This window comes from Sphingobium limneticum (assembly GCF_008710165.1).
Taxonomy (GTDB): Bacteria; Pseudomonadota; Alphaproteobacteria; order Sphingomonadales; family Sphingomonadaceae; genus Sphingobium; species Sphingobium limneticum.
Map to the genome: position 1 here is coordinate 1 of NZ_VYQA01000002.1, position 115,343 is coordinate 115,343.

A 115,343-nucleotide genomic window follows, 5' to 3' on the forward strand; every position below is an offset into this window, starting at 1 on the left:
GTGCTCGCTCCCTGCGCCAGCACAATCTCAACTTCACGCAGCTTGCCGATGATCTCTTCCGGCTTGTGCTTCTTGCTCGGCATTCAATGTCCCTTTCATGGTCCAGACTATCATAGTCTCTGGGCCACTCAGCGGGGGGCAGATCAACGGGATAGACGCCATTGCCCGCCGGACCGCCATTGGCGCTGCCGGGCTGGATCGTGCCGGAGATGACGCCCGTTGCAGGATCGATCGTCAGCCCCGGCGGCAGGCCGCTACCGGCATAGCTGAGCGGATCGCCGTCGGCATCGGAGAAAGCGGGGCCGACCGGCACGCTGACGCTGACGCCATCGCCATTGATCTGCGGCGGCAGGCCATTGCTGACCGGAGGGGCGTTGACCGGCATCACGGTCACCAGCACGGTCGCGCTGGCCTGGGCGCCATCGGCGTCGGTGATGGTGTAGCGGATCGTATCGGTGCCGCGGAAGCCCGCATTGGGAACATAGCGGATCGTGCCATCGGGGTTGATCATGACCGTGCCCTGCCCCGCCTGCGCCGACACCAAGCTCAACGCATCGCCATCGGGATCGCTGTCATTGCCCAGCACCGCGATGTCGATCGCCACACCCTGCTGCGTGGTCGCGCTGTCGTTGACCGCGACCGGGCCGGGATTGACGATGGTCCAGTCGATGCTGGTCGATACCGTACCGCCGCGGCCGTCGCTGGCGGTGACGATGCTGGTGTAGACGCCGCCATTGGACTGGCTCGCCGCGCGGTCGATCATGCCGGCGATGCGACCGGTGACGGGATCGATGCTCAGACCCGGCGGCAAACCGGTCGCCGCATAGGTCAGCTCATCACCATCGGGATCGCTGAAGCCGCCACCCAGCGGCAGGTCCACCGCCTGGCCATCGACGAGCGCGATCGGTGGAACCGGCGTCGCAACGGGCGCATCATTGACCGGCGTAATCGTGACCGCGACCGTGGCACTGGCGGTGCCGCCCTGCCCGTCGCTGATCGTGTAGCTGATCGTGTCCGTGCCGTTATAGTTGGCATTGGGCCGATAGGTCAGCGTGCCATTGGCGTTGATCATCACCGTGCCGTTCTGCGCACTCGCAGCCGTCACGGTGAGCGGATCGCCATCGGGATCGCTGTCGTTCGCCAGCACCGGGATCGTCACCGGCGTATCTTCTGCCGTCGTTGCGCTGTCGTTCACTGCCGTGGGACCGGGATTGGTGACGCTGATCGTGAAGACCTGCGTAGCAATGGCGCCGCTGGGGTCGCGGGCCGTCACCGTCACGCTGTAGCTGCCGCCATTGGACTGGCTTGCGCTGCGGTTGACTGTTCCCGTGATCAGGCCTGTGACTGCGTCGATCGCCAAGCCCGCCGGCAGGCCACTGGCGCTGTAGCTGAGCGTGTCGCCGTCCACATCGGTGAAGCCAGAAGCGGTCGGATAAGACACTGCCGACCCGTCCTGCGTCGCACGACCAGGCAAGCTGCCCACCGGCGTTGGTGCGTCATTGACCGGCGTGATCCTCACCGCGACCGTGGCATTGGCGGTGCCGCCCTGCCCGTCGCTGATCGTATAGCTGATCGTATCCGTGCCATTATAGTTGGCATTGGGCCGATAGGTCAGCGTGCCATTGGCGTTGATCATCACCGTGCCGTTCTGCGCGGTCGCAGCGGTCACCGTCAGCGGATCACCATCAGGATCGCTGTCGTTCGCCAGCACCGGGATCGTCACCGGCGTATCTTCCGCCGTCGTCGCGCTATCGTTGACCGCGACCGGACCGGGATTGGTGACGCTGATCGTGAAGACCTGCATAGCAATGGCGCCGCTGGGGTCGCGGGCCGTCACCGTCACGCTATAGCTGCCGCCATTGGACTGGCTTGCGCTGCGGTTGACCGTTCCCGTGATCAGGCCTGTCGCTGCGTCGATCGCCAAGCCCGCCGGCAAGCCACTGGCGTTGTAACTGAGCGTGTCGCCGTCCACATCCGTGAAACCAGAAGCGGTCGGATAAGACACAGCCGACCCGTCCTGCGTCGCACGACCAGGCAAGCTGCCCACCGGCGTTGGTGCATCATTGACCGGCGTGATCGTCACCGCGACCGTGGCATTGGCGGTACCGCCCTGCCCGTCGCTGATCGTGTAGCTGATCGTATCCGTGCCATTATAGTTGGCATTGGGCCGATAGGTCAGCGTGCCATTGGCGTTGATCGTCACGGTGCCGTTCTGCGCGGTGGCAGCGGTCACGGTGAGCGGATCGCCATCGGGATCGCTGTCGTTCGCCAGCACCGGGATCGTCACCGGCGTATCTTCTGCCGTCGTTGCGCTGTCGTTCACTGCCGTGGGGCCGGGGTTAGTGACGCTGATCGTGAAGACCTGCGTCGCCGTCGCGCCGCTGGGGTCGCGGGCCGTCACCGTCACGCTGTAGCTGCCGCCATTGGACTGGCTCGCGCTGCGGTTGACCGTTCCCGTGATCAGGCCTGTCGCTGCGTCGATCGCCAAGCCCGCTGGCAGGCCACTGGCGCTGTAGCTGAGCGCATCGCCGTCCACATCGGTGAAGCCAGAAGCGGTCGGATAAGACACTGCCGACCCGTCCTGCGTCGCACGACCAGGCAAGCTGCCCACCGGCGTTGGCGCATCGTTGACCGGTGTGATCGTCACCGCGACCGTGGCATTGGCGGTGCCGCCCTGCCCGTCGCTGATCGTGTAGCTGATCGTGTCCGTGCCGTTATAGTTGGCATTGGGCCGATAAGTGAGCGTGCCATTGGCGTTGATCGTCACCGTGCCGTGCAGCGCACTGGCAGCCGTCACGGTGAGCGGATCGCCATCGGGATCGCTGTCGTTCGCCAGCACCGGGATCGTCACCGGCGTGTCCTCCGCCGTCGTTGCGCTGTCGTTGACGGCGACCGGGCCAGGATTGGTGACGCTGATCGTGAAGACCTGCGTAGCAATGGCGCCGCTGGGGTCGCGGGCCGTCACCGTCACGCTGTAGCTGCCGCCATTGGACTGGCTCGCGCTACGGTTGACCGTTCCCGTGATCAGGCCTGTCGCTGCGTCGATCGCCAAGCCCGCCGGCAGGCCACTGGCGCTGTAGCTCAGCGTGTCGCCGTCCACATCGGTGAAGCCAGAAGCGGTCGGATAAGACACTGCCGACCCGTCCTGCGTCGCACGACCAGGCAAGCTGCCCACCGGCGTTGGCGCATCGTTGACCGGTGTGATCGTCACCGCGACGGTGGCATTGGCGGTGCCGCCCTGCCCGTCGCTGATCGTGTAGCTGATCGTGTCCGTGCCATTATAGTTGGCATTGGGCCGATAAGTGAGCGTGCCATTGGCGTTGATCGTCACGGTGCCGTTCTGCGCGGTGGCAGCGGTCACGGTGAGCGGATCGCCATCGGGATCGCTGTCGTTCGCCAGCACCGGGATCGTCACCGGCGTATCTTCCGCAGTCGTTGCGCTGTCGTTCACTGCCGTGGGACCGGGATTGGTGACGCTGATCGTGAAAACCTGCGTAGCAATCGCGCCGCTGGGGTCGCGGGCCGTCACCGTCACGCTGTAGCTGCCGCCATTGGACTGGCTTGCGCTACGGTTGACCGTTCCCGTGATCAGGCCTGTCGCTGCGTCGATCGCCAAGCCCGCCGGCAGGCCACTGGCGCTGTAGCTCAGCGCGTCGCCGTCCACATCGGTGAAGCCAGAAGCGGTCGGATAAGACACTGCCGACCCGTCCTGCGTCGCACGACCAGGCAAGCTGCCCACCGGCATTGGCGCATCATTGACCGGCGTGATCGTCACCGCGACCGTGGCATTGGCGGTACCGCCCTGCCCGTCGCTGATCGTGTAGCTGATCGTGTCCGTGCCGTTATAGTTGGCATTGGGCCGATAGGTCAGCGTGCCATTGGCGTTGATCATCACCGTGCCGTTCTGCGCGGTCGCAGCCGTCACCGTCAGCGGATCACCATCGGGATCGCTGTCGTTCGCCAGCACCGGGATCGTCACCGGCGTATCCTCCGCCGTCGTCGCGCTATCGTTGACCGCGACCGGCGCGTCATTGACAGGGATGACCGTGATCCGGCTGACGGCAACTGCGCTCGTCAATGTGTCGTTCGAAAAGGACACGTTGATCACACGCTCGGTGGAACTGGGCGTATCGGAACTGTTGCTGAAGCGGATGGCCTGGAAAGCAGCCGCATAATCGCTTTCGCTGCCGGTGCCGGATAAAGTTACCGTCAGGCGACCGTTCGTAACGGGGCCTATCGTCGCGCTGATGTTGGAAGGCAATGTGCCGATGGTGAAGCTGTCGCCTGCCTGATAGTTGGTCAGGACGACCGTGCCGCCGATGATGGAACTGATGTCCATCGGGTTTTTGACGACGATGTCGGTATCGACGATCGACGTCGATAGCCCGCCTTCTGTAAACGTGAAATGCGCATCATTGCCGGACGCCGTACTGTCGTTCCCATCCAGATCCAGCCGCGGAATCGAAACATAGACCGGATTTGTATAAATGAAGTCGGCGTCGCCATCATGGTAGAATTGCGCCTGCGTCGTCACGCTGTTGGTCGTGAGACGATAACTCAGCGTGAAGGACGATACCGCACTCCAATCGAACGTCGCGGCCGATTGCGATGTGATAGGCTGATTGGCGACGGTATTCTCATTTTGCGTGCCCGACGCAGTAATCTGGTCCAGCGACGAGGTGAAATTGATATTGCTGACGCCCTCGCGCGTGAAATAGGCCAAGCCCTGCGTAGAGGCGGTCACGCTTTCCCGCGTATTCGGCGCGCCGCCGATGCCGTCAATATCCGCGATGGTGAAGCGCACGTCCGCCGGTAACGGGGTCGTCGTGCCGGACACGACCAGTTCCCAGCGAATCTCGACAGTCGCGTCATTGGCGGTAGTCAGGTCGCGCAACAGGAATGTCGGATCATCGCCATTCACACCGGTGCCGGTCGGCCTGTTGAAACGGATGGCATCGCCCGTGCTGATCGACACGACGGTCGCTCGCAAATCGACCTGCTGGCCATTGAAGGTTGCGACATTGGTCCATGTCGCGACCGCGCCCTGGCCTACGTCGGGCGAACGTCCGTCCGAACCATAGCCTGTCGCACCGTTCACGACCACCGTGCCGCTGCCGTTGACGACACGCAGGCTGTCGGCCGTCACTGCGATGGGGATCGGGTTGTTCGGATCGAGCGTATGTGCCCAGTCCCCGCCATCCAATGTGCGCGCCTCGATCGTTCCAACCTGCGATTCCAGCACCCAGTCGCCGCCACGCGCACGATCGCCCGTGATGTCGCTGGACCCTGCGACATCGGCATCAGTCACGCGTGCCAGCGCTTCCATCGTCGCCTGACCGACGGCGCCCTGAGCGAAATCGCAGCCATAGATCAATATGTCGCCATCGACGCTCAGCGATCTGCCAATATCGGCCAGAGAATTGTGCAAGCCGCCATTAATCGCCGTCTCGTCTACCTTGCTCGTGCCGAGCCAGAATACGCCGTCGGCACCATGGCTGACGATATGGATGGCATCGATCCCGGACCGATTGGCGAGCGCCGAGCGCATCTGTTCTACGCCGTCGCCTGTGCCGTCGATCAGGATGACCTCGCCGCGATCAGCCCACTGGCTGGCCAATTGCCGATAATCGGCAAGCGACGTGTCGATGAAAATCACATCTCGTGTCGTAGCCGAAATATCTGCGGGCTGATTCGGCTCTATCGGGGCTTGAGACGGATTATCGGCCTCTAGAGAGACAGGCTCGGGTCCGGGCCGTTCGGTAATACGTGAAAAGTCCGCACGATCCGGGCCGTCCATGGCGCCATGATCGACATTATCTGCTTTTGTTACAGCATCTTGCAGCGTAATTGCGGCCGCCGCATCGAACATCATCCGCGGCTCAAGCGACAGGAGGTGCGGACGCCTTTTGGATGTCAGAGAACCCTTTATTTTCATCACCGTCTCATCCGCCTGTCACCTCTTCAGTTAAAAAGGTGTGCTAAGATGGTGAAAACAAAGTTAAACGAGCGACGAACCGAAGCCTGGAAACGGCTCTAGATTAGGCACCCAGGATCGGGCGCATAGCCGTCACGTTATGGACGTTTCTGCTCCACAGTGGACTGGCAGCTTACATCTCGTCGAAACAGCCCATTATCCCGAAACGGACCGACATCATCGCATGGCACCGGCAATGTCGGCTTTCTTGAGAACGCTAGCAGAACCCGCAGTCGCGAAAGTTCCATAGTTGGTCATGCCATAGCATCTTCACTCATGACAAAATTGCAGTCTTGTCATGAGTAATGACGAAAAAACCTCCCCATTTCGACTATCTCGCCATCGGAGACAGGAATGAGCCACTTCAATGCTCGCGAAAGGAGGCCCAGAAACTGCCGACCAGCGGTTCGATCGCATAGTCCAGCGCGGTGCGCTGACGCAGAGGGATCAGTATCTGCACCGGCATCCCTGCCCGTAGCTCGAAATCCTTGCCCCGCACATCGCGGATCAGCGCCAGCTGGCTGCGCGGCACCACAATATCGCCGGTGAAATAGCTTTGCCCGGTCTTTTCATCGGCGAAGCTGTCGGCGGACAGGCGTCGCAACTCCCCCTCCAGACTGGGTAGTTGCCGTTCATGCAGCCCTGAAAATTTTACCAGCGTCTTCTTGCCGACCGTCAGGTCGTCGGCATCGTCGGGCGCGATCCGCGCCTGTATCAGCAGCGGCTCGTTTTCCGGCACGATGTCCATCAACTTCTGCCCCGAAGCGATCACGCCGCCGGGCGTGAAGATGGTCATGCCGACCACCGCCCCGGTCGCTGGCGCGCGGATCGAGGTCCGTTCCAGCTGATCACGCGCCGCCTGCCATTTGGGCAATATCTCGCCCAGCGCGGTTTCAACGTCGCGCAGGTCCGACGCGGTACGCTCACGGAAGCTTCGCTGCGCCTCCAGCGCCTGCATCTCGCTTTCACGCGCAGCCCCTCGCGTCTGCGCGACGCTGGCAGCATATTGGCCGCGCTGCCCTTCCAGTTCGGCCCGCGCGCGCTCCAATTCGCGCATCCGGGTCTTGGACACGAACCCCTTGTCCGCCACCGGCTTTAGCGCAGTGATCTGTTCATCCAGGATACGCAATTGCTCGCGGGTCGCGACCGTCTGCTCGCCATAGCCCCGGCCCTGCTCGCCCGACTGCGCCGCCCGCTGCGCCAAAACGTCGCGCTGCGCCCCCAGCACAGAGGTGCGCGCCGACAATTCGGTCTGCTGCAATCGCATCGCCAGCGCGGCTTCCGCCTTGTCCTCCGTCGACAGGGACACAAATTCGCGCGGCGGCACGATGCGGCCGACGCCCAACTGCTCGGCTTCCAGCCGGGCGCGCTGCGCCAGCAGGCGGATGGCCTGCGACGCCAGCGCTCGCTCCTGCGCTTGAACCTCCGCAGCGGCCAGCGTCATCAGCAACTGGCCGCGCTGAACCCGCTGCCCTTCGCGCACGTAAATCTTGCCCACCACGCCGCCGTCGCGATGCTGCACCGACTGGCGCTGCCCCGATACCACCAGCGTCCCCGGCGCATAGGCAGCCGCATCCAGCCGGGCGAACGCCGCCCAGCCCAGAAAGCCGAGAAAGAAAATCGCAGCCACGATCAGCCCGACCCGAATGTCGCGCAACGGATCGGCCAGGATCGAAACCGACGTCGACGTCGGTTCAGGCACGGGGACGATGGCGGGCCGGTTCATGCCGCACCGGCCACGGGCGGCGTGGGCATGTGCCGGATATTGGGTGGGGCGACCTTCGCCAAAATCTCGTCTCGCGGTCCGAACAGTTCGGCCCGCCCGTCGCGCAGCACCAATAACTTGTCCACCACTGGCAATATGCCCAGCTTGTGTGAAACGATCAGGATCGTCTTGCCTTTCGCCTTGAGCGCGGTCAGCGCCTGGATCAGAGCGGCGTCGCCCTCCCCATCCAGATGCGCATTGGGTTCGTCCAGGATCAGGATCGCCGGATCGCCATAGACGGCCCGCGCCAGGGCGATGCGCTGCGCCTGCCCTGCCGACACGCCGCGTCCGCCCAGACTGAGCCGATGATCATAGCCGTTGGACAAACGCGCGATCAGGGGCCCCGCTCCGACCTGCTCCGCCGCCGCCACGACGGTAGAGTCGATGGCGGCGCGATCCTCGCCCAGTTCGCCCGCAAACCGGGCGATATTCTCGGCCACCGTGCCTGCGAACAGGGCCGAATCCTGCGGCAGATAGCCGATATGCCGGGCCAGTTGCTCAGGGTCCCAGTCCCGGACATCGGCATCGTCGATCCGCACCGTCCCGCGATCGGGCAGGACCGCCCCGGCGATGGCGCGGATCAGCGTGGACTTCCCCGCGCCGCTCGGCCCGATCACCGCAATCACTTCGCCCGGCTGGACGCGCAGGGACACGGCCTGCACGATCGCCCCGTCGCGCGTTTCATTGAGGACGGTGATGCCCTCCAGCTGCATCGCCCCACGCGGCGCGGGGAGGCGGGTCTGGCTGAACGCATCCGACATGGTCGCCAGCAGGGCGTCGATGCTGGCATAGCTCTGCCGCGCCTGGATGATCGCCTTCCAGCTTCCGATCAGCTGCTCGACCGGCTGGAGCGCGCGGGCGATGAGGAAGGACGATGCGAAGATCGCACCGGCCGAAATCAGATTGTCCACCGCCAGCAGCGCGCCCAGCCCCAGCGCCAGCGATTGCAGCGCCATGCGCACGAATTTGGTGACGGTCAGGATGTTTCCCGACGCGAGGCTGGCTTCGGTCTGGGCCGACAGCATCGCTTCGCGCTGGCGCAACTGCCGCGCGACCATCGCCCGGCGCATGCCGAGCGCGCGCAGGCTGTCCGCCGATCCTAGCAAGGCATCCTGATGGGAATAGCTTTCCCCCGCGATCCGCTGCGCCAGATCGAGCCGACCGCGCGTCAGCCGCTCATTGGCCCAGGCGAGGATCGGCATCAGCAGGCACCCCGCAACTGCCAACGCACCGATCCAGGGATGCACCATGAAACAGACGAGCAGATAGATGGGCACCCATGGCGCGTCGAACAGCGCCAATATGCCCGGCCCGGTCAGCGTGCCGCGCATCTGGTCGAACTCGCGCAACGCCTGCCGGGCGACGGCCATGTCGGGCCGCCCCAGCGTGGCATCCAGGATCAGCGGGGCCAACACCGCGTCCATCTGCACCCCGGCGCGCGTGAGCAATCGCTGCCGCACGCGGTCGAGGCAGGCCAGCGTTACCAGCGCGAAGAGCAGCACAAGGGTCAGGAACAGTAGCGTCTGCAACCCCTGCGTCGGCACGACCCGGTCATAGACCTGCAACATGTAGATGGTGGGCGCGATATAGAGCAGGTTCACCAATGCGCTGAAACCGGCCGTGGCGATGAAATGCCGCCTGCAACATGCCAATGCCGCGCGCAGCGGCCCCTGAACCCTATCTGTCATTCCCATACCACTATCATTCAAGGCTTCGCCGCGCGACGGATGACCGTTGCGCGGCGAAGCATCACTCATATCCGCGTTGAGCGGACCTTATTTCAAAGACCGTGGCCCGAGTCGAACAACCCACCGAAGCGATCGAAGATGAAATCACCGATCCCATCCAGGATGCCACCAGCGCCGGGCTGATGGTCGGACCACTGGTCGGGCGCGCCGAACTTGATCGCCTTGGCGTCGCTCACTCCCAGTAGCGTGACCGTGGTACCCAGGTTGAAGGTCAGAACAAGATCCTTCACCCCGTCGCGATCGACATCCTGCACCTTTGACCGCAGCAGCGAAATGCCGTCGTCCAGAACGATGCTGTCCTGCGTGACGTCGAAGTCGGTGATCTTGTCATTGCCGTCCAGACGGCCGAAGTGGAACACATCCATCCCCTTGCCGCCGGTCAGCACGTCATCGCCCAGACCACCGAACAGGATGTCGTTGCCGTCGCCTCCGTTCAACATGTCATTGCCAAGGCTGCCGAACAGAACGTCATTGCCCGCGCCGCCATACAATTTGTCGTTGCCGATGCCGCCGTCCAGAATGTCGTGCCCGTCTAGGCCATTGAGCGTATCGTTGCCCAGACCGCCCGACAGCTTGTCCTCGCCCGCCGTGCCGTTCAGCGTGTCGGAGAAGATCGTGCCGGTGCGGACGATGCCGTCGGCAATGCCCGTCACCGAAACCTCGACCGTTGCCGTGCTGGTCAGCCCCTGCCCGTCCGTCACGGTATAGGTGAAGCTGTCCGTCTGCTTGGCGCCGGTAGCCAGCGCATCGAACGAGTCATGATCGGCGACATAGCGCAGTTGCTGCGTGGCGGCGTCGAAGATCACGCTGCCCAGCGTCTTGCTGGTGTCAACGGCACTGATTTTCAGCGTCTGGCCGATATCGGGATCGCTGTCATTGGCTAGCAATGTGGACCAGAGATTCTGGCTGGTCGCATCCTCGTTCACCGCGATCCTGTCGTTCGCGGCGGTCGGCGCTTCGTTGACGTCGGTAACGGCTATGGTGAAGCCGTGCTGTGTAGACAGACCACCCGTGTCCGTCACCTTCGCGACGATGGCGTAGGACGACAACGCTTCATAGTTGAGTGCGACGGTCGTCGTGATGACGCCGGTCTGCGCATCGACCACGAACAGGCCGTTGGCATCGTCGACCAGCTTGTAGGTCAGCACGTCATTGGCCGTGTCCGTCGCCGCCAACGTGCCGACCAGGCTGCCCGCCGGCAGATTTTCGGCAACCGCCGCATTGGTCAGGACCAGATCCTTGGGCGCGGCGCCCAGCATAAGCAGGGCCAGTTGCGGATCATGGTCGATCGGCCGATCGCCGCTGAATTGCGCATTGATATGCACCGCATCATATCGGGCGTTCTGCGCCAGACCGCCCGTAACCAATATATGGTCGATCTGCTGGGCATTGCCCTCGAACATGTAGCTGTAGCGCTCTTCAGGCGGCAGCAGTGTGTTGAGGTTGGTCAGCATGCCGCCCTTGGCGGCATCGGTCAGCTGGGTCTGGGCCTCCTCGAAATAAAAGCCGTTGAAATCGCCAAGCACCGCGAAGTTCAGCGAGGGATCATCGGCCAGATGCTCCTGGATATAGGCCTTGACGCCCGCCGCCTGCGCGGTGCGCGCGGCATCGCCAGCCGCCTGCGCAGGCTGCGTATTGCCCCAGTTCGGGTCGCTGCCCCCGCGCGAGGTGAAGTGAACGTCGATCGCCGTGATCGTCTGGCCTGCAAAGTTGAATTGCGCCGCCAGCGGCTTGCGGCTGCCCGCATAAGCGCCGCCGGTGATCAGTTCCGCGCTGCCCTCGACATAGGATACGCGGTCGACATTGTAGAGGAAGCCGTTGCGGATATTGCCATTGGGTTCGCCGCCGGTCGAATTGGCGGTGTCGGGCGCAACCTCGACATAGGCATAATGTTTGCCGGTCTGGGCATAGATGGAATCGATCAGGCCCTGCGCCGTGACGGTGCCGGACAGGTTGCCGCCCGTTCCCGCGCCATCGGCATCCTGGATTTCCTGCAATGCGACGATGTCGGGCGCCTTGAGATTATAGACGATATTGCTGGCCAATATGTCGAACTTGTTGTCGCCCGCATCCAGATTTTCGACATTATAGGTAGCGATGGACAGATAATTGGCGTCGCCCTGCAACGTCGTCGCTTCGCGTTCCAGCGTCACATCCTTGGTGACGCTAACCGCTTCCGTCGCCAGCAACTCGTAATTGCCGAAGCTATAGTTCAGTACGCCGGTCACGCTGGCCAGCTGGTCACCGATGCTATGGGCGGGATTATAGCCGGGCAGGATTATGCTGTCGGCGTCGATCTGGATCTTTTCGGGGTTATAGTCGACCGTGCCGTCCGCATTGGGGGAAATGGTGATGCCCCCGCGATCGTTCATGCCGGTCGCGCCAACACCATGCGAAGCCACGACATCGGTTTCGCCATATTGATTGGTGTTTGACACCACCTGCGGCGCATCGATCGTGACGCGCATCCCTTCCAGCGATTCCCAGAAATCGATGCCGTCATTGGCAGGGTCGTAATTGCTGAGCGCATCGTGATCGATGGCCTGGCTGGGCGGCGTCAGGCCGCCCGTCCCGATCAGCACGGCCGACGGCAGCGCATTGCCCTGGCTGGTGACGTTCACCACCGGGGACACGATCTGCGTCACCGACAGGCTGGACGGGTCGCCCGCATATTCCGACACCGTGCCACGGACCGACGCGGCATCGCCTACCACGACGCCGGGCGCGGAGGACGTGAAGATGAAGATGCCGTCCGACGTGCGGGCATTGCCATCGCCGACCGCCGACTGAAGATAGAAGCCGTTGCTGGCGACGGCGGTCACGATGCCGTCGGTGATGACGGTCTGCCCGACATAGGCCGACACATGGCCTTCGCCCTGTATCTGCCCGATGACCAGCGCGATCGGATCGTCGTTGACGATGGTACCGGTGGCGACCGCCCGGTCGATGATGACGTTGCCGGTGGTCGCACCCAGCGCGACCGACAGCGTCTCGTTATTTTCGCTCAGCGTATCGCCCTTGACCGGCACGATGATCTGCTTGCTGAACTCGCCTGCCGCGAAGCTGACCCGGCCCGCCAGCGGCGCATTGGCCGAAAGATCGCCCGCGTCCGCGGTGCCGTTCAACAGCACGGCATAATCCACGCTCACCGCGTTGATCTGGCCACCGGCGCGCTGCACGGTAAACACCATGTTGGATACGCCATCGTCCCCTTCGACCACGCGCGCATCGCTGATGCGGACATGGCTTGGGCCGTCGGCGGGCAGGAAGGACTGGCCCGCGTTCAGCGCGCCGAAGCTCTGCGCCGATCCCGCGGTCCAGCTGAAGTCGGCGGCGCTGGACCCCGCGCCGGTCAGTTGCAGCGACAGGCCGACGCCCGGCGCCGGTTCCTGGGCCACGCCGATGTCGGTGCTGGTCATGCCGGCGGCGGGCGTACCCGGCGCGGCGGTGAACGTGCCTTCATAGGATAGCAGCTGGATCACCGTGCCATCGGGCGCGACCAGCGCAAAACCGTCCGCGCCGCCATTCTGGATACCGGCACGGGCAAAGGACAGTGCGCCAAAGCCATTGCCCTCATTGTCGATCACGCCGGACAGGGCCAGCGTGTCATAGACCGGCGCCGCGTCGGGCGTGTTCGTGCCGTTGTAGAAGACGATCCGATAACCGGTCAGGTCGGTTCCCGCGACGCCGGCAATCTCGATCGCCTCGCCGACATCGGTGCCGACATTGTCATAATGGATTTCGTTGACGAAGACGTTCGCCGCTGGTGCGGGCGGAGCCACATCGTCATTGGTGATCGTGCCGGTCGCGGTCGCCCGGCCGATCGCCGCGCCGCCGGTGGCGTTGCTCAACGTCAGCGCGAAATTCTCATTCGCCTCGAAAACCGTATCGCCCTGGATCGGCAGGCGGATTTCCGCCGTGGTCGCACCGTCAGCGAAATTCACCGTTCCACCGGTCGCGAAACCGGCACCGAAATCGGCAGCATCGGCCGACCCGAAGGCCAACGTCCACGCGGCGGATACCGCTCCGCTGCTGCCATCGACGCGGCTGACGGTGAAGACAATCTCGCCGGTGCCCGCATTGCCTTCCACGATGCTGGCATCGGCGATATTCAGCGTGCCGGGCGTCGGGCTGGGCGTGCCGCCGCCAAAGCTCTGGCCAGCATTGACGCCGCCTGCCGTCGCGCCGTTGATCAGCGCCCACTGGAAATCGGCGGCGCCGGTGCCCGTGCCGACCAGGCCGATCGACGTTCCGTTCTGAGTCCCGTCTTCATACACGCCGACATTGGTGCTGGTCATGCCCGCCGCAGGACCGTTCGCCGCTGTGAAGCTGCCTTCCCAGCTCAGGAACTGGACGACATTGCCCTGCGCATCGACCAGAGCGACGCCGTCGGGTTCGCCGCTGGGGCCCGACCCGCCATTCTGGATGCCGTTGGCGGGGTAGGCGATGCGGATCGTGCCATATCCATTCTGCTGGTCGCTGATGACGCCGCTCAGCGTCTGCGTGCTGTAGCTGCTGCGCTGGGCAGGATTGCCGTTATAGAGCACGATGCTCCATCCGGTGACGTCGGTGCCTGCCAGACCCGCGATCTCGACAAACTCGCCACTGTCGGTGCCGGCATTGTCATAGTGAATTTCGTTAATGAAGACGTTCGACGCCATGAACGGTTACCCCAAAAAGGACATGCCTGCTCAAGCGGTCCCCACCAACTTGAGTCATGCTGTCAGACCGGGTTGAGGCAGTAGGTTGGCGTCATGACAAATATATGTCTTGCTAACACAAGATTCTGTCGAACAACGGAAATGTCAGCCCGACAGCCAGGTTCCAGCTGCCGCTTGCCGAAGTAGACCCTAATCGGCCGCTCAAAGGCCAATTTTACTCTCCCAATTTTCCCTCGCGATCGATCGCCAGCCATAAGGTGGACCGGCAGGTTCGAGCAACGAAACTGGCAGAGTTGTCTTCCTCAATGGGTAACAGGATGGGCGACCCGGCCCGATCAACCGGTTCGTTCTGGCCGCGATGCCACATCGGGGAACAGGCAGGAAAGACTGTAAATATGACCTGTTCTCAGGCTCATCAGCAATCTTTCCTGCCCCTTTGGTATAGATTAGAGAGCCTGCTGCTCCTGATTGAGATTGCGCTTGATCGTCGGATTGGGTCCGGCTTCGCGCGCTACGCCGGTCAGGGTCGTCGGCACCTCGACATAAGGTAGGCCCAGCGTTTGGCTGGTCATGCGACGGATGCGATTGGTGAGTTCCGGGCTGGCGTTGAGTTTTTGGCCATAGGACGGCACCATCGCAGCCACTTTCGGTTTCCAACTGCTGGCCATCTGTTGCGGGAAGGCACGACGCATCACGTCCAGCATGATCGCCGGCGAGGTAGAGGCGCCCGGCGAGGCGCCCAGCAACGCGGCAATGCTGGCATCCTTATCCGTCACGATTTCCGTGCCGAACTGAAGGACAGTTCCCTTCTTGGGGTCGCGCTTGATCACCTGAACGCGCTGGCCGGCGGTGATCAGCTTCCAGTCGCCGCGCTTGGCGTTGGGATAATATTTGACCAGTTCGGCCTGGCGCTGAGCGTCGGTCAGCGTCGCCTGCTCAGCCAGATAACGGACCAGATCCAGATTTTCCGCACCGACCTTCATCATGCCGCTGACATTATTCTTGTAGATCGACGCGAACAGGTCGAGCGATGATCCATGCTTGAGGAACTTCGTGCTTTGCAACGCGAAAGGACCGAACAGGGTGACCGACTTGCCGTCAAGCTTGCGCGCATCAAGATGCGGCACCGACATGGGCGGCGAACCCGCCTCCGCCTTGCCATAGACCTTCACATTGTGGCGGCGGGTGGCGGCGGGGCCTTCAAATGCCAGGAACTGGCCGCCCACGGGAAAGCCAGCATAATTTTTCGATTCCGGGATACCCGACATTTGCAGCAGCTTGAGTGAGGCACCGCCTGCACCGATGAAGACGAACTTCGCTTTGACCACGGTATCGCTGTTCTTTTTCAGATCATGGACGGTCACGTTCCACGTCTTGTCCGCATTCTGGTGCAGGCCGCGCACTTCATAGCCCAGTTGAAGATTGAAATTGGGATTGCGGGTCAGTGCGTTGGTCAACTGGGTTGTGATGACACCGAAATTGACATCCGTACCCAGCGGCATGAAGGTCGCGGCCACTTTTTGCTTAGGATCGCGGCCTTCCATCACCAACGGCGCCCAACGGCGGATTTGCGATGAATCCTGCGAATATTGCATGCCGTAGAAGAGCGGATTTTTGACCAGCGCGTCGCGGCGCTTGTGCAGATAAGAGATGTTATCGTCGCCCCAGACGAAGCTCATATGCGGGGTCGGATTGATGAAATCGCTGGGCCGGGACAGCCGGCCCTGCTTCACTTCATGCGACCAGAACTGGCGGGAAATTTCGAACTGTTCGGCGATGTCAACGGCCTTTTCGGTCGCGATCGTTCCGTCTGCATTCTCCGGCGTATAATTTAGTTCGGCAAAGCCCGAATGGCCGGTGCCCGCATTGTTCCAGCCGTTGGAGCTTTCCTGCGCCACCTTGTCCATCCGTTCATAGATATCGATCCGCCAGTCCGGCTCCATTTCCTGAAGATAGGTGGCAAGCGTCACACCCATGATGCCGCCGCCGATCACCAGCACGTCTACGGGCTTGTCATTGACTGCCGCCTTGCCAACGGGAGAGGCCATCGGACGGAACAGAAACGCCGTGGCCGCAATCGCCAGCAGCAGGAGCGCGATGGCAAAAGCGAAAAGGATCTTCTTGAACAAAGGCCGGCGACTAGTTGCTGCCGGACTGGAGGAGGATGTCATGATCTTGAGTTCCGAAACTGCGTGAAGAGGGGCCGGACGGCCGGATGCATGGTCGCCAATCTTGTCGGTCAGGTCATACGCGCCACCCCATCCATCATCAGAACCGGAAGCTCAACCAGCCAGCCAGGTAATCGCTGTTACCGAAGCCTGCGCGGCTGAGCACCGGTCCCGCATCCAGATGCTCGTAACGCCCGACAAAGGACAGGCGGGGCGTGATCGACCAACTGATCTGGGCGCGGATCGATTCGCCTATCTTGTGGCCGGACACCGATTGCGTGCCGGTGAAGATCGATTTGTTGGCGCGATAGACTGCGTCCTGCTCGTCGACGCGCCAGGCGAACTGATATTCCATCAGCAGCTTCACCCCCTTGAGCGGCGACAGGCTCAGGCTGGGTGCCAGTGTCTGGAGATTGGTCGGCGTCATGCACAGTTGGTAGCTGTAGTAGATATTATTGCCGAAAGGGGCGTAGGCAGCCTTCAGCGTGCCGCCCTCGAACGTGCCGCCGCCGCTGGCATAATCGGCGTGGAAGCCGATGCGCGGTGCCATCGGCAGGTCGCCGGGCAGCTTGTAGCTCTGGTTGAAAAAGACCTGCCAGGCATTGATGTCACGGCCGTCGAAATCGCCGAACTGGTGGTTGACGGTCCAGTCGAGATTGACCGGGCCGACCTCGCCCCACAGCCGTGCGCCGGCATAGAAGCGTTCGACCCGGCCGGTCACACCGCCCCATAGCGCATCGCTGGTGCGCAATCGCCAGAAGAAGGGATCGAGATAGAGTTCCGATCCGCCCAGCGCCTTGTTGGGAATACGGATGCCCGCGGTGAAGCCGGAAAAGCGCCGCCCCTGTTCGATTTTGTCGTCGCCGATGCCCCCATTGCCCAACGCGGTCGGCTTGAAATCGAAGGCGTCGATGCGCAGCGTTCCGGTCCTCGCCCAGGCACGCACGCCGTTCAGCGCATAGCGGATCGTATTGTTGTCGCGCTGCGACGTCAGCAGATTGGCGCCATCGGTAAATTCCTGCCGCCCATAGCGCAGCCCCAGGTCCATGCCAGCAACGCGCCCCTTCACTTCGGCAAAGGACTGGAGCAGCACCAGATCATTGCGCAACGATCCCGATGGCGTGCCGATATTGTCGCCGGAAATGCCGCCATGGGCGATTTCGCCATAGAAGCGTAGATGCGGCCCGACATGCAGGTCCGCACCGCCGACCAGCCGGTTGATGTCCTGCCGCTGATTGCCTGCGTTCCGCAGGTTGAGGTTGGTGGTGTAGTTGACGCGCACCCGCGCCTCACCGTTGAGAGTCAGATAGATGTCGCCATCACTGTCGAGCGACAGATATTTGAGGCGATCGAACATGTCGTCGTGCTGCTGGGGATCGGCCTTTTCGCGCCAATCCTCCGCCCAGCGCGACAGCGCATAGCCGCCCGACACCGATCCTTCGCCAACGGCATCGGCGGGATAGAGGCTGGCAGGTTCAGTCGGCATGTGGTCTGCCCATGCCGGGCTGGCGAACAGGGTAGCAAGGGTGAGAACAGAGATGGCGACGGGGCGGCGCTTGGCCGCGCAGGAGAAACGAACCATGGTGGCCGCGCCTCATTCCGCCGGGACGGCGCTGGCAAGCGGTGGCGAAGCTGGAGATGGCACCCCGCCTTCACCCCGCATCGCGGCCTGCAACTGCGCCTGATCCAGCTTCCCTTCCCAGCGCGAGACGACGATCGTCGCGACCGCATTGCCGATAAAGTTGGTGAGGCTACGGCATTCGCTCATGAAGCGATCGACGCCAAGAATGAGCGCCATGCCGGCGACGGGCACGGAGGGGACGATGGAGAGGGTCGCCGCCAACGTGATAAAGCCCGCCCCGGTCACGCCTGCTGCACCCTTGGACGACAGCATCGCCACGCCCAGGAGCAGGATCTGATCACCTAGAGAAAGATCGACGCCGGTTGCCTGCGCGATGAACAGCGCGGCAAGCGTCATGTAGATATTGGTGCCGTCGAGATTGAAGCTGTAGCCGGTCGGCACGACCAGGCCGACGATCGACTTGGGACAGCCTGCACGCTCCATCTTCTCGATCAGGGCCGGCAGCGCGCTTTCCGACGAAGAGGTGCCGAGCACCAGCAGCAATTCGGTCTTGAGGTAGCGGATCAGGCCGAAGATCGAGAAGCCCGCGGCACGGGCGACCAGGCCCAGGACTACGACTACGAACAGCGCGGAGGTCAGGTAGAAGGTGCCGACCAGGAAAGCCAGATTGGCGAGCGTACCGACGCCATATTTGCCGATGGTGAAGGCCATGGCGCCGAACGCGCCAATGGGTGCCGCTTTCATGACGATGGCGACCAGCTTGAACACGGCGGTCGATACATCTTCCAGCAGGTCGAGCACGCGCTCGCCGCGATCGCCGATCAGCGCCAACGCGACGCCGAAGAGGATCGCGACGAACAGCACCTGAAGGATATTGCCGCTGACGAAGGCGGAGAGGAAACTGTCCGGGATGATGCCGGTCAGGAAGCCTGTCAGCGTACTGTCATGCGCCTTTTCCGCATATTCGCTGACCTTGCTGGCGTCGAGCGTGGCGGGATCGATGTTGAGGCCCGCGCCCGGCCGCACCACATTGGCCACGATCATGCCGACGACCAGCGCCAGGGTCGAGAAGAAGAGGAAATAGGCAAAAGCCTTGCCAGCGACCCGGCCGACGCTTGCAATGTCGCGCATGCCGGCGATGCCGGTAACGATCGTCAGGAAAATGACCGGGGCGATGACCATCTTCACCGCCTTGATGAAGGCATCGCCGACCGGCTTCATCGCCTCGCCCAGATGCGGCGCGAAATGGCCGAGCGCCACGCCGGCAATGATCGCCAGCAGCACCTGCGCATAGAGATGGAGATACCAGGGACGCCGGACGACCGGCACGTCGGGAAAATGGGAAATCTGCATGACAGGTGTCTTTCTGGCCCTCGCCAAAAGCCTTCCCGCCTTCTTGATTGGACGGGTCGGGAATTAAGGCGGCCAGTATCCAGCCATCGGCAGCGCGCGACAAATTTCGGCTGAATTGAAATTATATAGTTATTTTACAACGTTTTACGTCAGTTTTTTCAAATATCTCTAGCTTATAAAGTGCATATTACTGCCCTATAAAAACATACATTGTGCAGAAATTTGCACACATCCTGTCGGCGCGATATGCAGGGGCATGGACCACACCCGCTTCCCGACTCGCATCCTGTGGATCGCCGTTTTTCTAGGCGTGGCCAGTGGCCTGCTCTGGCTGTCGGGCGAAATTGCCGAACGCAATGCCATCGCTCGGCTGGGCGCGGAGACACGCGGCGCCGCGATCCTGCGCCAAGCCTATTTCAAGAGCGAGATCGAGCGGTTCCGGCTGCTGCCCGTCGCCCTGTCCGACGATAGCGATCTGGTTGCGGGACTGACCGGATCGCAGGCCGCACTACGCGCCCTGGACCGCAAGCTGGAGGCGCTGGCTCGCACCACCGGCGCGGCGCAAATCTATGTGCTCGACGCATCGGGCCGCACCGTCGCATCGAGCAATGCGGGGAGCGAGCGCAGTTTCGTCGGTCAGGACTATTCCTTTCGCAACTATTTCAAGCTTGCCGCCGCCCACGGATCGGGCGCGCAATTCGCGCTCGGCACGATCAGCGAGCGGCCCGGCATGTATCTCTCGCGGCGTTCGCGTGGCGGCGGCTATGTCGTGGTGAAGCTCGAATTTGACAGGATCGAGCAGCAATGGGCCCGGCTGGGTGAAATCACCTTCATCACCAGTCGCGAGGGCATCATCCTGATCACCAGCCGGCCCGACTGGCGCTTTACAACCATCCATCCTATTTCCGGGGAGGCCAAACAGCGCTTTCGCGCTGAATTGCAATCCGGCCGTGGGTCGCTGTTGCCGGTGCCGCTCAAGGGCATGGGCGATGCCGATGGCCGGCAGATCGTCAGCCCTGCCGACGAACCGCGCCGCCGCCTGCTTTGGCAATCGGTATCGACGGGGGAGCCGGGCTGGCAGCTCAACATGCTGACGCCGCTCCACGGTGTGGAGAATTTCGTGCGTACAGTGCGGCTGGCGACCCTGTTGTTCCTCATGCTGTTGGCAGGCGGCATCTGGATATCGCGCGAGCGTGCCCACCGCCGCACCGAACGGGCAGCCATGGCCGCCGCCCGCACCAGCGAGTTGGAGAGCATGGTCACTGCCCGCACTCGAGAACTGCGTCGCGAGATGGATGAGCGCGCCGCCAGCGAGACGCGCGCCGACACGCTGCGCGAAGGACTGCGCCAGGCCAATCGCCTGGCATCGCTGGGCCAGATTACCGCCGGCATCGCCCATGAAACCGCCCAGCCGGTCGCGGCGATCCGCAGCTATGCCGCCAACGGCCGATTGCTGATCGAACGCGGCGACACGAGCGCGGCGGCCGAGAATATGGTAGCGATCGAGCGGTTGACCGATCGGATCGGCAAGGTCACGGCCGAACTGCGCGGCTTTTCACGCAAGGCGACCGGTGCGATCGACGCCATACCGCTCGCCGGGCCGGTCGAAGGTAGTCTGTTGATCCTCAAATCGCGACTGGCACGGGTCGCGTTGCAACTGCCCGACCTGCCAGATGGGTTGCGCGTCATGGCCGACACGATCCGACTGGAACAGGTGCTGGTCAACCTGATGCAAAATGCGCTCGAAGCGTTGGAGGACGTGGCTGCGCCGGCTATCCGGCTATCCGTAGCACTCGATACGGACACTGTATTGCTGTCGGTGATCGATAATGGCCCAGGGATCGATCCGTCGGTGCAGGACCAGCTCTTCACCCCCTTCGTCACCAGCCGCCCGTCCGGCCTGGGGCTTGGCCTCGTCATCGCCAGTGACATCATGGCCGACATGGGCGGAACGCTGCGTTTGTTGCCCAGCGATGCTGGCGCGCATTTCCAGCTGCGTTTGAAGCGCCCATGACCGACATGCTCCCGCGCCAGATTGCCCTGGTCGATGATGATGATGACCTGCGCGTCGCCATGGCGCAGACGCTGGGACTGGCTGGCTTTGAGGTCCGGCAATTTGCTCGCGCTGCCGATTCGCTGGCTGCGATCGACGCCGATTTTGCGGGTATTGTGGTCAGCGACGTGCGGATGCCGCATATGTCGGGCATCGATCTGTTTCGCGCGCTGCATGACCGCGACACCGAACTACCCGTCATTCTCGTCACTGGGCATGGCGATGTGCCGATGGCCGTGGATGCGCTCAAGACCGGCGCATGGGACTTTCTCACCAAGCCCTTCGATCCGGACGCATTATTGGCATCCGTCGCGCGTGCGATCGAGAAAAGGCTGCTTGTGATCGAAAATCGGCGCCTGCGCGCAATGGTCGATGGGGCGCTTCCTTCTCCGCTGATCGGCCATTCCCCGGCGATCGAACGGCTGCGCAACATGGTGGCGACGCTTGCCGACACCAATATCGACATATTGGTCGAGGGCGAGACGGGCACCGGCAAGGAACTGGTAGCGCGCATGATTCACCAGCGCAGCCGCCGCGCCAGCGCGCAGTTCGTCAGCGTTGCCTGCGCCGCGGTGCCCGATGCGATTGCCGAGACCAGCCTGCATGGCGAAAGCCTGGCAGGGCGCGCGCCACTCGAAGGCAGACTGGCACGCGCGCATCAGGGAACGCTCTTTCTCGACGATGTCGACCAGTCCGGGCCGGCATTGCAGGCGCATTTGATCCAGTTTCTGGAAGACAGGCTGGTTCGTCCGGTCGGGGCGCGCGAACCGCAGCCGGTGGATCTGCGTGTGATCGGCTGCATGATGCAACAGGGCCAAACGGCGGCAATCCAGCCGGCGCTGCTCTATCGGCTGGCGGCAGTGCGACTGCACCTCCCGCCGCTGCGTGAGCGGCGGGAGGATATTCCCTTGATCTTCGCTCATCTGCTTGACGGCGCCGCCCGCCGCTTCCGCCGTGCGGTGCCGCCGGTCAGTCGTGCGGTGCTGGCACATCTGCTGGATCATGACTGGCCCGGCAATGTCCATGAACTGGGGCGACTGGCCGAACGGCTGGCACTGGGACTGGAGCAGGAACCCGTCGCCGATGGCGCTACGATGCCGCTGGATGCACGGATGGACACATTCGAACGCATGGCGATCATCGAGGCAATCCAGGCGACCGGCGGCGACATGGGCAAGGCGATCGCGCGGCTGGGCCTGCCACGCAAGACCTTCTATTATCGTGTCCGGCGACTGGGGATCGACCTGCGGAAGATCCGGGGGGCCAAAGCTTAGCGGCCGTATCTGCTATCGACGCTTATGGAATGGTGGGCCCGGCAGGACTTGAACCCGCAACCTATCCGTTATGAGCGGACAGCTCTAACCAATTGAGCTACAGGCCCCACTTGCGCTGCCGATAGGCAGCATTAAGCCGCTTGGCAAGCCCGTGCGTGCACGGGAACCGCAGCAATGAACTGATCTAGCGTCGCGGCGGTCACGCCCCGACGCGCCAGATGTGCCAACACCCCATCCCACCAAGCATAAAAGGCCGTCCGGTCGCCTTCGTTGCGGACATAAGGGGTGTGGCCCGGCTCCAGCGTCGGCGAATGAAAACTGAAGTTGAGGACCGGCACGCCCTCCTCGATCAAGGCATCGATCGCGGCGATCGCCTCATGAAGCGGCACGCCTTCGGGCGTCAGCGGGATGCGGCTCAGCATTCGCGCGCGCGACAATGCCCCCGCCAGCGGCCCCATCGCCTGCGCCGCGCGATAAAGCCGCTCCCCGCCGCCACGCAGCAGGCCGGCAAAGGCGGTCGAAAGCGGCAATTCGATCAACGATCGGCCCGGCCCCGCCCAATAGGGCAATTGCGGCAGGCCATGAAAATCCGGGCCATGCTGATGGCTATAGTCGAAGCGGCTGCGGACCGAACTGTCCAGCCGAAACCCCGCTTCCTCCAGCAGGCGCGCGCTGTTGGGGCCGACGCCGTAGCGGCCGGCGCGATAGGCGATCGGGCGACAACCGAACCGCTGTTCGATACGCACGCACAGCGCCTCCAGCTTGGCGCGCTCCACCGCCTCGGGCAGAAAACCGACATAGCTGTTGGCGGCGTTCACCGCTTCCACATGCGGTGGGTTGACCCACGGGTGGAGGTGCGCGCCGATATCGGCCGCGCCGTCGCTGGCCCATTGCGCCATCATCGCGGCGGCGGCATCATCGTCGATCACCGGATAATCGGTGACATAGATGGGCTTGACTCCGGCGGCGGCGAAATAGGCCTGGCCGCGCGCCATGCCGGCCAGCGCGGTCACGCCGTGCCCCGCCCGGCTGAACGGCGCATCCCAGTCAAACTCCTCCTCGGTATCGACGAACAGCATGAAGCGTGTGCCGAAAGCCGGATCGAGGGTGATCATATCCTGCGCCAGCGGTGGCTGGAGCAGATTGCCATCATGATGGGGAACAGTCATGCCACATCCCTATCGTCCAATGGTTGCGATAGGGTTTCCCGATCAACCGTGGTCGGCCATCCCGCTCGCCGCTGCAACGGCAGGGATGGTGAGCAGCAGGCGCCCGGGTTCGATCGCAAGTCCCCCGCCGCTGGTCGCCGCCAGCCCACGAATGAGGCGCAGCGAAAAGCCAAGCCCCAGCAGCGGCCCGTCCACCCAGTCGCCCGTGCCGTCATATCCCGGATCGAGGAGTTGCGTTTCCTCCATGCCGACCAGCGTCGTCGGCCGGTCAATGGCGAAGGCCACCCGCCCTGCCCCGCCATCCGGCTGGAACCAGCAGGCGCCGGTGACCGTCTCGGCCTGCGGCGTCACGGACAGCACGGTTCGCAGCAGATGCTGCACCATACGCTCGCCCTGCACCGGATCGATCCGCACCTGCGGCAGGCCGGGCGCGATGGCGATGTCGATTTCCGGCGCGCCCTGATCGCGGAAACGGGTCGCGACCTGCGTGACCAGCAATGCGGGATCGATCAGTTGCGGCATGGTCGCCCCGTCGCCGCGCGACACCCGGGCGGCCAGATCCAGATCGTCGAATGCCGCCAGCAGATGCCGGGCATCGACTGCAATCTTGCCGGCCATGTCGCGATAGGCGACGCCGGCCGCGCCGAACAATTCCTGCTCGATAATCTCGGCAAAGCCCAGGATCGCGTTCAGCGGCGTGCGCAGTTCATGCACCAACTGCCGCAGCGAATCCGCCGACAGCCCGGCGATCGCCATGGCGGCGGGCCGTGGCTCGCTCGCCACCTCATGCAGGAAGGGACGGCGCGCCTGCCCCCGATAGCCCTGAAAGCGGCCGGAACGGTTATCGAAGAAGGGCGTGGCCGATAGGCGCCATTCGCCCGCCATAGCGCCGCCGACGATAGAGAATCGGCCATTTTGGAAAGCGCTGCGCCGTGCGAAGGCGCCGGCGACATGCGCGTCGGGGCCGCTATCCCCCTCCAGCGCGACATCGCCCAGATCCAGCCCGATCAGCGCCGCACGCGGCCCCTGGTCGATCCACAGGATCACCCCTTCGGCGTCCGTTTCGAACGCGAAATGGCGCGGCGCCGGGGTGGCGCTTATGTCGGAATTGGCGGCTTCGGGCGTCTTGCGATTGCTGGTGAATCGGGCGATCCGATCGACCAGATTGCGGATCTGCCCCTCTTCCCCCGACTGGGCACGCAGCGGCGTGACGTTGGAAGCGGCCGCAGGTACCGGGGGATCAAATGGCGCTGACCCAGGCACTGGCTGCGGACCCGCCTCCATCTCGGCGCTCAGGATCATGTCCGGATCGCCGACCATGTCGCGCCGCTCGGTGGACAGCACCAGATCATGCGCGCCGAATGCTTCCAACCCCTGCCGCGTAGCCGCGCCGATATCGCGCCGCCCCCGCAGCACGCCCCGCGCCGTCGGCGTCAGATGCGACAGCAGGTCGACCCAGGCCGTATCCGGCAATTGCGCACGCGCAGCAGCAGCAGCCGCGATCGACGGCCGATCATTGGCGAAGAAGGCCATCAGGCTGGGCGAACGCAACCGGCCGCCCAATTCCACGACCGTGGCGATTCGTTGCGTTTCAGTCAGTTGCGGCCGCAAGGCGGTCAGCCGCTCCAGCAAAGCGTCCCGTTCCGCCGCGTCCATCAGCACCCGGTCGGCTCGGTCGCGCTGCGCCAACAGATCGACGCATTGGCGCCACAACGTCACCGCGCCCAGCCCGCCGCGGTCGTCCGCTGCCAGAACTGTCTGCAAGAGATCGTTGAAACGCACGAAATTCCCCAAAATCAAACGGGTTACAAGCTGGCAACGGGCCTTGTGCCGACGCTACGCCAACCACCGATAGGCGCTTAGGCGAAAAAGGAAAAGGCCCCCATCCCGCGAACGAAAGCGATCGTCGCATAGTGGGACAATTGCATTGCTCTGAAACATTATTATGATGGGGTGCATAAACAGGACAGGAAATAAGCGAAATAATGGCCGGCCCCAATATCGACGACATCGACATGCAGATCCTGGGCGAACTGCAACAGGATGGCAGGATGACCAATGTGGAATTGGCCCGCAAGGTCGGCCTGACCGCCCCGCCCTGCCTGCGCCGCGTCCGCGCGCTGGAGGAAGCCGGTGCGATCAAATCCTATCATGCCGTCGTCGACCCGGCGATGCTGGGCTACACGATCACCGTCTTCGCGATGGTCAGCCTGAAAAGCCAGGCGGAAGCCGATCTGAAAGCGTTTCAGGACCATGTCGCATCGCTGCCCGAAGTGCGCGAATGTCACATGCTGAACGGCGAAATCGACTTCATCCTGAAGGTGGTCGCGCCGGACCTGCAAAGCTTCCAGCAATTTCTGACGTCGAAGCTGACGCCTGCACCCAATGTGGTCAGCGTCAAGACGTCGCTGACCATCCGCACGTCCAAGAACCTGCCCGGCGTTCCCCTGCCCGTCTGAACAGACGGTCGGACCGACCACCATTCTCCGTTCGTTTCAAGCCTAGCCGAGAAACGAGAAGCTCGAAGCGAACGGATCAAGGCAACGCCACCGCAATCCAAACGAACCTGACCAGTCCGCCCGTCAGCCTGCCTTGCGGTTTTGATGTTCGGCCCACAGCGTCCAGAAGCCCGCAATCGCGGTCCAGTTGCCGGTGACCTGCGCCAATGTCGTTTGCGCATTGGTCAGGTCGCCTGACCGCGCCAGCGCCACGCCCAGACGGGCATTGGTGCGGCCGGCATCGACGCCGCCCTTGCTCAGCGCCAGCCGATATTGTTCGACCGCCTGCGGGAACTGGCTGAGCGAGAAATAGCTGTCCGCTACGGCCAGCGCGTCCTTGCCATTGCTGGATGTCGCCGCTTTCTTCGCTTGCGCAGGCAGGGCGCCTATTTCCTTCACCGCCTTGGGCGTCACGCTCTTGAGCAACTGGCTGGTCACGCTCTGCGTCGGCGTCAGCTTGCCGGCGCTGCGCCCGGCCTCGATGATCGCCTTGGCCTCGGCATAATAGCCTGACTTCTCGGCTGCCTGCGCATAATTCTGGTAATCGCGCTCACTCGCCATCGCGCCATTGGCCGCCTGCAATCGGTAGAGGTCGAGCTGCAATTGCGGCTCCAGTTCGGCCGCCGCCTGATAATTGACCAGTGCGGAGCGCCATTGCTGATTGCCGTCCTGCTGGTTCAATCGGTCGCGATAAAGCTGGCCCACCTCGGTCCAGTCGCCCGCCTGATAGGCCATGGAGATGGCGCGATCGATCCACGCCAGCGGCACGGCCTGCCCGCTCGCCTTCTGCTGGGCGATTGCTGCCTGCACGAAGGGGCGCGCTTCCTTGGGCTTGTTACGGCGCAAGGCGATGTCGGCGCGCAACATGGTCGCATCGACGCCGTCATAACCCAGCGTCTTGGCATAATCGAGCTGCGCGGTCGCGTCGTCATAATTGCCGACCATGTAGGACAGATAGCCCGCGACATAGCGCAACCGGGGGGCGTCGGTGCGTGGCACAGATGTCGTCTTGAACATGTCGGTCAACGCGATGCGCTTCGCCTGCACGTCGTTACGCTGTGCCGCCAGCTGGAAACGCAAACCGGCCGCAACATAGGATTCGAAATCATTGGTCGGGCTGAGTGCGGAAATCCGCGTGCCGGCGGTCGCCACGTCCCGCGCCTTGAGCGCGGCCTCGGCCGCCTGCACATTGGTACGGAAAGCGTCGGACATGGTAATCGGCGGACCGCTCACCACCGGCTGCTTCTTCGCCATGGCGGGGGTCGCGACCATCAGGGTCGCAGCCATCAGCGCCGCCATCGGCAGGCGGGAAATAAGGATATCGTTACGCATGGCCGACCCGGCCTCCCCCAAATAATATATCAGTGTCGAAACAGGAAAGCGGAGGCGCCATGGCTCCAAAGGGCCATGGCGCCTCCGCTAAGAAATATCAGGCGCCCTTGGTGCTCAGATAGGCAAGCCACAAATTGGCGACCTGCTTGCGCGACCCGGCCTGCACCGCTTCGAACGAAGCCTTGGCGCCGGCATTGTCGCCGCTCAGCGTCTTGGCGATGCCAAGGCGGGTATTGACCTCGTCGGCATCGACGCCGCCCTTCTGCTTGGCCAGTTCGAACAGCTTCACCGCCTTGGCATAGTCACCATAGCCCAGATAGGCGTCGGCGGTTGCCGCGGCGATCTTGCCGTTGGCGCCCTTCTGCGAATCGGCTTCCGCCGAACCCAGCGAGCTCTTGTCGCCTGCGATCTTCGACGCGGCGGCCTGATAGATGTCGCTGGCGGAGCTGGCGTTCAGCACGCCCTTCGAACGGCCCTTGTCGATCACCGACTTCACTTCGCCGTAGATACCGGTCTTCGACGCCATTTCGGCATATTCGGTATAGTCGGCCGCGATCACCAGACCGTCCGACGCGCCAAGCACGCGCAGCACGTCCAGATTTTCGCGGTTCGAGATATTGGGGTTGGCGCGCTGGAACAGGCGCACGAGCGTGCGCAGATTCTGGCCGCTGGGTTCCGCCTGATAGGCCAGGGTCGCCCATTCGGTGACGTCCGGCAACTTGGCCGCTTCGGCACGGCTGACGCCGATCTGATACCATTGTGCCGGCACCGGCTGACCAGCAGCCTTGGACGCCACGGCAGCAGCCTTCAACGCGGCCAGGCCCTTCTGGTTGAAGCCACGCGCCGGCTCGACCGAACCGTTACCGGTGCCGGCCTTGCCGAAATAGGCCTGGGCCAGCGTCGGCTGCACCGCTTCGGCCTTGTAACCGGCAGCCAGCGCCGCTTCTCCGCGCCGAATGGCCAGATCGTAATTTTTCGCGCCCATCGCCTGGTCGGCGGCGATCGCGTTGAACTGACCGGCCTGTTCGGGCGGGGTCAGGCCGCTGTCCAGCATCTGGGTCAGCGCTTCGCCTTGCAGCGCCGAATCCTTCGACGTGATCGACGTGTTCAGCTTGATCGCGCCGATCTGATATTTGTCGTCATTCGACGTTGCCTTGCTGTCCGCTTCGGCCAGCGCCGCCTTGGCACCGGCGAAATCCTGCGCTTCGGCAGCCTTCTGCGCGGTCTGGAGCGCCTTGATGACGTCGGGCGAAACGTTGAGCTTCGGCCCGGCCTTCTTCTCTTCCTTCTTCGCGGCAAAGGCAGGCGCCGAAACGGCACCGCTCGTCAGCGCCAAAGCCAGCGCGAGCGCCACCGGGGTAACAAAACGCATGATCCTCATCTCCTCTGCGCGCCTGATGGGGGACAACAGGCGACTTTTCGCGGGTTAAGCGCCGATTAGGGGGCGGCGCGTGAATGGGCATTGAACAAGCCTATATCGTCCAGTTTTGCAACAGTTATGCGCCCTTTTCGTTCCACTTGCGATCATATCGGCACATCATGGCGCCTTGCATGCACATGCGGGCGCGCGATCCTGCGCGAGGGGTGACAGATTTGTTTCGCTCGGCTAGGGATCGGGCAACAGAATCCTTCCTGAAAAAGAGAATCGCATTGACCGACGAGACTGTCCTCGCCGACCCTTCGGACATCAGCCCCATCTCCATCGTCGACGAGATGAAGGCCAGCTATCTCGATTACGCCATGTCCGTCATCGTCGCCCGCGCCCTGCCGGACGTGCGCGACGGGTTGAAGCCGGTCCATCGCCGCATTCTCTTCTCCGCCCAGGAATCGGGCTTCGTCTACAACCGCCCCTATCGCAAGTCCGCCCGTCTGGTCGGTGAAGTCATGGGTAAATATCACCCCCATGGCGACAGCTCGATCTACGATGCGTTGGCCCGCATGACCCAGGATTGGTCGATGCGCGTGCCGCTGATCGACGGTCAGGGCAATTTCGGTTCGATGGACCCCGATCCGCCAGCCGCCATGCGCTATACCGAAGCGCGCCTGGCGAAGGTCGCGACCGCACTGCTGGACGATCTCGACAAGGACACCGTCGATTTCACGCCCAACTATGATGCCTCGGAAAGCGAACCGCAGGTTTTGCCCGCGCGCTTCCCGAACCTGCTGGTCAATGGCGCGGGCGGCATCGCGGTCGGCATGGCGACCAATATCCCGCCGCATAACCTCGGCGAAGTGCTGCGCGCCTGCCTAGCCTATATCGACAATCCCGACATTACCACCGACGAACTGATCCAGATCGTCCCCGGTCCCGATTTCCCGACTGCCCCGCTGATCCTGGGCCAGTCGGGCGCGCGCAGCGCCTATCACACCGGCCGCGGTTCCATCATGATGCGCTCGCGCCATGTGGTGGAGGAAGGACGCGGCGATCGCCAGTCCATCGTCCTGACTGCCATCCCCTATCAGGTCGGCAAGAACGGCCTCGTCGAAAAGATCGCCGAAGCCGCCAAGGATAAGCGGATCGAAGGCATCAGCGACATTCGCGACGAATCGAGCCGCGAAGGCGTGCGCATCGTCATGGACCTGAAGCGCGACGCCACACCGGACGTCGTGCTGAACCAGCTGTGGCGCAACACCCCTGCCCAGTCGAGCTTCCCGGCGAACATGCTGGCGATCCGCGGCGGCCGCCCGGAATTGCTGGGCCTGCGCGAGATTATCGAGGCCTTCGTCAAGTTCCGCGAAGAGGTCATCACCCGCCGCACCAAGTTCGAGCTGAACAAGGCGCGCGACCGGGCGCATATCTTGCTCGGCCTCGTCGTCGCGGTCAGCAATCTCGACGAAATGGTCAAGATCATCCGTGGCTCGACCAGCCCGGCCGAAGCCCGCGAAAAGCTGCTGGCGCGCGAATGGCCGATCGGTGAGATCGCGCCCTATCTGCGCCTGGTCGAAGCGATCGAGACGGACGTCCATGGCGACGTCTACAAGCTGAGCGACATTCAGGTCCGCGCCATCCTCGACCTGCGTCTGCATCGCCTGACGGCGCTGGGCCGCGACGAAATCGGCAAGGAATTGGCCGAACTGGCCGAAGCCATCGCCGAATATCTCGCTATCCTGGGCGACCGGGTGAAGCTCTACGCGGTGATGCGCGAGGAGCTGGAAGCGGTCGAACGCGAATTTGCGACCCCGCGCCTGTCGGAAATCACCGCTGCCGCCGACGGCATCGAGGATGAAGACCTGATCGAGCGCGAGGAGATGGTCGTCACCGTCACCGTGCAGGGCTATATCAAGCGCACCCCGCTGGAAAGCTTCCGCGCCCAGGCGCGCGGCGGCAAGGGTCGTTCGGGCATGGCGACCAAGGATGAAGACGCCGTCACCGAAATGTTCGTGACGTCGACCCATACGCCGGTGCTGTTCTTCTCGACCGCCGGCAAGGTCTATCGCATGAAGGTGTGGCGGCTGCCCGAAGGTGGCCCGGCCACCCGTGGCCGTCCCATGGTCAACCTGCTGCCGCTGGGTCCGGGCGAAACCATCCGCACCGTCCTGCCGCTGCCCGAAGATGAGGACAGCTGGAAGGAATTGCACGTCATGTTCGCGACCGCGAACGGCACCGTGCGCCGCAACAGCATGGACGCCTTCGCCAATATTCCCAGCAACGGCAAGCTGGCGATGCGCTTCGACGAAGGCAGCGACGATCGCCTGATCGGCGTCGCCCTGCTGACCGAAGAGGACGATGTCCTGCTCGCCACCCGTCAGGGCAAGGCGATCCGCTTTGCCGCCACCGACGTGCGCGAATTCCAGAGCCGCACCTCGACCGGCGTGCGCGGCATGACGCTGAAGGCCGATGACGAGGTGATCTCGCTGTCGATCCTCAAGGGCTTCGACGCGACCCCGGACGAACGCGACGCCTATCTGCGCGCCGCGCCGTGGAAGGATAATGACGCCGAATCGACCCTGCCGGCCGAGCGCGCCGCGCAATTCGCGGCGGCGGAACAGTTCATTCTGACCGTCTGCACCAATGGCTATGGCAAGCTGTCGTCCGCCTATGACTATCGCCGCACCGGCCGTGGTGGTCAGGGCATCACCAATATCGACAATATCGCCCGAAACGGCCGTGTCGTCGCCAGCTTCTCCGCCACCCAGGCGAACCAGCTGATGCTCGTCACCGATCAGGCGAAGCTGATCCGCATGGGCCTCGACAGCCTGCGCGTCATCAGCCGCAATTCGGCCGGCGTCCGCCTGTTCAACGTCGCCGACAATGAGCATGTCGTCAGCGCCGCGAAGATCGAGGAAGCAGAAGAAGTCGAAGCGCCAGAAGCAGGTTCGGGCATGGGGGAAGCGTGAGCGACCTCTTCGCCTACAAGGTGCTGACGGCCGATCAATATGACCAGTTCAAGGCCGACGGTGTGTTCAAGGGCGCACCGATCGACCTCACCGACGGTTATATCCACATGTCGACCCGCGCTCAGGCGGCCGCAACGGTGGCCAAACATTTCGCGGGTCAGGATCGGCTGGTCATGCTGATGATCGACCTCGCCCCCTTCGGCGAGGCGATAAAGTGGGAAGTGTCGCGCGGCGGGGCGCTCTTCCCCCACCTCTATGGCGACCTGCCGATCAGCGCAGTCGCCGGCAAGGTCGTGCTGCGCATCGGCGATGATGGCGCGCATCTGTTCCCGGCCGGGTTCTAAAACCTGCACTCTCGGCTCTGCTGTCCTACCGAGCCGGCTGCTGATATATTATCCACGTTCCCCGGATTATCCAGTTCCCCGGCCTTCGCCGGGGAACGCGCCGTACCTTACCGATAAGGACGCACACAAAAGCAGGCGCCGGCGACATAAAGTCGCCTATTCCCGCACCGAAATTTCAACATGAGCAGAAAATGCGCGAAGTTAAGCGCTGCGCACCATATCCACCACCTTGCCCCGTCCGACCCGATAATCCCAGCCGCCCCAGCGGATGCGGTTCGACGTAGCGGCCTGCACCTGCCCCGCCAGATGCGCCCAACTCACCACGAACGGCGCGACCATATCCCAACGCAGCGACCGTATGATGCATCGCACCTGCGCCGGTTCCAGCACCGATCGCGCGATCCGATGCCGCACCAGCGCCCGGCTCCAGGCCGCGCCATAGCCGATCGCGACGGCGCTCCACCCGCCCCAGCCGATCGCCCAGAGCCAGCCGCCCGACTGGATCGCCACGCCCAGCATCGCCACCATCCACATGCCCGGACTATTGGTGACGATATGCCGATATTGCCGCACGCCAAAGGTCCAGAGCGACGCCATATCGCCATCCAGCGGACTGGCCACGAGCAGGTCGCGCACTGGCCGCAAGCGCAGCTTGGCCCGCCATCCGGCCAGGCCGATCGCCATGTCGTCGGACAGCCGTCCCGCCATCGCCGCGTCCAAGTCCAGCCGCTCGGCCACTGCCCGCGACAACGCCATCGCGCCGCCCCAGGGCATGGTCGCATTGGCCGATCGCGGCAGGGTCGCCAACTGCATCTCCACCGCGCCGACCAACCCAGCAATGCCGCCCCGCGCCGGCAGCAGCATGCGATAACCGGTGGCGATATCCGCCTTGCCCCGCACCAGCGGAAAGAGAAGCCGCCCGACCAGCCGCGTCGGCGGCACGATGTCGGCGTCGATGAAAACCAGCCATGTGTCGCCCGGCCGCAACGCCCGCAAAGCCGCACGCAGCTTGTGGACCTTTTGCCCTTCATCGCTCGCAATGCCTGCCGCAACGACCTGCACCCAATCACCCTCCAGCGCCGCCAAAGCATCCGCCGCCGGGCATTGCCCCGATGTCGCGATCAGCAGGCGAAACGGCGCCTCCTGCGCCTTCAACTGGGCGATCAGCTCTGGCCCGCCATCCCAATCATCGCGGACGCTCAGGATCACGACAGCCCCCTCAGGCGCCTCTTGCCTGCGGTCGGTCGGCAGGTTGCGCCAATAATTGACGACGCCAAGTACCGTCAGCGCCTGAAGGCCGATCCAAACCCAAAACATCACTGTCGCCCGTGCCCCTTTACCGCTGCATCTGCTGCTGTATGACGCTTGGACGATGCTCTCCAACCCCTTTCTCTTCTTCCTGATGCGCCGCCTGCCTGCACCGACCGCAAGCTGGCTCGGCGGATGGCTCTCCGCCACCATCGCGCGCCGGAACATGAAACTGCGCGACGCCCGCGCCCGCGCCAACCTCACCATCCTGCGCCCCGACCTGCCGGAAGCGGAGCGAGAGGCGATATTGACCCGGCGCTGGGTCAATATTGGCCGCACCATGGCGGAACTGGCCAATATCGACCGGCTGGTGAACGACGCCCATGTGACCGTGGTGGACAAGGCCGCTTATCAGGCCGTGCTGGATGGTCCCGGCCCGATGGTCGCCTTCACCGCGCACCTGGGCAATTGGGATCTGCTCGCCGCCCATATCAAATGGTCGACCGACCGGCCCGGCCTTGGCGTCTATGAAGCCCCCGACGACCCCAAGATCGCGGCTCAGCTCAAGAAAGCCCGCTCCAGCTACATGGGCGAAGCGATAGGCGGCGAAGGCGCGGCGCGCGGCGTGCTCAAGCATCTGACGCAGAAGGATCGCGCCACCCTCTATATATTGGCGGACGAGCGGCGCGACCGGCAGGTCTGGTTCCCGACCTTCGGCCGGCCGATCGAACCATCAGGCAATCTGTCGATCGCCCTGCGGCTCGCCCGGAAAGTCGGCGCCAAATTCCTGCCATTCTATCTCGTCCGTACCAATGGCCCGCATTTCGCGCTCCACTGGCACCCCCCACTCGATCCCGCGACGATGAGCAACGCGGACATCGTCGCCACGCTCGACCGCTTCCTGGGGGACGCCTGCATCACCCATGCCGACCAGTGGCTCGCTCTGCACGACATGGACCTTACCCAGCCGGGCCAGCCGCCTTTGAGCGGCATGTGACTTCCCTGCCCTGACGGTTTAAAGGCTCCCCATGTCCCGACTCGCGATCAAGATTTGTGGTCTGTCGACGCCCGAAACCGTCGGCGCCGCCATACAGGCCGGGGCGAGCCATGTCGGCTTCGTCCATTTCACCAAAAGCCCGCGCCATGTCGCGCCGGACCAGATCCGCGCACTGTCCGCCGCCATCCCCGTGCATGTCCAGCGCATCGCCGTCGTGGTCGATCCGACCGACGAGATACTGGCCGAACTGGTCGCCACCGGCGCGCTCAGCGCCTTCCAGTTGCACGGCAAGGAAACGCCCGAACGCGCCGCCGCCATCCGCGCGCGCTTCGGCCTGCCGGTGTGGAAGGCGATTTCGGTGAAGACCCGCGCCGATATCGACGCGGCCAATGCCTATGCCGGCGCCGCCGACCTGCTGCTGTTCGACGCCAAGACCCCTGATGGCGCGGCACTGCCCGGCGGCATGGGCCTGCGCTTCGACTGGACCTTGCTGCAGGGCGCGCCGATCGCCGCCCCATGGGGCCTGTCGGGCGGCCTTGGCATCGACAATGTGGCCGAAGCCATTCGCATCACCGGCGCGCCTCTGGTCGATGTTTCGTCGGGCGTGGAAAGCGCGCCGGGCATCAAGAGTGTGGACAAGATCATGGCCTTCTGCAAAGCGGTTCAGCCATGTTGATGCTGAACATCCCTGCCATGCGCATCGAAGGACGATGGCGCTGATCGCTTGCCCATTTGAAAGCGAACGCCCCATATTGTCCTTGGAAAGATAGTCATGACCGATATCGTAACCTTGCCCAACAGCCTGCGCAGCCAGCCCGATGCCAACGGCCATTTCGGCGCTTTTGGTGGCCGCTATGTCGCCGAAACGTTGATGCCGCTGATCCTTGAGTTGGAGAAGGTCTATAAGGAAGCGAAGGCCGATCCGGCGTTCGACGCCGAATTTGCCGAACTGCTGCGCTCCTATGTCGGCCGGCCCAACCCGCTTTATTATGCGGAACGGCTGACCGAAGCCCTGCGCGCGAAGGCGCCCGCCGGCAAGGGTGCCAAAATCTACCTCAAACGCGAAGAGCTGAATCACACCGGCGCGCACAAGATCAACAATTGCATCGGCCAGGCGCTGCTCGCCCGCCGCATGGGCAAGAAGAAGGTCATCGCCGAAACCGGTGCCGGCCAGCATGGCGTTGCTACCGCGACCGTCGCTGCCCTGTTCGGCATGGAATGCAAGATCTTCATGGGCGCCAAGGATGTGGAACGGCAGAAGCCCAATGTCTTCCGCATGAAGCTGCTCGGCGCAGAGGTCATCCCGGTCCATTCGGGGTCTTCGACGCTGAAGGATTCGATGAACGACGCCCTGCGTTACTGGGTGTCGAACGTGCATGACACCTTCTACATCATCGGCACCGCTGCGGGTCCGCACCCCTATCCCGAACTGGTCCGGGATTTCCAGTCGATCATCGGCAAGGAAACTCGCGCGCAGATCATGGAGGCCGAAGGCCGCCTGCCCGACCTGCTGATCGCTCCGGTCGGCGGCGGCTCCAACGCCATCGGCCTGTTCCATCCTTTCCTGGACGATCCGGACGTCGCGATGATCGGCGTGGAAGCAGCCGGCGAAGGGCTGGACAAGAAGCACGCCGCGTCGCTCGCCGGTGGCAAGTCCGGCATCCTGCACGGCAACCGCACGTACCTGCTTCAGGACGAAGACGGCCAGATCACCGAAGCGCACAGCATTTCGGCCGGCCTCGACTATCCCGGCATCGGTCCGGAACATAGCTGGCTGCATGAAATCGGCCGGGTGCAATATATGCCGATCAAGGATGACGAGGCGCTGGAAAGCTTCCAGACCCTCTCGCGCCTGGAAGGCATCATCCCCGCGCTCGAATCCGCCCATGCCGTCGCCGCTGCCGAGCAGGTCGCGCCCACGCTGGACGCGGATAAGATCATCGTGGTCAATCTGTCGGGTCGGGGGGACAAGGATATCTTCACCGTCGCCGACGCGCTGGGAGTGGAGATGTGAGCATGACCGACCGTCTCTCCGCCCGCTTCGCCGCCTGCAAGGCGCAGGGCCGTGCTGCGCTCATCACCTTCGTGACTGCCGGCGACCCTGACGTCGCATCGACGCCCGCCATTCTCGACGCGCTGGTCGCGGGCGGCGCGGATATCATCGAACTCGGCATGCCCTTCACAGATCCGATGGCCGACGGCCCGGCGATCGAACTGGCGAACCTGCGCAGCCTGGGCTCCGGCACGAAGACGAAGGATATCTTCGCGCTCGCCGCCGATTTCCGCGCCCGCCATGCCGACACGCCGATCGTGCTGATGGGCTATGCCAATCCGATGCTGATCCGCGGCGCCGACTGGTTCGCCGACCAGTGCAAGGCGGCCGGCGTCGATGGCGTCATCTGCGTCGACATTCCGCCGGAGGAAGATGCCGAAATCGGCCCGGCGCTGCGCGCGGCCGGCGTCCACCTCGTCCGTCTCGCCACGCCGACCAGCGACGCGGCGCGCCTGCCGGCCGTGCTGAACGGTGCCAGCGGCTTCCTCTATTATGTGTCCGTCGCAGGCGTCACCGGCAAGCAGTCGGCGGCGCAGGCTTCGATCGAAATCGCCGTCGCCAAGCTGAAGGCCGCCACCGACCTGCCGGTCGCCGTCGGCTTTGGCGTGCGCGGGCCGGAACAGGCCGCCGCCATCGGTCGTATTGCCGATGGCGTGGTGGTCGGTTCCGCCATCGTCGATATCATCGGGTCGCATGGCGACGCCGCCGCACCCTTCGTCCAGGACTTCGTCGCCACCCTGCGCGACGCCCTTTCTATTCGGGAGACCGCCGCATGAGCTGGATCAACCGCGTTCGTAACGCTTTGCCCTTCACCAAGAAGGAAACCACCGCCGAAACGCTGTGGCACAAATGCCCCTCCTGCAAGGAGATGATCTTCATCAAGGAGTGGGAAGAGAATCTCTCCGTCTGTCCGCGCTGCGACCATCATGGCCGCATCGGTCCGTCGGAACGGTTCGAGCAGATCCTCGATGCCGGTTTCATCCTGCTGCCGACGCCGCATGTGCCGGAAGATCCGCTCAAGTTCCGAGACAGCAAGCGCTATCCCGACCGGATCAAGGCCGCCCGCGCCGCGACTGGCGATCAGGACGCGCTGATCAACGCGCGCGGCGCGATCGACGATGTGCCACTGGTCATGGGCGTGCAGAATTTCGCCTTCATGGGCGGCTCCATGGGCATGGGCGTGGGCGCGGCCTTCATCCAGGGCGTCAACGACGCGATCGCCCATAAATGCCCTTATGTCATCTTCACCGCAGCCGGCGGCGCGCGTATGCAGGAAGGCATCCTGTCCCTGATGCAGATGCCCCGCGCGACCGTGGCGATCCAGAAACTGCACGCGGCCGGCCTGCCCTATCTCGTCGTGCTGACCGATCCGACCACAGGCGGCGTCACCGCCAGCTACGCCATGCTGGGCGATATCCAGATTTCGGAACCCAATGCACTGATCGGCTTCGCCGGCCAGCGCGTGATCGAAAGCACGATCCGCGAAAAGCTGCCCGAAGGGTTCCAGCGCGCCGAATATCTGCTGGACCATGGCATGATCGACATGGTCGTGCATCGCAGCGAATTGCGCGATGCGCTGGCCCGCGTGATCGGCTATCTCAGCCCGCGCGCGGCAGCCTGAAGGATCTAGTTAGTCATTGCGAGCGAAGCGAAGCAATCCAACGGTGCGCCAATTGGATTGCTTCGCTTCGCTCGCAATGACGATATAAAAATATCGCAGGGGGATTGAGGCAGATGGCCGACCACGCCGTTTCGGACGATGCACAAGTGCAGGCGCAACTGGACCGGCTCTGGTCGCTATCCCCCGGCGCGGATGTGCTGGGTCTGGAACGCATCACCCAGTTGCTGGACCGGCTGGGCAATCCGCATCGGTCGCTGCCCCCCGTCTTTCATGTCGCCGGCACCAATGGCAAGGGATCGACCTGCGCCTTCCTGCGCGCGGCGATGGAAGCCGATGGCAAGACCGTCCATGTCTTCACCTCCCCCCATCTGGTCCGCTTCAACGAGCGTATCCGCGTATCGGGCCAGCTGATTTCGGACGAGCAACTGGCCCGCTATCTGGAGCGGGTGCTCGATATCGCCGAAGGCGTGAACGCCAGCTTTTTCGAAGTGACGACGGCCGCTGCCTTCCTCGCCTTTGCCGAACATGAAGCGGACGCCTGCATCATCGAAGTGGGTCTGGGCGGTCGGCTGGATGCCACCAACGTCATTACCGATCCTGTCGTCTGCGGCATCGCCCAGCTTGGCATCGACCATCAGGCGTTTCTGGGCGACACGCTGGAAAAGATCGCGGCGGAAAAAGCCGGCATCGCCAAGCCAAGCGCCCCGCTTGTGACGCAGCGCTACGCCGAATCGCTCTTTCCCGTCATCATCGACGCGGTCGCCAACGCATCGACCCGTTGGATCGGACAGGGCGATGGGTGGGACGCGGCAGTCTATCGCGACCGGATGCATTATCGCGACGATCTTGGCCGGCTGGAAACGCCGCTGCCCCGCCTCGCCGGCGCGCATCAGGTGCAGAATGCCGCGCTGGCCTTCGCCATGTTGCGGCATCAAAACGCGGTGCCCCTGTCCGAAGCCGCGCTCAAGGCCGCGCCGCTCTGGGCGCAATGGCCCGCGCGTTTGCAACGTCTCGATCATGGCCCGCTGTTGCAATCCTTGCCGAAAGAAACGAGCGCCTGGCTCGATGGCGGCCATAATGCCGGCGCAGGCGAAGCGATCGGCGCCTTCTTCACCGACGAGCGGCTGGAGGGGCGGAAGCTGCATCTCGTCATCGGCATGCTGGCGAACAAGGAGGTGGACGCTTTCCTCGCCCCCTTCGCGGGCAAGATCGCCCATATCCATGCGCTGCCGGTGCCCGGCCATGACCATTATCCGCCCGAACGCTTCGCCGCCATCGCCGATCAATGGGGCATCACCTGCACCGCGCACGCCAATGTAAGCCTGGCGATCGGCGCCATCGCCGACGAATGTGCCTTTGCGGGCGACACCGCACCCAAGCTGCTGATCGGCGGCTCGCTCTATCTGGCGGGCGAAATTTTGCGACTGAACGATCAGTTGCCCGACTGATTATAGTTGCGACTAACTCGCAATATCGTACGATAGCCTTCTCGGACCAACGCAGAAGGCGCGATTCTATGGCTTATGGAGAGACCTCCCCCCTCGACCTGCCCCGGCCCATTCCGGGCGGCTATGGCAATCGCCTGTTCCTGTTCGTGATGCGCCGAATGGCGACGGCGGGCGTCAACGACGCCCATGCCGCTAATGCGATGCTGGGCGCCTTCGGACGCAGCTATCGCCGGCCTTTGGTGCTGATGCGCGCGATGATGCTGGAACTGGCGCGCGCGTCGAGCCGCAAGATATTGGTCGCCCCGTGCTGCTGCGCCCGCATGACGGCGGACGAAGCGCTGATGATGCAGGCGACCGGCGATGCGCTGCGCGACCCCAATGCCGCCTATGATCAGGTGAGCGAATTGCTGGGCAACGACCATGCGCTGGGCGCACTGACCTGCCTGCAAGCGGTGGCGCACGCGCATAGCGATCTGGGCCGGCCGCTGGATCTCTACGCCGCCGGTTAAACCTTCCGCAATTCGGCCAGTTGCTCGCCGGCCCAGCGATACATGTCAGCCTGGGCCGCGCGCTGGGTCAGGTCCATTCTTTTGGCGCGCCGCTCCACTTCCTCCAGGATCGACCGGGCGCGATAACGATCGCCTTGTTGCAGCAGGAAGGCGACATAATGGCACCGCGCCTCCTCGCCTGCTATCCGCTCGATCACATCCTCGAACAGCAATCGCGCTTCGGCAGCTCGGCCGAGATCGGCCAAAATCCGCGCCCTGAGCAAGGCGCGCCGATCCCGTTCGCTGCCCATGCCCAACTCCGGCGCGGCATCCAGCAAGCGTAGCGCCTCCGCGCTTTCGCCCCGCTCGAACAGGACGCCGGCCATTTTGACCTGCGTGCCCCAATCTCCGCCCGGTCCCATCGCCAGCGCCTTGCGATAGGCGCTTTCCGCGTCCGCATAGCGATGACGAATGGCCTGCGCATCGCCAAGAGCGATATAATTGGCGGCGGTTTCAGCAAGGTCCAGATTGCGCTGCGCATCGCGCACGGCCCGCTCCGGATCGACCTTGCCCACCACCTGCGCCCGCGCGGTACGGACATGGCGATTATTCCAATGCTGCGGCAGCACCTCCAGCATCAGATAGGCAAAGCAGCCCAGCAGCGAAAAGAGCATGATGAACAGCAGCCAGATCTGGTTGCGGCTCGATCGGATGACATGGATGGCGCAAAGTATCTGAACGCAAAGCGATGCGACGATGAGGATCATGACCCTAACCTTGTTCAGTCGTCCTGGGTGCTGGCTTGCCTGACGCTGTCTACCACGAACCCCTTGTACCAGATGATCCACAGCAGCAGCATGCCCGGTAAGGCAGCAACGACGGTCATCAACCAGAAGCCGACCCATCCGGCCTGTTCGGCGATGATACCGGCCGGCGCAGCGAGCCAGGTTCGCCCTACGGCCGCGAAAGAGGATAGAAGCGCGAACTGCGTCGCCGTATAGGCCAGGCTCGACAGGCCTGACAGGTATGTCACGAACACGGTCAGCCCGATGCCGCTCGTCACCTGTTCCGTCGCGACCGCAATGGTCAGCCACAGGGTGGAATGGCCATGCATCGCCACGCCAACGAAGGTCAGGTTGCTCAGCATCATCATCAGGCCGGACCAGAAGAGCGCGCGCCCCATGCCGAGCCAGGCGATGAACGGCGCGGCCAGCGCGGTACCCACGATCAGCCCCCAGAAACCCACCACCTTGTTGATCGCGATGAATTCCGCATCGCTAAAGCCCAGATCGACGATCATCGGATTGAGCATCCCCTGCCCCATCGCGTCGCCAATCTTGTAGAGCAACACGAACAGCAGGATCAGCACCGACCCGCGACGGCCCAGAAACTCGATGAACGGGTTCAGCACCGTTTCCTTGAGCCAGACGCCCATGCTCTTGCCGGCCATTTCGGCATGGCGATCGACATAGATGCCCGGTCCCGCCATCAATGCGCCGATCGCACCGGGCAGGACGAGGAAGCCGGTCAGGCCATAAGCCATCGCCCATCCCAGGCCGAGGCCAGTTTCGGGCGAATACAGGAAGATCGTGCCGACCCCCGAAAAAAAGGCGCCCAGACGGTAGCCGAACTGGTTGGTCGCCGTGCCATAGGGCATTTCCTCATCGCTCAATATCTCGATGCGATAGGCGTCGATGACGATATCCTGCGTCGCGCCGAGAAAGGACACGAGGATCGCGCAAAAAGCGAAATAGCCCAAATGATTGGCCGGGTCGCTGCTGCCGAGCATCCAGATCGCGCAAAACAGCAGCAGTTGGATGAGGAACAGCCAGGCGCGGCGCTGACCGAACAGGCGGGTCAATACTGGCAGGGGCAGCTTGTCCACCAGCGGCGCCCACAACCATTTCAGCGTATAGGGTGTGGTGAGGCCGATGGCGAAACCGATGGTCGATTTCTGGATACCGACCTTCGACAGCCAATAGCCCATCGTGCCGAGCAGCAACATGAGCGGAAAGCCGCTGGATATGCCGATCAGCAAAGAGACGAACGGCATCGGCCGGAAATAGGGACGCATGACGTCCCGCCAGTTTTTCGGCTGTTCGGCGATATCCGTCACTTAAATCCCCCGGTGGCATCCGTTTCGCGGCTACCATATGACCAGATCGCCGCCAAGCAAGTCCGCTGTGCGGCGATCAGCCCGGCAACTCGAACAGGCTGAGGCCCGGCGGAAGCTTTGGCCGCCTTGCGCCGCGCAGCAGCGCATCGACCACGCCGATCGCGGCGATCAGGTCGCGCGGGGCGTAGGGCTTGGCGAGGCAACCGACCGCCAGCGTGCGCGCCTCCACCGGACAGCGGCCGGTGACGAACAACACCGGCAGGCCACACAGGGCGGCATGGCGGGCGACGTCGATGCCGGTCTTTTCACCATGGATGGCGACATCGGCGATGACGAGATCGACGCCGCCTTCGTCCATTACCCGGACGGCATGGTCATGATCGTCCACGGTGGCGGCGATGCGATAGCCCGCCTGCGCCAGCGTATGCTCATTGTCGAAGGCGACGAGCGGCTCATCCTCCACCACCAAAATGGTGCGGATCGCCTTGCGGCGCTTCGAGACAGCGCCTCCCTCTTTCACCAGCCCGAAAAACATTTGCCGATCCGCCCTGATTCCGCCATGCACCCGATGAAACGCCGCGCCCCCGCACCGGGTTGCCCGATGAACGGTCAGTCCCCCTCGCCCAAGCGCCGGAGCGGCACAATTCAACCTGTTGCTGGCTTTTATCCCATATGGGAATAGCCAGTGCCCATGAAAAGGAATCCGCCGTTGCAACCGCCGAAAAAATCCGGACCACCCCGCAGGGGAGGACCAGGCGGTCCGAAACGCCCGACCGGCCCCGGTCGGGGAGGCCCCAGCCAGGGACGTTCAGGTCCACGCACCGGCGGATCTCCGGATCGTGGCGCGGGCCGTGATGCCGAACGGGGCGACGCAAAGCCCCGCTTCTACAAGGGCGACGATAGCCGTGCGGAACGTCCACGCGGCGAGCGTCCGGACCGCAGCAGGAGCGATGCCGGCGCACGTCCTGCCCGTGGCGCCGGTCCGCGCGATGCTGCCGCCAAGCCGCGCGGCCCTCGCAGCGAAGGCGAACGTCCCCGGACCGATCGTCCCCGGACCGAGCGCCAGCGCAGCGAGCGCCCCGCGACCGAACGGTCCGGCAGCGATGGTTTCCGCCCGAATGGCGTGCGGCAGGAACGGGCACGCCCCGCCCGGCCCGACGGCCCACGCCAGGAACGCGGCCGCCCCGATCGATCGGACGGCCCACGGCAGGAACGTGGCCGGCCCGACCGGCCGCGTGACAATGTCGTCAAATCCTATCCGCCCCGCCGCCCGCGCGGCAAGGGGCCGACGCCGACCGCCAATCCCCATCCCGCTCATGCCGCCGCCAGCGAAGGCAAGGGTGAACCGCAGCGCATCGCCAAGCTGCTGGCCCGCGCCGGTGTCGCCTCCCGCCGCGAAATCGAACGGATGATCGAGGAAGGCCGCGTCGCCAAGGACGGCGTCGTCATCGACACGCCCGCCACGCTGCTGACGTCGCTGCATGGCGTTACGGTGGACGAGGTCGCGATCGCCGCGCCCGAACCCACGCGCCTGTTCCTGTTCCACAAGCCGACCGGCTATCTGACCACCGAGCGCGATCCGGTAGGACGGCCGACCATCTACGACCGGCTGCCCGCCGACCTGCCGCGCGTCATGCCGATCGGTCGACTGGATATGAATACGGAAGGGCTGTTGCTGCTGACCACCGATGGCGGCTTCAAGCGCGAGATGGAATTGCCCGCAACCGGCGTGCCGCGCACCTATCGCGCCCGCGCCTTTGGCGAGGTCAGCCAGCAGCAACTGGAAGACCTGTTCGACGGTCTGGAGATCGACGGCATCCGCTACGGCCCGATCGAGGCCAATCTGGAGCGCCGCACCGGACGCAACCAGTGGATCGAAATGACCCTGACCGAAGGCAAGAACCGGGAAGTTCGCCGCGTGCTCGAACATATGGACCTCAAGGTCAACCGGCTGATCCGCACCAGCTATGGCCCCTTCCATCTGGGCGAATTGCCGGTCGGCGCGGTCGAAGAAGTGCGCGAGCATGAACTGGCGTATTTCCGCAAGATGTTGCGGGATGCGGGGAAGACCGCAGGCAAGACCGCAGACCGCAACGAGGTTGACGGAGACGGCGACGCATGAGGATCATTTCGGGCCAATGGCGCGGCCGTCCTTTGACCGCGCCGAAGGGTGACGCGACCCGCCCCACCGGGGACCGGACGCGCGAGACGCTGTTTTCCATGTTGCTCAGCCGTATCGGATCGTTCGAGGGGCTGGCGGTGGGCGACTTTTTCGCCGGGTCGGGCGCGCTGGGGTTCGAGGCTCTGTCGCGCGGTGCGGCCTCATGCCTGTTCGTCGAGCAGGACAAGCCGGCGCTCGACGCGATCCGCGCCAATGGTGAGCGCCTGGGCATTCGCCCGGACGTCCGCGCCTCCAGCGTCATGGCGCTGGGGTCGGCGTCCAGGCCGCTGGACCTCATTTTCATGGACCCGCCCTATGGCACCGGCGCAGGCCAGGTGGCGCTCGACAAGCTGGCGCGGCTGGGTTGGACCAACGCCGCCAGCTGGATCAGCATCGAAACCGACCGGCGCGAGGATGTGGTGGTGAAGGGTTTTGCCGTCGACACCGTGCGCGATGTCGGCAAGGCGCGGATTACACTGCTGCGCGCCGAAGAGTGAAACTCGCCCACTCGCTCCGAACGAGACAGCGAGTTGGACAGTTAAACTGCATTTTTGAGCCGAGGCGGGCGGCGCTGATGGCCGCCCGCCTCGGCTCGCAATTCGTTAGCGCTTACGCCCCTTGGGCGCTTCGCCGCGATTGACGCAGCTGTCCTGCACGGTGCGGGTACAGGTCGGATAGTCCTTCGCCTCGGTTGGCGCGGGCGTCATATTCCCACCCACTGTGACCGGATTGGAAGACGACCCCATCGGAGCCGATGGATCCTTCGGCACGCCGGCGGGGGCTGGCGCCATGCCCGGATCGGCCGGAACCGCGCCGGTCGGCTGGCCGGCGTTGGGGTCAGGCTGCGGTGGCGTTGGTGGGGTAGACGCAGCCGGTGCGGCAGGCGCGACCGGAGCCGAGGGCGGCGTTGCAGCCGGATCGGCCGGGGCTGGTTCAGCCGGAGGGGTCATGGCGTCGGCGGGCGGCTGGCTCCCCTGTGCGGGCATATCCTGTGCGATGGCCGAGCCGCCCGCTACGGCGAAGCTCAACATCGCAACGCCAGCTAGCATGATGGATTTCATCGGGATCATCCTTTCCTATGTTCTGTTCTTCGCCCCGTTCAGGACCAAAACAGCGGTCGTGACACCCCCGTTCCATCCCGACGGTGAAACGGTGCATACATAAGATAGGACGAACGGCCGTTGCGGCTTATGGACCTTCTGGATAGCGGTCGAACGACGGCAGATCGTGCGCCTTTTCCACCCATGGCAGGGCTTCGGCCATCTGAATCTGCGCCTGGGGCGGCAGGGCGGTCGGATCGTCCAACGTTCCCGTCTGGATATCGATCGCGCCGGGGAAAGCTACGGGATTGGTGTAGAAGACGCCGGTGCCGCAAGTGCCGCAGAAATGGCGCGTCGCATGCTCGGAGGATTGGTAGCGCACCGCCTCTCCCTCGATCTTTACCGCATCTTCCGGGAACAACGCCCAACCGACCATCGGCGCGCCGGCGCTGGCACGACAATCCTTGCAATGGCACAGCGCGCTATAGGCCGGGTCGCCGGTCGCTTCGTAGCGGATCGCCCCGCACTGGCATCGTCCCGTCAGCATCGTCCCTTGCTCCCTTGCATGATTCGCCTTTTGTTCTCATAGAAGCCCCATCGCCGCAAGAGGCCGTTCCCGTCGCGCCCCTTGCCCATGCACCATCCCATGCCTAGTTGATCCATATGACCGTTCCTGCCCCCTCCCCCAATGATCCGCCCTATCTGGATGGGTTGAACCCGCCGCAGCGAGAGGCGGTGCTGACGACGGAGGGACCGGTGCTGGTGCTGGCCGGCGCCGGCACGGGCAAGACGGCGGCGCTTACAGCGCGGTTGGCGCATCTGATCGGCACGCGCCGCGCCTGGCCGTCCGAGATATTGGCGGTGACCTTTACCAACAAGGCGGCGCGGGAAATGCGCGCACGGGTCGGCCGGATGATCGGCGATGCGGTGGAGGGCATGCCATGGCTCGGTACCTTCCACGCCATCGCGGCCAAGATGCTGCGCCGCCATGCCGAACTGGTGGGCCTGCAATCCAATTTCACCATCCTCGACACCGACGATCAGCTGCGGTTGCTCAAGCAACTGGTGCAGGCGGAGGGGATCGACGAAAAACGCTGGCCAGTGCGGCAGTTGGCGGGCCTGATCGACCAGTGGAAGAATAAGGGCTGGACCCCAGCCGATGTCGGCGCAGGCGAGGCGGAAGGATATGCCAACGGCAAGGGGCAGAAGCTTTACGCCGCCTATCAGGCCCGACTGCGCGATGTAAATGCGTGTGATTTCGGCGACTTGCTGCTCCACACTCTCACGATTTTGAAGACGCATCGCGACGTGCTGGAGCAATATCAGCAGAAATTCCGCTACATCATGGTGGACGAATATCAGGACACCAACAGCAGCCAATATCTATGGCTGCGGCTGCTGGCGCAGACGCGCAAGAATATCTGCTGCGTGGGCGACGATGATCAGTCCATCTATTCGTGGCGCGGCGCAGAAGTCGCCAATATCCTGCGGTTCGAAAAGGATTTTCCCGGCGCGACCATCATCCGGCTGGAGCAGAATTATCGCTCCACGCCGCATATCCTGGGTGCGGCATCCGGCGTGATTGCGGAAAATGGCAATCGCCTGGGCAAGACGCTGTGGACCGATATCGATGTCGGCGAAAAGGTGAAGGTCGTCGGCATATGGGACGGGCCGGAGGAAGCGCGACGCGTCGGCGAAGAGATTGAAGCGGTCGAGCGTAGCGGCGGCTCGCTGGACGAAGTGGCGATCCTGGTCCGCGCCCAGCATCAGACCCGCGAGTTCGAAGACCGGTTCATCCAGATCGGCCTGCCCTATCGCATCGTCGGCGGCTTCCGTTTCTACGAGCGCGCCGAAATTCGCGATGCGCTGGCCTATTTGCGGCTGGTGAACCAGCCTGCCGACGATCTGGCGTTCGAACGCATCGTCAACGTGCCCAAGCGCGGGCTTGGCGACAAGGCGGTGGAGAAATTGCACCGGCTGGCACGCGCGGAAGGCATACCGCTGGCGCTGGCGGCGGCGCGCATCCTGGACACCGATGAGTTGACGCCGCAGGCGCGACGGTCGCTGGGCAATTTCATTGGCGATCTGGCGCGCTGGCGCGATCGGGCCGGGCAACTGCCCCATGCCGAACTGGCGCGGCAGATATTGGACGAGAGCGGCTATACCGCCATGTTGCAGGCCGAACGCACGACCGAAAGCGCCGGGCGGCTGGAAAACCTGTCCGAACTCGCCCGCGCGATGGAAGAATATGAGACGCTGGGCGCCTTCCTGGAGCATGTCTCCCTCGTCATGGACAATGAAGCGCAGGCGGACGAGCGCAAGATCACGATCATGACCATCCACGCCGCCAAGGGGCTGGAGTTCGACACGGTGTTTCTGGCCGGTTGGGAGGAAGGCATCTTCCCGTCGCAGCGCGCGCTGGACGAAGGCGGCCTCAACAGCCTGGAGGAGGAACGGCGGCTTGCCTATGTGGCGATTACGCGCGCGCGCAAGCGCTGCACCATCCTGCACGCCGCCAATCGCCGCATCTATGGGCAATGGACCAGCAGCATCCCGTCGCGATTCGTCGGCGAATTGCCGCCCGAACATGTCGAATCGGAAAGCAGCATGTCGGGCGGTGCATCTTTATGGCGAGCCAACTGGTCGGAACGGGACGACCCCTTCGCCAATGTCGCGCGCGGCAGCGGACGCGGGCCAGGCTGGCAGCGGGCGCAATCCACCGGCCAATTCAGCAAGGAACCGGTGCGGATCGTGGAGGCGCGGGCATCGGCCGTGTCGCTGGGCAATAAGGGGCGCAACGACATGAGCATCGGCCTACGCGTCTTCCACCAGAAATTCGGCTATGGCAGCGTTGCGGAGATCGAGGGCAACAAGCTGGAGATCGATTTCGAAACGGCTGGGCGCAAGCGCGTGATGGACAGTTTCGTTCAGCCGGCTTGAGGGCGGGATGCTGACGCCGATATCGATTCCGGTGCGGCGCAGAGTTTGGCGGACAGGATAGTAGTGACATCTTTGGCGAACCCTTCGATGGTCGCCACTGTCGCCGCATTGCTGATCAGGCGCGGTTCGGGATCGATCGCGCAAAGCGTGCCATAAAAGCTGCCGTCCGACAGGATCAGCGGGAAAGAGGCGTAGCTTTTGAAACCGTAGAAGCGCGGCACCGGATGCCGTTGCCAAGCGATGTCGGCATCGACATGATCGATCACCACATAATTTTCGGTCTGCCGGATATCGTTGCAGATGGTCATCTGCACCTCCAGTTCCGCGCCGGGTTCCAGCCCGAAGGCGATCTGGTCCAGCACCTGGCAGGCGATCCACCGATCTTCGGTCACACGCGCCACGGCAGCAAAGCCCATATGCGTCGCCTGGCACAGGCGCACCAATATGGCGCGGATCGCGTCGTCATCGCCCTGCGCGGCGGCCTGAACGGCTAATTCATCCTTCATACCCGTCGAATGGCAGGAAAGCGCGCCCTTGGCCAGTGGGGAGGCTGTGGCGGAGGGAGAGAATCGCAATGGCAATGGCAATGGCAGCGGCGATGGCGCTGACAGCGACGCAAGAAGGCGTGTGGTCCTGCATATGGAATTTGATGAAAATTGGTGGAGCCTAGCGGGATCGAACCGCTGACCTCCTGCATGCCATGCAGGCGCTCTCCCAGCTGAGCTAAGGCCCCATCCTGTGCGGCCTGGCCGTCACATCATGGTCAGACCATGTCCGGCAATGCCGTCGGTCTTATGTATAAACGCGAAGTCAGGGATAACTTCTCGTCCTTTCCCCTCACTTGCGTTCGGGAATTTTTCGGGAAAATGTCCCCCGGACATTTTCTGATCCCGAAAAATTGGTGGAGCCTAGCGGGATCGAACCGCTGACCTCCTGCATGCCATGCAGGCGCTCTCCCAGCTGAGCTAAGGCCCCGTACCAGTGAGGCGCCGCTTGGGTTCGGCGCCTCGGAGGTCGCTGCCTCTAGGGTCGTCCGACCCCGTTGGCAAGCAGAAATTTCACTTAATTATCGTCGTTGTCGTCGTCACCGGCGGCATCGACGCCCAGGTCGTCGTCACCACCCAGATCGACGTCATTATCCGGCGAATCGCCGTCGTCATCGACGTCGATGTCCAGATCGTCGTCAGCCGTTTCCAGCTCACCATCTGCGGTTTCGATCACCTTCTTGGGCGCCGCTTCCTCATAAGGCAGCGGCTGCTTCGATTTCAGCACCGGTTCCGGTTCCCAGGCACTGTTGCAATTGATGCAGGTGACCGGATCGTCCTTGCCCAGGTCGTAGAAGCGAGTCGCGCATTTTGGGCAGGTCCGCTTCGTGCCCCATTCAGCCTTCACCATGTCCGGCCTGTTCCTTCTTCGATGCTTCAAACAGAAATCACGCGGCGCAACGCTTGTTGCCCGCGAAACGTCGGGCGCCTTGCCATAGCGGGATCGCGCTGTCAAAAGCCGCTCGCATTTTTTCGGTTCCAACACAATGGATACCCCGTGACCCAGCATGACGATCAAGCCACCCCCCGCACCTTCTCCGCCGCGCCAGCCTTGGCGGGCAGCGTCACCGTGCCGGGCGACAAAAGCATTTCCCACCGGTCGCTGATGCTGTCGGCGCTGGCCGTGGGCGAAAGCCGGGTCGAAGGCCTGCTGGAGGGCGAGGATGTGCTGGCCACCGCCGCCGCCATGCGGGCGATGGGCGCGACGATCGAGCGCGACGACGATGGGGTATGGCATATTCATGGCGTTGGCGTCGGCGGCCTGCTCCAGCCCGAAACCGCGCTGGACATGGGCAATAGCGGTACATCGACGCGCCTGTTGATGGGCCTGCTCGCCAGCCATGACCTGACCGCGACCTTCGTGGGCGACGCATCGCTGAGCAAGCGACCGATGGCGCGCGTCACCGATCCGCTGTCGCGCATCGGCGCCAGCTTCACGACCAGTCCCGGCGACCGCCTGCCGCTGACGATGAAGGGCGCCTGCCCGGCCGTACCGCTGGACTACACCCTGCCCGTCGCGTCAGCGCAGGTGAAATCCTCGATTCTGCTGGCCGGCCTCAATACGCCGGGCATCACCCGCGTGGTCGAGCCGATCCCCACGCGTGACCATAGCGAGCGGATGCTCAAGGGCTTCGGCGCGGACCTGAATGTCGAGACGCAGGCGGACGGTACGCGCATCATCACGCTGGTCGGCGAAGCGGAATTGAAGCCGCAGAATATCGTCGTGCCGGGCGACCCCTCCTCTGCCGCTTTCCCGATGGTCGCGGCGCTTCTGGTGCCGGGGTCGCAGGTGACGATCGCCAATGTGGGTCTTAACGGCACGCGCGCCGGCCTGATCGACCTGCTGCGCGAAATGGGTGGATCGATCGAGGTGGTGAATGCCCGTGAAGTGGGTGGCGAGCCGGTCGGCGACCTGATCGTCACCGCGTCGGACTTAAAGGGCGTCGAACCCGACCCCGCCCGCGCGCCGAGCATGATCGACGAATATCCCGTCGCCTTCATCGCTGCCGCTTTTGCACAAGGGCGCAGCATCTTCCGCGGGCTGGACGAATTGCGGGTCAAGGAATCCGACCGCATCGCCACCATGGCGCAGGGGCTGCGCGCGATCGGCGTCACCGTCGAGGAACTGGAAGACGGCATCATCATCGAGGGCAGCGGCGGCACGCTCCTGCCCGGCGGCGGGCCGATCGCGACCAAGCTGGACCATCGCATCGCCATGAGCTTCGCGGTCGCCGGCCTCATATCGAAGGATGGCGTCACCATCGACGATATGCGCCCGGTCGCGACCAGCTTCCCGACCTTCCTGCCCTTGCTTCAGTCGCTGGGCGCGATCGCATGATCATCGCCGTCGACGGACCCGCCGCATCGGGCAAGGGCACCATCGCCAAGGCGCTGGGCCGCCATTATGACCTGCCCGTACTGGATACCGGCCTGCTCTACCGCGCGGTCGGCCTGTCCGTTCTGAAAGCAGGCGGCGACCCGGATCTTGAGGCCGATGCGCTCGCCGCCGCCGGCTTCGACGACGATATCCTGTCCGACCCGGCACTGCGCAGCGAAGCGGTCGGCAGCCTGGCGTCGCGCGTGTCCGTGCATCAGAGCGTGCGCGATGCGCTGATCGAACGGCAGCGCGACTTCGCCACTCAACCGGGCGGCGCGATCCTGGACGGGCGCGATATCGGCACGGTCATCGCCCCCGATGCCGATGCCAAGATCTTCGTCACTGCCAGCGTGCAGGTGCGCGCCGATCGCCGTTTCAAGGATGCGCTTGGCCATGGCGGCCATCCCGATATGGATAGCCTGATCGCCGACATTCAGGCTCGCGATACCCGCGACATGAGCCGCGACCATGCCCCGCTCAAGCAGGCGCCGGGCGCGGACTTGCTAGATACGAGCGATTTGACTATAGACGCGGCCGTCCAGCGGGCGATCGCGCTTGTGGACGCTCAGCTTGAAGGTCGCCCCTGAGGGATGACCCGACAAGGCGCGCGGAGTTTCCGGGCGCCCTTTTCGCTTATCTCGCCTGCGCGTTTCACGGCCGTAACCCTTTGGATACGCGGCGGATATTCGGTCCGGCGCGTGGTTTGGCCAAAGACCATCGGATACAACCGATTGGCCAGCAATGATGAGTGAAGGACCAACCATGGCCTCTACGGCATTCCCCTCGCGCGACGATTTCGCCGCGCTTCTCAATGATTCTCTCGGTGGTGAAGACGGCGGCTTTGAAGGCCGCGTCGTCAAGGGCACCGTTACCGCCATCGAAAACGACCTGGCCGTCATCGACGTAGGTTTGAAGTCGGAAGGCCGCGTGCCGCTGCGCGAATTCGCTGCGCCGGGCCAGAAGGCTGACCTGAAGGTCGGCGACGAAGTCGAAGTCTATGTCGACCGCGTCGAAAACGCCCATGGCGAAGCCATGCTGTCGCGTGACCGCGCTCGCCGCGAAGCCGCCTGGGACAAGCTGGAAAGCGAGTTCACCGAGAGCGCCCGCGTCGAAGGCGTCATCTTCGGCCGCGTCAAGGGTGGCTTCACCGTCGACCTCGACGGCGCCGTGGCGTTCCTGCCCGGTTCGCAGGTCGACATCCGCCCCGTGCGCGACGTCACCCCGCTGATGGACATTCCGCAGCCCTTCCAGATCCTCAAGATGGATCGCCGCCGCGGCAACATCGTCGTGTCGCGTCGCGCCATTCTGGAAGAAACCCGCGCCGAACAGCGTTCGGGCCTCATCCAGACGCTGGCCGAAGGTCAGATCATCGAAGGCGTCGTCAAGAACATCACCGACTATGGTGCGTTCGTTGACCTGGGCGGTATCGATGGCCTGCTGCACGTCACCGACCTGTCGTACAAGCGCATCAACCACCCGAACGAGATGATCAACATCGGCGACACCGTCCGTGTCCAGATCATCCGCATCAACCGCGACACGCAGCGCATTTCGCTCGGCATGAAGCAGCTGGAAAGCGATCCGTGGGAAGGCGCCAGCGCCAAGTACCCGGTCGGCGCCAAGCTGTCGGGCCGCGTCACGAACATCACCGAATATGGTGCGTTCGTCGAGCTGGAAGCCGGCATCGAAGGTCTGGTCCATGTTTCGGAAATGTCCTGGACCAAGAAGAACGTCCACCCCGGCAAGATCGTTTCGACCAGCCAGGAAGTCGAAGTTCTGGTTCTGGAAGTCGATCCCGAAAAGCGCCGCATCTCGCTCGGCCTCAAGCAGGCCCAGTCGAACCCGTGGGACAGCTTTGCAGAGCGTCACCCGATCGGCTCGACCGTCGAAGGCGAAGTCAAGAATGCGACCGAATTCGGTCTGTTCATCGGCCTGGACGGCGACGTGGACGGCATGGTCCACATGTCGGACATCGCATGGGGCATTTCGGGCGAAGACGCCCTGGCCCTGCACCGCAAGGGCGAGGCCGTTCAGGCTGTCGTTCTCGACATCGACGTCGAGAAGGAACGCATCAGCCTCGGCATGAAGCAGCTTGAGCGTGGCGGTCCGGCCGCTGGTGGCACCGCTGCTGCGGCTGCCGGCCTCAACAAGAACTCGATCGTCACCGTGACGGTTCTTGAAGTCCGCGACGGCGGCCTGGAAGTCCAGGCTGGCGAAGACGGCGCTGCCGGCTTCATCAAGCGCAGCGACCTTGGCCGCGACCGTGACGAACAGCGTCCGGAACGCTTCCAGGTCGGCCAGAAGTTCGACGCCATGGTGACCGGTTTCGACCGCGCCAAGAAGCCGACCTTCTCGGTCAAGGCGATGCAGATCGCTGAAGAGAAGCAGGCTGTCGCGCAGTACGGCTCGTCCGACAGCGGCGCGTCGCTGGGCGACATTCTGGGCGAAGCGCTCAAGGCGAAGACGGAAGGCTAAGTCTTCTTTCGCTACTGAAGAAAAATGGCCCGCCGGACTTAGGTTCGGCGGGCTTTTTCATGTCCCGGCACGATCTTTCTTGTGGAAACGTAACGACTGGCTTGTTGCCCGATTGTCAACGCCTTGCGGATTCTCTATGACGAAGCAGGGGCACAGCAGAGGGGCGCTGGAGAACCAATGATCCGTTCGGAACTGATCCAGAAACTGGCCGAGGAAAATCCTGGGCTGAGCTTGCCGGAAGTAGAAAAGATCGTCGATCTTTTCTTCCGGGAGATTGTCGATCGACTGTCCACGGGCGGTCGTGTCGAATTGCGCGGTTTCGGCGCATTCACCACCCGCGCACGCGATGCCCGCACCGGGCGCAATCCACGCACCGGCGAACAGGTGCCGGTGGATGCCAAGCGCGTCCCCTATTTCAAGCCGGGCAAGGAAATGCGCGAACGGCTGAACGGCAAGGACGCCTGAGTCGATGATCCAGAGCATCGTGCGGAAAAGTGGAAACCGGTTTTTCGCTTAAAACGATGCGAAAACAAAAAATCTGGAGCAGGCGATCCGCTTCGTATTTGACGCAGCCTGCTCCGGAGATCGGGCTGTTGCTCGATCACCCTTGACCTGCCGGCCGCCAGCCGCCACTGAGGCGCTGCCTGGCGACAAAGCCATGCGGACGTGGCGAAATCGGTAGACGCAGCGGACTTAAAATCCGCCTTCCCCTGGAAATGCGGGTTCAAGTCCCGCCGTCCGCACCAGCAAAGATGACAAGCTTTTTCCTACCAAAGGACTGGCTATTGCGGCCAGTTGCCGCGATGGTGCGGTCATGGCCGGTGCAATCAATCCCAACAGTTTCAGCGACTCCCTCGTCATCCTGGGGGCCGCAGGGCTCGTCATTCCCGGATTCGCCCGTTTTCGCATCAGCCCCGTCATCGGCTTCATCCTGGTCGGCTTGGCGGTCGGCCCGGCGGGTCTGGGGTCGCTGGTCGACCAATATCCTTGGCTTTATCATGTCACCATATCGAACCGGGCGGCGATCGAGCCGTTTGCCGAGCTGGGCGTCATATTATTGCTCTTTTCCATCGGGCTGGAACTGAGTTTCCGACGCCTGTGGACGATGCGCGCGCAGGTGTTCGGCGTCGGTGCGACGGAATTGATCGGCGGCGCGCTGCTGATCGCCATGGGCCTCTATTTCCTGGGGCAGCCCACCGCCGGCGCCATCGGCCTTGGCCTGGCGCTCGCCCTTTCGTCCACTGCCGTGGTGCTGCCGATGGTCGGCACGCAAAGCGCGGTCGGCCGCGCGGCCTTTTCCATGCTGCTGTTCGAAGATCTGGCGCTGGTGCCGATCATCTTCATGCTGGGCGCCCTCGCCCCTTCCGTCGCGGCCAGTCCCGACGGCGCCTGGGGCGAAATGGCCAATACGTTGATGAAGGGCGGCATCACCATCGCGGTGATGCTGGTGCTGGGCCGGGTCTTCCTGCCCCATATGTTCAGTCAGGCAGCGCGCACCAAAAGCCCGGAAGTCTTTCTGGCGGCCAGCCTGCTGGTGGTCATCGTCTCCAGCCTGGCGACGTCGATCGCCGGCCTGTCCCCCATCGTCGGTGCGCTGCTTGCCGGCCTGCTGATTGCCGAGACGGACTATCATAGCGAGGTCGAGGTGATGACCGCCCCGTTCAAGGGGCTGGCACTGGGCGTATTCCTGATCACCGTGGGCATGAGCCTGGACATTCGCGTGATCCTGGCCAACTGGCCCAGCCTGGTGATGGCGGTGGTCGGCGTGGTATTGGCCAAGACGCTGGTGACCGGCGCGCTGCTCTACTTCTCCGGCGCGCGCAAGGGCGTGGCGCTGGAGGTCGGCGTGCTGATGTCCAGCCCGTCGGAAACCACATTGATCGTGCTGTCGGCGGCGTCGGCGGCGCAATTGATCCTGCCGTCCACCGCCGCCTTCTGGCAGATCGTGACGGCCATCGGCCTGACCATCACGCCGCTGCTGGCACGGATCGGTCATGACATCGCCCGCCGGCTGGAAACCGCTTTGGGCGAGGAAACGATCGAAGCGACGGAAGAACATACCGAAGCGGCGGCGGTCATCATCGGCTTCGGCCGGGTCGGACGCATGGTGTGCGACCTGCTGAAGACTCACAAGCAGCGCTTCATCGTCGTCGAATCGGACCCCGACGTGGTCGCGGAGGCACGGCGGCTGGGCTATCCGATCCTGTTCGGCGACGTCGCGCGCGCGGAAATGCTGGATCGCCTGCGCCTCGGCCATGCCCGTGCTCTGATCCTGACCATGGACGACCCGGTGCTATCGGTACGCGTGACCAAGCGGGTGCGCGGATGGGTGCCCGACCTGCCGATCATCGCGCGCGCGCGCGATACCGATCATGCCGCGCAACTCTACAAGGCCGGCGCCAGCGACGCGGTACCCGAAACGCTGGAAAGCTCGCTGCAACTGGCGGAAACCGCGCTGGTGGATCTGGGCGTTGCGATGGGGCCGGTGATCGCGTCGATCCACCAGATGCGCGAAGATCTGCGCGTGGGGATCAAGGAAGCCGCGCAGATGGAAACCGCGCCCAAGCTACGCCGGCTGCGCGCGGATGAGGTGGGCTAGAGCATTCTGAAGTCGACTGGAACAGCCGACGGCTCGCAGGATGCGGCAAACAAAAGCAAATTAGAGCATCATCCGATTCACTATAATCGGATGATGCTCTAATCCCCCTCTTCCGGCGGACTGAATACCGACCATCCGGTGCGCCGCGCCAGCATTTCCAGCGCCTGCGTGCCAAGCTGACTATTGCCGCTGGCGTTAAGGCCCGGCGACCAGACCGCGATGGACGCACGGCCCGGCACGATGGCGAGGATGCCGCCACCCACGCCCGACTTGCCGGGAATACCGACGCGAAAGGCGAAGTCGCCCGACGCATCATAATGGCCGCAGGTCAGCATCAGCGCATTGATACGCCGCGCGCGGCTGGGCGACACCACCCTGCCCCCATCGGGATGCCGCCCGTCCAGCATCAGATAGCGCCCGGCGAGCGCCAGTTGCCGACAGCTCATCTCGATCGCGCACTGGTGGAAATAGCTGCCCAGCACCAGGTCGACCGGATGCCGCACATTGCCGAAAGCGCGCATATAATTGGCGAGCGCCATATTGCGAAAGCCGGTCGCCGTTTCGGACGTGGCGACATCCTCATTGATGATGATATCGTCTTCACCGGTCAGATAGCGGACGAAGCGCAGCATTTCGCCGATCGCCACGCGCGGCTGATGCCCGCCCAGATTGACGTCCGACACGACGATCGCACCTGCATTGATGAACGGATTGCGCGGGATGCCCTGCTCCTGTTCCAACTGCACGATCGAGTTGAAGGCATTGCCCGAAGGCTCCCGCCCGACCCGATCCCATAGCTGATCGCCGACCTTGCCCAGCGCCAGCGTGAGGGCGAACACCTTCGATATCGACTGGATCGAAAAGCCGGAGTCCGCATCGCCCCCGGTCCGCACCCGCCCGTCGGCCGTCGCGATGGCGATGCCGAATTGCGCGGCATCGACCTTGGCCAGTTCGGGGATGTAGCTTGCGACTTGCCCGCGATCCTCGGCGGATGCCATGGTGGCGACGATGTCAGTGAGCAGGTCGGAAAGATCTATGGCCATGACATGGCTTTAGCCCAAGCCGGCGCCTTTAGGACAGAGGCAGAAAATGTGCCCGATGATGTGAATCTATGGCTCTGCGTACCCCGGCGCAGGCCGCGCTCCAATTCAGGGCGAGGGACTGGACCCCGGCCTGCGCCGGGGAACAACTTCCCACCATCAGCCAAATTTTATGTCCTGGCATCAGTGCAAGCCGCGATTGACCTGCCCGATCCGTGCCCGCACTTCGCGCAGCAGGGCGTCGAAGGACGACACTTGATGCGCACCATGACGCTCTGCCGTGATATCGACATTGCCCTTCCGCCAATAGCCATCCGGACAGAAGATGATGAGCTTCCCCGATCGGGCATGCAGGCCCATTTCGAGCAGGCTGACCGGGCTTTGCGATCCCGGCGCGAAATAGAGGATGATGATATCCGCACTGTCCAGTGCGGCCAGTTCCCATTCCACCTGTTCGCGAAAATTGGGGTCGCTGGCCTCCGGCTTCCAGGCCGGGTTCCAGTCGGGACGGCGGGGATTGAGGATGGCGACCCGCTCATCCGCCAGCGCGGCGATCATGTCGCGTTGCCAGTCGGTCGCTTTCCCCATGTCGATGCTGCCGCCCAGAAACAGGCGGGCGCGGTCATGCGCGGCAGGCAAAGGCCGGGGCGAGGTGATCGTTACCGCGTCGGCTGCCTGCGCGGCCATGGGCGTTGCCAGCAGCAGCGATGTCAGAAACAGGCGCAGCATGGCGGCAGGCGGCGTTCCTTGAAACGCCGCCCTTTCCTTTATGCCGCGACGCTGGCCAACGCAGCCTTGACCGCGTCGATCGCGGCCTGCGCCTTGTCGCCGTCGGGACCACCGCCCTGTGCCATATCGGGACGGCCGCCGCCGCCCTTGCCACCCAGCGCTTCCACGCCGACACGGACCAGATCGACCGCGCTGATGCTGGCGACGAGGTCGTCGGTCACGCCGACCGCGATGGTGGCGCGGCCTTCGACCACGGCCAGCACGGCGGACACGCCGCTGCCCAAAGTCTTCTTGTTGCCGTCCACGATGCCGCGCAATTCCTTGGGATCCAGGCCGTCGATAACCTGGCCAAGGAAATCGACAGTGCCGACCTGTTCAGGGCCAGCCGCTGTCGCCGCGCCACCGCCGCCCAGCGCCAGCGCCTTCTTGGCGTCAGCCAATTCGCGTTCCAGCTTGCGGCTCTGTTCGACCAGCGCGACGATGCGAGCGGGTACCTCATCGGGCGACGTCTTGAGCGCAGCAGCCGTCTGACGAAGCTTGTCGTCACGGTCGATCAGCCACAGGCGCGCGGCTTCGCCGGTCAGCGCCTCGATCCGGCGGACGCCGCTGGACACGGCGCTTTCCGCCACGATCTTGAGCAGGGCGATGTCGCCAGTGGCGCGGACATGGGTGCCGCCGCACAGTTCGACCGAATAGCTGTTGCCGCCCGGTTCGCCCGGCAGGCCCATCGACAGGACGCGCACTTCGTCGCCATATTTTTCGCCGAACAACGCCATGGCGCCCGCCGCGATGGCATCGTCCGGGGTCATGAGGCGGGTCGTGACCTCCTCATTATGGCGGATCTGCGCGTTCACATCGGCCTCGACCTTAGCGATCTGCGCGTGGGTCAGCGCTTCTGGATGCGAGAAGTCGAAGCGCAAGCGCTCGGCTGCGACCATGCTGCCCTTCTGCGTCACATGCCCGCCCAATTCCTTGCGGAGTGCAGCATGCAGCAAATGGGTGGCGCTATGGTTGGCGCGGATGCGGTCGCGGCGTTCGACGTCCACGGTCAGGTTGACGGTATCGCCGACCTTGACGCTGCCCGCGTCGATCACGGCCTGATGCGCATGGAGACGACCGAGCGGCTTGGACGTGTCGGCCACTTGCGCCATCAGGCCGCCGAGCGAACCGATGGTGCCGGCGTCGCCATTCTGGCCGCCGCTTTCGCCGTAGAAGGGCGTCTGGTTAGTGATGATCGCCACGCTATCGCCAACGGTGGCGCTATCGACGCGCACGCCATCCTTGACGATGGCCAGCACTTCGCCCTCGCCTTTGGTGGACGCGTAACCGACAAATTCGGTGCTGCCGAGCGTTTCGGCGATGTCGTACCAGATTTCGTCCGACGCCTTTTCGCCCGACCCCTTCCACGCGGCGCGGGCGGCGGCCTTCTGCTCCGCCATGGCCGCGTCGAAACCGGCACGATCGACGGACAGGCCCTGCGTGCGCAGCGCGTCCTCGGTCAGGTCATAGGGGAAACCGTAGGTGTCGTAGAGCTTGAACGCGGTTTCGCCCGGCAGGGTCGCGCCTTCGCCCAGGTCGGCGGTGGCTTCGTCCAGCAGGCGCAGGCCGTTTTCCAGCGTCTTGCGGAAACGGGTTTCTTCGCGGAGCAGCGTTTCCTCGATCAGCGGCTGGGCGCGGACCAGTTCGGGGAAGGCCCCGCCCATTTCCGACACGAGGCTGGACACCAGACGATACATCAGAGGGTCTTTCGCGCCGATGATATGGGCGTGGCGCATGGCGCGGCGCATGATACGGCGCAGCACATAGCCACGGCCTTCATTAGCGGGCAGCACGCCGTCCGCGATCAGGAAGCTCGTCGAACGCAGATGATCGGCGATGACGCGGTGGCTGGCCTGGAACTCGCCATCGGTGGCGGTCTTCGTCAGCGCGGCGGAATCCTCGATCAGTGCCTTGAACGTGTCGGTGTCGTAATTGTTGTGGACGCCCTGCATGACGGCCGCGATGCGCTCCAGCCCCATGCCGGTGTCGATCGACGGCTTGGGCAGTTCCGAAACGATCTCGTTGGCTTCCTGCTCATATTGCATGAAGACGAGGTTCCAGATTTCGACGAAGCGATCGCCATCCTCCTCCGGCGAACCGGGAGGGCCGCCCCAGATATGGTCGCCATGGTCGTAGAAGATTTCCGAGCAGGGACCGCACGGGCCGCTGTCGCCCATGGCCCAGAAATTATCCTTGGTCGGAATGCGGATGATCCGGTGATCCGGCAGGCCCGCAATCTTCTTCCACAGATCGAACGCTTCGTCGTCCGTGTGATAGACGGTCGCGGTCAGCTTGTCCGCAGGCAGGCCCCATTCCTTGGTCAGCAGGGTCCAGGCATGAGTGATCGCCTGTTCCTTGAAATAATCGCCGAAGCTGAAATTGCCCAGCATTTCGAAGAAAGTATGGTGGCGCGCCGTGTAGCCGACATTGTCGAGATCATTATGCTTGCCACCGGCGCGGACCGACTTCTGGCTCGACGTCGCGGTCTTGTACGGGCGCGTTTCCAGACCCGTGAAGACATTCTTGAACGGAACCATGCCGGCGTTCACGAACATCAAGGTCGGGTCGTTGTGCGGCACCAGCGGCGCGGACGGAACGATGGTGTGGCCGTTGGCCCCGAAATAGTCGAGGAAAGAGCGGCGAATGTCGTTGGTCGAGGTCATGCGCGCGATTTAGTGGGAAGCGGCCCGCCGCACAAGCGGGGGATTTGGTCGCGATGCAACATCCGTCATCCGATCGGTTCTCCAATCGACGCTGGCGGTTTCGAGAACCATTGCGGTCCCTGCGCGGTCATGTGGAAGCAGTCTTCCATCCGCACGCCCATGACGCCGGGCAAATAGAGGCCGGGTTCGTTGGAAAAGCACATGCCCAGGTCCAGCTTCGTGGCTTCGCCATGGACCAGGTTGACCGGCTCATGCCCCTCCATGCCGATGCCATGGCCGGTGCGGTGGGAGAGGCCGGGCAGCGCGTAGCCGGGGCCGTAGCCCTGCTTTTCATACCAGCCGCGCACCGCATCATCGACCGAACCGGCAGGCGCGCCCAGTTTCGCGGCGGCGAAGGCAATGCTCTGGCCATGGGACACATCGCTCCACACCTTGCGCTGTTGCGCGGTGGGGGTTGCGCCATGCACCCAACTGCGGCTGATGTCGGACTGATAATCCTCCACCGTGCAGCCGCAGTCCATCAGCACGACTTCGCCCGCTTTCACCGCCTGCGGCTTGCCCGAACCGTGCGGATAGGCGGCCGCTTCGCCCAGCAGGATCAGGTTGAATTCCACCTGCCCGCCCAGTTGCTTCGTCGCCGCGCTCATCAGCGCGCCGATATCGGCGGGGGTCATGCCAGCCTTCACCTGGGGATAGGTCCAGTGATAGGCGGCCATGGTGACGTCCGACGCCACCTGCATCAGGGCGATTTCCGCCGCCGTCTTGCGCATGCGGATGGCGCGGGTGACGGGATCTTTGACGAGGGTTGCGGCGGGCAGCGCGGCCTTAAGGCCGTCGACCGCGAAATAGCGGACCGTTTCCTCGATGCCGATGCGCCCCTTGGCCAAACCCTTGGCGGTCAGGAAATCGGCGATCGGGGCATAGGGGCTTTCATGCTCCTGCCAGACGCGAACCTCTGCCGAGATGGCGAGCGATTCGTCGATCGAAGGTTTCTCGAAAAAGGGGCAGACGACCAGCGGCGCGCCGGTCGCCGGGATGACCAAAGCAGTCAGCCGCTCACTGCGGTGCCAGCGGATGCCGCTATAATAAATGAGGCTGGCGCCCGGTTCGATCAGCAGCGCGTCGATGCCCTGCGCCTGCATCATCTGCTGCGCGCGAGCGAGACGGTCGGCGCGCTCGGCCTTGCCGATGGGCGTTACGCCGCCGGTCAGGGATTTGAGCGCCTCGGCCGCTTTTTCCTGTGCGAAGAGGCGCGGGGCGACTAGCGATGTGGCGATCCCGGCGGCGGCGTAGCGCAGCAATGTGCGGCGGTCAGGCGTAGGCATATTTGCCTCCCGTCTTGAGAGCAGCCTGATAAGCGGGCCGCGCATGCATTTCGTTCAGCCAGCGAAGAATGTTCGGGCGCGATTGGTCAAGGCCGCCACGGGCGCGGGATGCCTCCAGCGGGAAACTCATCATCATGTCGGCAGCGGTGAAGACGTCGCCCGCAAAATAGGGACGCCCAGCCAGTTCGCTTTCCAGCCAGTCGAGATGATCGTCCAGCATGCGCTGCACCGTCGGGCGTGCGGGACGGCCGAGCAGGCCCAGCTTGCCGATGATGAGCAACGCCAGCAGCGGCGGCATCATCGACCCTTCGGCATAATGGAGAAACTGGCGGTAGAGGATCGCACCCGGCGCATCGGCGGGCGGGCCGAAACGGTTGCCGGACCGGGCGACCAGATAGTCCATGATCGCGCCGGTTTCGATCAGGCGGTGGCCGTCCACCTCCACCACCGGCGACCGTCCGAGCGGGTGGACCGCGCGCAGGCTTTCGGGCGCGCGCATCGTCTTGCGGTCGCGCTCGTAGCGGCGAACCTCATAGGGTTCGCCCAGTTCCTCCAGCAACCAGAGGATGCGTTGCGACCGGCTGTTGTTGAGGTGATGGACGATAATGGTCATGGCGTGGCCTTCCATGGATGGAATGACCACGGCCTATCCCAGTGAAGGAGAGAAGCCAATATGCCGTTCCCCGGCGAAGGCTGGGGTCCAGGGCGCCGGACGCATCGCCAAGAACGCTGGACCCCGGCCTTCGCCGGGGAACAATGTTGTGGTGTGCCCCTACGCGACTTCCAGCGCCTCCGCCTTCTGTTCCGCGCGGAAGGCATGGAGCAAAGGTTCGGTATAACCGCTGGGCTGCTCGACCCCTTCGAACACCAGCGCGCGGGCGGCCAGATAAGCCAGGCTTTCCGCTTCCCGGCCGCTCATCGGCTGGTAGAGCGGATCGCCTGCATTCTGCGCATCGACCTTGGCCGCCATCCGCTCCAGCGCGGCATCGACCTGATCGGCGGTGCAGACGCCATGCAGCAGCCAGTTGGCCATATGTTGCGAGGAAATGCGCAGCGTCGCGCGATCCTCCATCAGGCCGATGTCGTGGATGTCGGGCACCTTCGAGCAACCGACGCCCAAATCGACCCAACGGACGACATAGCCCAATATGCCCTGCGCATTATTGTCCAGTTCCTGCGCGATTTCCTCTTCGGAGAAATTGCGGCCGACCGCGACGGGAATGGTCAGCAGCTTTTCCAGCGGGGCGATACCCTCCGCCGCCCGCTCCGCCTGACGGGCGAAAACGTCGATGCGATGATAGTGCGTTGCGTGCAAGGTCGCGGCGGTGGGCGACGGCACCCAGGCGGTGTTCGCGCCGCTGTTCGGGTGGCCGACCTTCTGTTCCAGCATGTCGGCCATACGATCAGGCGCGGCCCACATGCCCTTGCCGATCTGCGCCCGGCCCGACAGGCCGCAGGACAGGCCGATCTGGACATTGCGATCCTCATAGGCGGTAATCCAGTCGCTCGATTTCATCTCGCCCTTGCGGATCATCGGCCCGGCCTGCATCGACGTGTGCATCTCATCCCCCGTCCGATCGAGGAAACCGGTGTTGATGAAGACGATGCGATCCCGAACCGCTTCGATACAGGCGGCAAGGTTCGCCGACGTGCGGCGTTCTTCATCCATCACACCGACCTTGATCGTGTGGCGGGCCAGGCCCAGCATATCCTCGATTCCGTCGAACAGGCTGTTGGTGAAGGCGGCTTCTTCCGGTCCGTGCATCTTGGGCTTGACGATGTAGACGCTGCCGGCGCGACTGTTGCCGCCCTCCTTCGCCAGATCATGCAGCGCGATCAGGCTGGTGACGATGCCGTCCAATATGCCTTCGGGCGCCTCTTCGCCATTGGGCATGCGGATGGCTGGATTGGTCATCAGATGGCCGACATTGCGGACGAACAACAAGCTGCGCCCCGGCAGGGTGAAGCTGCCGCCGTCTGGCGCGGTGTAGGCGCGGTCGGCGTTGAGCGCGCGCGTCATGGTCGCCCCGCCCTTCTCGAACGTTTCGGTCAGGTCGCCCTGCATCAGGCCCAGCCAGTTGGCATAGGCGGCAACCTTGTCCGCCGCATCGACGGCGGCAACGCTGTCCTCCAGATCGCAAATGGCAGTCAGCGCGGATTCCAGGATGACGTCGGATATGCCGGCGGGATCGGTCGCGCCGATCGGGTGCGACGCGTCGAAGACGATTTCGATATGCAGGCCGTTGTGGCGGAACAGCTTACCCTTTTCGCTCGTGCCGACATATTGCGACGGGTCGGCCAGGACGATGTCGTCGCTCGCCAGATCGGCCCAGCTGCCGTCCGCCAGCGGGATGGCGTCGTCCAGAAACGCTTTCGCCCAGCCGATGACCTGCGCGCCGCGCCCGGCATCATAGCCCTTGCCCGACGCCGCGCCGGGGATCGCATCGGTGCCGTAAAGCGCGTCATAGAGGCTGCCCCACCGCGCATTGGCGGCGTTCAGCAGGAAGCGCGCGTTGAGAATCGGGACGACCAGTTGCGGACCGGCCAGACGGCCGACCTCCTCATCGACATTCTCGCTGCCGATAGTGAAGGGCGCAGGCTCGGGGACCAAATAGCCGATCTCGCGCAGGAAAGCCTGATAGGCGTGCGCGTCATGCGGCTGGCCCCGGCGCTGTTCGTGCCAGCTGTCGATCTGCGCCTGCAACATATCGCGCTTGCGCAGCAGGGCGGCATTGTCCGGCGTGAAGCGCGCGAAGATATCAGCAACGCCGGCCCAGAAGGTGTCGGGCGCAATCCCGGTGCCGGGCAGCGCGCGGCTGTCGATGAAGTCGGCCAGTTCCTGCGCGACCTGAAGGCCGGCTTTTTCGATCATGCGGTCGGCCATGAGTCCACTCCTTGATTACCCGCCTTTTAGACCTTTCATATTATGCCGTGTAGACGCTATTATACGAATATAGTCATTCCTGTGGTGAACGAATATGATGGACCCCGATCATGAACTGTTCGTGACCGTCGTGGACGAAGGCGGTCTGGCGGCGGCCGGTCGGCGGCTGCATATATCCCCGGCGATGATGTCCAAGCGACTGGCGCGGCTGGAGGAGCGGCTGGGCGCGCGGCTGCTCCATCGCACTACGCGGCGGCTGGCGCTGACCCCGGCAGGCGAGCGGCTGCATGCCGACCTGCGGGGCATATTGGCGGCGCTGGACGATGCCGAACGGCGCGTATCCGGCACCTCGGCGGTGGCATCCGGGCCACTGCGCATCACCGCGCCGACATCTTTCGGGCGCATGCATGTGGCACCCTATCTGCATCGGTTCATCGACGCACATCCCAAAGTGGAACTGAGCGTCGACCTGTCCGACGACTATGCCGACCTGATCGAAAGCCGTGCCGATCTGGCCATCCGCATCACCGCCGATCCGGGATCGGGCCTCATCGCCCGAAGGCTGGCGACCAACCGGCGTATTCTCTGCGCCGCACCCGCCTATCTGGCCCGGCATGGCACGCCTGCGACGATCGCCGACCTGAAAAGCCATCGGCTATTGGCAGCCGAAGGGCAGATGCCCTGGCGGCTGGTCGGACCGAAAAGACCGGTGCTGGTGGAGGGCCGCAGCCATGTGCGCACCAACAGCAGCGAGTTGGTGCGCGAACTGACGCTGGCGGGCGGCGGCATCGCTCTGCGGTCGCTATGGGATATCAGCACCGCGCTGGAACGGGGCGAGGTCCGCCAAATACTGCCCGATCATGAAGGGTCCGCCGACGTCGGCCTGTTCGCGGTACAATTGCCGCAGCCCAATCCGCCTTTGGCCATCACCGCCTTCGTCGATTTTCTTGTTACACTTTATGTCCCGACGCCCCCATGGGAACGCGCTGGGTTGCTCTAGCGGAACCGAGGCTCTAAGGCCCCGGCCATGGACGATAACACCCGCCGCGCCGCCCTTGACTATCACCGCTTTCCCCAGCCTGGTAAGCTCCGCATAGAGCCGACCAAGCGCATGGTGAATCAGCGCGACCTTGCACTGGCTTATTCGCCAGGCGTGGCCGCGCCCTGCGTGGAGATCGCTGCCGATCCCGACAAGGCGATGGACTATACCGCGCGCGGCAATCTGGTTGCCGTCATCTCCAACGGCACCGCCGTGCTGGGCCTGGGCGCGATCGGTGCCCTCGCCTCCAAGCCGGTGATGGAAGGCAAGGCCGTCCTCTTCAAGAAATTCGCCGACATCGACGTGTTCGATATCGAAGTGGACACGACCGATACGGACGCCTTCGTCGAAGCCGTCGCCCTGCTGGAGCCGACATTCGGCGGCATCAATCTGGAAGACATCAAGGCGCCTGAGTGCTTCGAGATCGAGCGCCGCCTGAAGGAACGGATGAATATTCCGGTCTTCCATGACGATCAGCATGGCACCGCCATCGTCGTCGCCGCCGCCGTGCGCAACGCGCTGGTGCTGCAGGGCAAGACGCTGGCCGATGCAAAGCTGGTGACGTCGGGCGCGGGCGCCGCTGCGCTCGCCTGCGTCGACCTGCTCGTGTCGATGGGCCTGCCGATCGAAAATGTGACGATGACCGACAAGGATGGCGTCATCCATTCGGGTCGCGAAGGCATGCTGCCCAACATGGCGCGCTACGCCCGCAACACCAACGCCCGCACCCTGCCCGACGTGCTGCCGGGCGCGAACCTGTTCTTAGGGTTGTCCGCGCCGGGCGTGCTGAAGGCCGAATGGCTGCCGCTGATGGCGCCCAATCCGCTGATCTTCGCGCTCGCCAATCCGGAGCCGGAAATCCGCCCCGAAGCCGCGCGCGAAGTACGCCCGGACGCGATCATCGCCACCGGCCGGTCGGACTATCCCAACCAGGTCAATAACGTCCTGTGCTTCCCCTATATCTTCCGTGGCGCGCTGGACGTGGGCGCGACGCAGATCAACGAAGCGATGAAGGTCGCCGCCGCCGATGCGATCGCCGCCCTCGCCCGCATGCCCGCGCATGACAGCGTGGCGCAGGCCTATGGCGGTCGCAAGCTGGTGTTCGGCGCCGACTATATCATCCCCACCCCGTTCGACCCGCGCCTGATCGGTGAGATCGCAGTGGCCGTCGCCCGCGCGGCGATGGACAGCGGCGTCGCCAAGAAGACGCTGGACCTGGACGAATATAAGCGCAGCCTGTCGCGTCAGGCGACGCGATCGGGCCAGTTGATGCTGCCGGTGTTCGAGGCCGCGCGCGGCAGCGGCGTCCGCATCGTCTATGGCGAAGGCGAGGATGAGCGCGTGCTGCGTGCCATTCGCGACGCGCTGGACGAAGGCATCGTGCGCCCCACCGTCGTCGCGCGCCGTCGCATCCTGGAACAGAAGCTGCCCGAACTGGGTCTGGGCTTCGAACTGGACCGCGACGTCGATATCGTCGATCCCGAAACCGATCATCTGGTGATGGGCGAACTGGTCGAGGCCTATCGCGCGGTCGCATCGCGCCGGGGCGTGCCCGCCGATGAAATATTGCGCCATGTCTATCGCCGGCCCACCATCACCGCCGCCATGCTGTTGCAGACCGGCCGGGTCGACGCCGCGCTGGTCGGCGGTCGGTCCGAATATTGGGGTCAGGTCGAACATGTGCTGCGCATCATAGACCGGGTGCCGGGCCATAGCCGCGTCTATGCGCTGTCGGGCCTGATCCTGGACGCCGGCGCGCTGTTCATCACCGACACCCATATGGTGCCGGACCCGACGCCGGAGCAGATTGCGGAAATGACGCTGGCGGCTGCGGCGGAACTCAAGCATTTCGGCCTGACGCCGCGCGCCGCGCTGCTCTCTCACTCCAATTTCGGCGCCTCGCACACCGACAGCGCGCGCAAGATGCGCCGCGCCTTCAAGATCGTGCGCGATGCCGCCCCCGACCTGGCGGTGGATGGCGAAATGCATGCTGATGCGGCGCTCAGCCAGTCGCTGCGCGAGCGGTTGATCCCGGATTCGCGGTTCGAGGGCCCGGCCAATCTGCTGGTCATGCCCAATCTGGACGCAGCCAACATCACGCTGACCGCGCTGGCGGCCTCCTCCAGCTCGCCCACGGTCGGGCCGATGCTGATGGGCCTGAGCAAGCCGATCCATGTGCTGACGCCCGGCGTCACGTCGCGCGGCATCCTAAACCTCACTGCGATCGCGGCGGCCGAAGTGGCGCGGGAAGGCTGAATTTAACCTTCTGCGCCTATGCTGCCGCTGAAATGGAGGCAATGGGACGAAGATGGCGGGCTTCCTGAAAAGGTTCGGACCGACGCTGGCGATCGGCGGCGTTGTGGCGCTTACGGCGCTGGTGGTCGCCGTCTCGATCGACCGGCAGGCGTTCGAGGGCAAGGCAGCGCCTGAAACGGCGGCGGCAGACAATGCCGCCTCCCCGCCCGCTCCGCCCCCTGTCCCGGCCAAGCCCGCAGAGTTGCGCAGCGATCAGGGTATGACAGTCGATCCCAATGCCCTGCGCGTGAAGCGGGTGCTGAAGATCGACGGGCCGTTCCGCCATGGCGACTTTGCCTGGGACGAGAAAGGCGCACCGACCACGGGCCGCGTCATCGTGACCGTCGATCTGCGCGCGCAAACCTTGTCGGTGTTCCGCGACGGCTATGAAATCGGCGCGGCGGTCATCCTCTACGGCGCGACCGACAAGCCCAGCCCCAAGGGCGCCTTCCCAATCACGCAGAAGATCGCGGACTATTATTCGCGCACCTACGACAATGCGCCCATGCCCTTCGCTCAGCGGCTGACCAGCGACGGCGTCTTCATCCATGGCAGCGACGTGCAATGGGGCCGGGGCACTCACGGCTGCATCGGCGTGCCAAAGGCTTTTGCGGAAAAGCTGTTCGGCGTGACCAAGGTGGGCGACCTGGTGGTGATAACCGATGGCAAGATGCTCGACGTCAGCAAGGCGCAGGTCGGCTGACCTCCCTTATTGCGGCGCACCTTATTGCGGCGCATCTTCGATCGCCGGCTTGTGCCCGGCCGTGAGCGCACTCCCGCCCGACGCCGCCATGATGCACAGGACGGCGATCCACTGAAGCAGCGTCAGTCGCTCGTCCAGCAGGACAAAGCCGATCACCGCCCCTACGGCCGGCGCGGAACTGACCATCAGGCCGAAAACCGGGGCCGGCAATCGCCGCATCGCTTCCATATCCAGCGAATAGGGCAAGGCGCTCGACAGAAAAGCGATCGCCATGCCCAACAACAGCACATGGGCGCTGAATAGCGCCGCCGTCTGATGGGCGACACCCACGGGCAGGATCAGGATCGCCGCAATCACCATGCCCCAGGCGACCGCGTCTCCGCCCAAGGCGCCGGAAACGCGCTTGCCGGTCAGGATATAGGTGGCCCAGCAGGCCGCCGCCGCCAGGGCAAAGCCGACCCCCAGCGGATCGAGCGCGGCATCGCTGCGTACGGGCAACAGCAGCAGCAACCCGCCTACCGCCGCCGCCAGCCACAGAAAATCACGCGGCCGGCGCGATCCGAACAGGACGACCGCCAGCGGCCCGATCACTTCGATCGCAATGGCGATGCCGATCGGGATGCGGGCGAACGCCTGATAGATGAGGATATTCATGAGCCCCAGCACGGCACCGTAGGCGATGAGCGGCCAAAGCAATGCAGACGGCACCGCGCGCCGCCAAGGCCGACGGAATAGCAACAGCAGGATCGCACCCAGCCCCACCCGCAAGCTGGTGATGCCATAGGCACCGACCAGCGGAAAAAGGGTCTTGGCGATGGCGGCACCAAGCGTAACCGAAGTCAGCGACGCCAGCACGGCGCCCGCCCCGATAATGACCGCCCGACCATCCTGCGCGATTTTCTCTGTCATGGCGGGCGCTATAGCCGATCGATGCGCATGGCTAAACGCAATTGATTGCAGCGTTCGTCACCGCAAGTGCAATAATCTCATACGAATGCAGGGTTGACCAACGCTGTCATCAGGCCCATTTGCGGGACTTCCGTATCTTTTTGCAACGCAGCATGGAGCTTGCCATGGGCATCCGTCCCCAGACCGCGCATCCTGCGCTCGTCCTGTTTGCCCTGTCGGTGGGTGCCTTTGCGATCGGCACCACCGAATTTGCGGCGATGAGCCTGCTGCCTTTCTTTGCCCGCGACCTAGGCATCGATATCACCACCGCCGGCCATGCGATCAGCGCCTATGCGCTGGGCGTAGTGGCTGGCGCGCCGGTGATCGCCGCCCTTGGTGCGCGCCTGCCGCGCCGGACGTTGCTGATCGGCCTGATGGCGATGTTCGCCATCGCCAACGCGCTGTCCGCCATTTCGCCGACCTATCACTGGATGCTGCTGTTCCGTTTCTTGAGCGGCGTGCCGCATGGCGCCTATTTCGGCGTCGCCGCGCTGGTCGCCGCCAACCTGGTGCCGATCGAAAAGCGCACGCTGGCCATTGCCAAGGTGATGTCAGGCCTGACCGTCGCCACCGTATTGGGCGTACCGGTGGCCAATTGGGTGGGTCAGTCGCTGGGTTGGCGCTCGGGCTTTTTCGTCGTCGCGGCACTGGCCGTGGCGACCGTGACGCTGGTAGCACTCTACGCCCCGCGTGACGCCGGCGATGCCAAGGCCAGCCCGATGCGCGAACTGACCGCGCTTGGCAAAGGACAGGTATGGCTGACGCTGCTGACCGGTGCGATCGGTTTCGGTGGCCTGTTCGCTGTCTATACCTATGTCGCTTCCACCATGATGGAGGTCACCCATGTATCGGAAACCTATGTTCCGCTGATCCTGGCGATCTTCGGCGTCGGCATGACGCTAGGCAATCTGGTCATCGCCTGGCTGGCGGACAAGGCGCGCAACCGCACCGTCATCGGCGTATTGCTATGGAGTGCGGGGTCGCTGGCGCTGTTCCCGCTGATGGCCGGCAATATCTGGACGCTCAGCCTGATCGTGTTCCTGATCGGTATCGGCGGGGGCCTTGGTACGCCGTTGCAGGCCCGATTGATGGACGTGTCCGGTGACGCGCAGACCTTGGCTGCCGCGTTGCACCACAGCGCCTTCAACGTCGCCAATGCGATCGGCCCCTGGCTGGGCGGCCTGTCGATTGCGGCGGGCTATGGGCTGGTGTCGACCGGCTGGATCGGCGCCGCGCTGGCGCTAGGTGGCCTCGCCGTCTTCCTGCTGGCGATTACGCTGGAGCGACGATCGTCCGGCATGGTCCCCGCCGCCGCCGAATAAGCCGCTTTCCCCCTGCTCGCCCGCCCGATAAGGCGGAATCATGAACGATCAGGCGAGAGAAGCGAAACTGGCGGACGCCGCATTGGCGGCGCTGCGGCGCGGCGATATTCCGGTGGCGCTGGCGACGCTCCGTGAAATGACCGATCCGCCCGCGATGCTGATGGCGCAGGCATGCAACCGCAGCGGCGACCTGGATGGCGAGGCGGCGGCGCTGCGGCGCATGCTGGACGCCGACATGCGCAGCCTGCCCGCGCTGCTTGCCATGGGTCAGAACGCCCTGCGCCGGGGCGACGAACGCGGATCGACCAGCTGGTTCCAGACCGCCCTGGCGCAGGCTGCCGCAACCGGGGCGCCGCCCCAGCTGCAACCGTTGCTGCAACAGGCGCAGGCCAGCATCGCGCAATCGGGCCAGCGCTTCGAAAATCATCTGACCGCCGCGATCCGCGATTTGCCGCAGCTGCCCCGCATCTCCCATGCCACCGACCTGCTGCTCGGCAAGCGCACGCTCTATCTGCAACAGCCCAGCATGTTCTATTTCCCCGACCTGCCCCAGCGCGCCTTCTACGAACGCGCCGAGTTCGACTGGGTCGCACCGATGGAGGCGATGACCGACGCCATCATCGCGGAACTGGCAGCGGTGCGCACGCAGCAGGCGGACTTCGCCCCCTATGTACAAACCCCGACGGATCGCCCCGCGCCCAACAATCCTCTGCGCGACGATGACAGTTGGGGCGCGCTGTACTTTTGGCAGAACGGCGCCCCGGTCGAGGAGAATGCCCGGCGTTGCCCATCGGTCATGGCAGCTCTGGCACTGGCCCCCATGCCGGTCATCGCGGGACGATCGCCCTCCGCGCTCTGGTCCCTGCTCAAGCCCGGCACGCATATCCAGCCACATCATGGCCTGCTCAACACGCGCCTGATCTGTCACCTGCCGCTGCTGGTGCCGGACGACTGCGCGTTGCGCGTCGGCGCGGACACCCGCGCCTGGCGCAAGGGCGAGATGCTGCTGTTCGACGACAGTATCGAACATGAAGCCTGGAATCGGAGCACCGACACCCGCGTCGTCTTGCTGTTCGAAGTGTGGCGGCCGGAGATCGACGCGGAGGAACGGAAGGCACTAACCCGGCTGTTCCAGGCGATCGACCTTTTCGGCCCGGCACAGGTCGATACCGGCGGCTGAGCCTTTGCAGATGCGCGTAATGTCGTTATAGGCAAGCGCAACAATATAACAGGGGATGTCCACGGCGCCATAGCTTTACGGATATCGCCCATGCCCCCTGTCATCCCCACCCAGCAGACGACCGCCCGGCCCCACAGCCTGGCCGAAGACGGCTATGCCATCGCCATCGGCTGCGCGTTCATCGCCATGGGGCTGATGCTGCTGAAGGCCGCCAATCTGGTGACGGGCGGCATGGCGGGGATTGCGTTGCTGCTCTCCTACCTCATCCCCTGGTCGCCAGCGGCCTTGTTCCTGCTCATCAACATTCCCTTCTTCATCTTCGCCGGGCGGGCGATGGGCATGGCCTTTGGCCTCAAGACCCTGTTCGCCAATGTCGCGATCATGGGCGTGGGCCTGGCCATGCCGACCGCGCTTCAGATCGCGCGGGTCAGCCCTTTCTTCGCCGCGTTGTTCGGCGGGTCGATCATCGGGTTCGGCATTTTGGCGATCGCCCGGCATGGCGCGGGCGTCGGCGGCGTGGGCGTGGTCGCGCTGATCCTGCAACGGCGGCGCGGGTGGAATGCAGGCCGCACGCAGATGCTATGCGATATCATGATCCTGCTGGCGTCGCTGCCGGTGCTGAGTTTCGAGCGGTTCGGCCTGTCGGTCCTGTCCGCCGCCGCCATGAACATGGTGCTGATCGTCAATCACAGGCCGGGCCGCTATATCGGGCATTAACCCTCACACAGCGCGTCGCCGCCGCTGTCGCGGGCGCGCAGGGCGCTGGCGGCGTCGCTGGCGATCCGCGGGAAGCTGACCCCCTCCAGCGATCCGCGGCCCTGGCACAGGTCGGCGCAGGCCATATCGACCACGCCGGGCAGCGCCACCTGATCGCCATCATATTGGGCGACCACGATGCAGCGATCGCCACCCTTGAAGCTCAGGATCAGCTTGTCGCCCGCGCGCCGCGCCGTCCCCTGCCCTTTGCAGCTTTGATCCTCGCCGAAATTAGCCTGTAATCCGAAGCGGAAGGCCGCATCCTTGGCCGGCATGACGCACAGCTGGTCGCGACCGGCCTCATGGCTGCGCTGATACAGGCCGACCGGCGACGTCTTGCTGCTGTCGGTGATCGCACCGCTCTCGATCGCGGCGCGCTCCAGCCCGGAGGCCGGCGCACCGCCTGCATCCGGCGCAGCATCGGCCGCCACCGGCGCGCGCTGGCACCCCGCCAGCAGGAACAGGATAGCGAGGCTAATTCGCCGCATCGGCCACAGGATCGGCCGCAGCATCGACAGGCGTCAGGCCATCCGGCCCGACCCGGCGAAAGAAGCAGGATCGCGCACCGGTGTGGCAGGTCGGGCCGGCCGGCGCCGCCTTCACCCAGACAGCGTCCTGATCGCAATCGATGCGGATATCGCGCACCTCCAGCATATGGCCGGACGTCTCGCCCTTCTTCCAGAGCGACTGGCGGCTGCGCGACCAGAAATGGGCCAGCCCCGTCTCGATCGTCAGGGCCAGCGCCTGCGCATTCATATGCGCGACCATCAACAGGTCGCCGCCCGCCGCATCGGTGACCACGGCCGTGATCAGGCCATTATCGTCATATTTGGGATTGAGGGTCAGCCCCGTGTCGCGCGCGTCGGTCATCCGGGGGCTATAGAGCATCGGGCCGAAAAGTGGGAACCGCTTTTGCATGGCGCGACGCAGGAAAATCGCGCCTGTCCCGAGTGTGGATACGCACCTTAGGCGGAGGAAATATTTGAAAAATGGGGCGATTGACGGGATCCGAACCCGCGACCTCCGGTACCACAAACCGGCGCTCTAACCAACTGAGCTACAACCGCCACAGGGGCCTTAGCCCCGAGAGAAGCGCCACATATGCGGCCCGATAGCAGGCGTCAAGCGCACAATTGCCATCATGCTGCAATGATGCGGATTATCCTGTCATTTGTCGGCCGGGCGCCGCACCGCATCCTCCCAGGGCAAGATGGTGAGATCGGGCCAGAGCGAAGCCCAGCGCCGCGATTTGCGCTCATAAAAGGCCCGGTCGATCAATGCCGCATTGGCCCGCACCAGCGGCGCCAGAAAATCGTCGAGGCCAAAGGGCGCGGACAGATGCACATCGCTGATCGCCACAGCCGACACGGTCGTCGGAAACGTCTCCATCGCGGCACGGGCCGAACGATAGGGCGGGATCGGAATGGCGAAGCGATCGGGATACCACAGATGCACCCGCGCCTGATTCTTGACGTCCAGCCGGATCGGCAGATCGGCGAACAGCTGCGCCGCATGTGCCGCCGCGCGCGCCTCTGCCGCCTCGGACAGATCGTCGGAATCGAAATAGATGATGTCGGCATCGTCGATGCCATGCAGCGGTGGCAAATCGAAGCGGATATTCCACCAGGCCTGCGCCAGCATGCTGCCGGACAGCCAGGCATCGGGCAGGCCGAGCAGCGGCCAGCGGCGCAGCATCGGGCCGATGACGACATGGTCCATGGCGATGCCCCACACCGCCTGCTCCTGCGCCGCCTTTTCGCTCACACCGGGGCCGTCATGGGATGGAAGCCTGCAACTGCGCGCGCAGCTTGGCCAGGATGCGTTCGGGCACGAGCGGCCGCTCCGGCGCGGCCTTGCCCTTGCGCAGCTTCTCCCGGTCCTTTTCCGGCGGATCGACGATGCGGACGCGCACCGCCGCATGGCCCTGCGCGCGGATGCCCAGCTGCTCCGCCGCGCCGCGCGACAGGTCGATCACCCGCCCGCGCCCGGCAAAGGGACCGCGATCGTTGATCCGCACCAATATCGTACGCCCGCTATCCAGCGCCGTCACTTCGACATAGCTGGGCAGCGGCAGGCTGACATGCGCGCCCGTCACCCATTTGGCACGGAACTGCTCGCCATTGGCGGTGCGGTTGCCCGACTCCGATCCATACCAGCTGGCATAGCCCAGCATGTCGTAACCAGGATCGGCGGCGGGCACATAGGTGGTGCCGCGCACCTTGTAGGGCGGGCCGATCTTGACCGGCGTATCGCGCACCGGCCGATAATTGCCACCACCGCAAGCGGATAGCGCCAGCGCCGCTCCCAGCGCCCACACAAATCCGATCGTCCTGCCCACTTGTTCCGTCATGCATCTTTCCTAGCGCCACGCACCGACAGGGTCGAGGGGCGCTTCGGCAGGAAGCGGTTAGACATAAGCAACATGATACGTCCGCTCGTAACCGCAAACTGCCCTAACCTGCGTCGTCACCCTGAACTTGTTTCAGGGTCCATTTCTCAGCACAGGGCAATGGCTTGTTGGGTGTGATGGATGCTGAAACAAGTTCAGCATGACGAATGAGTAACGGCAGGAAACCACCCAACGCCGCCCCACACCGACAAAAAGAAAGGGGCGAAAAGGCCATGCCCCTTCGTCCCTTTCGCCATTCGGCGTCTCACGGCGCGGAAGCTATGCTTCCTTTCGCCGCACACTCTCCTCAAAAACTTCCGGCCGCGATGCCGGACGGTCATCAAACGGTGGGCGCCCGCCGATCGGCAGGCGCCGCGCCGATCAGTTGACCGAATCCTTCAGGCCCTTGCCGGCCTTGAACTTGGGCTGAGCCGAAGCCTTGATGGTCATGGTTTCGCCGGTGCGCGGGTTGCGGCCGGTCGAGGCCTTGCGCTGCGAAACCGAGAAGGTGCCGAAACCGACGAGGCGCACTTCGTCGCCCTTCTTCAGAGCGCCGGTGATGGCGTCGAACACGCCCTCGACGGCCTTCGTCGCGTCATTCTTGCTGAGGCCGCTGCTTTCAGCGACTGCGCTGATCAGATCCTGCTTGTTCATGCCTTGGGAACCCCCTTGTGCTGTTTGGTTGTATGTAGGAATCGCGGCGTAGGGGGCGCAATAAGGCCCGGATTCCCGCGACTGTCAAAGGGAAAGCGACAAAGTTGCTGGCTTGTGCCAAATTTTGCGCCCACTTGCACAATTGGCTGAAACCCGCGGATCGCCGCCGCTTTCCCTTCCATCAATGACGCAGTGCGGGATCTCCGTCGCGGCCCGCTACATTGCTCGGCTGGGCGGCGAGGTCGTCTTCTTCCGTCCAGGCGATCGCTTCGGGCACGGATGCCAGCGCCCTGGCCAGCACTTCGTCGACATGGCTCACCGGCACGATTTCCAGACCTTCACGAATATTGGCCGGAATTTCCGCTAGGTCTTTCTCATTTTCCTGCGGGATCAGCACCGTCTTGATGCCACCGCGCAGGGCCGCGAGCAGCTTCTCCTTCAGGCCGCCGATCGGCAGCACACGGCCGCGCAAAGTGACCTCGCCGGTCATCGCCACATCCTTGTGGACGGGGATGCCGGTCAGGGTCGACACGATGGTCGTCACCATCCCGATACCCGCCGACGGCCCATCCTTGGGCACCGCGCCTTCGGGCAGATGGATGTGGATATCCTTGCGGTTGAAGACGCTGGGCTTGATCCCATAGCCCGGCGAACGCGCGCGAACGTAGGAGAAGGCGGCCTGCACCGACTCGTTCATCACTTCGCCCAGCTTGCCGGTCGTCTTGATCAGGCCCTTGCCCGGCACGGTCACCGCTTCGATCGTCAGCAATTCGCCGCCAACCTCGGTCCAGGCCAGGCCGGTCACCGCGCCGATCTGATCCTCTTCCTCGCCCATGCCATGACGGAATTTCCGCACGCCGGCAAAATCGGCCAGGTTTTCGGGGGTTATGACGACCTTGTCATAGGCGCCCTCAAGGATCTTGCGCAGCGCCTTGCGCGCCAGACGCGCGACTTCACGCTCCAGCGTGCGGACGCCGGCTTCGCGCGTGTAGTAACGGATCAGGTCGCGCACGGCCTCTTCCGTCACCTCGAACTCGCCGTCCTTCAGGCCATGGGCCTCGATCTGCTTGGCGATCAGGTGGCGCTGGGCGATCTCGACCTTTTCATCCTCGGTATAGCCTTCCAGCCGGATGATCTCCATGCGGTCGAGCAGAGGCTGCGGCAAATTCAACGAGTTGGCCGTCGTCACGAACATGATGTCCGAAAGATCGACGTCGATTTCCAGATAATGGTCCTGGAACTTGCTGTTCTGTTCGGGATCCAGCACTTCCAGCAGCGCAGACGCCGGATCGCCCCGGAAATCCTGACCCAGCTTGTCGATCTCATCCAGCAGGAACAGCGGGTTCATCGTGCCAGCCTTTTTCAGGTTGGTGACGATCTTGCCCGGCAGCGAACCGATATAGGTGCGACGATGGCCGCGAATTTCGGCTTCATCGCGCACGCCGCCCAGCGACTGGCGCACGAATTCGCGCCCCGTCGCCTTGGCGATCGAGCGGCCTAGCGAGGTCTTGCCCACGCCCGGCGGGCCGACGAGGCACAGGATCGGCCCCTTCAGCTTGTTGGTGCGCGCCTGCACGGCGAGATATTCGATGATCCGGTCCTTGACCTTCTCCAGCGCGAAATGATCCTCATCCAGGATATCCTGCGCCTTTTTCAGGTCGTTCTTGACCTTGCCCTTTTTGCCCCAAGGCAGACCCAGCAGCACGTCAAGATAGTTGCGCACGACCGTCGCTTCGGCCGACATGGGCTGCATGCCCTTGAGCTTCTTCAGCTCCGCCGTCGCCTTGGCACGGGCTTCCTTGCTCAACTTGGTCTTGGCGATCTTCTCGGTCAGTTCGGCGAGTTCATCGCCTTCCTCACCCTCGCCATTGCCCAGCTCGCGTTGGATCGCCTTCAACTGCTCGTTCAGATAATATTCGCGCTGAGTCTTTTCCATCTGGCGCTTCACGCGGCCACGGATCTTCTTTTCGACCTGGAGCACGCCCAGTTCGCCTTCCATGAAGGCGAACACCATCTCCAGCCGCTTGACCGGATCGGCCTCCACCAGCAGCGATTGCTTGTCGGACACCTTGACGTTGATGTTGGCGGACACAGCATCGGCCAGACGGCCCGCATCCTCGATCTCACGCAGCTGCACCGGGGTTTCGGCCGGCAGCTTCTTGTTGAGCTTCGCGTAATTTTCAAACTGTTCGGCGACCGAACGCATCAGCGCGGCAGCCTCCGGCCCTTCGGCCGCGATCTCTTCCACATCATCGACATTGGCGACGAGATAGGTTTCGTTCGCCTCCATCGACTCCAACTGGGCGCGATGCTTGCCTTCCACCAGCACGCGGACGGTGCCGTCCGGCAGTTTCAGAAGTTGCAGCACGATGGCGACGACGCCGGTGTCGTAGAGCGAATCCCGGCCCGGATCATCTTCCGCCGGGTCGAGTTGCGACACCAGGAAGATTTCCTTCGATCCTTCCATCGCCGCTTCCAGCGCGGCGACGCTCTTGTCGCGACCGACGAAGAGCGGGACGATCATCTGCGGGAAGACGACGATGTCGCGCAGCGGCAGAAGGGGATATTGCACAGTCATTCAGTCTCCGGGGCCGAAGCGACGCGGCCCTCTCCTACGGTTCATCGCCATTATGGGGATGGCCGTCGCAGCAATCAATTGCCCGTTGTCATAATGGCGCAACGATGAACCAAAGATGATGATCCATTGCCACGACAAAAACCGCGTTCAGAACGGCAGCTTGAAGCCGGGGGGCAGCGACAGACCAGCGGTCATCTTGCCCATTTCGGCGTTGCTGACTTCGTCCGCCTTCTTGCGCGCGTCATTGAAGGCAGCGGTGATCAGGTCTTCCAGCATCTGCTTTTCCGACGGCGCGAGCAGGCTGTCGTCGATCGACACGCCCAGGATACGGCCCTTGGCAGACGCCTTCACCTTCACCAGCCCGCCGCCGGCCGCGCCTTCGACTTCCAGCTTGTCCAGGCCATCCTGTGCCCGCTGCAATTCTTCCTGAACACGGGTCGCCATGCCCAAAATGTCGTTCAAGTCCTTCATATCTCACGCACTCCATTGTTCGAGCTTGTCGTCCAGCTCGGCATCGGGGAAGGCGGCCATCGCCGCCTTGACCACCGGGGTTTCCAATATTTCGGCGCGGGCTGCCGCTTTCTCCGCCTGCTCCTGCTGTTGCAGGGTCGCGCCGCCGCCGCTCTCCTCCAGCCGCACGGTCCATTTCATGCCGGGCACCGCGCTGTTGAGCGCCTGTGCCAGATCACGCTTGAAATCGCCCTGCGGCCAGTCATGGGTCAATCGCACCGCCACCTCGGGCGGATTGAGCGACACCAGCGCCGCGCAATCGTTCAGATGATTGGCCAGCGATGGCTTGGACCGGTCGACCAGCGCGACCAGATCCTGCATCGTGCGGGGCAGCGCGGCCGACGGTTCGGACGGCAGCCTTGCCTGTTCACCGCCCTGCGGCGTGGGCAGCCCGGCCGGCACGCCTTCGCGCAGCATCCGCGCCAGTTCACCCGGATCGGGCATGGTCGCGGCGTGCATCACGCGCAGCAGCGCCATTTCGCAGCTTTCGATCGGCAGGACCGCGCTCGCCACCTCGTCATGGCCCTTCAGCAGCAACTGCCACAGCCGATGCAGCGGTGCGAAGCCTAGTTGCGACGCCCATTCGGCAATCGCCTCCCGCTCCTCGGCCGATTGTCCGGGGCTGGCGATATCGCGCCCGGCCTTCACCAAGGTCACCGCATGGGTCAGTTCCAGCAGGCCCCGCATCAGCGCCAGCGGCTCGACGCCCAGCCCATATTGATCGCGCACGGCGGTGAGCAGCGCGCCGGTATCGCCCTCCAGCAGCAGGCCGAGCAGCCGGCGAGTGGATCCGCGATCGGACAGGCCCAGCATATCGCGCACCTGGCTTGCCGTCACCAGCAGCGCATCGCCACCCATTTCGGCATGGGCGATCGCCTGGTCGAGGATGGACAGGCCATCGCGGGCCGAACCTTCCGCCGCCTGCGCGATCAGCGCCAGCGCGTCGGTTTCGGCCGTGACGCCTTCCTTGTCGCAGATATTGGCGAAATGATTGGCCAGCAAATCGGCGGGAATACGGCGCAGGTCAAACCGCTGGCATCGCGACAGGACCGTCACCGGCACCTTGTTCACCTCGGTCGTGGCGAACAGGAATTTCACATGCGCCGGCGGCTCCTCCAGCGTCTTCAACAACGCGTTGAAGGCGTTCTTGGAGAGCATATGGACTTCATCGATGATGTAGATCTTGTAGCGCGCCGACACGGCGGCATAGCGCACCGCCTCGATAATCTCGCGCACATCGTCCACGCCGGTATGGCTGGCGGCGTCCATTTCCACGACGTCGATATGCCGCCCTTCGGCAATGGCGACGCACGGTTCGCATACGCCGCACGGATCGATCGTGGGACCGCCCTGCCCGTCCGGACCGATACAGTTCAGCGCCTTGGCGATCAGCCGCGCGGTGGAGGTCTTCCCCACCCCGCGCACGCCGGTCATCAGAAAGGCGTGAGCAAGACGCCCGCGCCGGATCGCATTGCCCAGCGTCTGGACCATGGCATCCTGCCCGATAAGCTCGCTGAAACTGCGCGATCGATATTTGCGCGCAAGGACGCGGTAGGGCTGCGGGGAATCGGACATGGCTTACGTCCTAGCCGCTCGTGCGGCTCTTGTCGAAGCGGGTGATGCTGGAAAATGTAGGAGCCGGAACGACCCGTGACGAAATCACTGTGGCTGCTTCCGTCAGGACCTGACCCGGTTCGCGACGATCACGTCCGCCCGACTCCCGGCGCGGCATATGCAGAAGTGATGACAGGATGGCAAGGGGGGACAAAAGCTGTCTCCCACCTATTTTCCGCCGTCATTCCCGCGAAGGCGGGAATCCATCTCCCGCCCTATCCTCTTGATTTGACGTCCGGAGATGGATGCCCGCCTCCGAAGGGATGACGATAATTCTCAAAAAAGGCCGGACATCAACAAAGGCCAACCTTACTCCAGCCCGCTCTTCTGCGCCTTCGCCACAAAGGCCAGCGCCGCCTGCGCCGTCTCCGCGATCGCGGCTTCGGCCTTCTTCGTGTCCACGGTCGGCCGGTCGAGATAGATGGCCAGGATATATTCGTCGCCGTCCGGCGACTTCACCAGCGCCACGTCATTATAGGCGGTGCCGCAGGTTCCGGTCTTGCTGCCGGACGTCCATCCCTGCGGCAGGCCGGCCTTGATCCGCTTGTCGCCGGTGCTGCTGGCATTGAACCAGGCGCGCAGCTTGTCGGCGCTCTCCGCCGCCAGATCGCGGAAGAACAGGCGGCCCATCAGCCCGGCCATCGCCGCCGGCGATGTGGTGTCGCGTTCGTCCCCTTCCGCATTTTCATTGAGCGTCGGCTCATCGCGGTCGAGCCGCGAGACGGCGTCGCCATGGGCGCGCATGAAGGCGGTCAGCCCCGGCGGTCCGCCCAGCATCGGCAGCAGCAGATTGGCCGCGCTATTGTCGCTCACCTCGACCGCCGCCTGCGCCAGCTCGCTCATGCTCATCCGGCCGCGCTTCAGATTCTTCTTCACCACCGGCGCATAGTCGAGCAGATCGTCCTTGCTAAAGGCGATCGTGCCTTCCAGCCCGAACTTGCCCCCTTCCGCGCCGGTCAGCACGGCGGCGGCCAGCGGCGCCTTGAAGGTGGAGCACATCGCGAACCGATCGTCGCGGTTGAAGCCCAGCAGCAGCGCGCCCGTCTTGTCGACCAGCGCCACGCCCAGCCGGCCGCCGGTTTCCTTTTCGATCTCGGCCGGATTGCGGGCCGATGTCAGCGCCGATTGCGGCACCAGATAGCGCGGCGCGGCTGGCATCAGCGAATCGAGCGCGCCGGTCGGCGCCGGCGCCTTGGCGGGCGGCTTCTTCTTGTCGGCGGCGAGCGACGGGGTGGCGATCAGCGCCAGTGCGGTAAAAGCGGTCAATATCTTCATGGAAGCCATCACATGCCCTGCATATTGTTGAATTCGCCCGGAATGCGGACGGTCAGCGCGTCCAGCGCCCCATCCAGAACGATCTGACAGGCCAGGCGACTGGTGCGGGTGGCGGCGGCGGCAAGGTCGAGCATATCTTCCTCATCCTCGCTGGCGCGCGGCAATTTCACGAAATCATCGGCATCGACGATGACATGGCAGGTGGAACAAGCCATCTGCCCCTCGCACGTTCCCTCCAGCGGCTGGCCGGCGCCCTGCGCTATGTCGAGCAGCACCGATCCTGCGGGCGCGTCCACATCCTGCCGCCGTTCGCCGTCGGCGCTGATGAAGGTGACCCTGGTCATGTTCTGCGTGCGCTCCCTTTTACGGCGCCGCTTGTACGGCTGCCGCGTCCTGCAATGCTTCTGCTGCCCTCTCCAGCTCCTGCGGCGTGGTGTAGCGGCCAAAGCCAATCCGCACCGATCCGCGCGCCTGTGCATCTGACAGGCCCAGTGCGCGCAGGACATGGCTTGGCCGCCCGGACCCGCTTGCGCAAGCGCTACCGAGTGAAAAAGCGACATTGCGGCAATGGGACAACAGTCGCGCGCCGTCGATCCCGTCCCGCCTCAGGTTCAGATTGCCGGGATAGCGATGAAGCGCGGACCCATTCAGCGTCCAATCGGCAAACAGGCTGCGCGCCAGCAGGCCAAGGCTTTCGATATGGGCGCGATCATCGTCCGCCCGCTCCCGCATCAGCCGCGCGGCGACGCCGAAGCCGGCACAGAGCGCGGGCGAGAGCGTGCCGGATCGCAGCCCCCCTTCCTGCCCGCCACCATGGATCAGCGGCGCGGGCCGCACCCCGTCGCGCACCCACAACGCGCCGACCCCTTTGGGTCCATGGATCTTGTGCGCGCTGATCGCCACCATGTCGCAGGTCGCGGGGATCGGCTCCCGGCCATAGCCCTGCACCGCGTCGCACAGCAGCAACGCACCGGCCGCATGGGCCATCTCCGCCAGCGCGGCGACCGGTTGGATCACGCCGATCTCGTTATTGACCAGCATTGCGACAACGAGTGAGACACCCGGAACGATCGCCTGCGCGGCGGCCGCCAGATCGACCAGACCGTCCGACCCGACTGGCAGGATGGTCACATCCCGCCCACTACGGCGCAGCACCTCCACCGTATCCAGCACGGCCGCATGTTCGGTCGCGATGGTGACAATGCCGCCAGCCGCCGCGCCCTGTATCGCGATATTCAGCGCCTCGGTCGCGCCGGAGGTGAAGAGCAGCCTGCCGCCCGGCGGCAGCAGGCGGGCGATCTCATCGCGCGCCACTTCCACCTGTGCCGCAACGGCGCGACCCAGCCGGTGGGCGCTATGCGGATTGGCGAACTGATCGCGCAGCAACGGCACCATCGCGTCGAAGGCTTCGGGTGCGAGTGGCGTCGTCGCCTGATAATCCAGATAGATCAATTTCTTGCCTTGGCGGCCATGGCGGTCCAGATTTCGATAAAGCTGTCCAACTCGCTGTCGCACGTCTGCGGACCGAAGCTGACCCGCACCACCTCCGACGCGGCGGCATCGTCCCAACCCATGGCGCCCAGCACATGGCTGGTCTTGAGCGAACCGGAGGAGCAGGCGCTGCCCGCCGACACGGAAATCCCCTTCATGTCGAACTGGATCAACTGCGCGCGAGCCGAAAGGCCGGGCATGCGGTAACTGGCGATGGTGGGCAGGCGCGGCGCGTCGCGCGCGACGATGATGCCGCCAGCAGCCTCGATCGCCATATCCAGCCGGGCGCGCATCGCAGCCGCACGGGGCAACCAATCCTCCCGCGCCTCCAGCGCCGCCGCCATGGCGAGGATCGCAGGCAGATTTTCGGTGCCCGCGCGATAGCCCTGCTCCTGCCCCCCGCTCGGCTCGATCAGCGCCAGGTCGCGGAGCAGCAGCGCGCCGATGCCGGGCGGCCCGCCGAATTTATGCGCACTGATCGCGATCATGTCCGCATCGGGCAGCGGCAGCTTGCCGGCGCTCTGGGCGCAGTCGGCAAACAGGATGGCGCCGTTGCGATCGATCGCATCGAGCGGCTGGATCACGCCCGTCTCATTATTGACATGCTGGATGGCCAGCACTCTCCCCTCGCCCACCCCATCGTCATCCCCGCGAAAGCGGGGATCCATCTCCGGCGCTTCGGATGATGATGGGGGGTGAGATGGATTCCCGCCTTCGCGGGAATGACCAAGAAGAACAAGTCCGTCAGACGTCACCCCCAGCCGTTCCGCGCCCTTCGTCACGCGCAGCACGGCGTCATGCTCGACCGGCGAAGTGACCACCCGCCTCGCCTTGGCACGCGTCAGGCCGATGGCGATCGCCTCGCTCGCGCCGGAAGTGAAGATCACATGCCCGCTCCACCCCAACGCCGCCGCAATGCGCCTGCGCGCATCCTCCAGCGCGGCGCGTGCAGCGCGGCCATCGGCATGGGGGCTGGACGGATTGGCCCAATTGGCCATCGCCCCCACCATCGCCGCCTGGGCAGCGGGCAGCATGGGCGTGGTGGCGGCATGATCGAGATAAAGGCGTATAGCGGCCAAGCGGCATTACTCATTGATTGCGGAAATGGCGGCGGCATCTATATAGGCGGTTTGCCGCGCAGCGCCAGCATTAGCCTAATGATGCGCGCGATCCGCATCCATTCGCCATCGGCTCATCCGAGCCGACCGGCCCAGAACGATAACAGGTGCCATGCCCGACGTCATTTTCACCGGACCCGAAGGTCGCCTCGAAGGCCGTTTCAGCCCCCCGCCCCGCCCGCGTGCGCCGGTCGCCATGATCCTGCACCCGCACCCGCAGGGCGGCGGCACGATGAACGACCGCATCACCCAGGCGCTCTACAAGACCTTCGTGAAGCGCGGCTTTGCCGTCTTGCGCTTCAACTTCCGGGGCGTCGGCCGCAGCCAGGGCACGTTCGATAACGGCATCGGCGAACTGTCCGACGCCGCAGCGGCGCTCGACTGGGTGCAGAGCTTCCACCCCGAAGCGCAGACCACCTGGATCGCGGGCTTCTCCTTCGGCGCGTGGATCGGCATGCAATTGCTGATGCGCCGCCCGGAAATCCGTGGCTTTATCTCGGTCGCCCCGCCCGCCAACATGTACGACTTCTCCTTCCTCGCGCCCTGCCCTTCGTCGGGCATCATCGTGCAGGGTACGTCGGACGAAGTGGTGACGGCCAGCGCCGTGCAGAAGCTGGTGGACAAGCTGCGCACGCAGAAGGGCATCACCATCCATCATGACGAAATTCGCGGCGCGAACCATTTCTTCGAACATGAACTCGACCAGCTGATGAAGTCGGTCGACAATTATCTCGACATGCGCCTGTCGCCGGATTCGCCGATCCGCTGATCGCGCCTGACACGCACGAACGAAAAAGGCCGCCCCGAAAGGCGGCCTTTTTTACGTCAGGAGAGAGGATGGAACCCGGCGGGTGGGGACTGGGTGTTGCCGGGTTCCATAGACTATAACGGCATCGCTCCCGTCCGATTGATTAGACCTTGGTCTAACAGGTGAAGGACGGATGGGCCGGGCGCACCGCGCTTGACGCCCTTTGGCGCGAAACTATAGCATCCCGTCACTGGCACGGCATCTGCGGGACATTCTCTCATGACGGACATCAAGGAGCGCGCGCCGGGCTATCGTTATTCGCGGCGGGGCACATTGCCGCTGATCCGCGAATTGTCCGTCGTCGACAATCGCCGCAATGCGCTGCTGCTGGCCCTGCAATGGATCATCATGGTCGGGGCGATCACGATCGCGATCCGCGTCGATCATTTCGCCGTCTACATTCTGGCCGGCCTGGTCGTGGGCACCCGCATCCAGTGCCTCGCGGTCATGATGCATGATGCCTGTCACGGCCTGTTGTTCAGCAATCGCCGCGTCAACGATTTGATCGCCGATCTTTTCGTCGCCTATCCGCTTGTCCTGAGCATCGACCTGTATCGCGTGGCCCATATGGTCCACCACCGCCACACCAATACGATGCAGGATTATGACTATCGGGTGCAGCGCAAAGACCCCGACCAGCATTTCCCCAAAAGCGGCCGGGGGATGATCCGGCTGTTCTTCCGCAGCCTTTTCGGCCTGAATTATTATCGCGTCGCGCGTGCGGCGCGGGTCTGGTCGCCGATCGCCAATTTCCACAATCCCGGCCGCTTCGGTTTCGATTATCGGCTGGGATTGCGGCTGCGCTATGTCGCCTGGGCCGTGGTGGTCTATGGCCTGATCCTGTGGTCGCCATGGCGCTGGCAGATATTGGGCCTCTATATGATCCCGCAATTCATCTGGGCCAACCTGTTCAACCGCATCCGGGCGATGGCCGAACATGTCGGCGTGCCCGACGCTCTGGAACTGAACGGCACGCGCACCGTCATCCCCACCCTGCTCGACCGCCTGCTGATCGCGCCGTTCAACGTCAGCTATCATCTGGAACATCATCTGTTCCCGTCCGTGCCCTGGACCAATCTACGCCGGCTGCACGTCCACATGATGGCCGACCCCGATTATGCGGCGCACGCCCATATCACGCAGGGCTATTGGGGCGTGGTCAAGGAACTGATGCCCCCGCCCGCCGAACAAAAGGCCGCCTGACGGGCCAACACCCGCTTTACCCCGGCCGATATTTTCCCGCTTGGCGCATCCGCCGCGCGGCACTAGCGGCGCTGTCATGTCCGACGCGCCCGAAAATAATGCCCGCCTGATCTGGAGCCGCTATTACAGCGCCTTCATTCCCGCCGGTCCGGCCGGTCCCGGCCTGTTCGACCGGCTGAAAGCGGCCAGCGGCGCGATCGGCGGCATCGCCATCACCGCCATGCTGTGCGGGTTGATGCTGGGCAATGGGCTGGCCCACCCGCTGCTGGTCGCTCCCATGGGTGCGTCCGCCGTGCTGCTCTTCGCCGTGCCGGCCAGCCCGCTGGCGCAACCCTGGCCCGTATTGGGTGGCAACGTCATTTCCGCGCTGGTCGGCATCTTCGTGGCAAAGGCCGTGCCCGATCCCACCATCGCCGCCGCACTGGCCGTGGGCGCGGCGATCGCCGTCATGTCGCTGCTACGCTGCCTCCATCCGCCCGGCGGCGCGGTCGCGCTGTCCGCCGCGCTCGGCGTGAAGGGCGTGGCGAGCAGCTATATGTTCGCGCTGGTGCCGGTCGGCGTGAACACGCTGCTCCTGCTGATCGTCGCCATCCTTTTCCACCGGATCGCAGGCCATAATTATCCCCATGTCGCGCCAAAAGCCCCCGCGCGTCACGGCACCACCGATCCCGCCCCGCTGCTGCGCGCCGGTCCCAGCGATCAGGATGTCACCGACGCGCTGAAAGGCTATGGCGACACGCTGGACGTGGATCAGGCGGACCTGCGCCAGTTGCTGGCCGACGCCGAACTGCGCGCGGCGGAACGGCTGCACGGCAACGCCCCATGCGCGGAAATCATGTCGCGCGACGTCATCCATGTCCCCGCCAGCCAGGCCATGGCGCAGGTACGCGCGCTGATGCAGAATCGCGAATTGCTCTCGCTGCCTGTGCTGGACGATGCAGGGCGCGTGCAGGGGATCATCGGCGCGCTCGATCTGACGCGGGACGGGGAAAGCGCCGGCGACATCGCCCGCCGCGCGCTGCTGGTCCACACCGACACACCCGTCGCTCGGCTGATCGGCCCTTTAAGCAGCGGCACGCGCCACGCCGCCATCGTGGTCGATGCCGATCATCGCTTGCTAGGACTGGTGACGCAGACCGACCTGCTGGCATCGCTGGCGCTGCGCACTGACAGGCCAACCGGACTGGGCTGAGGAGCCATTTCCAATTTTTTTGGGGTGGCATGAACGGTCGCGCATGGCAGGATCAGGCCATGACCGACATTTCGCAACTCAATGAAAATGAACGTGAGATATTGCGGCTGCTGGCGCAGGGGCATACCGCCAAAAGTATCGCCAGCCTGACCGGAAGGTCCGTGAGTTCCGTCAACGAACGATTGCGCGAAGCCCGGCGCAAGACCGGCATCGGCAGCAGCCGAACATTGTCTCGCACATTTGTGACCCAAGAAAATCGGGACAATATTATCGGAGTGGACGATGGCGAACAGCCAGCGCCAGAACTGCCCGAAGTAGCCGGACCATCCCGGTCCGTCCTGTTTCGAGGAGTTGCCATGACCATCATCGCCGCCATAGCCCTGGCCGCCGGAGCCTATCTGCTCCAGAGCGCATCGCCTGTGCAACAATTACCGGATCAAAAGGATTGGTCCGATCCTGCAAAGGCCGACCCGCTGCTGTCAGGTTCCTATTCCGGCCCTTTGCCATCACAACGCTACGCCATGCTGCGCGCAGAAAAACGAGATGCGGTCTGGGCTGACGCGACAGAAAGGGCGCTGATCGCCCGCTATGCGATCCTGTTGCGCCAATATGGTGTGCGCCAGCCCGTCCGCGCACTTTGTGGCGAAACGACGTGCGAGATTGCTATGAAGCTTGACCTGTCGTTACGAAAGACGGCGAAATTGACCAATGAGTTACAGGGCCGGGAACTGGCTGATTCGCTCGCCAAGATCGGATTAATGGGCGATTCTGCCAGTTTTGGCGGACCAGACAAGAGCTATGTCCACTCCTCCTACTGGCTACGCAAGCCTCGGCTCAACGCTGCTCCATCACCGGAAGGTCCGGACCCGGAATCGCGCTGATCGCGACATTGCCGAACATCACCAGCCCCGCAACGATCATCAGGCCGCCGCGCTTGCGGTCGCCCTTCTTCGCGATCGCATAAATGCCGCCGCCCGTGAGCAGAGCGCCGCCAAGCATCAATATGGATAAAATCGTGCCAGCCATGGGAGATGCCATAAGCGGCAAGCTGGACGGTGGCAATTGCCTGCCGCTCCCCCTATGAGGCGCGCAGAAACGAATCACCCATCGGTGAAGGCCCCCATCCGGGAAGGAACGCTTCTCACATGAAAATCGCCATCGCTTCCGACCATGCCGCCGTCGACCTGAAGGCGGAACTCGCCCAATGGCTGCGCGATGAAGGGCATGACGTCGACGATCTGGGTCCGGCGACCGCCGACCGCGTCGATTATCCCGATTTTGGTTACAAACTCGCGACGGCCGTGGCGTCGGGCGCGGCGGAGCGCGGCATCGCGATCTGCGGATCGGGCATCGGCATTTCGATCGCGGTCAACCGCAACCCCGCCTGCCGCTGCGCGCTGGTGGGCGAGCCGCTGTCGGCCGCCCTGTCGCGCGAACATAATGACGCCAATGTTCTGGCCCTGGGCGCCCGCCTGACCGGCGTGGACATGGCCAAGGCCTGCGTCACCGCTTTCCTCACCACCGATTTCGGCGGTGGCCGCCATGCCGGCCGCGTCGAGAAGCTCTCCCAGCCCGCGCTCTGAAAGGATCTTTGATGAGCACCGACACCCTGTCCCCCATCCGTCAGGCCGGCTTCTTCAGCGAAGACCTCGCCAGTGCCGATCCCGAAATCTTCGGTGCGATCGGCAATGAGCTGAAGCGCCAGCAGGACAAGATCGAACTAATCGCGTCCGAGAACATCGTGTCGAAGGCCGTGCTGGAAGCCGCCGGCTCGATCTTCACCAACAAGTACGCGGAAGGCTATCCGGGCAAGCGCTATTATGGCGGTTGCGAATATGCCGACGTCGTCGAAACGCTGGCAATTGAACGCGCCAAGCAGCTATTCGGCGCGCAGTTCGCCAACGTTCAGCCCAATAGCGGCAGCCAGATGAACCAGGCCGTGTTCCTGGCGCTGTTGCAGCCGGGCGACGTGTTCATGGGCCTCGACCTGTCGTCGGGCGGCCACCTGACCCACGGGTCGCCGGTCAACATGAGCGGCAAATGGTTCAAGCCCGTCGCCTATGGCGTGCGCCCTGACGACCACACGATCGACATGGACGAAGTTGCCCGCATCGCGCGCGAAAACAAGCCCAAGCTGATAATCTGCGGCGGCACCGCCTATTCGCGCGTCTGGGACTTCAAGCGTTTCCGCGAAATCGCCGACGAGGTTGGCGCTTACCTGCTGGCAGACATGTCGCATTTCTCCGGCCTCGTCGCCGGCGGCGCGCACCCTTCGCCGGTGCCTTATGCCCATGTCACCACCACCACGACACACAAGTCGCTGCGCGGTCCGCGTTCGGGCATCATCCTGTCGAATGACGAGGCGATCGCCAAGAAGCTGAACAGCGCGATCTTCCCCGGCCTTCAGGGCGGCCCGCTGATGCACATCATCGCGGCCAAGGCTGTGGCTTTCAAGGAAGCGCTGACGCCGGAATTCAAGGCTTACGCCCACCAGGTCGTCGCCAACGCCCGCGCGCTGGCCGAAACGCTGGCCGATGCCGGTCTGTCGATCGTGTCGGGCGGCACCGACAATCACCTGCTGCTGGTTGACCTGCGCCCCAAGAACACCACCGGCAAGGCTGCGGAAAAGGCGCTCGACCGCGCTTACATCACCTGCAACAAGAACAACGTGCCGTTCGATACGGCCAGCCCGTTCGTGACGTCGGGCGTTCGCCTTGGCACCCCGGCCGGCACCACGCGCGGCTTCCGTGAGGAAGAATTCCGCGAAATCGGCCGCCTGATCGCCGAAGTCGTAGAGGGCCTCAACCGCAATGGCGACGAAGGTGACGGCCAGGTCGAACAGCATGTCCGCGAAAAGGTGCTGGGCCTGACGGCGCGCTTCCCGATCTACTAAAGACTATCAAAGCCCCTCCCGATCGGGTTTGAAGGAGGCAGCGCCTCGATCCAACCCGATCGGGAGGGGCTTTTATTTGCGGAGAATATGATGCGCTGCCCTTTCTGCGCCCATGAAGACAGCCAGGTGAAGGACAGCCGGCCGACGGAAGATGGCAACGCCATCCGCCGTCGCCGCCAGTGCGAAGCCTGCGCCGCGCGTTTCACTACCTTCGAGCGCATCCAGTTGCGCGACATCTGGGTGGTGAAGAGCGAGGGCCGCAAGGAAGCGTTCGAGCGCGACAAGCTGGCCCGCTCCATCGGCATCGCCTGCCGCAAGCGCCCGATCGACCCCAGCCGCCTGGAAAAACTGATCTCCGGCATCCAGCGCCAGCTGGAAACCAGCGGCGACAGCGAAGTTCCTGCCCGCGCGATCGGCGAGATGGTGATGGAAGGGCTCAAACGCCTCGACAGCGTCGCCTACATCCGCTTCGCCAGCGTCTATAAGGACTTCACCGACGCCAAGGATTTCGAGGAATTCGCCAGCACGGTGAAGGAAGTCGGGCGGGAATAGCAGCTCCACTTCCCCCGTTCGGTTCGAACTTGTCGAAAACCCAACAAAACGGCAATATTTGAGAAAGCGCCCAACCGGCCTAACTCAAAATCCGTTCAGTTCGAGCCTGTCGAGAACCACGCGCACCATGAGTTTCTGGATCTACATCCTTCGCTGCTCCGACGGCACATATTATACCGGACATACGGACGATCTGGAGCGGCGCATCGCCCAACATCAGATGGGCGAACTGCCGGGATATACGCATGATCGCCGTCCGGTGGAGTTAGTGTTCAGCGAGACTTTCACGGATCGGATCGATGCTCTGGAACGGGAGCGACAGGTAAAAGATTGGTCGCGCAAGAAGAAAGAGGCGCTGATCCGGGGCGACTGGAACGCAGTCTCTGACGCTGCCCGTTCTCGACCACGGGTCTCGACTACGCTCGACCCTGGCTCGAACCGAACGGGAAGGCTAGAGGCTCAGCCCCTACTCAGGACGAACGGAAATATGAACGAAGTTGCCCCCCTCCCCCCCGTCATCATCCTCGTCCGCCCTCAATTGGGCGAGAATATCGGGAAGGCCGCACGGGCCATGCTGAATTTCGGGCTGACCGAAATGCGGCTGGTCACGCCACGCGATGGTTGGCCCAATCCCGATGCCGGCCCGGCGGCTGCCGGCGCGGACTTCATCCTGGACAAGGCACAGGTCTATGAGACGCTGGCCGATGCGGTCGCGGACTGCGCCCATGTCTATGCTACCACGGTGCGTAAGCGCGGTGTGACCAAACCAGTCGTGACGCCCGAGGAAGCCGCCCGCGAAATCCATGCCGCGCAGGGCCGCTGCGCCTATGTCTTCGGGCCGGAACGATCGGGGCTGGAGACGGAGGATGTCGCGGTCGCCCGCAAGATCCTGACCGTGCCGATCAATCCGGAATTCGGGTCGTTGAACCTGGCCCAGGCGGTGATCCTGTGTGCCTATGAATGGTCGAAAAATGCCGATCTCAAGCAGCCGACCGTCACCGACCTTGGCGAACCCGCGCCGCAGGTGGAGCTGGAAGGGATGATCGACCAGCTCAACACGCTGCTGGAAAAGGTCGGTTATTTCTTCCCGCCGGACCGCGCGCCCGCGACCAAGCTGACGCTGCGCAATTTGCTGACCAAGCCAGGCTGGAACCATCTGGAAGTGCGGACCCTGCGCGGCGTCCTGTCGCATTTGAACCGACCGCGGGAGCGTTGACAAGCTTCGTCAATTTTTTAAGATTGCCGATGTTGGGGGAAGACAGTTTGGAGTTGTCTGACCATGAAATATGTAATTCTGGCTTTATTACTGTTTCCAAGCGTCGCTAGCGCCAGCACAACCTACCAGGCGCCCGCCGCCAGCGAAGACGTGGTCGAATCTGCAAAACCCATTTGTCGTGAGGTCCGCAGTTTGGGATCGCGCATAGCGCGTAGCCGGACATGCCTCACTCAACGACAATGGGCTGAACGGGATCAACGCGAATGGCAGAGAGGCGCAGCTATGAGCAGCAGCCCGACGATGATCGGCTCTCTTCCCAGACCGTCTCGTTAATTATTACGTATTGAGAGAATGATGTCAGCGCCCTGTCTGCCGTGCATGGCCAACTGCCGCTGCTTCACCTTCTGACCCGACCGGGCTGGAACCATCTAGAAGTGGCGACACGACGCAGTGTATCGCCGCGCTCAAACTGCGCGCATGAGCGTTGACAATCACCTGCACATTTTTGACTGTGCTCACCTAGGATTGAAAAAGGAGCGACATCATGGCGATCGGCGCGTTACTTTTCTCTCTTGCATTGGCGACTTCTACGCAGGGTACCCTGTCAGAAAATAATTCCGGCGAGCAGACTGAACAAGTGTCCTGTCGCTACATCGTGAATTCGCATAGTTTCCGCAACTCACGCATAAAAACATGCGAAACCATTCTGCAATGGCAGGCCTATGACAAGATGAAACGCGATGAAGATCGCTTCAGAATGGCGCTGCGAGCCAGCGCTCCGCGGCGTTGATCAATACCAGCCATTGCAATTCAGGCACCTACATCATTTTTGGGCGCCGGTCGTAATCTATCCATGGCGATGGATGAGGTCCGGGGGTTAACCCCGAATCCGATCATATTCCTCCATTTCATAGGCGATCGACGCTTCGACCAACTGCTCCCATAGATCGGCTATCACCGCACCCGGCGCCCCCACCCGCTCAGCTTCCGCCCGCGCCTGGTCGATCACTTGGCGTTTACGCGCTTCATCCCGCACCGCGCTGCGGTCCGGCTTGATCCGGGCGGCGGCGCGCATATGGGCGAAGCGCTGGGCCAGCAGGGCGACGATCTGCCGATCGAGATTGTCGACGCCGGCGCGCACCTGCGCCATGGTGGAGTAGCCTTCTGGGTTCATGCCTGCCCGATTAAGCCGCCCCGCGCGCCGTGTCGAGGCCAGTATGAAGGGTTGACATCCAACTGTCATCTGGTCATAGGCGCGCCTTCGCAATTGGCTCCGCATCCCGGTGAAGCGGTGGCCCTGCCCCTGAAAACGGCCGTAGGCGATACCGGGAACAACGTTAAAAGCAATTGATGAGGAATTACCATGACGAAGCGCACCAGCGCCAAGTATAAGCTCGACCGTCGCATGGGCGAGAATATCTGGGGCCGTCCCAAGTCGCCTGTCAACAAGCGCGAATATGGTCCCGGTCAGCACGGCCAGCGCCGCAAGGGCAAGATGTCGGATTACGGCATCCAGCTGCGCGCCAAGCAGAAGCTGAAGGGTTATTACGGCGACATCACTGAGAAGCAGTTCAAGAAGAACTATTTCGAAGCCAGCCGCATGAAGGGCGACACCGGCCAGAACTTGATCGGTCTGCTGGAGCGCCGCCTGGACGCCGTCGTGTACCGCGCCAAGTTCGCGCCGACCATCTTCTCGGCCCGTCAGATCGTTTCGCACGGCCACATCTATGTGAACGGCGTGAAGTGCAACATCGCGTCGCGTCTGGTGAAGCCGGGCGACGAAATCACCCTGGGCAAGAAGGCGCAGGAAATGGCGCTGGTTCTGGAAGCACAGAGCCTGCCCGAGCGTGACATCCCCGACTACGTCGCCCCCGACGGCGCCGCCAAGGTCAGCTATGTCCGCGTGCCGACGCTGGACGAAGTGCCCTACCCGGTGAAGATGGAACCGAATCTGGTCGTCGAATTCTATTCGCGCTAATCGGTTTTCCGATCCCAGTTACGAAAAAGGGCGGCCCCGCAAGGAGCCGCCCTTTTTCTTTTGCGCAACATTCTTGCGCCCCTTTCGCCCCGGTGGCATCACCCGCGCATTCGTAAAACAAAGGGGTCATCCCATGCGCACTTCCCTCGCGGCGATCGCCGCCATCCTTGCCCTGTCCTCGCCCGTCATCGCCGATGCCGCGCCCGCCAAATCGGCTGCCGCGCCGTCCGTCGACACGATGAAACGGCTGGTGAAGGAACTGTCCTCCGACGCCTATGAAGGCCGCGCGCCCGGAACGGCCGGGGAGGAAAAGACGCTCGCGCTGCTGTCCGCCGAATTTGCGAAACTCGGCCTGAAGCCCGGCAACAAGGGCAGCTGGTTCCAGGATGTGCCGCTGGTGGAAATCACCGCCAAGAATGTGTCGCCGCTGACCTTCACCGGCGGCAAGGCCGATGTCACCGCCGCTTATGGCGCAGAAATGGTCGCCGGCACCTATCGCACCACGCAACAACATATCGCGGTCAAGGACAGTCCGGTCGTCTTCGTCGGCTATGGCATCAACGCTCCGGAAAAGGGCTGGAACGACTATGCCGGGCTGGACGTGAAGGGGAAGACAGTCGTCATCCTGGTCAACGATCCCGATTATGAGACGAAGGGGCTGACCGGCCCGTTTAACGGCCGCGCCATGACCTATTATGGCCGCTGGACCTACAAGTTCGAGGAAGCCGCGCGGCAGGGTGCCGCCGCCGCGATCATCGTGCATGACACGGTGCCCGCCGCCTATGGCTGGAACGTCGTGCAATCGAGCTGGACCGGCGCGCAGCATGTTGCCGACAGCGCCAACGGCAATGCCGACCAGAGCGCCGCCATCGGCTGGATCCAGAAGGACAAGGCCGCCGCCCTGTTCGCCAGCGCCGGGCTGGACCTGACCGCGCAAATGGCCGACGCGAAAAAACCCGGCTTCAAGGCCGTGCCATTGACTGGCGTGAAGGCCAGCCTCTCCTTCGACAACGACCTGCGCAAACATAGCTCAAAGAATGTCGTCGCCCTGCTGCCCGGCAAGACGCGGCCGGACGAATATGTGCTCTACAGCGCGCACTGGGACCATCTGGGCCATTGCGAGGCAGCGCCGGACGGCGATGACATCTGCAACGGCGCGGTCGACAATGCCACTGGCACGGCCGCACTGGTCGCACTGGCGCAGGCCAATGTGAAGGCCGGCCCGACCGACCGCAGCCAGGTGTTCCTGGCGGTGACGGGCGAGGAATCGGGCCTGTTGGGGTCGGCCTATTATGGCAAGAACCCGGTCTTCCCCTTCGCCAAGACCGTCGGCGGCGTGAATATGGACGCGCTCAGCGTCGCGGGCCTTGCCAAAAATGTCGTCGTCATCGGCAAGGGCAAGTCGCAGCTGGACGCCTATCTCGACCGCGCACTCGCCGCGCAGGGCCGGGTCGCGACCACCGAACCGACACCGGAAAAGGGCTATTATTATCGCTCCGACCATTTCAGCTTCGCCAAATATGGCCTGCCGATGCTCTATTTCGAGGGCGGCGAGGATCTGGTGAAGGGCGGCACCGCCGCCGGTATGGCCGCTGCGGAGGATTACACCGAGCATCGCTATCACGGGCCGAAAGACGAATATGATCCCAATTGGGACTGGACCGGCATCTCGGCCGATCTGAAACTCTATTATGATGTCGGCCGGGCGCTGGCGACGACGACCGACTGGCCCAATTGGGTGCAGGGCGACGAATTCCGCGCCATCCGCGACAAGGATCGCGCCGGCAAATGACGTTCTGCGCTGGCGGCGGGCAAAAGCTTGTCGCCAGCCTTTCATCTTGCCGTCTATACTGCCGGCATGACTCAGAAATTCGACCGGCGCGTCCTGCCGATCACCTCCGCCGTCGCGGCCGCCCTGCTCGCCACCGGTTGCTCGCGTGAGCCTGACACCGCCAATGCCGACGTGCGCGTCTGCCGCGATGCGGAAGGACGCCGGGTGGACGACGCCCAGTGTCGCACCCATGCCGGCGGCGGCATCGCGACGGGCGCCTTCCTCTGGTATTATCTCAATCGCGGCAGCACGGTCCCGCGGGTCGGCCAGCCGCTTGCCGGCGGATCCATCGCTCCGGCCTTCGGCAAAAATTATCGCGAGGCGTCCCAGTCCACGGTGACGCGCGGCGGCCTTGGCCTGTCGGGCGGCAGCGGCCTGTCCTGATGGAGCGGATCGACTGCACGCCGCGCCCGGACTGGCAGGCGCAGGTGGAATCGCTCGGCCTCGTCTGGCACGGCGCCAACGACCGCCCCTATTGGGACGAAGGCGCGGCCTGGCGCTTCACCCCCGCGCAGATCGACACGATCGAAACGGCCACGGCCGAACTCTATCGCCTGTTCATCGCTGCGGGTCAGCATGTGCTGGACCATGACCTGCTGGGCGACTTCGGCATTCCCGATTTCTGCCACGAACCGATCCGGCAAAGCTGGGACGGGGAGCCGGCCGCGCTCAACTATGGGCGGTTCGACCTTGGCTATGACGGGTCGGGGCCGCCCAAATTGTTCGAATTCAACTGCGACACGCCCACCAGCCTGCTGGAGGCATCGGTCATCCAATGGGACTGGAAGGAAGCGCTCTTCCCGGACGCGGACCAGTTTAACAGCCTGCACGAGCGGCTGGTCGCCCGATGGCGTGAGATCGCGCCGCCGCGCGGCACATCCATGCTCCACCTCACCTATGTCGACGGCAATATGGGCGAGGATGCGGTGACGGTCGCCTATATGGCCGACACGGCGCGGGAAGCCGGCATCGACACGCAGTTGATCCTGACCACCGACCTTGGCTGGGACAGCGCACGGCACCGTTTCGTCGACCTCGATTATCGGCCGATCGACGCGCTCTATCATCTCTACCCCTGGGAATGGATCGTCAACGAACCGTTTGGCCGGGAAGTGGTGGAAAGCCTGGACACGACGCTCTGGATCGAACCGATCTGGAAGATGATCTGGAGCAACAAGGCGATATTGCCGATCCTGTGGGATCTGTTCCCCGACCATCCCAACCTGCTGGAGGCCAGCCGGCAGGCCATGACCGGCGACCATGTGATCAAGCCTCTGCTCGCCCGCGAAGGCGCCAATGTCCGCATCGTGTGCGACGGCGCGACGCTGGCACAAAGCGGCGGCGACTATGGCGAGGAAGGCTTCGTCTACCAGCGGCTCTTCCCCCTGCCGGGCGAGGGCGATCGGCGACCGGTGCTGGGCAGCTGGGTCGTGGACGGCGAACCGGCCGGCATGGGCATAAGAGAAGATGGCCCGATCACCGGCAATGGCGCGCGCTTCGTCCCGCACATCATCGCCTGACAATTCAGGGATGGTTCACGCAGGGAAAATGAATATCCGAACCAATCCGAAGGGGAAGCCATGCGCCGCCTGATCGCCCTCATGCTCATTGCAAGTCCCGCCGTTCTTTCGGCGCAGATCGCGCGGGGACCGATAACCATCCGTCCAGACAGCAGCGCAACCGGCAGTCTGGAAAATGAGGTAGCGCGCGAACGCATCCGCGAAGGGCGCAAAAGCGGCTCGCTCAACAAAGGCCAGGCCCGCGCATTGCGTAAGGAAGCTCGGATGAACGAAGCGCTCGCTAAGCACTATGCCCGCGACGGCCTCTCGGATTCGGAGCAACGCGAACTCGATATGCGCGGCCGTGCGCTGCAAAGTCTGACGGAAGCACAACGGTCGCAACCGCCGCGCCACTGATGCCTTATTGTCCGTTGGGGGTCGCCGGGCTGTAGGTCCAGTTCTGCGCGCCGCTGCCGTCCATCTTCGACGTTTCGGCCATCAGCAGCCGCCCTTCGCGCCAATAACGGATGCGTTGCGGATAATCATGGTCGGGATTGGCGAAGGTCACGTCGCGCACGCCCTGCTCCACGGCGGGAAAGACGGTCGCCGGGCCACCCTCCGGCGCGGCATGCAGCGTGAGCGATCCATCGGCCGCGCGCACGATGCGCATCACTTCCCAACTGCGCAGGCTCTCGCCACGGCCGACCCGGCCCATGCCGATCATCGTGCCGCCGCGCGGCAGGGTCCAGACCTCCTCGCTCCACCGATCGCCGGCATTTTGCAGCCATTCGCCGGTCAGCCAGTCGGGCAGCTCACCCGCCCACAACGGCGGCGACAGGGTGAGCAGCAAGGTCGCCGCAACGATCGAAATGTGTTTCCGCATGGCTTTCGCCCTCTGTCCAGACCCGGTCGGGCACGCTATGGAGCGCGCATCATTTTCCCCTATCTACGGATCGGTTCTCCAACCGAGCAAGGATAAAAGCCATGACTTTCCGCATGCCTGCCGAATGGGCGCCGCACGATTGGACCTGGATCGGCTTTCCGACCAACCCCGCCGAATGGCCCGGCGCGTTCGAGGAAGCCCGGCGACAGATCGCTGCCTTCGCCAGCGCCCTCCATGCCGATGGCAAGGGAGAGGAAGTCCGCCTGGTCGTCGCCAACGAAGGCGATGCGGATGCCGCCCGCGCGCTCGTCGCACCGGGCGTGTCGGTCATCGTCCACAGGCTGGGCGACGTCTGGCTGCGCGATACCGCGCCCATCGCCGTGCTGAATGGCGCCGGCGGCAAGGCGCTGGTCGATTTCGGTTTCAACGGCTGGGGCGGCAAATATCAGATGCCGGGGGACGAAGATATCGGCGCGCGGCTGGCCGCGACCACCGACCTGCCCGTTTCGACCCAGAATTGGGTGTTCGAAGGCGGCGCGATCGACACCGACGGCACCGGCCTGTTCGTGACGACCGAACAATGCCTGCTCAATCCCAACCGCAATCCGGATCTGGATCGCGGCAAGATCGAAACGCTGCTCGCCGGCGCGCTCGGCCTGTCGGACATGCTGTGGCTGGGCGACGGGTTGCTGAACGACCATACCGATGGCCATGTCGACAATCTCGCCCGCTTCGTCGCCCCCGGCAAGCTCGCCCTGCCGATGGCATCGACGCAGGACGATCCCAATGCCGCGCTCTATGCCGACGCCCGCGCCCGCGCGAAGGCCCATGGCGTCGAAGTGATCGACATCCCCTCCCCCGGCCTGGTGCTGGTGGATGGGGAGGCGATCCCGGCCAGCTACATGAATTTCTATGTCGGCAACGCCGCGGTCATCGTGCCCATTTATGGCCAGCCCAACGATCAGGCCGCGCTCGACGCCTTCCGTCCCTTCTTCCCCGGCCGCGACATCGTGGGCCTGCGCAGCGACGCCATATTGTCGGGCGGCGGCAGCTTCCATTGTTGCAGCCAGCAAATGCCCACGCTCGTCTGAGCAAGGGCGCCTGAGCAAAAGTGCTTGGCCAAAGCCGGTTGCGGACGGGCGCGGATGGGATCAGGCTTCACCCCGGTCCGGCCGGAGTCGCCGGATGGGGAGAAAGATCATGATTCGCACGTCCGTTCGCACCGCATTGGCCATCGCCCTGCTGGCAGGGGCTGGTGCATCGTCCGCGCAGCTTGGTAATCTGGGCGGCCTGCTCGGCGGCGCCATGCCCGATATCGCCTCGGTCGGCGCCGGCAATGCGGCGGGCGTGCTGAGCTATTGCGTGAAGAACAAGCTGGTGAACGCGACCGGCGCTTCGTCCATCCTGGGCAAGCTGACCGGCAAGCCCGGCGTCAAGGAATCAAGCGGCTTCAAGCTGGGCCAGACCGGCACCATTCAGGGTGACGGCGGCGCCTTGCCCATCGCGGGCCTGAAGGACAAGGTGAAGACCAAGGCCTGCGATCTGGTGCTGCGCCACGCCGGATCGCTGATCTGACCGATCGCCGCGTTGGGCGGTAGCATGTCGGGGCGACATTCCCTATATGGCGCGCTGTTCCCCGCCATGGAGTGAAGAATGTCCCGCGTGACCGTCGCCGCCTTGCAACTCGCCTTCTCGGACGACATGAGCGCGAACATCGCGCTGGTGGCCGACCATGTGCGCCAAGCCGCCGCCCGCGGCGCGAAGATCATCCTGCCGCCCGAACTGTTCGAAGGCCCCTATTTCTGCCGGGTCGAAGATGAAGCGCTGTTCGCCACTGCGCAGCCTACCGATGAACATCCCGCCGTGCAGGAAATGCGCAAGCTCGCCAAGGAACTGGGCGTCTATATCCCGACCAGCTATTTCGAGCGCGACGGCCATCATTACTACAACTCGCTCGCCATGATCGATGATGAGGGCGAGATTATGGGCGTCTATCGCAAGAGCCACATTCCCGATGGCCCCGGCTATGAGGAAAAATATTATTTCCGCCCCGGCAATAGCGGCTTCAAAGTGTGGAAGACCAAATATGGCACCATCGGCGTCGGCATCTGCTGGGACCAATGGTATCCCGAAACCGCGCGTTGCATGGCTCTGATGGGCGCGGAAATGCTTTTCTACCCGACCGCCATCGGCTCCGAACCCTATGATAGCGACCTCGACACCAGCCGCATGTGGCGCCGCGCGATGATCGGCCATGCCGTCAGCAACTGCATGCCCGTCATCGCCGCCAACCGCATCGGCGACGAAGAAGGCCAGCTTTTCTACGGCCACAGCTTCATCACCGACGAATGGGGCGATTTCGCCGCCGAAGCCGATGCGAAGGATCATGGCGCGCTGGTCGCGACACTGGACCTGGCCAAGGCCCGCACCCATCGCGCCGGCATGGGCTTCTTCCGCGACCGCCGGCCCGAACTTTATGGCCGCATCGCGCAGGATATCTGATTCGACATGACCGACATCGAAGTAACCGACGAAACCATCATCGAAGCGACGGATGACACGGCGCCCGAACAGCCGGGCGACCTCAGCCGCCCGCAGAAACGCTTGTTGAAGCGCCTCTACAACGCCCGCACCGTACCGGTCGTCGCCGACGAACGCCAGTTCATCAGCTACCGGGAGGCGGTACGCTATCTGCTGTCCCTGGACGAGGAAGCCCGCGAATCCGCCTATGCGCAGATGAAGGCGCATGTGCGGGACAAGGTCCGCTAAGGGCGTGCCCCTGTCAGAACCTAACCACCTACATCCGTTCGTTTCGAGCGCAGTCGAGAAACCATGCACAGCGCTGGCCGCCTCTCGACTTCGCTCGAAGCGAACGGATTGAAATTCCGGGTTGCCGGACAATGGCAGACGTCAGTTCCCATAACTACGCACTCGCGCTGGGATCGAACCGACCGCTATCCGCCAGCCTGACCCCCGCGCGCCTGCTACAGGCCGCCACCGCGCTGATCGGCGAACAAGCCCGCATACTGCGCCTGTCCCCCACTTTCTCCACGCCGCCACTCGGCCCATCGACACGCCGCTTTGCCAATGGCGCATTGCTGGTGCAAAGCGCCCTGCCCCCACCCGCCATGCTCGCCTTCCTCCAGAGCATCGAAAACCAGCTAGGTCGCCGCCGCTATCGCCGATGGGGCGCGCGCAGCGTCGATATCGACATCATCCTGTGGTCGGGCGGCCCGTGGGCCAGTCGCACGCTCACCATTCCGCATCCCGCCTGGCATGCCCGCGACTTCGTCCTGACCCCGTTGCTATGTGTCGCACCCGACTGGCGCGACCCGAAATCGGGTCATTCCGTCCGCCATCTGCATGCCCGCCTGAAAAAAGCCGCACGCCAAGGTTGACCATCCGGCCCGTCGCCTTTAGGGCGACCTCCACCGCTTAGGGGGTCCATAGCTCAGTCGGTAGAGCAACTGACTTTTAATCAGTAGGTCACTGGTTCGAACCCAGTTGGACTCACCATCTCCTGTCATTGGCGTCTCGCCGTCGCTGCGTTAAAGGCGGACGGAACTGGAGAACGCCCGATGACCAGCATAATTTCGACGCGCCCCTTGTATCAGGGATGGCTCAATCTGCTGCTGGTCGCGATGCGCGCGCCCAATGGTGAGCATTTCGAACGCCATGTCGTCGAAATGCGCCGCGCCGTCGTAGTCCTCCCCTATGATCCCGATCGCCGCGTCGCGCTGGTCGTATCCATGCCGCGTACGCCGATCATGCTGGCGGGCCTCCCCGATTTCCTGGAGCCGATCGCCGGCATATTGGAAGATGAACCGGACGACTGCGCCCGGCGCGAGGCGCTGGAGGAAGCGGGCGTGCGCCTGGGCGAACTGACCCATCTCGGTCAGATCTGGAGCATCCCCACCGTCGTGACCGAGAAGATCGACTATTTCCTCGCCGAATATCGCGCCGAAGACAGGATCGCAGCAGGCGGCGGCTTGGACGAGGAGCAGGAACATATCAGCGTCCACGAACTGCCACTCGACGAGCTATGGACGCTGTTTGCCGACAAGAAGATCGGCGATGGCAAGCTCGCGATCACGCTGATGGCGTTGCGGCTGCGGCGGCCCGACCTGTTCAGCGTTCCGGTCGGCTAATCCGCACCGATCGCGCATCCACCGCCACCTCGCCTTCGGGCAAATGAAACCGGCATGGCTCGTCCGCGCCATTGACGCAGATCGCCAGCCCGCTTGCCCGATAGCGCATCGCCAGCCGGCGGCGGCCCGGATCTTCCCACTGGCCGACCGTCAATCCCTGCCCGTCCTCATCCAGCCATTCCACATCGGCGTCGGACAGCAAGTCCACGGCCATCAAATCCGCCGCCCCCGCCCGGATCGCCGCCAGCGTAAAACTCTGCGCCTCCAGCGCCCGATCACGGCCCACCCAGTCGATCCAGCCGATTACTCCATCCTGCGCATAGGCATTGTTATTGCCCTGCTGGCTGCGCCCAAACTCGTCGCCGGCGGTCAGCATGATCGTGCCGCGCGACGCGAACAGGGTGGCGAGCAGCGCTTCCCGATCCCGCCGCCGCGCCGCGTCCACCGCGGGGTCGTCGCTCGGTCCTTCGACGCCATTATTCCAGCTGAAATTCTCACCATGGCCATCGCGATTCTGTTCGCCATTGGCTTCATTATGCCGCTGCTCATAGGCCGTCAGATCGGCCAGCGTGAAACCGTCATGTGCGGCGAGGAAATTCACGCTGCGGGTCCGCCCGCCACCGAAAATATCCGACGATCCCGCCAGCCGCGTGGCCAGCGCCCCCAGCGTCCCCGCATCGCCACGCCAGAAACGCCGCATATCGTCGCGATAGCGGTCGTTCCATTCCAGCCAGCCGTCACCAAATCGCCCCAGTTGATAACCGCCAGGGCCAATATCCCATGGCTCGGCGATCATCACCCGGTCCGCCAGCACCGGATCGGCGCGAATCTCCTGCAACAAAGGCGAGTCTGGATCGAACCCATCCGCCATCCGCCCCAGCGCCGGGCCAAGGTCGAAGCGGAAGCCATCGACGCCGGCCTGAGTGACGAAATGCCGCAACGAATCGAGAATCAACCGCCGCGCGATAGGCGCGTTGCAGGCGATGCTGTTGCCCGTCCCGGTATCGTTGATCAGGCCGCCATCGGCCGCGTGCCGGAAATAGCCGCACGCATCCAACCCGCGCAGCGACAAAGTCGGCCCCTGCGCGTCGCTTTCCCCGTCATGATTATAGACCATGTCCAGGATGACGCCGATGCCCGCGTCATGCAGCGCTGCCACAGCCTCCCGCAACTCCGCCATGCCGCCGGGCGCCAGTCGCGGGTCGATGGCAAAATAGCTGACCGGATTATAGCCCCAGGCGTTGGTCAGCCCCAGCGGCCCCAGATGCCGCTCGTCGATCCAGGCGTTGATCGGCATCAGCTCGATCGCCGACACATGCAGCTTTTGCAGATGCGCGATCACCGCCGGATGGGCGAGCGCGGCGATCGTGCCCCGCTGCGCCTCCGGCACGTCCGGGTGCAGCATGGTAAAGCCCCGAACCTGCACTTCGTAGATCAGCCCGCCCGGCGTAAAGCGCGGCGGTTCGGGCGCAACCGTCGGCAACCCCGCCGTCACCACGCCCTTTGGCATCAACGGCGCCGTATCGCCGCCTTCCCCGCGCGGCGCGGCCAGAGCGGCGTCATACACGAACGCCCGGTCGATCGCCTGCGCATAGGGATCGAGCAGCAGCTTGTCGGGATCGAACCACAGACCCGCGCCCGGATCATAGGGGCCATCGGCGCGAAACCCGTATCGCGCGCCCTCTCCCACACCCGCCGCCTCGCCATGCCAGCAGCCATCGGCATCGCGCAGCATCGGCAATCGCACTTCCCGGTCCGCGTCATCGAATAGGCATAGCCACAGCTGCGCCGCATCGGGCGACCAGACCGAAAAGCGGGTGCCGTCCGCGCCGATCACCGGTCCCAATGTCACGCCGCCTCCGCGATCAACGACCGGTAGAGATCGGCATAGCGCGCGGCACTCTGCGTCCAGCTGAAATCGGCGCGCATGCCCGCCCGCTGCATCGCCTCCCATAGCGGCTTGTCGGCATGCAGCGCCGCCAGCCGGTTGATCGCCCCATGCAAAGCCGCCGCAGCGTCCGGCGCGAAGACGATGCCCGTCGCTGCGCCCGCGCCGATCGCGGCCTCATTGGCGTCGATCACCGTATCGGCCAGCCCGCCGACCCGCGCCACCACCGGCACGCAGCCATAGCGCAGCGCATAAAGCTGGGTCAGTCCGCACGGTTCGAATCGCGACGGGATCAGGATCGCGTCGCCGCCCGCCTGCATCAGGTGCGACAGCGGCTCGTCATAGCCGATCTGCACGCCGATCCGCCCGCGATGCCGATCCGCCGCGCCCAGCAACGCGCCTTCCAGCACATGGTCGCCCGATCCCAGCACGGCGAGCTTACCGCCCAGCGCGACCAGATGCTCGGCCGCGTCGATCATCAGGTCCATGCCCTTCTGCCAGGTCAGGCGGCTGACGATGATGCAGAGCGGCGCATCGTCATGATCCAGCCCGAACCGGTCCTCCAGCGCATGGCGATTGGCCGCCCGCTTGCCGAGCCCCCGCGCGCCATAGGCTTTGGGGATCAGCGCGTCGGCCACCGGATTCCATATATCGGTATCGACGCCGTTCAATATGCCATGCAGCCGGTCGACCCGTCCGTTGATCAGGCCGTCCAGCCCCATGCCATGGACCGGCGACCGGATTTCCTGCGCGTAACTGGGGCTGACCGTGGTGATCGCATCGGCCGACACCAGCCCCGCCTTCAGAAAGCCGGTGCCGCCATAATATTCGACGCCATCGACGCCCCAGGCTTCGGGTGGCAGGCCAAGGTTCGGAAAGATGTCCGCCGCGAACCGCCCCTGAAAGGCGAGATTGTGGATCGTCACCAGCTTGGGCACATGGGCCGCCGGGCCGAAGCGCATATAGGCCGCGGTCATCGCCGCCTGCCAGTCATGGACATGGACGACATCGGGCCGCCAGCCCTTCAACACGCCCTCCGCTACGTCCGCTCCCGCACGCGAGAGCGCCGCGAAGCGCCGCCAATTGTCGGGCCAGTCATTACCACCATGATCACCATAGGGGCCGCCTTCCCGCGCGAAGAAGCCGGGCGCGTCCAGCACCAGCAGGTCCAGCCCCTCGACCTGCGCCGCCAGCAGGCTGGCCGCCGCGCCGAACAGGTCGGGGTAGCGATGCACGATCTTGATCTTGCCCAGCTTCGCCATGACCGCCGGGTAACCGGGCACCAATGTTCGCACAGACACACCCTGCCCCACCAGCGCCCCGGGCAGCGCGCCGACGACATCGGCCAGTCCGCCGGTCTTGATGAGGGGGTAGATTTCGGATGCAACCGACATCAGCTTGATCGTCATGGCGTCGCTCAAGCCGCCAGCCGGTCGATCATCGCCTGCGTCACCAGGCAAATGCCGCTTTCGGTCCTGCGGAAACGCTGCGCATCGAATACCGGATCTTCCCCGATGATCAGGCCGGGCGGGATGAGTATCCCCGAATCCACCACGCATTTGTGCAGCCGCGCCCCGCGCCCGATCTCGCAACCGGGCATGATGACGCTGTCCGTCACCGACGAAAAACTATGCGTCCGCACGCCCGAAAAAAGCAGGCTGCGATCCAGCGATGAGCCGGAAACGATGCACCCGCCCGCCACCAGCGAGGATGTGGCCGACCCGCGCCGGCCATCCTCATTATGCACGAACTTGGCCGGCGGCGTGACCTCCGAATAGGTCCAGAGTGGCCAGCTGCGGTCGTACAGGTCCAGGCTGGGCACCACATCGGTCAGGTCGATGCTCGCCTGCCAATAGGCGTCGATCGTGCCGACGTCACGCCAATAGGGGACCAGCTCGCTTTCGGCCCGCACGCAGCTGCTGGAAAAGCGATGCGCCACCGCTTTGCCATGCTTGACGATATGGGGGATGATGTCGCCACCGAAATCGCGCTTGCTGGCCGGATCGTCGGCGTCGCGCCGCAATTGCTCGATCAGAAAGCGGGTGCGAAAAACATAGATGCCCATCGATGCCAGCGCCATGTCCGGCTGCCCCGGAATGCCGGGCGGGTTTTTGGGCTTTTCGATGAAGGCGGTGATGACGTCCGCTTCATCCACATGCATCACGCCGAAACCCACCGCCTCCATGCGCGGCACTTCCAGACAGCCGACGGTGACGTCCGCGCCACTATCGACATGCTGCTGGAGCATCAGCTCATAGTCCATCTTATAGACATGATCGCCAGCCAAAATGACCATATATTCGGGCGCATAAGCCTCGATAATGTCGATATTCTGGTACACCGCGTCGGCCGTACCCTCATACCACTGGCTTTCCGATATGCGCTGGCTGGCGGGCAATATATCGAAACTCTCATTGCGTTCGGGGCGCAGGAAGTTCCAGCCGCGTTGCAAATGGCGGATCAGCGAATGGGCCTTATATTGCGTCGCGACCCCGATGCGGCGGATGCCGCTGTTGAGCGCATTGGACAGGGCAAAGTCGATGATCCGTGCCTTGCCGCCGAAATGCACGGCCGGCTTGGCGCGCCGGTCGGTCAATTCCGCCAGCCGACTGCCGCGACCACCGGCCAGGACATAGGCCATGGCGTCACGCGCGATCGGCTGATATTTGCTCTGCATAGGGCCTCTCCTCATCCTGCCCGCGACTGCCTGCACGCGCCGTCGGTGTTCAATAATCCAGTTCCAGCATCAAGGTTGCGAAGGGCGGAATGGTGATGTTCGCCCATCCTTCCTCATCGGCTTCCACCTGCCCCATATTGCCCGCGCCGCTGCCGCCATAATCGGCCGCGTCGCTGTTCAATATCTCGCGCCACAATCCGCCGGACGGCAACCGCATCCGATAGCCATGGCGCAGCACCGGCGTAAAATGGCTGATGATGACGATCGGCCGGACACCCGGCGCACGCCGTTGCCAGGCGAAGACGGAGTCCGCCGCGCCATCCACCAGCACCCATTCGAACCCCTCCGCCTCGCAATCGCGCGCATGCAACGCCGGGCGGGATCGGTAGAGATGGTTGAGATCGCCCACCAGCCGCTGCACGCCCAGATGCGGCCCATGGTCCAGCAGATCCCAGTCGAGCGCGCGATCCTCGCTCCATTCGCTGCGCTGGGCGAACTCCTGCCCCATGAACAGCAGCTTCTTGCCGGGATAGCCCCACATGAAGGCATAATAGGCCCGCAGGGTCGCGAATTTCTGCCAGTCGTCGCCGGCCATCTTGTGCAGCATGGACGCCTTGCCATGCACCACCTCGTCATGGCTCAATGCCAGCACGAAATTCTCGGTAAAGGCGTAGAGCAGGCCGAAGGTGATGTCGTCATGATGATGGGCGCGATGCACGGCATCACGCTGCAAATAGCGCAGCGTGTCGTGCATGAAGCCCATATTCCATTTAAAGCCGAAGCCCAGCCCGCCGGTATCCACAGGCTGCGACACGCCGGGCCAGCTGGTCGATTCCTCGGCAATGGTCATGATGCCGGGATGCGCGCCATAGAGCGCCTTGTTCATCTGCTGGAGGAAGGCGACCGCCTCCACATTTTCCCGGCCGCCATGGTCGTTGGGTATCCATTCGCCCGGCGCACGCGAATAATCGAGATAGAGCATCGAGGCGACGGCATCGACCCGCAGGCCATCGACATGATAGCGTTCGGCCCAGAACAGCGCATTGTTGACCAGATATTGCGCCACTTCGCGCCGACCGAAATTATAGATGGCCGTGTTCCAGTCGGGGTGGAAACCCTTGCGCGGGTCGGCATGTTCGTACAGCGCGGTGCCGTCGAAATGGGCCAACCCATGTTCATCGGTCGGAAAATGGGCCGGCACCCAGTCGAGCAGAATGCCGATCCCCGCCCGATGTGCGCCATCGACGAAACGCGCAAACCCATCCGGGTCGCCAAAGCGCGCGGTCGGCGCATAAAGGCCGAGCGTCTGGTACCCCCAGCTGGGATCATAGGGAAATTCGCTGATCGGCAGAAATTCGATATGGGTAAAGCCCATGCCCGCCACATAGGGGATCAGCCGATCGGCCAGTTGATCCCAGCTCAGGAAATCGCCCTGCTCGTTCCGCTGCCATGACCCGGCATGGACTTCGTAGATCGTTATTGGCTGGCGCCGCGCGTCGGCCGTGCGCCAATGATCGCGATGGCGGTCGTCGCCCCATATATGGTCCGCCGGCGCCGCGACGATGGAGGCCGTGGACGGGCGCAACTCCGCCGCAAAGGCGAAGGGATCGGCCTTGAGCGGCAATAGCACGCCGTCCGCGCCGACAATCTCATATTTATAGGCGCTGCCCGGACCGACCTCGGGCAGGAAAATCTCCCACAGGCCCGCGTCCGCGCGGTGGCGCATCAGCGAGCGCCGCCCATCCCATCGGTTGAAGTCGCCGACCACCGACACCCGCAAAGCATTGGGTGCCCAGACCGCGAAATGCGTGCCGGTCACGCCTTCATGGGTGATGACATGCGCGCCCAGCTTGTCGAACAGCCGGCCATGCGATCCTTCGGCCAGATAATGATCGTCCATCGGCCCCAGCACCGGTCCGAACCCATAGGGATCGACCAGCGCATAGCTGCCGCCATCGCCATAGGTCGCGACATAGCGGAGCGGCTGACGCTTTTTGACTGCGACCTTGCCGAAAAACAGCCCGTCGCCATGGACCTGCTCCAGCATACCCACGCTCTTGCCGTCCAGCGTCTGCGCCTCCACGCCTACTGCCTCGGGTAACAGAACGCAGGCGGTGAAGCCCTTTTCCACCGGATGGACGCCAAGCGCGGCGAAGGGATCGTCGTCCAGCCCGTTGATCAATCGGTCGATCTGTTCGGGCTTCAACGCCATCCTATCCCTTCATCCTCATCATGGTGCGATCTTCCAAATGTCGGCCGCATATTCGCGGATCGTGCGGTCGGATGAGAACCATCCCATCCGCGCGACATTATGGATCGCCTTCTTCGCCCACAACGCCTGATCCGACCATAAAGTATCGACCCGGCGCTGCGCGGCGGAATAGCTGTCGAAATCGGCCGCGAGCATGAACCAGTCATGGTCGTAAATGCCCTGCACCAGCCCTTTGTACCGATCCGGATCGTCGGGGGAAAAGACGCCGCTGGCAATGGCATCCAGCGCCTGTCCCAACTCCCGGCTCTGGCCGATGACATCGCGCGGCACATAGCCCTGCGCGCGCCGCTCGTTCACTTCCTGCGCGGTCAGGCCGAAGATGATGATATTATCATCCCCCACATGGTCGCGCATTTCGACATTGGCGCCGTCCAGCGTGCCGATGGTCAGCGCGCCATTGACCGCGAACTTCATGTTGCCGGTGCCGGACGCTTCCATGCCCGCCGTCGAAATCTGTTCGGACAGGTCGGCGGCCGGGATCATCACTTCCGCCATGGAAACATTGTAATTGGGCACGAATTGCAGTTTCAGCAGGCCCTGTACCGCCGGATCATGATTGACCGCGCGGGCGACGTCGCCCGCCAGTTTGATGATCAGCTTGGCATTATGATAGCTGGGCGCCGCCTTGCCCCCGAACAGCTTCACGCGCGGCACCCAGTCCTTTTCCGGGTGCGACCGGATCTGGTCGTAGAGCGACACCGCCTCCACGATATTGAGCAACTGCCGCTTATATTCGTGGATGCGCTTGATCTGGATGTCGAACAAAGCCGCCGGGTCGATCCGCGCATTGATCCGCTTGCGCAGCAGGTTCGCCAGCTCCACCTTGTTTGCGCTTTTGACGGCCAGGAATTTCTCCTGGAACGCACTGTCGTCGGCAAAAGCATCCAGATCGCGCAGCGCCTCCGCATCGTCCAGAAACTTGTCGCCGATCGCTTCGCGGATCAGGCCGGTCAGCCCCGGATTGCACTGCATCAACCAGCGGCGGAAGGTGACGCCATTGGTCTTGTTGTTGATCCGCGTGGGATAGAGTTTGTGCAGGTCGGCAAAGACCGTAACCTTCATCAGGTCGGTGTGCAGCGCCGACACGCCATTGACGCTATGCGACCCGGCAAAGGCCAGATTGCCCATCCGCACGCGCCGCTCGCCACCTTCGTCGATCAGCGAAATCGCGCCGATCGCGCCATCGTCGAAATGACCGGACCCATCCTCTTTTTTAAGGCGGCGCGCTTCTCCCAGCAATTTGCTGTTGATCGCATAGACGATCTGCATGTGCCGGGGCAGCAACCGCTCGAACAGAGGCACTGGCCAGCTTTCCAGAGCCTCGGGCAGCAGCGTGTGATTGGTGTAGCTGAAGGTCCGCCGGGTGATGTCCCACGCCGCGCCGAAATCGATCCCATGATCGTCCAGCAATATGCGCATCAATTCTGCCACGGCGACCGCCGGATGGGTATCGTTCAGCTGGATCGCCGCCTTGTCCGCCAGCGTTTCGATACTGCCGAAATATTGGATGTGCCGCCGCACGATGTCCTGCAACGATGCGGACGAGAAGAAATATTCCTGCCGCAACCGTAACTCCTGCCCGGCGGGCGACGAGTCGGCGGGATAGAGCACCCGCGTCAGCGCCTCGGCCCGGTTGCTTTCGGACAGCGCGCCGATGTGATCGCCCGCATTGAACTTGTCGAGCAGGATCGGGTCGATCGGCTGCGCTTCCCACAGGCGCAGCGTGTTGATCCGCTTGCCGCGCCAGCCCGCGATCGGCGTGTCATAGGGGGTTGCGATCACGCGTTCGGCGGGCCGCCAGCGCATCTGATGGGCCCCGGCATCCTCACCCTCGGCCGGATCGACACGGCCGCTGAAGCCGATTTCGTAACTCGCCTCGCGCCGTTCGAACTCCCACGGATTGCCGTGCGCCAGCCAGTTTTCGGGCAATTCGACCTGCCAGCCGTCGCTGATTTCCTGTCGGAACATGCCGTTGACGTATCGGATGCCATAGCCATAGGCCGGCACGTCCACCGTCGCCATGCTCTCCATGAAGCAGGCGGCCAGCCGACCCAGACCGCCATTGCCCAGCGCCGCATCCGGCTCCAGCGCGGCGATGATGTCGATATCCACGCCCAGCGACGCCAATGCCGCCTGCATATCGTCCAGCATTTCCATGTTGGACGCGGCATCGCGCATCAGCCGACCGATCAGGAATTCCAGGCTCAGATAATAGACCCGCCGCCCTTCTTCCTCATAGGTTTTCTGGGTGGAGGTGATCCAGGCGTCGATCACGCGGTCGCGAATGGCCAGGATCACCGCATGCAGCCAGTCGTGCGGCTTGGCGGCGGCGGCATTCTTGCCGATGCGATAGGTCAGCCGCTCGACAATCTCATGCGCCAGGACTTCCGGATCGACCTGACGGGGTGCAGGCTTGGGAAGTTTCGTCTGGCCCTTGAGAGTCATCGCGCAATCCCCCTGATGAGTCACCGCGGATGATGGCACAGCGCTCCGCGCCACGCCATGCCATTTTTGCGGTGCAGCAATAACTTACCGCACCCGATTTCGATCCGTTCAGGCCGTACGTCGCATCATGATCGCGTCCGCCACCCCGGCGCGCAATTGCGCCCGCACCGGATAGGTGCCGGACGGCAGATGCTGGGTCATGAACAGGCCGATCAACCGCTCGACCGGGTCGATCCAGAAATAGGTCGAAAAGACGCCGCCCCAATAATATTCGTGGGTTTGGAGGCCCATGGCGAAACCCAGCCCGAAGCCGACGCCCTGATAATCCGCCTCGCTGAACATCGCGCTCGACATGCTGGACAGGTCGCCGCCGCCCGGCAACTGGTTGCTGCGCATCTGATCGACCGTCTCCGTCGTCAGCAGCCGCACGCCGTCCAGTTCCCCGCCGCGCAGCAGCATGCGCGCGAAGCGATGATAGTCCGCTACCGAAGACACCAGCCCGCCACCGCCGGAGAGGAAACGCCCGGTCCGCCGCCAGCCGCTGCGCGCGCCGAGATCGGCCACGCTGATGCCGCCGCCCTCGTCCAGTCGCCAGGCGTCGGTCATGCGATGCGCCTTATCGTCCGGCAGCATGAAGGTCGTGTCGACCATGCCCAGCGGATCGAGAATGCGGGACCGAAAATATGTCTCCAGATCCAGCCCGCTCAGCCGCTCCACCACGACGCCCAGCACATCGGTCGACACCGAATAATTCCACTTGTCGCCCGGCGAAAATTCCAGCGGCAGCGTGGCCAGATCGGCGATGAACCGGTCGGACGTCCGCGGCTGCTGAAATTCGTCCAGGCCCAGCTTGCGATAGCGCGCGTCGATCGGCGTCTGGCGCTGCAAACCATAGGTCAGCCCTGACGTATGGCGCAGCAGGTCGATCATCAGCATCGGTCGTTTAGGCTTGGCCCGGTTGGCCTGCCCCACCCGCAGATCGGCAAATTCGGGGATGATATCGGCCACCGGCGTATCCAGCGCGACCTTGCCCGCCTCCACCAGCATCATGAAAGCGACGGAGGTGATCGGCTTGGTCATCGATGCGATGCGATAGAGCGCGTCCGCCTGCAACACCTCTCCGCTCGCCCGCGCCTGCCCGCGCACCACCGACAGCAGCACCTGCTCATCGCGCGACAATAGCAATTGCATATGGGGCAACTTGCCGCTGGCCAGATAGGTGCGATCGAGATGATCGACCAGCGCGCCCAGTCGATCCGGGTCCATCCCCGCCGCCGAAGCCGCCTTGCCGTCGATTCCGTCCACCATGCCGCCTGCCATTCCCGTGTCGCCCCCTCCCCGCTAACGCAGCGGGCCGGGCGCGTAAACAGCTTGGCCGTTGCCAAGACCCCGTCCGCCCCTCTATGGCAACGCGCCAGAACAGCATAACTGGACCACCACAGGCATGGCCACCGGCCTCTCCGCTATCTTCATGGCCAACCGCCCCGCCTTGCTGCGTTTCCTGCGCGCGCGCGGCGCGGGGGACGATGCCGAAGATTTGTTGCAGGATATGTGGATGAAGCTGGAGGCCAAGGATCTTGGCCCGGTTTCCGATCCGCTGCCCTATCTTTATCGCATGGCGAACAATCTGATGCTGGACCGCTATCGGTCCGCCACGCGGCGCGAACGGCGCGAACAGGATTGGGCCGAGGGTGCGGGCGGCGTGATGGCCGACCCGAACGAAGATATCGCCGTCGACGATCGCATGGTCCTGAACGAGCAGTTGAACGAGGCGCGCGCCGTGCTGCGCGATCTTGGCCCGCGCGTCGAACTGGTGTTCCGACTCTTTCGGATCGAGGGGGTGGGCCAGCGGGTCATTGCCGATGAGCTGGGCGTCAGTCTGACCACGGTGGAGAAGGATCTGCAAAAGGCCTATCGGGCCATGCTGACGCTCAAACAGAAAATGGATACGGAATGAGCGGGTCGGCGGCGTCCTGTCTCGCAAGGGGCAAAAAATGAACGGGGCTGAAGCCATGATCAACGAGGAGGCGCTGGGTTGGGTCATCCAAACCCGCGATCCGGCATTTAGCGACTGGGACGGCTTCACCGCATGGCTGGAGGCGGACCCTGCGCATGCGTCCGCCTATGACGCGCTGATGCTGGCGGACAGCGAGTTGGACAGCCTCGTGCCGCCCGAACCCGTCGCCATGCCACCCATCGCCGCCAACGATCCGGGTGTCCGCGCGCGTCATCCGCTGCGCTGGATCGGCGGCGGTGCGGTCGCGGCGGCCCTCGTTGCGGCTGTCTCACTCGGTGTCGCAAACCGCAGTGACATCTACAGCGTCACCACCCGGCCCGGCGAAACCCGCCTCATCGCGCTGGACGACGGCACGAAGGTAGAGCTGAACGGCGGCACCACCATGCGCTTCGATCGCAAGGATGCCCGCTTCGCTGCGCTGGACGCGGGCGAGGCCGCCTTCACCGTACGCCATGATGCCGCCAATCCCTTCCGCGTGACCGTGGGCGACGCGGTGTTCGAAGATGCCGGCACCGTCTTCAACATCGTGCACACCGACGCCGCGACCCGCATCGGCGTGTCGGAGGGCAAGGTGATCTACAATCCGCAGGCCGAAGCGATCGCCCTGCCCGCCGGCCGCGCGCTGGCCGACGATGCGCAGGGCCTGCGCGTCATGGACATCGCCCCCGCCGCCGTCGCCAGCTGGCGTCAGGGGCAACTGGTCTACAGCAACGCGCCCGTCACGCAGGTAGCCGAAGACGCCGCCCGTTCGCTGGGCCTGACCGTGCAGTTCACGCCGCAGGTGCAGGGGATGCGCTTTACCGGCACGCTGCGGCTGGACCGCGATCCTGAGCGCTTCTTTGCGCAGGCCGCGCCGCTGATGGGCTTGTCTGCCGTGCGTCAGGGGGACGCATGGCTGTTGAAGGAGGGAAATGGGCCGCAG

At 63.9% G+C, this 115,343-nt stretch carries 95 protein-coding genes, 6 tRNA genes, 1 other RNA gene and 1 pseudogene (2 of these 103 only partly in view); 51 read left to right on the forward strand and 52 right to left on the reverse strand.

Features of this window, described 5'->3' with window-relative positions; all coding sequences use genetic code 11:
- Positions 1 to 238 precede the first annotated feature (238 nt).
- The 7 genes and pseudogenes from F4U95_RS02095 to F4U95_RS02140 form a co-directional block, all read right to left on the reverse strand.
- Positions 239 to 5,935, reverse strand: a pseudogene (locus F4U95_RS02095) (Ig-like domain-containing protein); the annotation flags it as partial.
- 403 nt (positions 5,936 to 6,338) lie between these two features.
- The gene (locus F4U95_RS02100) at positions 6,339 to 7,700 is read right to left on the reverse strand and encodes an HlyD family type I secretion periplasmic adaptor subunit (RefSeq protein WP_150424410.1); all 1,362 of its coding nucleotides are present in this window, start codon (positions 7,698 to 7,700) and stop codon (positions 6,339 to 6,341) included.
- On the reverse strand, positions 7,697 to 9,427 hold the full coding sequence (locus F4U95_RS02105; protein WP_150424411.1) for a type I secretion system permease/ATPase: 1,731 nt from the start codon (positions 9,425 to 9,427) through the stop codon (positions 7,697 to 7,699). The genes F4U95_RS02100 and F4U95_RS02105 overlap by 4 nt, the downstream gene beginning before the upstream one ends.
- 92 nt (positions 9,428 to 9,519) lie before the next feature.
- On the reverse strand, positions 9,520 to 14,148 hold the full coding sequence (locus F4U95_RS25040; protein ID WP_246171468.1) for an Ig-like domain-containing protein: 4,629 nt from the start codon (positions 14,146 to 14,148) through the stop codon (positions 9,520 to 9,522).
- A 446-nt stretch (positions 14,149 to 14,594) separates the two neighbouring features.
- A complete protein-coding gene (gene mqo, locus F4U95_RS02130; RefSeq protein ID WP_150424412.1) occupies positions 14,595 to 16,319 on the reverse strand; it encodes a malate dehydrogenase (quinone) in 1,725 nt (574 codons plus the stop codon).
- 97 nt (positions 16,320 to 16,416) lie between these two features.
- Positions 16,417 to 17,898, reverse strand: a complete 1,482-nt coding sequence (locus F4U95_RS02135; protein WP_150424413.1) for an alginate export family protein — start codon at positions 17,896 to 17,898, stop codon at positions 16,417 to 16,419.
- A 12-nt stretch (positions 17,899 to 17,910) separates the two neighbouring features.
- Positions 17,911 to 19,251 carry a dicarboxylate/amino acid:cation symporter gene (locus F4U95_RS02140; protein WP_150412151.1) on the reverse strand — a complete coding sequence of 447 codons (1,341 nt, stop codon included), beginning with the start codon at positions 19,249 to 19,251 and terminating at the stop codon, positions 17,911 to 17,913.
- A gap of 256 nt (positions 19,252 to 19,507) precedes the next feature.
- On the opposite strand from F4U95_RS02140, the gene F4U95_RS02145 reads away from it, so the two are divergent.
- Both F4U95_RS02145 and F4U95_RS02150 read left to right on the forward strand, forming a co-directional pair.
- Positions 19,508 to 21,265 (forward strand): sensor histidine kinase, encoded by a 1,758-nt coding sequence (locus F4U95_RS02145; RefSeq protein WP_150424414.1) that lies wholly within the window; start codon positions 19,508 to 19,510, stop codon positions 21,263 to 21,265.
- Positions 21,262 to 22,578 (forward strand): sigma-54-dependent transcriptional regulator, encoded by a 1,317-nt coding sequence (locus F4U95_RS02150; RefSeq protein ID WP_150424415.1) that lies wholly within the window; start codon positions 21,262 to 21,264, stop codon positions 22,576 to 22,578. The genes F4U95_RS02145 and F4U95_RS02150 overlap by 4 nt, the downstream gene beginning before the upstream one ends.
- A gap of 30 nt (positions 22,579 to 22,608) precedes the next feature.
- Here F4U95_RS02150 and F4U95_RS02155 read toward each other — a convergent pair.
- The 3 genes from F4U95_RS02155 to F4U95_RS02165 all read right to left on the reverse strand — a co-directional run bounded on the left by F4U95_RS02155 (position 22,609) and on the right by F4U95_RS02165 (position 25,529).
- Positions 22,609 to 22,685: transfer RNA gene (locus tag F4U95_RS02155), tRNA-Ile, on the reverse strand.
- A gap of 24 nt (positions 22,686 to 22,709) precedes the next feature.
- Positions 22,710 to 23,747, reverse strand: coding sequence for a polysaccharide deacetylase family protein (locus F4U95_RS02160; protein ID WP_150424416.1), 1,038 nt, complete (start codon positions 23,745 to 23,747; stop codon positions 22,710 to 22,712).
- A gap of 42 nt (positions 23,748 to 23,789) precedes the next feature.
- Positions 23,790 to 25,529 carry a sensor histidine kinase gene (locus F4U95_RS02165; protein ID WP_150424417.1) on the reverse strand — a complete coding sequence of 580 codons (1,740 nt, stop codon included), beginning with the start codon at positions 25,527 to 25,529 and terminating at the stop codon, positions 23,790 to 23,792.
- 203 nt (positions 25,530 to 25,732) lie between these two features.
- On the opposite strand from F4U95_RS02165, the gene F4U95_RS02170 reads away from it, so the two are divergent.
- Positions 25,733 to 26,206: an Lrp/AsnC family transcriptional regulator gene (locus F4U95_RS02170; RefSeq protein ID WP_056681816.1), complete on the forward strand. Its 474-nt coding sequence runs from the start codon at positions 25,733 to 25,735 to the stop codon at positions 26,204 to 26,206.
- A gap of 123 nt (positions 26,207 to 26,329) precedes the next feature.
- Here the strand turns inward: F4U95_RS02170 and F4U95_RS02175 are convergent, their stop codons facing one another.
- On the reverse strand, positions 26,330 to 27,577 hold the full coding sequence (locus tag F4U95_RS02175) for a hypothetical protein (RefSeq protein WP_150424418.1): 1,248 nt from the start codon (positions 27,575 to 27,577) through the stop codon (positions 26,330 to 26,332).
- A gap of 97 nt (positions 27,578 to 27,674) precedes the next feature.
- Positions 27,675 to 28,949, reverse strand: a complete 1,275-nt coding sequence (locus tag F4U95_RS02180; protein ID WP_150424419.1) for a hypothetical protein — start codon at positions 28,947 to 28,949, stop codon at positions 27,675 to 27,677.
- Positions 28,950 to 29,227: 278 nt separating this feature from the next.
- Here F4U95_RS02180 and gyrA point away from each other — a divergent pair, with 278 nt between their 5' ends.
- Both gyrA and F4U95_RS02190 read left to right on the forward strand, forming a co-directional pair.
- On the forward strand, positions 29,228 to 31,915 hold the full coding sequence (gene gyrA, locus F4U95_RS02185) for a DNA gyrase subunit A (protein WP_150424420.1): 2,688 nt from the start codon (positions 29,228 to 29,230) through the stop codon (positions 31,913 to 31,915).
- On the forward strand, positions 31,912 to 32,259 hold the full coding sequence (locus F4U95_RS02190; RefSeq protein ID WP_150424421.1) for a DUF952 domain-containing protein: 348 nt from the start codon (positions 31,912 to 31,914) through the stop codon (positions 32,257 to 32,259). Before gyrA ends, F4U95_RS02190 begins: the two co-directional genes overlap by 4 nt.
- A gap of 201 nt (positions 32,260 to 32,460) precedes the next feature.
- On the opposite strand, the gene F4U95_RS02195 is transcribed toward F4U95_RS02190, so the two are convergent.
- Positions 32,461 to 33,576, reverse strand: a complete 1,116-nt coding sequence (locus tag F4U95_RS02195; protein WP_150424422.1) for a glycosyltransferase — start codon at positions 33,574 to 33,576, stop codon at positions 32,461 to 32,463.
- Between the two features lie 55 nt (positions 33,577 to 33,631).
- On the opposite strand from F4U95_RS02195, the gene F4U95_RS02200 reads away from it, so the two are divergent.
- From F4U95_RS02200 to F4U95_RS02230, 7 genes are all read left to right on the forward strand, one after another.
- Positions 33,632 to 34,504 (forward strand): lysophospholipid acyltransferase family protein, encoded by an 873-nt coding sequence (locus F4U95_RS02200; RefSeq protein WP_150424423.1) that lies wholly within the window; start codon positions 33,632 to 33,634, stop codon positions 34,502 to 34,504.
- Positions 34,505 to 34,535: 31 nt separating this feature from the next.
- Entirely contained in the window at positions 34,536 to 35,180 is a 645-nt protein-coding gene (locus F4U95_RS02205; RefSeq protein WP_150424424.1) for a phosphoribosylanthranilate isomerase, read from the forward strand.
- Positions 35,181 to 35,276: 96 nt separating this feature from the next.
- Complete coding sequence (gene trpB / locus F4U95_RS02210) at positions 35,277 to 36,518, forward strand: tryptophan synthase subunit beta (RefSeq protein WP_150424425.1); 1,242 nt, start codon at positions 35,277 to 35,279, stop codon at positions 36,516 to 36,518.
- A 2-nt stretch (positions 36,519 to 36,520) separates the two neighbouring features.
- Positions 36,521 to 37,333, forward strand: a complete 813-nt coding sequence (gene trpA / locus F4U95_RS02215) for a tryptophan synthase subunit alpha (RefSeq protein WP_150424426.1) — start codon at positions 36,521 to 36,523, stop codon at positions 37,331 to 37,333.
- The gene (gene accD / locus F4U95_RS02220; RefSeq protein WP_150424427.1) at positions 37,330 to 38,178 is read left to right on the forward strand and encodes an acetyl-CoA carboxylase, carboxyltransferase subunit beta; all 849 of its coding nucleotides are present in this window, start codon (positions 37,330 to 37,332) and stop codon (positions 38,176 to 38,178) included. The genes trpA and accD overlap by 4 nt, the downstream gene beginning before the upstream one ends.
- Positions 38,179 to 38,291: 113 nt before the next feature.
- Positions 38,292 to 39,626, forward strand: coding sequence for a bifunctional folylpolyglutamate synthase/dihydrofolate synthase (locus F4U95_RS02225; RefSeq protein ID WP_150424428.1), 1,335 nt, complete (start codon positions 38,292 to 38,294; stop codon positions 39,624 to 39,626).
- A gap of 68 nt (positions 39,627 to 39,694) precedes the next feature.
- Positions 39,695 to 40,135 carry a DUF6628 family protein gene (locus F4U95_RS02230; RefSeq protein ID WP_150424429.1) on the forward strand — a complete coding sequence of 147 codons (441 nt, stop codon included), beginning with the start codon at positions 39,695 to 39,697 and terminating at the stop codon, positions 40,133 to 40,135.
- On the opposite strand, the gene F4U95_RS02235 is transcribed toward F4U95_RS02230, so the two are convergent.
- The 3 genes from F4U95_RS02235 to F4U95_RS02245 all read right to left on the reverse strand — a co-directional run bounded on the left by F4U95_RS02235 (position 40,132) and on the right by F4U95_RS02245 (position 42,765).
- Positions 40,132 to 40,881, reverse strand: a complete 750-nt coding sequence (locus F4U95_RS02235; protein ID WP_150424430.1) for a tetratricopeptide repeat protein — start codon at positions 40,879 to 40,881, stop codon at positions 40,132 to 40,134. The two genes, F4U95_RS02230 and F4U95_RS02235, sit on opposite strands and share 4 nt — an antisense overlap.
- A gap of 14 nt (positions 40,882 to 40,895) precedes the next feature.
- A complete protein-coding gene (locus F4U95_RS02240) occupies positions 40,896 to 42,230 on the reverse strand; it encodes an AmpG family muropeptide MFS transporter (protein ID WP_246171469.1) in 1,335 nt (444 codons plus the stop codon).
- A gap of 76 nt (positions 42,231 to 42,306) precedes the next feature.
- A complete protein-coding gene (locus F4U95_RS02245; RefSeq protein WP_120249762.1) occupies positions 42,307 to 42,765 on the reverse strand; it encodes a response regulator in 459 nt (152 codons plus the stop codon).
- A 588-nt stretch (positions 42,766 to 43,353) separates the two neighbouring features.
- On the opposite strand from F4U95_RS02245, the gene F4U95_RS02250 reads away from it, so the two are divergent.
- Both F4U95_RS02250 and rsmD read left to right on the forward strand, forming a co-directional pair.
- Complete coding sequence (locus tag F4U95_RS02250; RefSeq protein WP_150424747.1) at positions 43,354 to 44,352, forward strand: pseudouridine synthase; 999 nt, start codon at positions 43,354 to 43,356, stop codon at positions 44,350 to 44,352.
- Positions 44,349 to 44,888, forward strand: coding sequence for a 16S rRNA (guanine(966)-N(2))-methyltransferase RsmD (rsmD, locus tag F4U95_RS02255; RefSeq protein ID WP_150424431.1), 540 nt, complete (start codon positions 44,349 to 44,351; stop codon positions 44,886 to 44,888). The genes F4U95_RS02250 and rsmD overlap by 4 nt, the downstream gene beginning before the upstream one ends.
- 105 nt (positions 44,889 to 44,993) lie before the next feature.
- On the opposite strand, the gene F4U95_RS02260 is transcribed toward rsmD, so the two are convergent.
- Positions 44,994 to 45,452: a Fe-S oxidoreductase gene (locus F4U95_RS02260; protein ID WP_150424432.1), complete on the reverse strand. Its 459-nt coding sequence runs from the start codon at positions 45,450 to 45,452 to the stop codon at positions 44,994 to 44,996.
- Between the two features lie 127 nt (positions 45,453 to 45,579).
- Positions 45,580 to 45,978 (reverse strand): GFA family protein, encoded by a 399-nt coding sequence (locus F4U95_RS02265; RefSeq protein WP_150424433.1) that lies wholly within the window; start codon positions 45,976 to 45,978, stop codon positions 45,580 to 45,582.
- A gap of 116 nt (positions 45,979 to 46,094) precedes the next feature.
- Here F4U95_RS02265 and F4U95_RS02270 point away from each other — a divergent pair, with 116 nt between their 5' ends.
- Complete coding sequence (locus F4U95_RS02270; protein ID WP_120249758.1) at positions 46,095 to 48,371, forward strand: ATP-dependent helicase; 2,277 nt, start codon at positions 46,095 to 46,097, stop codon at positions 48,369 to 48,371.
- Here F4U95_RS02270 and F4U95_RS02275 read toward each other — a convergent pair.
- The 4 genes from F4U95_RS02275 to F4U95_RS02290 form a co-directional block, all read right to left on the reverse strand.
- Entirely contained in the window at positions 48,359 to 48,877 is a 519-nt protein-coding gene (locus F4U95_RS02275; protein ID WP_150424434.1) for a GAF domain-containing protein, read from the reverse strand. The two genes, F4U95_RS02270 and F4U95_RS02275, sit on opposite strands and share 13 nt — an antisense overlap.
- Positions 48,878 to 49,028: 151 nt before the next feature.
- Positions 49,029 to 49,104: transfer RNA gene (locus F4U95_RS02280), tRNA-Ala, on the reverse strand.
- 166 nt (positions 49,105 to 49,270) lie between these two features.
- Positions 49,271 to 49,346: transfer RNA gene (locus F4U95_RS02285), tRNA-Ala, on the reverse strand.
- Positions 49,347 to 49,433: 87 nt separating this feature from the next.
- The gene (locus tag F4U95_RS02290; RefSeq protein WP_093084864.1) at positions 49,434 to 49,766 is read right to left on the reverse strand and encodes a TIGR02300 family protein; all 333 of its coding nucleotides are present in this window, start codon (positions 49,764 to 49,766) and stop codon (positions 49,434 to 49,436) included.
- Between the two features lie 147 nt (positions 49,767 to 49,913).
- Between F4U95_RS02290 and aroA the strand changes: the two genes are divergently transcribed.
- The 6 genes from aroA to F4U95_RS02320 all read left to right on the forward strand — a co-directional run bounded on the left by aroA (position 49,914) and on the right by F4U95_RS02320 (position 56,367).
- Positions 49,914 to 51,254 (forward strand): 3-phosphoshikimate 1-carboxyvinyltransferase, encoded by a 1,341-nt coding sequence (gene aroA, locus F4U95_RS02295; protein ID WP_150424435.1) that lies wholly within the window; start codon positions 49,914 to 49,916, stop codon positions 51,252 to 51,254.
- Entirely contained in the window at positions 51,251 to 51,880 is a 630-nt protein-coding gene (gene cmk, locus F4U95_RS02300) for a (d)CMP kinase (protein WP_150424436.1), read from the forward strand. Before aroA ends, cmk begins: the two co-directional genes overlap by 4 nt.
- A 175-nt stretch (positions 51,881 to 52,055) precedes the next feature.
- Entirely contained in the window at positions 52,056 to 53,768 is a 1,713-nt protein-coding gene (gene rpsA / locus F4U95_RS02305; protein WP_120249754.1) for a 30S ribosomal protein S1, read from the forward strand.
- Positions 53,769 to 53,945: 177 nt separating this feature from the next.
- The gene (gene ihfB, locus F4U95_RS02310) at positions 53,946 to 54,233 is read left to right on the forward strand and encodes an integration host factor subunit beta (RefSeq protein ID WP_120249753.1); all 288 of its coding nucleotides are present in this window, start codon (positions 53,946 to 53,948) and stop codon (positions 54,231 to 54,233) included.
- A gap of 195 nt (positions 54,234 to 54,428) precedes the next feature.
- Positions 54,429 to 54,514 (forward strand) — tRNA-Leu (locus F4U95_RS02315).
- 68 nt (positions 54,515 to 54,582) lie between these two features.
- Positions 54,583 to 56,367 (forward strand): cation:proton antiporter domain-containing protein, encoded by a 1,785-nt coding sequence (locus F4U95_RS02320; RefSeq protein ID WP_120249752.1) that lies wholly within the window; start codon positions 54,583 to 54,585, stop codon positions 56,365 to 56,367.
- A 98-nt stretch (positions 56,368 to 56,465) separates the two neighbouring features.
- Here F4U95_RS02320 and F4U95_RS02325 read toward each other — a convergent pair whose 3' ends face one another.
- The 6 genes from F4U95_RS02325 to F4U95_RS02350 all read right to left on the reverse strand — a co-directional run bounded on the left by F4U95_RS02325 (position 56,466) and on the right by F4U95_RS02350 (position 65,047).
- On the reverse strand, positions 56,466 to 57,410 hold the full coding sequence (locus tag F4U95_RS02325; protein WP_170267466.1) for a glutaminase: 945 nt from the start codon (positions 57,408 to 57,410) through the stop codon (positions 56,466 to 56,468).
- Positions 57,411 to 57,590: 180 nt separating this feature from the next.
- Entirely contained in the window at positions 57,591 to 58,136 is a 546-nt protein-coding gene (locus F4U95_RS02330; protein WP_150424437.1) for a nucleoside 2-deoxyribosyltransferase domain-containing protein, read from the reverse strand.
- A gap of 38 nt (positions 58,137 to 58,174) precedes the next feature.
- The gene (gene alaS, locus F4U95_RS02335) at positions 58,175 to 60,838 is read right to left on the reverse strand and encodes an alanine--tRNA ligase (RefSeq protein ID WP_150424438.1); all 2,664 of its coding nucleotides are present in this window, start codon (positions 60,836 to 60,838) and stop codon (positions 58,175 to 58,177) included.
- A 65-nt stretch (positions 60,839 to 60,903) separates the two neighbouring features.
- Complete coding sequence (locus F4U95_RS02340; protein ID WP_150424439.1) at positions 60,904 to 62,163, reverse strand: M24 family metallopeptidase; 1,260 nt, start codon at positions 62,161 to 62,163, stop codon at positions 60,904 to 60,906.
- Complete coding sequence (locus tag F4U95_RS02345) at positions 62,150 to 62,776, reverse strand: glutathione S-transferase family protein (RefSeq protein ID WP_150424440.1); 627 nt, start codon at positions 62,774 to 62,776, stop codon at positions 62,150 to 62,152. Before F4U95_RS02345 ends, F4U95_RS02340 begins: the two co-directional genes overlap by 14 nt.
- A 159-nt stretch (positions 62,777 to 62,935) precedes the next feature.
- On the reverse strand, positions 62,936 to 65,047 hold the full coding sequence (locus F4U95_RS02350) for a malate synthase G (protein WP_150424441.1): 2,112 nt from the start codon (positions 65,045 to 65,047) through the stop codon (positions 62,936 to 62,938).
- Between the two features lie 94 nt (positions 65,048 to 65,141).
- Here F4U95_RS02350 and F4U95_RS02355 point away from each other — a divergent pair, with 94 nt between their 5' ends.
- From F4U95_RS02355 to F4U95_RS02365, 3 genes are read left to right on the forward strand one after another with little or no spacing between them, the layout of a single operon-like run.
- A complete protein-coding gene (locus F4U95_RS02355; protein ID WP_150424442.1) occupies positions 65,142 to 66,047 on the forward strand; it encodes a LysR family transcriptional regulator in 906 nt (301 codons plus the stop codon).
- A gap of 27 nt (positions 66,048 to 66,074) precedes the next feature.
- Entirely contained in the window at positions 66,075 to 68,342 is a 2,268-nt protein-coding gene (locus F4U95_RS02360; RefSeq protein ID WP_150424443.1) for an NADP-dependent malic enzyme, read from the forward strand.
- Positions 68,343 to 68,394: 52 nt separating this feature from the next.
- Positions 68,395 to 69,084, forward strand: coding sequence for a L,D-transpeptidase family protein (locus F4U95_RS02365; RefSeq protein ID WP_211363930.1), 690 nt, complete (start codon positions 68,395 to 68,397; stop codon positions 69,082 to 69,084).
- 21 nt (positions 69,085 to 69,105) lie between these two features.
- Here the strand turns inward: F4U95_RS02365 and F4U95_RS02370 are convergent, their stop codons facing one another.
- Complete coding sequence (locus F4U95_RS02370; protein ID WP_150424444.1) at positions 69,106 to 69,993, reverse strand: EamA family transporter; 888 nt, start codon at positions 69,991 to 69,993, stop codon at positions 69,106 to 69,108.
- 152 nt (positions 69,994 to 70,145) lie between these two features.
- Here F4U95_RS02370 and F4U95_RS02375 point away from each other — a divergent pair, with 152 nt between their 5' ends.
- The 3 genes from F4U95_RS02375 (at position 70,146) to F4U95_RS02385 (ending at position 73,251) form a co-directional block, all read left to right on the forward strand.
- Positions 70,146 to 71,354, forward strand: a complete 1,209-nt coding sequence (locus F4U95_RS02375; RefSeq protein ID WP_150424445.1) for an MFS transporter — start codon at positions 70,146 to 70,148, stop codon at positions 71,352 to 71,354.
- A 40-nt stretch (positions 71,355 to 71,394) separates the two neighbouring features.
- Entirely contained in the window at positions 71,395 to 72,534 is a 1,140-nt protein-coding gene (locus F4U95_RS02380) for an aspartyl/asparaginyl beta-hydroxylase domain-containing protein (RefSeq protein ID WP_150424446.1), read from the forward strand.
- Between the two features lie 90 nt (positions 72,535 to 72,624).
- Positions 72,625 to 73,251: a YitT family protein gene (locus F4U95_RS02385; protein WP_150424447.1), complete on the forward strand. Its 627-nt coding sequence runs from the start codon at positions 72,625 to 72,627 to the stop codon at positions 73,249 to 73,251.
- Here F4U95_RS02385 and F4U95_RS02390 read toward each other — a convergent pair.
- The 14 genes from F4U95_RS02390 to F4U95_RS02455 form a co-directional block, all read right to left on the reverse strand.
- On the reverse strand, positions 73,248 to 73,778 hold the full coding sequence (locus F4U95_RS02390) for a hypothetical protein (protein ID WP_150424751.1): 531 nt from the start codon (positions 73,776 to 73,778) through the stop codon (positions 73,248 to 73,250). The two genes, F4U95_RS02385 and F4U95_RS02390, sit on opposite strands and share 4 nt — an antisense overlap.
- Positions 73,765 to 74,160, reverse strand: a complete 396-nt coding sequence (gene hisI / locus F4U95_RS02395) for a phosphoribosyl-AMP cyclohydrolase (protein ID WP_150424750.1) — start codon at positions 74,158 to 74,160, stop codon at positions 73,765 to 73,767. The genes F4U95_RS02390 and hisI overlap by 14 nt, the downstream gene beginning before the upstream one ends.
- A 120-nt stretch (positions 74,161 to 74,280) precedes the next feature.
- Positions 74,281 to 74,357, reverse strand: a tRNA-His gene (locus F4U95_RS02400).
- A gap of 100 nt (positions 74,358 to 74,457) precedes the next feature.
- Complete coding sequence (locus tag F4U95_RS02405) at positions 74,458 to 75,054, reverse strand: nucleotidyltransferase family protein (RefSeq protein ID WP_246171471.1); 597 nt, start codon at positions 75,052 to 75,054, stop codon at positions 74,458 to 74,460.
- Between the two features lie 10 nt (positions 75,055 to 75,064).
- Positions 75,065 to 75,640 (reverse strand): septal ring lytic transglycosylase RlpA family protein, encoded by a 576-nt coding sequence (locus F4U95_RS02410; RefSeq protein WP_150424448.1) that lies wholly within the window; start codon positions 75,638 to 75,640, stop codon positions 75,065 to 75,067.
- A 420-nt stretch (positions 75,641 to 76,060) separates the two neighbouring features.
- Positions 76,061 to 76,333: an HU family DNA-binding protein gene (locus F4U95_RS02415; protein ID WP_024019962.1), complete on the reverse strand. Its 273-nt coding sequence runs from the start codon at positions 76,331 to 76,333 to the stop codon at positions 76,061 to 76,063.
- 181 nt (positions 76,334 to 76,514) lie between these two features.
- A complete protein-coding gene (gene lon / locus F4U95_RS02420) occupies positions 76,515 to 78,911 on the reverse strand; it encodes an endopeptidase La (protein ID WP_150424449.1) in 2,397 nt (798 codons plus the stop codon).
- A 147-nt stretch (positions 78,912 to 79,058) separates the two neighbouring features.
- Positions 79,059 to 79,382: a YbaB/EbfC family nucleoid-associated protein gene (locus F4U95_RS02425; RefSeq protein WP_120249737.1), complete on the reverse strand. Its 324-nt coding sequence runs from the start codon at positions 79,380 to 79,382 to the stop codon at positions 79,059 to 79,061.
- A gap of 3 nt (positions 79,383 to 79,385) precedes the next feature.
- A complete protein-coding gene (locus F4U95_RS02430) occupies positions 79,386 to 80,996 on the reverse strand; it encodes a DNA polymerase III subunit gamma/tau (protein WP_150424450.1) in 1,611 nt (536 codons plus the stop codon).
- Between the two features lie 52 nt (positions 80,997 to 81,048).
- Positions 81,049 to 81,146, reverse strand: an RNA gene (gene ffs, locus F4U95_RS02435) — signal recognition particle sRNA small type.
- 198 nt (positions 81,147 to 81,344) lie between these two features.
- The gene (blaSGM, locus tag F4U95_RS02440) at positions 81,345 to 82,310 is read right to left on the reverse strand and encodes an SGM family class A beta-lactamase (protein WP_150424451.1); all 966 of its coding nucleotides are present in this window, start codon (positions 82,308 to 82,310) and stop codon (positions 81,345 to 81,347) included.
- Between the two features lie 8 nt (positions 82,311 to 82,318).
- The gene (locus F4U95_RS02445; RefSeq protein ID WP_150424452.1) at positions 82,319 to 82,654 is read right to left on the reverse strand and encodes a 2Fe-2S iron-sulfur cluster-binding protein; all 336 of its coding nucleotides are present in this window, start codon (positions 82,652 to 82,654) and stop codon (positions 82,319 to 82,321) included.
- Positions 82,655 to 82,673: 19 nt separating this feature from the next.
- Complete coding sequence (locus F4U95_RS02450) at positions 82,674 to 83,792, reverse strand: cysteine desulfurase family protein (RefSeq protein ID WP_150424753.1); 1,119 nt, start codon at positions 83,790 to 83,792, stop codon at positions 82,674 to 82,676.
- Positions 83,759 to 84,880 (reverse strand): cysteine desulfurase family protein, encoded by a 1,122-nt coding sequence (locus tag F4U95_RS02455; protein WP_150424453.1) that lies wholly within the window; start codon positions 84,878 to 84,880, stop codon positions 83,759 to 83,761. Before F4U95_RS02455 ends, F4U95_RS02450 begins: the two co-directional genes overlap by 34 nt.
- 151 nt (positions 84,881 to 85,031) lie before the next feature.
- Here F4U95_RS02455 and F4U95_RS02460 point away from each other — a divergent pair, with 151 nt between their 5' ends.
- From F4U95_RS02460 to F4U95_RS24885, 4 genes are all read left to right on the forward strand, one after another.
- On the forward strand, positions 85,032 to 85,688 hold the full coding sequence (locus F4U95_RS02460) for an alpha/beta hydrolase (protein WP_017184627.1): 657 nt from the start codon (positions 85,032 to 85,034) through the stop codon (positions 85,686 to 85,688).
- A gap of 258 nt (positions 85,689 to 85,946) precedes the next feature.
- Positions 85,947 to 86,930: a fatty acid desaturase family protein gene (locus F4U95_RS02465; protein WP_150411897.1), complete on the forward strand. Its 984-nt coding sequence runs from the start codon at positions 85,947 to 85,949 to the stop codon at positions 86,928 to 86,930.
- A 76-nt stretch (positions 86,931 to 87,006) separates the two neighbouring features.
- The gene (locus tag F4U95_RS02470; RefSeq protein WP_150424454.1) at positions 87,007 to 88,122 is read left to right on the forward strand and encodes an HPP family protein; all 1,116 of its coding nucleotides are present in this window, start codon (positions 87,007 to 87,009) and stop codon (positions 88,120 to 88,122) included.
- Between the two features lie 59 nt (positions 88,123 to 88,181).
- Entirely contained in the window at positions 88,182 to 89,003 is an 822-nt protein-coding gene (locus tag F4U95_RS24885; RefSeq protein WP_211363931.1) for a helix-turn-helix domain-containing protein, read from the forward strand.
- Here F4U95_RS24885 and F4U95_RS02480 read toward each other — a convergent pair.
- Positions 88,957 to 89,148, reverse strand: coding sequence for a hypothetical protein (locus tag F4U95_RS02480; RefSeq protein ID WP_150424455.1), 192 nt, complete (start codon positions 89,146 to 89,148; stop codon positions 88,957 to 88,959). The genes F4U95_RS24885 and F4U95_RS02480 overlap by 47 nt on opposite strands.
- A 119-nt stretch (positions 89,149 to 89,267) precedes the next feature.
- Here F4U95_RS02480 and rpiB point away from each other — a divergent pair, with 119 nt between their 5' ends.
- The 5 genes from rpiB to F4U95_RS02505 all read left to right on the forward strand — a co-directional run bounded on the left by rpiB (position 89,268) and on the right by F4U95_RS02505 (position 93,573).
- A complete protein-coding gene (gene rpiB / locus F4U95_RS02485) occupies positions 89,268 to 89,705 on the forward strand; it encodes a ribose 5-phosphate isomerase B (protein WP_120249732.1) in 438 nt (145 codons plus the stop codon).
- Positions 89,706 to 89,716: 11 nt separating this feature from the next.
- A complete protein-coding gene (gene glyA / locus F4U95_RS02490; protein WP_150424456.1) occupies positions 89,717 to 91,015 on the forward strand; it encodes a serine hydroxymethyltransferase in 1,299 nt (432 codons plus the stop codon).
- Positions 91,016 to 91,105: 90 nt separating this feature from the next.
- Entirely contained in the window at positions 91,106 to 91,567 is a 462-nt protein-coding gene (gene nrdR, locus F4U95_RS02495; protein ID WP_120251992.1) for a transcriptional regulator NrdR, read from the forward strand.
- 127 nt (positions 91,568 to 91,694) lie between these two features.
- Complete coding sequence (locus F4U95_RS02500; RefSeq protein WP_150424457.1) at positions 91,695 to 92,783, forward strand: TrmJ/YjtD family RNA methyltransferase; 1,089 nt, start codon at positions 91,695 to 91,697, stop codon at positions 92,781 to 92,783.
- A 544-nt stretch (positions 92,784 to 93,327) separates the two neighbouring features.
- A complete protein-coding gene (locus F4U95_RS02505; RefSeq protein WP_150424458.1) occupies positions 93,328 to 93,573 on the forward strand; it encodes a hypothetical protein in 246 nt (81 codons plus the stop codon).
- An 87-nt stretch (positions 93,574 to 93,660) separates the two neighbouring features.
- Here the strand turns inward: F4U95_RS02505 and F4U95_RS02510 are convergent, their stop codons facing one another.
- Positions 93,661 to 93,957 (reverse strand): chorismate mutase, encoded by a 297-nt coding sequence (locus F4U95_RS02510; protein ID WP_150424459.1) that lies wholly within the window; start codon positions 93,955 to 93,957, stop codon positions 93,661 to 93,663.
- Between the two features lie 189 nt (positions 93,958 to 94,146).
- Here F4U95_RS02510 and rpsD point away from each other — a divergent pair, with 189 nt between their 5' ends.
- The 5 genes from rpsD to F4U95_RS02535 all read left to right on the forward strand — a co-directional run bounded on the left by rpsD (position 94,147) and on the right by F4U95_RS02535 (position 98,508).
- Positions 94,147 to 94,761, forward strand: a complete 615-nt coding sequence (gene rpsD, locus F4U95_RS02515; protein WP_088183640.1) for a 30S ribosomal protein S4 — start codon at positions 94,147 to 94,149, stop codon at positions 94,759 to 94,761.
- A 133-nt stretch (positions 94,762 to 94,894) separates the two neighbouring features.
- Entirely contained in the window at positions 94,895 to 96,553 is a 1,659-nt protein-coding gene (locus F4U95_RS02520) for a M28 family peptidase (protein WP_150424460.1), read from the forward strand.
- 66 nt (positions 96,554 to 96,619) lie between these two features.
- Positions 96,620 to 96,976, forward strand: coding sequence for a hypothetical protein (locus F4U95_RS02525; protein ID WP_150424754.1), 357 nt, complete (start codon positions 96,620 to 96,622; stop codon positions 96,974 to 96,976).
- Positions 96,976 to 98,112, forward strand: a complete 1,137-nt coding sequence (locus F4U95_RS02530; protein ID WP_150424461.1) for a glutathionylspermidine synthase family protein — start codon at positions 96,976 to 96,978, stop codon at positions 98,110 to 98,112. Before F4U95_RS02525 ends, F4U95_RS02530 begins: the two co-directional genes overlap by 1 nt.
- Before the next feature lie 60 nt (positions 98,113 to 98,172).
- A complete protein-coding gene (locus tag F4U95_RS02535) occupies positions 98,173 to 98,508 on the forward strand; it encodes a hypothetical protein (RefSeq protein ID WP_150424462.1) in 336 nt (111 codons plus the stop codon).
- Between the two features lie 4 nt (positions 98,509 to 98,512).
- Here F4U95_RS02535 and F4U95_RS02540 read toward each other — a convergent pair whose 3' ends face one another.
- Positions 98,513 to 98,974: a DUF6265 family protein gene (locus F4U95_RS02540; protein WP_150424463.1), complete on the reverse strand. Its 462-nt coding sequence runs from the start codon at positions 98,972 to 98,974 to the stop codon at positions 98,513 to 98,515.
- A gap of 101 nt (positions 98,975 to 99,075) precedes the next feature.
- Between F4U95_RS02540 and F4U95_RS02545 the strand changes: the two genes are divergently transcribed.
- The 7 genes from F4U95_RS02545 to F4U95_RS02575 all read left to right on the forward strand — a co-directional run bounded on the left by F4U95_RS02545 (position 99,076) and on the right by F4U95_RS02575 (position 103,122).
- Positions 99,076 to 100,065 carry an agmatine deiminase family protein gene (locus tag F4U95_RS02545; RefSeq protein WP_150424464.1) on the forward strand — a complete coding sequence of 330 codons (990 nt, stop codon included), beginning with the start codon at positions 99,076 to 99,078 and terminating at the stop codon, positions 100,063 to 100,065.
- 109 nt (positions 100,066 to 100,174) lie between these two features.
- Positions 100,175 to 100,549 (forward strand): DUF2501 domain-containing protein, encoded by a 375-nt coding sequence (locus F4U95_RS02550; protein WP_120249722.1) that lies wholly within the window; start codon positions 100,175 to 100,177, stop codon positions 100,547 to 100,549.
- A gap of 78 nt (positions 100,550 to 100,627) precedes the next feature.
- Positions 100,628 to 101,476, forward strand: coding sequence for an N-carbamoylputrescine amidase (aguB, locus tag F4U95_RS02555; RefSeq protein ID WP_120249721.1), 849 nt, complete (start codon positions 100,628 to 100,630; stop codon positions 101,474 to 101,476).
- Between the two features lie 6 nt (positions 101,477 to 101,482).
- Entirely contained in the window at positions 101,483 to 101,743 is a 261-nt protein-coding gene (locus F4U95_RS02560) for a hypothetical protein (RefSeq protein WP_246171472.1), read from the forward strand.
- 131 nt (positions 101,744 to 101,874) lie between these two features.
- A complete protein-coding gene (gene folK, locus F4U95_RS02565) occupies positions 101,875 to 102,372 on the forward strand; it encodes a 2-amino-4-hydroxy-6-hydroxymethyldihydropteridine diphosphokinase (RefSeq protein ID WP_150424465.1) in 498 nt (165 codons plus the stop codon).
- Positions 102,373 to 102,414: 42 nt separating this feature from the next.
- Positions 102,415 to 102,490: transfer RNA gene (locus F4U95_RS02570), tRNA-Lys, on the forward strand.
- A 62-nt stretch (positions 102,491 to 102,552) separates the two neighbouring features.
- Positions 102,553 to 103,122 carry an NUDIX domain-containing protein gene (locus tag F4U95_RS02575; protein ID WP_150424466.1) on the forward strand — a complete coding sequence of 190 codons (570 nt, stop codon included), beginning with the start codon at positions 102,553 to 102,555 and terminating at the stop codon, positions 103,120 to 103,122.
- On the opposite strand, the gene glgX is transcribed toward F4U95_RS02575, so the two are convergent.
- From glgX to F4U95_RS02605, 6 genes are all read right to left on the reverse strand, one after another.
- Positions 103,103 to 104,974 (reverse strand): glycogen debranching protein GlgX, encoded by a 1,872-nt coding sequence (glgX, locus tag F4U95_RS02580; RefSeq protein WP_246171473.1) that lies wholly within the window; start codon positions 104,972 to 104,974, stop codon positions 103,103 to 103,105. The two genes, F4U95_RS02575 and glgX, sit on opposite strands and share 20 nt — an antisense overlap.
- A complete protein-coding gene (gene glgA / locus F4U95_RS02585) occupies positions 104,971 to 106,419 on the reverse strand; it encodes a glycogen synthase GlgA (protein WP_150424468.1) in 1,449 nt (482 codons plus the stop codon). Before glgA ends, glgX begins: the two co-directional genes overlap by 4 nt.
- A gap of 8 nt (positions 106,420 to 106,427) precedes the next feature.
- Complete coding sequence (gene glgC / locus F4U95_RS02590) at positions 106,428 to 107,687, reverse strand: glucose-1-phosphate adenylyltransferase (RefSeq protein WP_120249717.1); 1,260 nt, start codon at positions 107,685 to 107,687, stop codon at positions 106,428 to 106,430.
- 49 nt (positions 107,688 to 107,736) lie between these two features.
- Positions 107,737 to 109,899 carry a 1,4-alpha-glucan branching protein GlgB gene (gene glgB / locus F4U95_RS02595; protein WP_150424469.1) on the reverse strand — a complete coding sequence of 721 codons (2,163 nt, stop codon included), beginning with the start codon at positions 109,897 to 109,899 and terminating at the stop codon, positions 107,737 to 107,739.
- A gap of 18 nt (positions 109,900 to 109,917) precedes the next feature.
- A complete protein-coding gene (locus F4U95_RS02600) occupies positions 109,918 to 112,404 on the reverse strand; it encodes a glycogen/starch/alpha-glucan phosphorylase (protein WP_150424470.1) in 2,487 nt (828 codons plus the stop codon).
- Between the two features lie 108 nt (positions 112,405 to 112,512).
- Positions 112,513 to 113,712, reverse strand: a complete 1,200-nt coding sequence (locus F4U95_RS02605; RefSeq protein WP_150424471.1) for a serine hydrolase domain-containing protein — start codon at positions 113,710 to 113,712, stop codon at positions 112,513 to 112,515.
- Between the two features lie 136 nt (positions 113,713 to 113,848).
- On the opposite strand from F4U95_RS02605, the gene F4U95_RS02610 reads away from it, so the two are divergent.
- Positions 113,849 to 114,361 (forward strand): RNA polymerase sigma factor, encoded by a 513-nt coding sequence (locus F4U95_RS02610; protein ID WP_150424756.1) that lies wholly within the window; start codon positions 113,849 to 113,851, stop codon positions 114,359 to 114,361.
- Between the two features lie 55 nt (positions 114,362 to 114,416).
- On the forward strand, positions 114,417 to 115,343 hold the 5' portion of the coding sequence (locus F4U95_RS02615) for a FecR family protein (protein ID WP_150424757.1). The gene runs 6 nt beyond the window's last position; only the first 927 of its 933 coding nucleotides appear in the window; the start codon lies at positions 114,417 to 114,419; its stop codon lies off the right edge, out of view.
- A protein-coding gene (locus F4U95_RS02620) for a TonB-dependent receptor (RefSeq protein ID WP_150424472.1) crosses the window boundary here: on the forward strand, positions 115,333 to 115,343 show its beginning. 2,434 nt of this gene lie beyond the right edge of the window; only the first 11 of its 2,445 coding nucleotides appear in the window; the start codon lies at positions 115,333 to 115,335; the stop codon falls past the right edge of the window. Before F4U95_RS02615 ends, F4U95_RS02620 begins: the two co-directional genes overlap by 17 nt.

Bases quoted from the DNA above. Each gene is read 5' to 3' on its own strand.
- F4U95_RS02100 (WP_150424410.1), bottom strand. From the start codon at position 7,700: ATGAACCGGCCCGCCATCGTCCCCGTGCCTGAACCGACGTCGACGTCG.
- F4U95_RS02105 (WP_150424411.1), bottom strand. From the start codon at position 9,427: ATGACAGATAGGGTTCAGGGGCCGCTGCGCGCGGCATTGGCATGTTGC.
- F4U95_RS25040 (WP_246171468.1), bottom strand. From the start codon at position 14,148: ATGGCGTCGAACGTCTTCATTAACGAAATTCACTATGACAATGCCGGC.
- mqo (WP_150424412.1), bottom strand. From the start codon at position 16,319: ATGACATCCTCCTCCAGTCCGGCAGCAACTAGTCGCCGGCCTTTGTTC.
- F4U95_RS02135 (WP_150424413.1), bottom strand. From the start codon at position 17,898: ATGGTTCGTTTCTCCTGCGCGGCCAAGCGCCGCCCCGTCGCCATCTCT.
- F4U95_RS02140 (WP_150412151.1), bottom strand. From the start codon at position 19,251: ATGCAGATTTCCCATTTTCCCGACGTGCCGGTCGTCCGGCGTCCCTGG.
- F4U95_RS02145 (WP_150424414.1), top strand. From the start codon at position 19,508: ATGGACCACACCCGCTTCCCGACTCGCATCCTGTGGATCGCCGTTTTT.
- F4U95_RS02150 (WP_150424415.1), top strand. From the start codon at position 21,262: ATGACCGACATGCTCCCGCGCCAGATTGCCCTGGTCGATGATGATGAT.
- F4U95_RS02160 (WP_150424416.1), bottom strand. From the start codon at position 23,747: ATGACTGTTCCCCATCATGATGGCAATCTGCTCCAGCCACCGCTGGCG.
- F4U95_RS02170 (WP_056681816.1), top strand. From the start codon at position 25,733: ATGGCCGGCCCCAATATCGACGACATCGACATGCAGATCCTGGGCGAA.
- F4U95_RS02175 (WP_150424418.1), bottom strand. From the start codon at position 27,577: ATGCGTAACGATATCCTTATTTCCCGCCTGCCGATGGCGGCGCTGATG.
- F4U95_RS02180 (WP_150424419.1), bottom strand. From the start codon at position 28,949: ATGCGTTTTGTTACCCCGGTGGCGCTCGCGCTGGCTTTGGCGCTGACG.
- F4U95_RS02195 (WP_150424422.1), bottom strand. From the start codon at position 33,576: ATGTTTTGGGTTTGGATCGGCCTTCAGGCGCTGACGGTACTTGGCGTC.
- F4U95_RS02200 (WP_150424423.1), top strand. From the start codon at position 33,632: ATGCTCTCCAACCCCTTTCTCTTCTTCCTGATGCGCCGCCTGCCTGCA.
- F4U95_RS02205 (WP_150424424.1), top strand. From the start codon at position 34,536: ATGTCCCGACTCGCGATCAAGATTTGTGGTCTGTCGACGCCCGAAACC.
- trpB (WP_150424425.1), top strand. From the start codon at position 35,277: ATGACCGATATCGTAACCTTGCCCAACAGCCTGCGCAGCCAGCCCGAT.
- trpA (WP_150424426.1), top strand. From the start codon at position 36,521: ATGACCGACCGTCTCTCCGCCCGCTTCGCCGCCTGCAAGGCGCAGGGC.
- accD (WP_150424427.1), top strand. From the start codon at position 37,330: ATGAGCTGGATCAACCGCGTTCGTAACGCTTTGCCCTTCACCAAGAAG.
- F4U95_RS02225 (WP_150424428.1), top strand. From the start codon at position 38,292: ATGGCCGACCACGCCGTTTCGGACGATGCACAAGTGCAGGCGCAACTG.
- F4U95_RS02230 (WP_150424429.1), top strand. From the start codon at position 39,695: ATGGCTTATGGAGAGACCTCCCCCCTCGACCTGCCCCGGCCCATTCCG.
- F4U95_RS02235 (WP_150424430.1), bottom strand. From the start codon at position 40,881: ATGATCCTCATCGTCGCATCGCTTTGCGTTCAGATACTTTGCGCCATC.
- F4U95_RS02245 (WP_120249762.1), bottom strand. From the start codon at position 42,765: ATGTTTTTCGGGCTGGTGAAAGAGGGAGGCGCTGTCTCGAAGCGCCGC.
- rsmD (WP_150424431.1), top strand. From the start codon at position 44,349: ATGAGGATCATTTCGGGCCAATGGCGCGGCCGTCCTTTGACCGCGCCG.
- F4U95_RS02260 (WP_150424432.1), bottom strand. From the start codon at position 45,452: ATGAAATCCATCATGCTAGCTGGCGTTGCGATGTTGAGCTTCGCCGTA.
- F4U95_RS02265 (WP_150424433.1), bottom strand. From the start codon at position 45,978: ATGCTGACGGGACGATGCCAGTGCGGGGCGATCCGCTACGAAGCGACC.
- F4U95_RS02270 (WP_120249758.1), top strand. From the start codon at position 46,095: ATGACCGTTCCTGCCCCCTCCCCCAATGATCCGCCCTATCTGGATGGG.
- F4U95_RS02275 (WP_150424434.1), bottom strand. From the start codon at position 48,877: ATGAAGGATGAATTAGCCGTTCAGGCCGCCGCGCAGGGCGATGACGAC.
- F4U95_RS02290 (WP_093084864.1), bottom strand. From the start codon at position 49,766: ATGGTGAAGGCTGAATGGGGCACGAAGCGGACCTGCCCAAAATGCGCG.
- cmk (WP_150424436.1), top strand. From the start codon at position 51,251: ATGATCATCGCCGTCGACGGACCCGCCGCATCGGGCAAGGGCACCATC.
- rpsA (WP_120249754.1), top strand. From the start codon at position 52,056: ATGGCCTCTACGGCATTCCCCTCGCGCGACGATTTCGCCGCGCTTCTC.
- ihfB (WP_120249753.1), top strand. From the start codon at position 53,946: ATGATCCGTTCGGAACTGATCCAGAAACTGGCCGAGGAAAATCCTGGG.
- F4U95_RS02320 (WP_120249752.1), top strand. From the start codon at position 54,583: ATGGCCGGTGCAATCAATCCCAACAGTTTCAGCGACTCCCTCGTCATC.
- F4U95_RS02325 (WP_170267466.1), bottom strand. From the start codon at position 57,410: ATGGCCATAGATCTTTCCGACCTGCTCACTGACATCGTCGCCACCATG.
- F4U95_RS02330 (WP_150424437.1), bottom strand. From the start codon at position 58,136: ATGCTGCGCCTGTTTCTGACATCGCTGCTGCTGGCAACGCCCATGGCC.
- alaS (WP_150424438.1), bottom strand. From the start codon at position 60,838: ATGACCTCGACCAACGACATTCGCCGCTCTTTCCTCGACTATTTCGGG.
- F4U95_RS02340 (WP_150424439.1), bottom strand. From the start codon at position 62,163: ATGCCTACGCCTGACCGCCGCACATTGCTGCGCTACGCCGCCGCCGGG.
- F4U95_RS02345 (WP_150424440.1), bottom strand. From the start codon at position 62,776: ATGACCATTATCGTCCATCACCTCAACAACAGCCGGTCGCAACGCATC.
- F4U95_RS02350 (WP_150424441.1), bottom strand. From the start codon at position 65,047: ATGGCCGACCGCATGATCGAAAAAGCCGGCCTTCAGGTCGCGCAGGAA.
- F4U95_RS02355 (WP_150424442.1), top strand. From the start codon at position 65,142: ATGATGGACCCCGATCATGAACTGTTCGTGACCGTCGTGGACGAAGGC.
- F4U95_RS02360 (WP_150424443.1), top strand. From the start codon at position 66,075: ATGGACGATAACACCCGCCGCGCCGCCCTTGACTATCACCGCTTTCCC.
- F4U95_RS02365 (WP_211363930.1), top strand. From the start codon at position 68,395: ATGGCGGGCTTCCTGAAAAGGTTCGGACCGACGCTGGCGATCGGCGGC.
- F4U95_RS02370 (WP_150424444.1), bottom strand. From the start codon at position 69,993: ATGACAGAGAAAATCGCGCAGGATGGTCGGGCGGTCATTATCGGGGCG.
- F4U95_RS02375 (WP_150424445.1), top strand. From the start codon at position 70,146: ATGGAGCTTGCCATGGGCATCCGTCCCCAGACCGCGCATCCTGCGCTC.
- F4U95_RS02380 (WP_150424446.1), top strand. From the start codon at position 71,395: ATGAACGATCAGGCGAGAGAAGCGAAACTGGCGGACGCCGCATTGGCG.
- F4U95_RS02385 (WP_150424447.1), top strand. From the start codon at position 72,625: ATGCCCCCTGTCATCCCCACCCAGCAGACGACCGCCCGGCCCCACAGC.
- F4U95_RS02390 (WP_150424751.1), bottom strand. From the start codon at position 73,778: ATGCGGCGAATTAGCCTCGCTATCCTGTTCCTGCTGGCGGGGTGCCAG.
- hisI (WP_150424750.1), bottom strand. From the start codon at position 74,160: ATGACCGACGCGCGCGACACGGGGCTGACCCTCAATCCCAAATATGAC.
- F4U95_RS02410 (WP_150424448.1), bottom strand. From the start codon at position 75,640: ATGACGGAACAAGTGGGCAGGACGATCGGATTTGTGTGGGCGCTGGGA.
- F4U95_RS02415 (WP_024019962.1), bottom strand. From the start codon at position 76,333: ATGAACAAGCAGGATCTGATCAGCGCAGTCGCTGAAAGCAGCGGCCTC.
- lon (WP_150424449.1), bottom strand. From the start codon at position 78,911: ATGACTGTGCAATATCCCCTTCTGCCGCTGCGCGACATCGTCGTCTTC.
- F4U95_RS02425 (WP_120249737.1), bottom strand. From the start codon at position 79,382: ATGAAGGACTTGAACGACATTTTGGGCATGGCGACCCGTGTTCAGGAA.
- F4U95_RS02430 (WP_150424450.1), bottom strand. From the start codon at position 80,996: ATGTCCGATTCCCCGCAGCCCTACCGCGTCCTTGCGCGCAAATATCGA.
- blaSGM (WP_150424451.1), bottom strand. From the start codon at position 82,310: ATGAAGATATTGACCGCTTTTACCGCACTGGCGCTGATCGCCACCCCG.
- F4U95_RS02445 (WP_150424452.1), bottom strand. From the start codon at position 82,654: ATGACCAGGGTCACCTTCATCAGCGCCGACGGCGAACGGCGGCAGGAT.
- F4U95_RS02460 (WP_017184627.1), top strand. From the start codon at position 85,032: ATGCCCGACGTCATTTTCACCGGACCCGAAGGTCGCCTCGAAGGCCGT.
- F4U95_RS02465 (WP_150411897.1), top strand. From the start codon at position 85,947: ATGACGGACATCAAGGAGCGCGCGCCGGGCTATCGTTATTCGCGGCGG.
- F4U95_RS02470 (WP_150424454.1), top strand. From the start codon at position 87,007: ATGTCCGACGCGCCCGAAAATAATGCCCGCCTGATCTGGAGCCGCTAT.
- F4U95_RS24885 (WP_211363931.1), top strand. From the start codon at position 88,182: ATGACCGACATTTCGCAACTCAATGAAAATGAACGTGAGATATTGCGG.
- F4U95_RS02480 (WP_150424455.1), bottom strand. From the start codon at position 89,148: ATGGCTGGCACGATTTTATCCATATTGATGCTTGGCGGCGCTCTGCTC.
- rpiB (WP_120249732.1), top strand. From the start codon at position 89,268: ATGAAAATCGCCATCGCTTCCGACCATGCCGCCGTCGACCTGAAGGCG.
- glyA (WP_150424456.1), top strand. From the start codon at position 89,717: ATGAGCACCGACACCCTGTCCCCCATCCGTCAGGCCGGCTTCTTCAGC.
- nrdR (WP_120251992.1), top strand. From the start codon at position 91,106: ATGCGCTGCCCTTTCTGCGCCCATGAAGACAGCCAGGTGAAGGACAGC.
- F4U95_RS02500 (WP_150424457.1), top strand. From the start codon at position 91,695: ATGAGTTTCTGGATCTACATCCTTCGCTGCTCCGACGGCACATATTAT.
- F4U95_RS02505 (WP_150424458.1), top strand. From the start codon at position 93,328: ATGGCGATCGGCGCGTTACTTTTCTCTCTTGCATTGGCGACTTCTACG.
- F4U95_RS02510 (WP_150424459.1), bottom strand. From the start codon at position 93,957: ATGAACCCAGAAGGCTACTCCACCATGGCGCAGGTGCGCGCCGGCGTC.
- rpsD (WP_088183640.1), top strand. From the start codon at position 94,147: ATGACGAAGCGCACCAGCGCCAAGTATAAGCTCGACCGTCGCATGGGC.
- F4U95_RS02520 (WP_150424460.1), top strand. From the start codon at position 94,895: ATGCGCACTTCCCTCGCGGCGATCGCCGCCATCCTTGCCCTGTCCTCG.
- F4U95_RS02525 (WP_150424754.1), top strand. From the start codon at position 96,620: ATGACTCAGAAATTCGACCGGCGCGTCCTGCCGATCACCTCCGCCGTC.
- F4U95_RS02530 (WP_150424461.1), top strand. From the start codon at position 96,976: ATGGAGCGGATCGACTGCACGCCGCGCCCGGACTGGCAGGCGCAGGTG.
- F4U95_RS02535 (WP_150424462.1), top strand. From the start codon at position 98,173: ATGCGCCGCCTGATCGCCCTCATGCTCATTGCAAGTCCCGCCGTTCTT.
- F4U95_RS02540 (WP_150424463.1), bottom strand. From the start codon at position 98,974: ATGCGGAAACACATTTCGATCGTTGCGGCGACCTTGCTGCTCACCCTG.
- F4U95_RS02545 (WP_150424464.1), top strand. From the start codon at position 99,076: ATGACTTTCCGCATGCCTGCCGAATGGGCGCCGCACGATTGGACCTGG.
- F4U95_RS02550 (WP_120249722.1), top strand. From the start codon at position 100,175: ATGATTCGCACGTCCGTTCGCACCGCATTGGCCATCGCCCTGCTGGCA.
- aguB (WP_120249721.1), top strand. From the start codon at position 100,628: ATGTCCCGCGTGACCGTCGCCGCCTTGCAACTCGCCTTCTCGGACGAC.
- F4U95_RS02560 (WP_246171472.1), top strand. From the start codon at position 101,483: ATGACCGACATCGAAGTAACCGACGAAACCATCATCGAAGCGACGGAT.
- folK (WP_150424465.1), top strand. From the start codon at position 101,875: ATGGCAGACGTCAGTTCCCATAACTACGCACTCGCGCTGGGATCGAAC.
- F4U95_RS02575 (WP_150424466.1), top strand. From the start codon at position 102,553: ATGACCAGCATAATTTCGACGCGCCCCTTGTATCAGGGATGGCTCAAT.
- glgA (WP_150424468.1), bottom strand. From the start codon at position 106,419: ATGACGATCAAGCTGATGTCGGTTGCATCCGAAATCTACCCCCTCATC.
- glgC (WP_120249717.1), bottom strand. From the start codon at position 107,687: ATGCAGAGCAAATATCAGCCGATCGCGCGTGACGCCATGGCCTATGTC.
- glgB (WP_150424469.1), bottom strand. From the start codon at position 109,899: ATGGCGTTGAAGCCCGAACAGATCGACCGATTGATCAACGGGCTGGAC.
- F4U95_RS02600 (WP_150424470.1), bottom strand. From the start codon at position 112,404: ATGACTCTCAAGGGCCAGACGAAACTTCCCAAGCCTGCACCCCGTCAG.
- F4U95_RS02605 (WP_150424471.1), bottom strand. From the start codon at position 113,712: ATGGTGGACGGAATCGACGGCAAGGCGGCTTCGGCGGCGGGGATGGAC.
- F4U95_RS02610 (WP_150424756.1), top strand. From the start codon at position 113,849: ATGGCCACCGGCCTCTCCGCTATCTTCATGGCCAACCGCCCCGCCTTG.